Origin of the sequence: Pedobacter sp. PLR, assembly GCF_026239675.1 — a bacterium.
Lineage (GTDB): Bacteria > Bacteroidota > Bacteroidia > Sphingobacteriales > Sphingobacteriaceae > Pedobacter.
Window position 1 is genome coordinate 173015 of record NZ_JAPIVQ010000004.1, and the last position, 115343, is coordinate 288357.

A 115343-nucleotide genomic window follows, 5' to 3' on the forward strand; every position below is an offset into this window, starting at 1 on the left:
CGGAAGGTCTTTGTAGTCGTATTGAAAATATTTAATCCCCCGTGGTGGGTTCCGATCAGTAAATTCCCCGCCTTGTCCTTGCAAATGGTTTTTATTAAGTTGGAGGTTAGGCTCTCCTTATCATTCAGGTTGATTTTATAGGCAGTATAGGTGTTGTTTTTGCGGTTGAAGTAGTTTAAACCGCCACCTTCCGTTCCGATCCAGAGGTTCTGCCGGGCATCCTCCACGATAGAACTTACAATATTGCTGCTGATGCTTGGCTTTATTCTGCTGTTTTTGAACGCATGGAATTGTGTAGAAAAGGGATGAATTAGGTTCACCCCTCCATAAAAGGTGCCAATCCAAATGCTATTGTTGCGGTCCTGATAAATACTATGTAGGGAATTATGGCTTAAACTGCCTTTTTGCTCCGGATCATGAAGGTAATTGTTAAATGTTTTTTGTTGTGGATCCAATATGCTCAATCCTTCCTGCGTACCAATCCATAACGTTCCATCTTTGTTCAACATAATTTCTCTGATGTCGTTATGTACTATAGAGTTGCTGTTTTCGCTACGTTTATAGGTCATAAATGACCGGCTTTCAGGTTGAAAAAGGTTTAGGCCATTATCGGTGCCAATCCATAAATTTTGCTGTTTGTCGGTTTGCAGACTGGTGATGTAATTGGAGCTGATGGTTCCTGGTTTACCGCCCTGATATTGGAAAATCTCATAGCTTAATTTCCCAGGTTTGAGGTTCATGTAGATTAACCCATTGAGGGTAGCCAGCCAAACCGCGCCGTTTTTCTGACGAAGTATAGAATAAATACTGTTTATCCCACGATGGTTAGGCTTTTCATTAAATAAAAAAGACTTAAACTCATTTTTATTGCGGTCTGTCAGCAGGTTTGCTCCACGCAGGGTAGCCACCCAGATATTTCCTTGTGGATCTTCGTAAATGTGTTCTATACTATTGCTGCTGATGCCTTTCTTGTTTTTTGGATGATAGAAGATCCGGTTGAAGGCATCTTTCTTTGCATCGTACCTGTTTAGGCCATTGACTGTTCCCACCCATAGTGTACCTTTTGAATCGCTGAGGGTGGCAGTAATCTCATCGCTGGAAAGACTATTCGTGTCTTTAGGGTTGTTTTTGTAGATTTTAAACTGGTACCCGTCGTATCGGTTCAATCCATGTTTGGTGCCAAACCAAAGCAGCTGTTGCTGGTCCTGACTGATAGACATGACGGAGTTTTGCGATAAGCCATGTTCCAGTGTCAGGTTGCTGAAACGCATCTGTTGCTGAGCGCAGACCATTGCTGGTAATAAAACAAGAAAGGAAAGCAATGCCATGCAAAAGCTCCTTTTAATGAATCTCATGATTGTTCCCTCCCCCGGGTTTATTATTGGTTAGTAATTAAAGCTATGAATATCTGATTATTCATCCTTATGTGCGACGAAATATCGTTCATTTAAAGCTAAAAGCCCCTGTTTTTTGATTTTTCTACCTTTTCTTTTAGAATAATCATCTTTTTAAAAATAATATTCCTTCAGCTTTGGTTTAACCAAAAACTAAAAACCAAACTATGAAACTATCCTCTTTTAACCACCATTTTCTTCTGGTCAGCAAGTAATTACAATACGTTTAGGTTGAATACCCTTCGCCTGCTGTGTGGTAGCAGCAGCGAAGGGATCTTTTATCTATTGCGTAAATCCCGCTGATTCTGTTCGTTTTTGAGCGAAGCAAACCTATCGTCAACTAGACCTAAAACCAGATATATGAGAGAAAAACTACGCTATTCATTTAAAAATTTGGGGCTGTGTGTACTCTGCTTTACCGCAGCGAGTGTTCATCAGAACGCATCCGCACAATCCCAGGACAGCACTTTCAATAAGAAAGCGCTAAACGACTCTGTCCGAAAGGCGGTAAAGAGTTCTTATGCCTATCAACAGCCGGGGGCGCAGATACCGGTGTTGTTTGGGAAACAACGCAAAGACCAGGTTTTGCAATCGCAGGCTGTGATCAGTGGCAATGAACTACTCAGCTTCCCGGTTTCACAAATTGAATCGGCATTGTATGGTAAATTTGCCGGTCTTTACATCACTCAGTCTTCGGCTAAACCAGGCGATGACGCCCCATCGATCTCTTTGAGAGGTCGTACGCCATTAGTACTGGTAGATGGGGTGCCCAGAAATTTAACCAATGTCGATCCGGAACAGATTGCTTCGGTATCCGTATTAAAAGATGCCCTGGCCAGTGCTATGTACGGCATGAGAGGTGGGAATGGCGTCATCCTGATTGAAACTAAAAGAGGGAGCATTGCGCCAAGAAAAATCTCTTTTACTGCGCAAACTGCCATTCAGAAGCAGTTAAATACACCTTCATTTTTGAATGCCGCAGATTATTCGACGCTTTTTAATGAGGCCTTGATAAATGATGGCAAACAGCCGGTTTATACAGCGGAGGCGATCGAAAAATACCGCAATGGTTCAGATCCGGTTGCCTACCCTAATGTGGACTGGTATGATACCATTTTGAAGAAGAAAGCTGCCATGCAAAGGTACAACCTGAACTTTTCGGGAGGGAACCAAAAGGCACGTTACTTCGTGGATCTGGATTACCTGAATCAGGATGGTTTCTTTGTCTCTGATGCAAAAAGAAATAGTTACGAGACCAATAACTCCTATAAACGATATGGCTTCAGAACGAATATTGATGCGGATCTGACTAAAAACTTATTGCTGTCGCTGAACATCTTTGGCAGGATCAGAAATGGAAATGAGCCAGGTGCACTTGATGCAGGCCTGAGCGGGATTACAGGGTCAGATGTGATCTATTCTAGTTTATTGAGAACGCCAAATAATGCCTATCCGGTACTCAATCCTGACGGCTCTTTTGGTGGAAATCAGCAGTTCAATTACAACTTGTACGGTCAGGTAGTCGGTTCTGGTTACCGACCGGCTTACAACCGAAACCTTGGTGTAGACCTGAGCTTAAGACAGCAGCTGGATGCGGTGTTGGATGGTTTGTACATCAAAGGAAAAGGCTCATTCAATACCTATTATTCAGAACTGATCAACAGGAGTAAGTCTTTTGCTGTGTATGAGTATTTGCCTGATCCAGGCGGAGAACCCATCATTAACAAGTACGGAACGGATGGCTCACAAAATAATATTTCTTCCATCGAGTTGACGAACAGACAGATCTATGCAGAAATGTTGTTGGGCTACGACCAGGTTTTTGGAAAACATGAAATCAATGCTTCCCTTAACTTTAATAGTGATAACCTGATTACGGGATCAGATTTAAGTCTGAACAATAATGCTATTGCGGGTCGATTTCAATACAATTACAGCAAAAAGTATTTTGTAGAACTGCTGAGTTCCTATATGGGAATGAATCGGTATCCAAAAAAACACCAATGGGGATTCTTCCCTGCCGTAGGCTTGGGATGGGACATTTCAAAAGAAGATTTTCTGAAATCAGTTACTGCTTTAAATCAGCTTAAAATCAGAGGAAGCTATGGTAAAAGCGGCGATAATAATGGCGCCGGTTACTTTGTATATGACCAGTTTTACAATGGTTCCGGGAGTGTTTACTTTGGATCTCCGGCAACTGGTAACAGTTCTATGATAGAGGCACAATTGGCCAATCCGAATATTACCTGGGAAAGTGTCAATAAACTGAATGTAGGATTAGACATTGCTGCTTTCCAGAATAAATTACAATTCACAGTAGAATATTATAAAAATGCGTATTCGGATCTGTTACAGCAGCGTGGTACCAATGCAAGTGCGATTCTGGGCAACAGCAGGCCAGACGAAAATATAGGGAAAAGAACCTACAGCGGAGTAGAACTGACGGCTGGTTATTTCGGGAAAACCGAAAATGTAAACTGGTTTGTGAATGCTAATGTTTCCTTCAGTAAGAGCAAAATAGACTTTATAGATGAGGTGATCAGACCGTATGACTGGATGAAAAGAACAGGATTACCAGTTGGACAACCTTTCGGAATGGTGGCTGATGGTTTCTTTAACAACCAGGCGGAAATCGACAACAGTGCAAAAATTGATGGATACAAAGCCGTGCCGGGCGATATCAGGTATAAAGATCTGAATGGCGATGGCGTGATCAATGTATTCGATGAGCAGGCGATAGGGAGTACTAAGCCCTTAGTTCTTTACGGATTGACTGCAGGTTTCAACTATAAAGGTTTTGAATTCTCTATGGTTTGGAATGCGGTAACCAACAGAAATGTTTATGTACTTGGCGCAGGTACTTATGAATTCCAGTCGGTAGGAGTGGGAGGCTATGGACAGGCATTTACCCATCACCTGGACCGTTGGACGCCAGCGACCGCAGCCACAGCAACCTATCCACGCTTAACTGTAGGAACCAGTGTGAATAACCAGCGTCCTTCTTCTTTCTGGTTGAAAAATGGCAACTACCTCCGTCTGAAAAATGCGGAACTGGCTTATTCCTTACCGCAACGCTGGATCAGTTTTGTGAAAATAGACAGGGCCAGAATCTTTGTGAATGGCACCAATCTCCTCACTTTCACTGGTCTGGATAGGGTAGACCCTGAAGTAGTGGCCTGGGATTATCCAAACCAGCGCGTATTCAATGTTGGCATCAACCTACAATTTTAAACCTACGAAACGACAGTAATGAAGAATGTAAAACATATAATTACAGGACTTGGCCTGGTTGTCATTTTGGCTTCCTGCTCAAAATCAGTGGAAATTGAACCGCTGGAAAGAATTAATGAAGACCTGGTCTTCGATCAGATAGATAAAAATGCAGATTATGCAAAGCAGTTCCTGAATGGTACTTATCTGCAATTGCCCGATGGATATAACCGCTTGTTGACAGCGTTTCTGGACGCAGGAACCGACGATGCGGTGTCTTCACAGGATGGCAGTATTGTAGAGGGATTTAGAACAGGTCTGGTTTCCGGTCAGAATGTGCCCGACAACCAATGGGCAAAAAATTATACAGGAATCCGCAGGGCGAATATTTTCCTTAGTAAAATTGACGTGGTGCCTACCACCGCAGCCTTGAAAATACAATGGAGAGCAGAAGCGAGATTCCTTCGTGCTTATTTCTATTTCGAGTTGCTGAAACGCTGGGGAGGAGTTCCCCTGATTGGCGATAAAGTTTATGGTCTTAAAGACGACATCAATCTCAAAAGAAATACAGCGGATGAATGCTATGATTATATCCTTTCAGAAATTGAAGCGGTAAAAGATTTATTGCTTCCTGTGGTTGTGACAGATCAGAATATAGGAAGAGCAAATAAAGGGGCTGCATTGGCTTTAAAATCAAGAGTGTTGTTGTATCGCGCTAGTCCTTTATGGAATCCTAATGGAGATGTACAGCGCTGGACCGCTGCTGCAAATGCGGCAAAAGATGTGATAACATTAGGTAATTACAGTCTGGGAACAGACTTTATTGCTTTGTTCAATTCGGTAAAACATACAGAGATTATTTTCATGAAGGAGCAGGCACAAAGTCAGACGGTAGAGCTGTACAACGGCCCGATTGGTTATATCAATGGTACTGGAAATACCAGTCCTTCTCAGAATCTGGTAGATGCTTACCTGATGAAGAACGGTAAAATGCCAGGTGAAACAGGCTCAACTTATGACCCGGCAAATCCTTATGCCAATAGAGACAACAGGTTTGCAGCCACGATAATGTACAATACTACTAAATGGTTGAACAGACCTATAGAGACTTTCAACGGTGGCAAGGATCGTCCGGGAGGCAGCAGAACACAAACTAAAACAGGGTACTACCTGCGCAAGTTTATGGGCAAGTTTGAAAGCTCGGGAACGTATAGCAATCAGAATCACCATGTGATCTTATTCCGTTATGCAGAAATGTTATTGAACTATGCGGAGGCATTGAATGAGGCAAGCGGGCCTGTGAAAGAGGCGGTTGATGCCATCATCACGATCAGGAAACGTGCAGGAGTAACTGCTGGTACGGATAGCCGATATGGGATCTCTGCCACGATTAATCAGGATCAGTTGCGCACACTCATCAGAAATGAGCGACGTATTGAGATGGCTTTCGAAGAGCAAAGGTTCTGGGACATCAGAAGGTGGAAAATTGCCGGACAGGTGATGAACAGCCCGGTAAAAGGAATGAACATCGTAAAAAATGCAGATGCCACATTCAGCTATACTGTACAGGATATTGCGCCTTCCGTTTTCGATGTTTCGAAAAACTACCTGTTCCCGATCCCTTATTCAGAGATCCAGACAAATCCAAACATGACTCAAAATCCAGGATATACCTATTAATTCCTCTCCAACAAACCTAGAAATAATGAGAAAAATAATTCTTTTATGCTTGATGCTTTGCCTGGGCACCATGGCGTTCGCGCAACAAATCACGCTGAGTGGCAAGGTGACTGATCAGGGTGGTGGCCCAATTCCCGGCGCTACGATCACAGAAACGGCAAATCCTAAAAACGGTGCTTTTGCCAATGGTAATGGTGCTTTCATTTTAAAAATCAACAGTAAACAGGTTACAATCAGCAGTATTGGCTATGTGCCGCAAACGATCACTATAGGAAGTAAGCCTACCATCAACGTGAAACTACTGGAAAATAATTCCCAGATGAATGAGGTGGTTGTGGTGGGATATGGCAAACAAAAGAAGATCAACAGTAGTGGAGCCATCTCTACAATTAGCGGGAAGGAATTGCGCCAAAGTCCGGCGGCAAGTATCCAGAACTCCCTTGCAGGAAGATTGCCAGGTTTATTTCAGCAGCAAACCAGTGGTCAACCGGGTAAGGATGCGGCAAATATTTATATCAGAGGGGTCAGCTCTTTTGCCGGGAATGCCAACAGGCCATTGGTGATTGTTGATGATGTGGAGTTTCAATATGAGCAGCTGAATCAGCTGGATCCAAATGAGGTAGAGAGCCTGTCCATCCTTAAAGATGCGGCAACCACCGCTATTTATGGGATTAAAGGGGCAAATGGGGTAATTGTAATCACTACACGTAGAGGTAAAGAAGGGCCGGCAGTGATTACTTTTCGTACAGAAGCGGGTTTACAGATGCCTACTATTTTAAGGAAGTCGCTGGATTCTTACCAGTCCCTTCAATTGTTAAAAGAACAGGCCATCAATGCAGGTCAGGATCCTAATGTTGCTTTTCCTGGTTTGGTGAGCGATGAAGCACTGGAACATTTCCGTACCGGGGATGATCCTTTTCGCTACCCAAATGTGAACTGGTATGATGAGGTCATGAAAAAAAGTGCCTTGCAACAGCGCAATAATATCGACATCAATGGCGGTACCAATACCCTTCGCTATTTTATTTCCGCAGGTTCCATCTTTCAGAACGGAATCCTGAAAGATGTCAGCAGAAAAGAAAGCTTTGATAATAATTACTATTTAAAACGCTACAATATTCGCTCTAATGTGGATCTGGATGTCAATAAAAACTTAAGTCTGAAGTTAGATCTTTCTACGCGTTTCAGTGAAATTAATGAGCCTAACCTGCCGGATCCTATGGCTGGTGGTGCTTTGCCTTTCTGGCGCAGAATTTCCAGTGGATTGCTTGGCCCATGGGTATACCCGGTTAGAAATTCCGATGGCAGCTATGGCGGTGTAAAAGCAGGATCATTAAACCCTGTTGGTGCCCTGGAATATGGTGGATACAAAAGAAGTTACAGCAACGACCTGAACATGAATTTAAGTGCAGACCATAAGCTGAACTTCCTGACGGAAGGTTTATCGGTAAAAGGTGTGATTGCTTATACCAACAAATCTGGATTTGCGAGAGAGCTGACCAGGGGTCGTTTTCCAGTATATTCCCTGATTCCTGGTACCGATACTTTAGATCCGGTATATCCTGAATTGTTGAGGATAGAGCCGTTGGTAAGAGCGAGTTCTTATACTGTTCCTTTCAGACGTATTAATTTTCAGGGAATTGTAAACTATAACAGACAATTCGGCGACCATAATGTTTATGCATTGGTGCTGACTAACCGTACAGGAGATATTGAAGGTTCAGCAGCTCCGGCAAATTTCCAAGGCTATGCAGGAAGAGCAGGGTACAACTTTAAGTCCCGCTATTTGGTAGAGTTTAATGCAGGTTATAATGGTTCCGATCGTTTCAAATCTAAAAACAGATACGGATTCTTTCCAGCGATATCCGGAGGATGGAACATCAGTGAAGAGCCTTTCTTTAAGAACCATGTGAAAGTGATCAACTATTTGAAAATCAGAGCTTCTCATGGTACGGTAGGAAGTGATGAGGTAGAAGGAAACAGATACTTGTATGAGGAGGTGTATACCGTTGCTAATGATAGTTATTTCTTCGGAGAAAGTCCTACTGGACAAGCTAAAGTAACCCCGGGAACATTGGCTAATTTGGATGTGAGGTGGGAAAAGGAACGCAAAACCAATATAGGTATAGATATGAAGTTGTTCGATAGCAAGCTGGAGATTACGGCAGACTATTTTGACCACCTTCGTTATGATATCCTGACAAAAAGAGAAACGGTTCCTGCCTATTCCGGGCTCAGCCTTCCTCCGGTAAATCTGGGTATAGTGAGTAACAAAGGGTTTGAGTTGGAGATCAACCACCGCAATGCGATCAATGATCATTTTCAATACTTTGTTCGTGCCAATGCTTCTTTCGCCAGGAATAAGATTCTTTTCCGTGATGAACCTGATGGTGTGGCGCCAAACTTAAAGAAAACCGGACGTCCGGTGGGCCAGCTGTATGGTTATGTTTCTCAAGGGTTTTATGATGATGAGGCGGATATTGCAAACAGTCCTAAGGTGCTTGGAAAAACCGTTAAGCCAGGAGATTTAAAATATGAAGATGTGAATGGTGATGGGGTGATTGATGGAAATGACATCACCGCGATCGGGAAACCGGAAACACCAGAGCTGACGTATGGCTTTTCTGCAGGCTTTACTTTTAAAGATTTTGACTTTTCGTTCCTATTACAAGGTGCTTCCAGAAGTAGCATCAGCTCGAATACGCTTTTGCAAATTGGAAATGTGAATGGGATTCCTGCGGCGATCCACCTGAAACGCTGGACACCAGAGAACCGGGAAAATGCGGAATATCCAAGATTGGGTGGAGTAAGTTTTGATGCTTCCACGTTTTGGTTGAGGCCGGCAGATTACCTGCGATTGAAAAACGTGGAATTGGGTTATCATTTACCTAAGACTTTTACGCAGCGGTTAAAGTTGAAAGACATCAGATTTTATGCCAACGGACTAAACCTGTTGACCTTTAATAAATTAAAAATCTATGATGTAGATCCTGAATCGAAACGGGGAAGTGTGGAAGCTTATCAGAATTATCCTCAGATGAAGATTATCAATTTTGGTTTACAAGTAACATTTTAAGAAGAAAACATGAAGAATTTAGTTAAATATATGATGATCACTGTGGGCTTAGGGTTTGCAGTGTGGAGTACAGGATGTAAGAAAGCATCCGATAAAGGGTTCCTTGATCCGACAGATATTGGGCAGATCAATGAGCAAACTGTATTTGCCGATAGTGCGCTGAGTATGCAGTTTTTAAACTCGGTATATGGCGAACTCAATAAAACATATTTCATGCAAAATGGAACAGGTGGCGGTGGGATCTGGGCTTTCTCTGATGCTTCTGATGATGGGGAGGCACGCTGGTCCAGTGGTTTTTCCCAGGGCTATAATCTGGCCAATGTAGCCGGTGGTTCTGATAACTCCTTTAGCTTGTCTACCTGGACCACCTGTTATGCGATGGTAAGAAGGGTGAATGTGTTTTTATTTAATATTGATAGAGCGCCACTTTCCGCAACAAAGAAAACCAGGCTTAAAGCGGAATCCAGATTTTTAAGGGCCTTTGCTTATTATCATTTGCTGAGAACTTTTGGCGGTGTTCCTCTGTTGGGAGATGCTAAGTATGACCTTACGGATGATTTTATGCTACCAAGAAGCAGCTTTGCAGCTACAACGGATTATATAGAAAAAGAGCTGGACGCCATTACGCCGATTTTATCACTGGATTATCCTCCAGAAGATTTCGGACGTCCTACCAGAGGTGCGGTATTGGCTGTTAAAGCTAAATTATTGCTATTGGTGGCCAGTCCGCTTTACAATGAAAGCAATCCGAACTCCGGGCCATTAAAGGGCTTGTTAGGTTATGAAAGTCCGGATGCTAATCGCTGGAAAAAAGCGGCTGATGCTGCTAAAACCGTGATGGACCTGGGTCTTTATCATTTGGTAGAAGACAATACAACTGCACCAGGTTATGGGTATTATGATATGGGAATTCAACGTAAAAATTCAGAATACATCTTTCAGATCATGATGAACACCGGACGTTTTTATGAGCAGTATCTTTTACCGGCTTCGAGAGGCGGACAGAATTATGGAAATCCTACACAACAGCTGGTTGATGATTATGGAATGGCGAATGGTAAATTGATTACTGAACCTGGATCAGGATATGTGGAGAGTACTCCTTATTTAAATCGTGATCCAAGATTTGGCTATTCGATTTTATATAACCAATCGCTTTGGCTGGACAGGACAAGTTTAACCAAAAAACCAGTTGATTTATACATGCAGGCACCTGGCGACGGGATGAGTACCGCACCATATAATACTGTTACCGGATACCTGTGGAGAAGGTTCTGTAATGAAAATGCTGGTGGTAATTTTGGGGTAACCAGTCAGATCGGCTTGGTGGTATCTAGATATGCAGATATCTTGTTGGGTTATGCAGAAGCCTTAAATGAATTTCAAGGACCAAATACAGAGGTTTATACTGCGGTAGAAGCGGTTCGTAAGCGTGCTGGTTTGGTGCCTTATGTGCTGGCTACAGGATTGAATAAAGAACAAATGCGTACGGTAATCCGCCATGAGCGACGTATTGAATTTGCCAATGAAGAGGGACATCGCCTGTTTGATATTTACAGATGGAAGATTGCGGAAGATTTATTGAATGGCCCTATGGGCGGTATGAGGTGGACTAAAACCGGTACTGCTTTTACCGGAGCACGTATTGTTTTCGAAACCAGAAAGTTCAATAGTCCGCAGATGTATTACCATCCGATTCCATTAAAGGAAGTGAACAAGAATAATCTGTTGCTTCAGAATCCGGGCTGGTAAAAAAGATAAATTAGCCGAAACCATAACACACAAAACTGAAAGTATGAGGAAACTATTGATTGCAGGATGCTGCCTCGCAGCATTGATGAGTTTACAGCCCCTAATGGCGCAACAAACGATTACTAAAGAGAAAATTAATTTAACCCATGGTTCCCATAGGGAAGGAAAACGTACCGATCCGGTGATGGAGAAATGGCGCGGCTACGGCTTGGGTCAATTTATCCACTGGGGCCTTTATGCCATTCCCGGAGGAGAATGGAATGGAAAACAGTACAATGGTGCTGCGGAATGGATTCGTTCCTGGAATGGGATTCCAAATTCCACCTATGATTCTCTGATTTATAAGTTTAACCCTACGGCATTTAATGCTACAGCATGGGCGAAATCTGCGAAACAAATGGGCGCAAAGTATGTCACTTTTACTACGAAACATCATGATGGTTTTTGCATGTGGCCAAGTAAGTTTAGTAAGTATACAGTAGCTAGCTCCCCTTATAAAAAAGATATCGTAAAGGCTGTGGTAGATGCTTACGATAAAGAGGGTATAGATGTGATTTTATACTTCTCGGTGATGGACTGGAGTCACCCGGATTGGCGCTATGACTTGAAAACCAGGGAAGATAGCGTCGCTTTTGAGCGTTTTAAGAAGTTTACCCGCAATCAGCTGATAGAATTGCTGACGAATTACCCGAAGGCCAAAGGGTTGTGGTTTGATGGTACCTGGGATAAATCGTGGGTAAAACAAGCAGCTTTTGCAGATGAACTGGAAAAGGAAATGCGTAAACTTCATCCGGGACTGATCATTGGGAGCCGCTTTAGAGCGGATGAAAATGGGAAACGTCATTTCGATTCCAATGGCGTGTTAATGGGAGATTATGAGCAAGGTTGGGAGCGTAAAATTCCTAATAAAATTGAAGATGTGCATGGTAACGACTGGGATTGTGTTATGACTGTTCCTGAAAACCAGTGGGGGTATAATAAAGCCTGGAATGGTCATATTAAATCGGCTACTGAACTCCTGGAGATGACCGCTAAATGTGTTTCATTAGGAGGGAATTTTGTCCTCAATTTCGGTCCACAAGGGGATGGTGCTATCCGTAAAGAAGAATTGGTGCTCGCTACACAAATCGGAGATTGGATGAAGGTGAATCAGGAAGCAATTTACAACTGCGGTTATGCGGCATATGACAAACAGGATTGGGGTTATTTCACTAAAAAAACAGGTTCGGACAAAATCTATATGGTCGTTTTTAACCTGCCGGTTTCCGGGGCTTTGAGGGTAAAAACACCAGCGAAAACGACCATCAGTAAAGCTTATCTATTAGCAGACGCTAAGGAGACTTTCCTTCCTGAGGAGATCAGTGGCGATGAATATTTTTTACACCTGAAAAAGAGAGATCATCAGAAACCCTTTGTGATTGTACTGGAGACAATAAAGAAACAAGAAAACAGTGGGACGAAATACGAGAAAGCTAAAATTTAAAAACGAAATACGAATATGATGATAAAACCCTGGAGACCGCTGTTAATTATGACGGCATTGATGCTATTGTTAAGCGCTGCGGTAAGGTCACAAAATAAGCAGGCAAGGCAGGTTATTGCCATCAATACTGACTGGCAGTTTAAAAAAGATGCGAACCGGAGAGATGTGGCATTGGCAGATCTGAAATGGAAGAAAGTAAGCGTTCCGCATACCTGGAACAATCATGATATACAGACAGGAAAGGGATTTTATGCTGGTGATGCCATTTATCAGAAAGAACTGACGGCTGCTACCGATTGGAAAGGAAAACGGGTTTTTATACGTTTTGAAGGCATCGGTTCAGTGGCACGGCTATACGTAAATGACCGGTATATTGGCGAGCATAAAGGTTCCTATTCTGCCTTTGCATTCGAGATTTCCTATGCGTTGAAATATGGAGAAAAGAATAAAATTGAAATAAAAGTGAACAATGAAGAGCGGGAAGATGTGATTCCAATTAATAATCGCTTATTTCCGATTTATGGAGGGATTTATCGTCCGGTTTCGCTGATCATTACCAATAAGGTCAATATTGCAGTAACAGACTTTGCTGCACCAGGGGTATACATCAGTCAGCAGGATGTTTCCGCTAAATCAGCAGGAGTAAGACTGAAAGTGAAGTTGGAAAATAAGTCTGAAACCGCCACTAATGTTATCCTTTCTACCAGTATTTATGATGCGACAGGAAAAATGGTAAAACAGGCAGAAGAAAAGGTCCACGTTTCCAGACAAGGGGAGCAGATTTTTCATCAGCAGCTGAATATGTTAGCGCCACACCTATGGAACGGAATAAAAGATCCTTATTTGTATACAGTAGTGATACGTATCGCCGATGAAAATGGAGTGCTGGATGAAATTACACAACCATTGGGATTGCGGAAATTTGAGATGAAGCCTGGAAAAGGTTTTTATCTGAATGACCAACCTTATCGCTTGCTAGGCGTTTGTCGCCATCAGGATAAACAAGATGAGGGGAATGCTTTGTCCAATGCACAACATCTGGCTGATTTGGAAGATATCAAGGAAATGGGCGCTACCTCTATCCGTTTTGCGCATTACCAGCAATCAGAATACCTTTATTCAAGGTGTGACAGCATGGGCTTTGTGATCTGGGCGGAAATCCCTTTTGTAAATGCAGTATCTACAAAGGAGGCGGGAAATGCACAATCCCAACTCAGAGAGCTGATTCGTCAGAATTATAACCATCCTTCCATCTATGTTTGGGGACTTCATAATGAGGTTTATGGGAAAACACCGGATGATTATACCGCAGTGTTGACCAGAGATTTGAATGACATCTCAAAAACGGAAGACCCGGATCGTTATACAGTAAGTGTAAGTGGTTATGGAGAAATGGATCGCCCAACAAATTTAAATGCTGACATTCAAGGAATGAATCGTTATTATGGCTGGTATGAAGGGCGCATCGGCGATCTTGAACAATGGGTGTCTGGACTGGAGCAAAAATTCCCGGACTACAGAATGGTATTGGCAGAATATGGAACGGAAGCGAATATAGCTCAACAGGAAGAGCTGAGCAGAGATACCGGAAATCCATCCGGACAAGTATGGCCGGAAGCATATCAGCAAAAATTCCATGAGATTCAGTGGGGGATTATAGCGAAACATCCCTATATCGCAGCTTCTTATGTTTGGAATATGTTTGATTTTGCCGTCCCTCCTGCAAATGGAGGTAGTGTTCCTGCACGTAATATGAAAGGATTGGTTACGTATGATAGGAAGGTAAAAAAAGATGCTTTTTATTGGTATAAAGCGAATTGGAATCCAGAGCCGATGGTGTATATCGCGGGAAGACGTTTTAATAAAAGAACAAATCCGATTACTACAGTAACTGTCTATTCTAATGCCGGACCGCCTACGTTAATAGTAAATGGTAGGAAGATCAACGGACTGAAAATGGGCAATACGAATGTTCATTATATCTTTGAAAATGTGAAACTTCAGAAAGGGAAAAATGGGGTGGAGGTGGTTGTCGGAAAAGCAGGTGCAGAATTAAAAGATCAGCTGGAATGGGACCTTATCTAAAACTATCAGCGTTTTTATTTGTTTTAATCCCAATAAATGTATTTTCATTTTTGAACTCTTTATTATGCCAGAATTACCAGATTTAGAAGTATTCAGTGTCAACCTTAATGAAGCCTTTGCCGGTAAAAAATTAAGTGCGCTGCAAGTACCTAATGATAAAAAACTGAATGTTACTCCTGAAGAGCTGCGGACTACGCTGACCGGGCAGGTGTTAAAGTCGGTGAGTCGTTCCGGAAAAGAACTTCATTTTAATTTTGAAAAGGATGTATTGGCCTTACATCTGATGCTGCAGGGACAATTGCATTTCTTTGAGGAAGTTCATGCCATTAAGTACCCGGTCATAGAACTCTTTTTTGAAGGAGGGATAGGGCTGGTGATGTCAGATCAGCAAAAGATCGCTACGCCAACATTGAATCCGGGAGTAGCAGCAGCACCAGATGCTTTGGATAAAAGCATAACTGTGGCGTTTTTGACCGAACACTTTAAAGGTAAAAAGGCAGCGATTAAAGGGATTCTCCTGGATCAGCACCAGATTCGTGGAATAGGAAATGCTTATGCCGATGAGATTTTATGGAAAGCCGGGATTTCTCCGTTTTCTCTCGCCGGAAAGATCCCCGAAGAAAAGATTAAGGATTTACACCAGGCGATAAAAGAGGTGTTAACCGATGCGGTAAAAGAGATCAGAAAGGCCCATCCGGGAAGTATCACCGGAGAGTTTAGAGATTTTCTAAAAGTACATACCCAGCATTTCCAGAAGAGCCCAACTGGTGCAGAAATCATCATTGAAAAAAAAGGAGCCAGAAAAACCTATTATACCAAAGAGCAGCAGCTTTTTAATTAATTAGTAATTGAGTATCCAATAGCTACAAGCTAAACGAAAAGTAGTTCATTGTTTTTATGACCCCTGATTATAAATAAAGCAGGGTCTATCAAAAAACCTTTGGAATAAGCTGCGTCCAGCTATATAATTGTTTAAAAGATCATTCAAAAATGAGCTATCTTTAGGTGAAACCATTTGACCAAAACTGATGTACGGAGACCATGTTAACCTGCTTCCCATTCCCGGAGAAGCATTGTTCCTTCCCGGTTTTTTTACGGAAGAAGAAAGTAATGTCTTTTTTGAAGAACTGACTGTTGGCATAGCCTGGAAACAGGAACCCATCCAGATTTTTGGCAAAACGGTTTTACAACCCAGATTTACGGCTTTTTATGGAGATCCGGACCTGAGCTATAGCTATTCCGGAATCACCATGAATGCTTTGCCCTGGACGGATGCCTTAATGGCCGTTAAAAACAGGATTGAAGAACGGTATCAGGTGAAATTTAATGTGTGTTTACTTAACCATTACCGGGATGGCAGCGATAGCATGGGCTGGCACAGAGACAATGAAAAAAGTCTGGGGAAATATCCTTTCATCGCTTCAGTGAGTTTTGGCGCCCACAGGATTTTTCAATTCAGAAGGTATAAAGAGAAAATCCCGATCATTTCTATAGACCTCAGCCCTGGTAGCGTATTGATTATGAAAGGGGAAACACAACATTATTGGGAACATCGATTGCCAAAAACAATTAAGGTGACCGGACCCAGAATCAATTTAACTTTCAGGCTGATTTTAGATTAAGTAATTGCAACCTCCATGAGGCTAACCTCAGGAATAAGCTAAATTGATGCGGTCATTAAATGCAACAGATCATTTGAGTAAAAGAATAAGGCCGTTAATTGTTGTAATTAAGTCAGAATAGCGCAAAGAGTTTTATAAATATAATTTACCCATTACTTTTGTTAACGGTGTTAATAAAATTATAGATGATATGGGAATTGCAGAGCGTAAAATAAGACAGAAGGAAGAATTCAGAGCAAGTATTCTGGAAGCAGCGTGGCAGCAGGTTATTTCTGATGGCTGGCAGTCTTTATCGATTCGGAAAATAGCGGATGCGATTGAGTACAGTATTCCTGTCATTTATAATCACTTCGAAAATAAAGAGGCTATTCTCTTAGAATTCACAAAAGAAGGTTTTCAGAAACTGGCAGATACCCTGCAATTGGTTAAAGACCAATATACGGTTCCTGCTGAGCAGCTGGAAGCAATGGCACATGCTTACTGGGACTTTGCATTTGATCATAAGGAATATTATCAATTGATGTTTGGACTTGGAATTCCGGCCTGCGACCGTGTAAACGAAATCGAAGAATTAAAATATGCCACCAGCATTATGATTTCTACCATTAAAGCAGCGATCGAAGAAAGTAACCATCCCGAAACCGATTATTTCTTGAAATACCATACTTACCTGTCCATCCTTCATGGTTTAGTTTCCATTCAAATGATTCAAAAGGAAGGAAAACCGGATGCCTCGAAGAAAATGATTCTCCAGGACGCAGTTTCCGGCTTTATCATCTCGATAAACAGAAGTAATTGTTAATTTTAATCAATATTTAACCTATACAAACACCACAACATCAATGAAAAAACTATTCAACACTAATTTCAATCAGGAGGGGATGCACTTTATGTTGCTGTTCCTTCGTGTGGCCATCGCTGCGCTTATGATCAGTCATGGTTACCCAAAACTGCAATACTTATTTTCCGGAGAACCAATCCAATTTGTTGACTTTTTGGGGATTGGGAACACCGCTTCTCTGGCACTTGCCGTTTTTGCTGAATTTGTCTGTTCTGTCCTACTTCTGGTTGGACTGGGAACACGACTTGCAGTTCTTCCTTTGATCGTGACGATGTTGGTTGCCATATTTATGGTGCATGCAGCTGATCCCTTCGATAAAAAAGAATTGGCTTGTCATTATCTACTGGTTTATGTCTTTTTACTGGTTTCCGGAGGCGGAAAGTACAGTATTGATCACTTGATTATTCGCAACCTAAACAAGAGAAGACGTTAAGGGCATTATTTTTGTATCAGGGCTCCTGATATTAATTGGAAGAATAATCCGTTATAGTCAGATCACACAGAAAGAAAAAGTATATACCATGAAAAAGATCCTTATCCTTTGCCTAACGGCGATTATTATCCAAAGCTGTAGTGTCAGCAAACAACAAATAAAGGCACTGGAGAAATGCACTTATAAAGTAGTCTCTGCGGATCAGATCTCTCTTGGAGGTACGGATGTGAAGAAACTGATGAATGGTCAGGATATTAACCTGGGTAGTCTTCCTGGTTTAGCACTGGGATTGCTAAGAAAGGATGTTCCGTTAAAAGCACGTTTAAATCTTGAAATCACCAATCCTACACCTAATACTGCCGCGATTAATGAATTTGAATACAAAATCTTAATCAACAGAGCAGAAATTGCTTCCGGTTTTGTAAATCAGGAAGTAAGGGTAGAAGGTGGTAAATCGACCATCGTGCCTGTAGATATGGTGGCGAATATTTATCCTTTTGTAACGAATAGCAAAGTGATGAATGAGATTACCGAATTTATTAAAGGAAATAAAAATGGTGGAGAGAAAAAAGGAATTCTTACTTTAAAGATCAGACCGAGCTTTAAAGTTGCCGGTCAACTGGTTAAGTACCCTGGATTTATCACCATCGATAAAGAGGTAAGTAGCAAAATATTGCTATAAGATCCGTTTTCTTTTACAACGTTGTTACAAATATTGACGAAATTAAGTTTCAGATTGAGGATGTTTTATTTACATTCGGATATTAAGATCTGTTTATGAACCTTCGTCAATATTTGTTTTTAATACCATTTGTTCTTCCATTTTATTTAAAAGCGCAATCTGCTCCGCAGCTCAATGCTGCCGAAATTAAGCAAGGCCTGGAAGGATTAAATTTGACCGGCAGTGTTTTATACATTGCTGCACATCCGGATGATGAAAATACACGCTTACTCACTTATCTGGCCAAAGAAAAGAAAGTAAGAACCGGATACCTTTCTTTAACCAGAGGAGATGGCGGACAAAACCTGATTGGTAATGAACAGGGCGAGCTGCTTGGCCTGATTCGTACACAGGAACTGCTGGCTGCCAGAAGAATGGATGGCGCAGAACAGTTCTTTACCAGAGCCAATGACTTTGGCTTTTCTAAAACCCCGGAAGAAAGTTTCAAGATCTGGGATAAAACTAAAATTCTTGCTGATGTAGTATGGGTGATCCGAAAGTTTCAACCAGATGTAATCATTACCCGGTTTCCGGAAGATGGACGCGCCGGACATGGGCATCATTCCGGCTCCGCAATCCTTGCACGAGAGGCATTTATGGCTGCAGCAGATCCAAAACAATTTCCCGGACAACTGGCCTTTGTGAAACCATGGCAGGCGAAAAGAATCGTTTGGAATACCTTTAATTTTGGCGGACTGAACACCACTGCTGAGGATCAATTGAAGATTGATGTTGGTTTATATAACGCCTTGTTGGGTAAAAGTTATGGCGAGATTGCTGCGGATAGCAGGTCTAATCATAGAAGTCAGGGCTTTGGCTCCGCAAAACAACGGGGCGCTTCCTTCGAATATTTTACTGCTGTTGCCGGTGAACCAGCAAAATCTGACCTGTTCGAAGGACTGGATTTTACACTCAACAGAAACCCTGGAACCAAAGACATTCAACAATTACTTTCCGCAATTAACAGAGAATACCAGGTCTCTGATCCGGGCGCTTCCGTACCGAAATTATTGAAATTAAGGCAAATGGTGAAGGGGAAAGACTTTAAACAGAATTTGCTGGATCAGCTGATTCTTGCCTGTTCCGGAATATGGCTGGAAGTAGCCGCGGCAAGCCCTTCATATGCAGTTAATGATTCTATTCCGGTGAAAGTTCAGGCAATTGCCAGAGCCGGAAAAGATTTCCCTTATCCCATTTTAGTAGAGGAAGAAAGGACCGGAGTGAGCGTGTCGCTGCTGCCAAATCAAATGGTAATCCTTGACCGTAAGTTGTTTGGTAATGCGTCACAGATTACCCAACCTTACTGGCTGGAAAAGAAACATGACCAGGGAAGTTATACCGTAGATGATTTGTCCTTAATCGGGCTTCCAGAAAATCCGGCTTTAGTGAATGCGGTGTTCCGGGTTAAAATCGGTGATCAGGTGATCGAAAGAAAGGTGCCTGTTGTTTATAAATCTACAGATCCGGTAAGAGGAGAGGTGTACCAACCGCTGGTTATTGCACCTCCGGTTACGGCAACCTTTCCCGAAAATGCTTTTCTTTTTAACGGTAAGGAAAGCAAAACGATTACGGTGGCCCTGAAAAGTTTTCAGGATGAGGTTTCGGGGACATTGACAGCTGATTTACCTTCAGGCTGGGTGATGACTCCGCAGCAGCTGGATTTTAAGCTCAGTAAAAAAGGAACGCAGGAAATGCTGACTTTTAAATTGAGTCCCGGTGCTAATGCCAGTCCAGGTGATATGGTGCTGAATGTCAATGTAAACGGTAAAACTTTTCATCAGGGATTACGGGTACTGAATTACGATCATATTCCTGTGCAGACCTTATTTCCGCTGGCTTCTGCAAAGATTGATCAGACAGATCTGAAGTTTTCCGGTAAAAAAATAGGTTATATTGCCGGTGCCGGTGATCTGATTCCTGAATCCTTGAAGCAGATCGGTTTTGAGGTAACACAGCTTTCGGAACAACAGGTTTTAAATACGGACCTTTCAGCCTTTGATGCCATTGTAACCGGTGTTCGTCTGTATAACATCAGTAATCAGATTAATGCTATGCAGCCCAAACTGATGAAATATGTAGAAAATGGGGGCGTTTTGTTGTTGCAATACAATGTGAATGCACCATTAAAGCTAACCAATATCGGCCCATATCCTTTCCGTGTCGCAAATGAGCGGGTAACTGAGGAGGATGCAGCTGTTCAGCTGTTGGCACCGAATCATCCGGCATTAAACTATCCCAATAAGATCAGTCAGAAAGATTTCGAGGGCTGGGTGCAGGAAAGAGGCTTGTACTTTGCAGTAGATGCTGACCCAAAATATACGCCTATATTGAGCATGCATGATAACGGGGATACCGGAAAAAAGGGTTCCTTGCTGGTTGCAGACTATGGTAAGGGGAAATTTGTTTATACCTCCTTATCCTTTTTCAGACAATTACCTGCGGGAGTAACCGGGGCATACCGACTGTTTATAAACCTGCTTTCAAACAAAAAATAATGGATAACTACCGGGTATTTTATAGGTTCCTAATCGGCTGGCTCATCTTTTTAATCTTGATATTTTATGCATTTACTAAATATTTCCAATGAGTAAAGTAGATTGGTCCGTATTAATTGTTACCCTCGTTGTTATTGTGGTTTATGGCATTTACAAAAGTCGGGGGGCCAGAAATATTGAGGGATACTTGCTGGGCAACCAGAGTTTACCCTGGTACCAGGTTTGTCTTTCTGTGATGGCTACACAAGCCAGTGCCATTACTTTTTTATCAGCTCCAGGTTTGGCTTATTCTTCTGGAATGAGTTTCGTACAGTTTTACTTTGGATTGCCATTGGCGATGATTGTGTTGTGTATCACCTTTGTGCCGATCTACCACAGATTAAAGGTGTATACCGCTTATGAATACCTGGAACAGCGGTTTGATTTAAATACAAGAGCCCTGACCGCCTTTTTATTCTTGATTCAGCGGGGTTTATCTACCGGAATCACCATTTATGCGCCATCCATTATTCTTTCCACCATTTTGGATATCAACACCACCTATACGACTTTATTTATTGGGAGTCTGGTGGTCTGTTATACGGTTTACGGGGGTACAAAGGCCGTATCCTATACTCAGATGTTGCAAATGAGCATCATTTTTTGCGGATTATTTGCCGCAGGGATTATGGTGGTTCATTTACTGCCTGATGATATTGGTTTTGGGAAAGCGCTGAGCATTGCCGGGAAAATGGGAAGGACCAATGCAATAGATTTTACCTTCGACTTTAACAATCCTTATACGGTTTGGTCCGGTTTGATTGGTGGATTCTTTCTACAGCTTTCCTATTTTGGAACTGATCAAAGTCAGGTGGGACGGTACTTGTCTGGCGCCTCTGTCAACCAAAGCCGTTTGGGCTTGTTGATGAATGGCCTGGTGAAAATCCCGATGCAGTTTCTGATTCTTCTAATCGGCGTACTCGTGTTTACTTTTTACCAGTACAACCGGCCGCCTATCTTCTTTAACAGCTTTGAATTGAATAAGCTGGAAAAAAGCCAGTATCAGCCGGAGCTGAACAAATTGAAAACTGCCTATGATCAGGCATTTGAAGAGAAACAAAAAGTGGTGGATCAGATGAACCAGGCTTTAAATCAGGATGATAAAGCGAAAATTGACCTTTACAGGACTGCTTTGCAGCTTGCTGACGAAAAAGGGAAGTCGATCAGGAAGGAAGTGACCACATTAATGACTAAGAATGATGAGCAGGCTGATGTCAATGATAACAATTATATTTTCCTGAGTTTCGTGACACAATACCTGCCTAAGGGCTTGATTGGGTTGTTGATAGCCATTATATTTTTGGCTTCAATGGGCTCTACAGCAAGTGCCTTGAATTCTTTAGCCTCCACAACGGTGATCGATATCTATAAACGACTGATCCGTAAAAATGGATCTGACAAAGAATACCTACAGGCATCAAGATGGGCAACGGTGTTCTGGGGTGTGGTATGTATCATTATGGCTTTGTATGCTAGTAAAATCGGAAATCTACTGGAAGCAGTTAATATCCTTGGCTCTTATATTTATGGAACTATTCTAGGGGTGTTCCTTGTGGCTTTTTATATCAAACATGTCAACGGAAAAGCGGTGTTCCTCGCTGCAATTATTGCTGAAACTGCGGTAGTGCTAATTGGACAGCAAAACTGGGTAGCTTACCTGTGGTTAAATGTGATTGGCTGTATGCTGGTTGTGGCAATAGCGATTATTATTCAGCAGTTCCTTAAGAAAAAAATGCTGCCGGAGCAGGTGATTTAGTCAGCTGAACATTCAAAATTTGAAGTTAGCTCTGCAGCCATGTAGGATAGGGGGTCGTAATAAAATAACAAAAAACAGGGTGATCATGATTTATGATACACCCTGTTTTGCTTTGAAAAGCTTTATTATTTAAACAGTTCTTAAAAACCGTATATTATTTTTTTGCTTCAGCAAGTAATGCGCTGTTTAGTCTCACATATTCATCAACCTTTGCTTCAGTAGCTAGTTTGATTCCTGCTTCTGCAGAAGCAATTGCTCCGGCTTTATCACCCATTTTCAATTGAATACGGCCTTTCCATAACCTTACCCATGGTGCTTTAGGATCTGCAGCCTCAGCAGCATTCACCCATTCCAATGCTTTTTTCAGGTCTTTACCATTTTCGAAGTAGTATTGTGCGGCTGCGAAATAAGGTTTTTTATCACCTTTCATCGCTTCTTCAATGCTGGCCATTACCTGAGCATCAATTTCTGTGGTCAGGTCAATGTTTAATCCTGTGTTTTCCCATGACAATTGCAATTGAGCAGTAGTTGGGTATACATTGGCAAACTGGATGGTGAAGGTCTCTACTTTCTCTTTTAGTTTGACAGGTTTCACCTTGATGCGCAGTACATCGTCGCTTTCTTTGTATTCATAAGCACCCCATTGTTTCGAATCTTTATTGAAAATCACTGTCCATTCTGTTTTACCGGGAATGGTAAATAAGCCATAAGTGCCTGCTGGAAGTTCCTGGCCGCCAACTTTTACCGGATCGGTAAAAGTGACCGAGGTTGCTGAATTTGCACCTGTACGCCAAACTTTGTCGAATGGTTCCATTTCGCCAAAAACCTTACGGCCTTTCAGGTTTGGACGGGAATAAGAAATGCTGACTTTACCCAATCCAAAATTCTGCGTGATGGTTTGAGCAGAACTCGCTTGCGGTATTTTTATACCTTGCGCCTGAAGTTCTGTGTTTAATGAAACCGCTAGTGCGAGGATCATCAGGGTCTTTAATGTTGTCTTCATTTGATTTAGTTTTTTGTTACTAATTTACACTAAAGAATGATTATTTCTATAAATTAAGTACCAGCCATGGTGTCTCCAGAAAGATATGACGAACAAATTAGAGAATCATTCCTAAATTAGCCAAATGCTTAAAGTACGTTATCTTTTTCCTGTCGTTGCTTCAGTTTTTCTATCTTGTGCAACCGTAAAACCGCTTCCTGATCCAGGTGTGGAAACCGGCGTTTCCCGCAGTCTGGCGAATTATAGAAAAGCTAATATTTCGGATGTTCATTACCTGATGGAATTGGATATTCCAGCCGAAAAAGATAAGAGAATCGGAGCATTAGCAGAGATTTCTTTTCAGCTTAAGTCCACAAAATATCCTTTGCAGCTTGATTTTAAAGAAGATCAAAGCCGCATTCAAAAACTTTTGGTTAACGGGTTGCCTATCCAAATACAGCTGCGGGAGGAACATTTACTGATAGATCAGAAATATTTGAAATCAGGGAAGAATGTTGTTAACCTGGAATTTCAGGCAGGTGATGGCGCCCTGAATCGCAACGCAGATTATTTGTATACTTTGTTTGTACCGGATCGTGCCAGAACTGTTTTCCCATGTTTCGATCAGCCGGATATGAAAGCCGTTTATACCCTGACCTTAAAAGTGCCGCAGGACTGGAAGGCTATTGCAAATGCAGAATTGAGAGATTCCAGCCTTACCAATACCCGGAAAACTTATCGCTTTAAAACATCTGATACCATTAGTACCTATCTTTTTTCCTTTGCAGCAGGCAAGTTTGAAAAGATGAACGCCCGGATGGATCATTTAAATGCAAATTTCCTCTATCGTGAAACAGATACAGCGAAGCTAAACCATAGTCTGAATGAAATATTTAAGATTCATGGGAATTCATTAAAATTCATGGAGTACTGGACTGGAATACCTTACCCGTTTCAGAAGTTTGATTTTGTTTCGATTCCCGATTTTCAGTTTGGAGGAATGGAACATGTAGGCGCGATTCAGTATAAAGAATCTTCCTTGTTTTTAGATGGAGGGGCTACAAAAGATCAGTTGAACTCCAGAAACAACCTGATTGCCCATGAAACTGCACATATCTGGTTTGGAGATTTGGTGACGATGAATTGGTTTACTGATGTCTGGATGAAAGAAGTATTTGCCAATTTTATGGCGGATAAAAGTACAGAGGAATTAACCGGTAAGGCAGACTTTGATTTGAAGTTTTTAGTAGATCATTTCCCTGCAGCTTATGGGGTTGATCGTAGTATTGGAGCAAACCCTATCCGTCAGGATCTTGATAATTTAAAAGATGCCGGCACACTTTATGGCAATATTATTTATCATAAAGCGCCAATCATGATGCGCCAGTTGGAACGTATGATGGGAAAAGAGAAGTTTCAGCAGGGGGTACGGGAATACCTTAAAAAGTTTGCGAATGGCAATGCTTCCTGGCCGGATTTGATTACTATTCTGGATAAATATGCAGACGCAGATTTACAACAATGGAATAAAGTATGGGTAAATGATAGCGGTAGGCCGGTAGTAGATTACCAGCTGGAAAAGAAGGATGGGAAAATTACCGGTTTTAGGATTCAACAAAAACCGGAATATAGCAATGCAGCCGGAAATGGAAACAAAAAGATCTGGCCACAACTTTTTGAACTGAGTTTATATTATCCGGGAGGTGTTAAAGAGCTGACGGTAAATTTGAATGCAAAAGAAGTTGAAGTAAAAGCGGCCATTGGAATGGATGTACCTTTGTTTGTTCAATTTAATTCTTCCGGACAAGGTTACGGCGTATGGCCGGTAGATCCTGCGATGTTCTCCGCATTTGATCAGATAGAACTGCCATTGAACCGCGCTTCGGCCTATATCTCTCTTTTTGAAAATATGCTGAATGGCAGATCTGTTAAACCAACAGCCTTGCTGGACTTGTTGATGAGCAGACTGGGACAGGAAAAGGAAGAGCTAAATCTGAAACTGATGACCGGATACATCAGTACTATTTTCTGGGAGTTTACCGACAGCCAGGAAAGGTTGGCGATCCATAGCAAGCTGGAAAAAATATTATGGAATGCCATGGTAAATCAACCACTTGCTAATCATAAGAAAATACTTTTCAAAGCTTATCAGGATGTTTTTCTGTCGAAGGCTGCATCTGATCAATTATTCCTGATCTGGAAGAGCCAGCAAGCGCCAAAAGGCTTGATACTATCAGAAGATGATTATACGGCACTTACTTTTGCTTTGGCACTTAGAATGGATGATAACGCCAGTTTGCTTCAATCACAACTAGCCAGAATTAAGAATAGCGACCGCAGAAAACGTTTTGAATACATTAAACCTGCGGTTTCTGCTGAGCTTTCTGATCGTAATGCTTTTTTCAAGCGTCTGGAGTTAAAAGCCAACAGGGAAAAAGAAGCCAACGTTGGTGTTGCATTGTATTACCTGCATCATCCACTCAGGCAAGCCACTTCTATTGTGTACCTGCGTAAGAGCCTGGAAATGCTGGCTGAAATCCAAACTACCGGTGATATCTTTTTCCCTCAAAGTTGGTTGCAATCCACCTTCAGCTATTACCAAAACGAGGAGGCTGCCAGGGTGGTTACAGACTTCCTGAATGCACACCAGGATTATAATCCTAAGCTTAAAGCGAAAATACTTCAGGCTACAGATTACCTGTTCCGGGCATCCCGCTTAAGAAGTGGTAAAGATTAGCTTAAGAAATGATGAAAATTAGCTTGAGGAATGGTAAAGATTAATCATTTGGGCTTAATGGTTTTATAGGTTATTTTTATCATTTCTGTACTGGTTCCTTGTTTTACCTGTAGACTGGATGGATAGTTGTTGCTATTGTATTCATAGGCATAAGTGGTTCCGGCTGTGCTGACCGGCAGGTAATCGACGCTTAAAGGATTCGTTTTTGATAAAAGCGTTCTGGGCTGCTGCGGTGTTGAATGTGTTAAGAATAACAGTTGAACATAAGAAATCTGCTGGTAAATTCCCTGTCGCTCGTCATAGCCAGTGCTCATAGTCGTTGTTTTGGTGTTTTTGGTTAGCACGACACTAATGGCATTTCCTAAGCCGTCATAGCTGATGTTTTCTTCTTCGGAAAGTTTGCTGTCGATGCCGTATTTTTTCAACTGTTTGATCCGTTTTTCCTCATCATAGGTAATGGACCAGGATCCCATGGTGTTGTCTTTGCTGTCAAACAAAAAGATTTTGTAAATCTGCCCTTCTTTATTCACCATATACTCCAGGCTCTGCTGAATTTTGCTGTCCTTGTAACGTTCATATCGTGAAGGAGAACCATCCGGACGGTATAAGAATTTTGTGAGGATTCCATCGGATTGAACAATTTCGTTTAGCCGGGCTGTTTCTTCTTCATATTTAAACTCGGTACGGAGATTGTCAGAGTTGATACGGGAAGGGACCATGATAACTTTTGCTGGTGGACCAGGTTTTTCCGGGTCCTTAGGATTTTCTTTGTCTTTAGCCGGATCCGTTGGAGTTTGCTCATTTTTCTGACAGCCATAGCCCAGTAAAATAAAGCATAGCGCAACCAGGTAAAATGGGTGCAGGACTGCGCGGAGGGAGGAAATGGTTTTGATATTCATATAATTGGGATTGATGAAGGTCTAACTTATATTTAATTATCTTACAACGGTGATATTTGCAACTAATAATTAATTAAAATGTATTTTATTTTATTTATTGGTTTTTATTGTAGAGCTTAGTGGGTGTTTGTTTTCGTTGTAATTTATTTTTAAGGTTAAGCTGCTGATACAAGGCTGATCCAGGAGGGATGTCAGAAGATGTCCGGATTTCTGTAATTAAATTCATGTGGATGAGTAGCGGTTTTGCTGGTTAGTTTTTTACTCAGGTATGTTTAATTAATCCGCGAAAAGTATGTTCTGCAATCATTAAGCATTAACTTAGCGAGCATAGAATTCTTTTATCCATTACCGTTTTTTGCAAATTAATATGGACGATTTTTTAGCTGCCCGCCTTCAGATGGCCTTTTCCTTAGGCTTTCACATTGTTTTCGCTTGTATAGGAATGGTAATGCCATTCTTTATGTCTCTGGCACATTTTTACTGGCTTAAAACCAAAAAAACAGTTTACCGGGATGTCACAAAAGCCTGGAGTGCCGGGGTGGCAATTTTCTTTGCTACTGGAGCAGTTTCCGGAACAGTATTGTCATTTGAACTTGGCCTGCTCTGGCCAAAATTTATGGAACACGCAGGACCTATATTTGGGATGCCTTTCTCTTTAGAGGGAACGGCATTTTTTATTGAAGCAATTGCCCTGGGTTTCTACCTCTACGGCTGGAACAAACTGAACCCCTGGTTTCACTGGGCAACAGGAGTTGTGGTTGGGATTAGTGGCTTGTTATCCGGAATTTTGGTGGTTGCCGCAAATGCCTGGATGAACAGCCCTGCCGGATTTGATTTTATAGATGGCCAATACCTGAACATAGATCCTGTCAAAGCGATGTTTAATGATGCCTGGTTTTCTCAGGCCCTGCACATGACGGTAGCGGCATTCGTATCTACTGGATTTGCCGTTGCAGGCGTGCACGCAGTCATGATTCTGAAAGGGAAGAATATCGCTTTCCATAGTACAGCATTTAAAATCGCCGCTATATTTGCTACTGTTGCAGCCTGTTTACAACCTTTAAGCGGAGATATCTCTGCAAAAGATGTAGCGAAGCGTCAGCCGGCAAAACTGGCTGCGATGGAGGCTCATTTTCATACCGAAAGAAATGCCCCCTTGATTATTGGAGGCATACCGGATACTGCAAGGAAAACAGTTGATTATGCCATCAGGATACCTGGTTTACTTAGCTTTATGACTACAGGTGACTTTAATGGAGAAGTAAAAGGCCTGGATAGCATTCCTAAGGAAGATCAGCCTCCGGTTGCGGTGACGCATTATGCCTTTCAGATTATGGTAGGATTGGGCATGGCGATGGTAGGTCTGGCGCTCCTGTATTTTCTTGCTTTATGGAAGAAGAAAAACTGGCTTAAAAGTAACTGGTTGCTCAAGTTATTTGTACTGGCCACCCCAATGGGATTTATTGCATTGGAAGCCGGATGGACAGTCACTGAGGTTGGCAGACAACCATGGATCATTCATGGTGTGATGCGTACTGCCGATGCAGTTACTCCGATGCCTGGAATTGCCTGGTCTTTTTATCTGTTTACGGGGGTATATATATCTCTGGCAGTCATCGTGACTGTGTTACTGTACCGTCAGATTACCATGGTAGGTAAAATTTACGATTCATCATCTAAAGTTCCTAAAAGCTAATATTATGATATACGTTGTGATTACTTTTCTCTGGACCGCTATTCTGCTTTACATTTTATTGGGCGGTGCCGATTTTGGCGCAGGTATTATCGAGTTGTTTACCTCGGAAAAGAATAGAGAGCGGACCCGGAAAACCATGTATGAAGCGATAGGCCCGATCTGGGAAGCCAATCACATGTGGCTGATTATTGCGGTGGTGATTCTTTTTGTAGGCTTTCCTAAAATATATACCACGGTATCTATATATCTTCATATCCCGTTGGTAGGGATGCTACTGGGCATCATCGCCAGAGGTACTGCATTTGTATTCAGAAATTATGATGCCGTGGAAGATGACATGCAGAAAGTGTATACTCCGATTTTTGTGTATTCCAGTCTGATAACCCCTTTCTTTCTGGGAATTATTGCGGCCAGTGCCGTGTCCGGAAGGATAGATCCTCAGGCAAATGATTTCCTCTCAGCCTTTGTTTTCAGCTGGTTGAATTGGTTCTCTGTTGCTGTTGGTATTTTCACCGTCAGCATTTGCGGGTTTTTAGCAACGATCTTTATCATCGGCCAAACTACAGTAGAAAGCGATAGGCTTCATTTCATCAGAAAAGCAAGAAGAACTATTTTTGTCGTGATGTTTTGTGGTGCATTGGTCTTCCTTGCTGCTTATTTTGAGAAAATACCTTTGTTTGACTGGATTTTTGGGGATACACCCGGATTAATCGCCATCATCGCTGCCAGTATTTCTTTAGTGTTGATGTTTTTTGTGTTAGATAAAGATAAGCCAGTTCTTTTAAGGTTACTGGCCGGTTTTCAAGTGACCATGATTTTGTTTGCGGCTACTTATAGTCATTTTCCTGATATCCTTTTACTAAAGGATGGCGCGAATCTTTCTTTGCTAACTCACCAGGGACAAGCCAAAACCATAGACTCATTGGGTTATGCTTTATTGATTGGTAGTATTTTCATATTACCGGCATTGGTGTACCTGATTTATATTTTTCAAAAGAAAAAAGAAGTAGATTCAGATCACTAGTAAGCAGGATATTCAGGTTGTTAATTGTTTTATTCTTTAGTCTTTTGGTTTTACAATAAATGCTCTGATGATTAAAAAGACGATGACCAGACCCATCAGCATGATCATGATTTCTGACATTCCTACTCTTACTCCTTGTATGTTCATGTTTTTAATTTTTTTTTAAGGTATAAAATAAAACTGCTAAAACCCCTGTTTTTAGATTTCATCAAACAATTCGGCCTCTTATTAGCTTTTAAAGAGGAAGATTCTTTAAAATAGAAATTATGGATAGATTGATTATGGAGTCCGTATTAGCGGATGTAAACGGCTTTAATTTAACAAAGGATAGTCGCGGGGGATATACCGGCGCACTGGTCATGGGTTTTAATGAGGACCGAATAGCTCAGGTTAACCATGTTTTCTCTGAATTAAAAGGAATGGTTCAGGAAGAGGGGGTTCAGCTATTGATTTGTAAAACTATGGTAGATGGTATCTATGATCTGGAAATTTGTACCGATGCTTTGGATGAGCCGGTCCGGATCAGTAATAAAGCAATCAGTAAGGAAATGATTCAGGATATAGAAAGTCATGTGGGCAATGAACCTAAAGTGCTACTCGGGGCGGACGGTTTAGCCGTAGAAAACTGGCTGGAAATAGGTAGTCTGGATATCAAAAGATGCGAGGGCTAGTTTTTTATTTAAAACTCAGTATGTAACAAATTAAGATAAGTAGTATATCAGGGAGATATTTTGTGTTTAATTCGCGTTGTTTTTTGTACACCGAAAAGTTGTGGATTTAAGGAAAAGGGTGTTTAAACTAACCAGGTACACAAAGCAACGCGATACTTCGGAAAAAGGGTGCAGCGGGAAATTTAGCAGATAGATTAAACCTAAACCATTTTCTAAAGTCTCTAACATATCAACTGATTGTACGACCTCTTAATTTGAAACATTATGAAAATGAAACTCTCCAAACTCAGTCTTTCTTCCTTATTATTTCTTGCATTCAGTTCAGCTGGATATGCTCAGAAACTACCAGATGTACAAGCTAATGGTGTATATGCACCTACAGGAATAAGAGCAGATGGAAAAAATACGGAGTGGAATGATAGTTTTCAGGCCCTGAACAAAAGAACAAATATCTATTATACGATTGCCAACGATGACAATAACCTGTATGTAGCCATTAAATCTACAGACCCGGCCAATAACACTAAAATACTGGCGGGTGGTATTACACTTTCCATCAACCCTGATGGTAAGAAAAAAGAAAGTATTACTTTAACCTACCCTGTGGTAAACAGAACCATGAGACAAGGGGGCGGTCAGGGCGGAGGTCGTAGAGCAATGATGATGGGGTCCGTTACCGGGTCAAGTACAATCACTGTGTCTGGCGGTCCTGGTGGCGGACAGCAAATCAATAAATTGCAAAGAGATTCTATGATGGCCGAAATGCAAAAAAAGCAATTGGCACAAGTAAAAGAGATTAAGATCAGTGGTTTCAAAAACACGACAGATACCTTGATATCTATATATAATGAATACGGCGTTAAAGCAGTAGCGAGTATTGCTAAAGACAACGCTTTCTTCTACGAAATAGCCATTCCATTAACGGCACTAGGTCTTTCTAAAGACAGCAACACGGAATTTGCGTATAACATTAAACTGAATGGTTTACAGATGCAAGGATTTGACGGCGGCGGTGGCGGCGGCATGAGAGGTGGCGGAGGTGGTAACTTTGGTCCACGCGGTGGCGGCGGCGGCAACTTCGACTTTCAGGCCTTGATCAGTCCTACAGATTTTTGGGCTAAGTATACTTTAGTAAAAAAATAAGCGCTAAATAACCCGTACCAGGCTTCAGCTTCACACACAAACACACACACAAACCAACCAATACAGCCTCATGAACCATTTCTTTACGGTTACAGCCCTCCGGCTGCAGCAAGTCCCGTGCATCCGATATTCTTCCGGAGCATTAAAAAAAACACTGCTTTTATTCGGATTCATTTTAAGTTCGGCATACGGCTTTGCTCAAAATCAGGGTAAACAAACACCACCACCGCCACTTCCCACAAGGGAAATCAGCGGAATTGTAAAAGACTCTACAGATCTGGGTGTAATTGGCGCTACGGTAAGCCTGACTTCAGACAAAGATACCTTGAGAACCAGTACCAATTCTGATGGGATTTTTGTCTTCAAAAATGTAAAGTCGGCAACCTATACGCTGATGGTTCAAAGTATTGGTTATAGCCCTACTAAACCGGTTCGTTATAGACAGAACGATGCGATTCCCAGAATTGTGATGGATCCGATTACGCTGAAAGAAGAGAAAAATCTGTTGAATGAGGTCGTGATCAGTGGGACTCCATCGATTACCTATAAAACAGATACTGTGGAATACAAGGCCAGCGATTATATCGTCAGGAAGAATGCAACAGTAGACGAATTGCTGAAGAAAATGGAGGGGATGGAAGTGGGAACCGACGGAACGTTAGTTCACCAGGGACAAGCGGTGACTAAGGCTAAATTGAATGGTAAGGAATATCTTGGCGGTGATCTGGCTAATGCGATAAAGAACCTTCCGGCAGAGATTGTCGATAAAATACAGGTTGTAGATGATTATGGAGATCAGGCTGCAAGGACCGGTGTAAAAGACGGTGACCCGGAAAAGATTTTAAATATTACGACAAGGACGGATAAGTCGGTGGGGAATATGGTCAATGCCAATGTGGCTGCTGGTAGTAATAAAAGATTTGAAAGTGGGGTTTTCGGTACGAGAATTAACGGAAACCAAATTATCGGTGTAAACGGAAGCTTCAATAATACGATCAATGGTGTCGCTTCCAGCGGAGATAATGGTGGAAGCAGCAATAGCGGCGGTGGTGGAAGAGGTGGAAATAACAACAGTAATTCTGGCAGCAGTGCTGGTAGTGGAGGAACAACCCAGGTGGGTAACGGTTCGCTTAGTTATCGTGATAAAGTAAGTAAGAAGGTTTCTGTGAACCTAAACTATGGTTTCAACTCATCCGATGTGAACTCTCTTACGGAAAGCGATGCACAAAGGTTTGCCGTAATTGATACCAATAAACAAAAAGGACCGGTAGATAACGTCACCAATGAAGTGGCAAAAAGAATGACGGATAACCTGACTCAAGGTCATAATGTTAGACTGGAAGTAGAAGTGGAATTGGATAGCAGTAATTTTTTAAGGGTTATACCTACTTTCCGAACCAGTTCTACGACAAGTACCCGTTTGGATACTATTTTTCAGGATGGCTACAACCACAGAGATGAATTTAGCAGGAATTTCAGTAAAAATACCAGACCTCAGGTTGGGGCATCGGTATTCTATCAGCATATTTTTAAAAAGCCAAGAAGAAACGTTTCCATGCAGGTAGACCTGAACAGTAATAATCAGGAAGCCGAGCAGATTCAGGATGCAAGGTATATTTTTTATGGGGATGCTGCCGAAACTCAGCGTACCGACTCATTGGTGAATCGTATCATTGCCCGCAAAAATTTGCAGAGCAATTATAGAGGTAGCCTGACTTATGTGGAGCCTTTAACACTCAATACACAACTGGAATTTAATGCCCAGGTGAACTATAATGGTTACGACAATATCGCTACCACCAGAAATATTGGAGCTGACGGGTATCTTGCTGTGATTGATTCGCTGAGCAATATTTACGATTATTCATTTACGCAGGGACGCATCGCGATGAACTATCGCTATGGTCTGGACCGGATGTCGAAAGTGAGATTCTCTGTCGGATTGACCGCGGTGCCTGCTGTCTTATCGGGAACTAAAGCGAGTTTAGGGACCACGACGCATAGAAATAGCTTTAATGTAATCCCAATTGCACGTTTTGAATATATGTGGTCGAGGCAACATAAAATCCAGATCAACTATGCAGGAAATGCAGTAGAGCCTACATTTGATCAGATTCAGCCGGTTAGAGATGTAACGAATCCTCAGAGCCCGGTGATCGGTAATCCTGACCTGTTGGCGTCCTTTACCCATAGTCTGAACGCCAATTATAATAATTATATCGCCAATTCCAGATTGAATTATTCCCTGAATGTAAGAGGGACGATGACGGATAATGCCGTGATCAGAAATGTGGAACAAATTAGAACCGTTCTGCCAAGTGGTGCATTTAATACGATCAATGAAACCAGATTTTTAAATACCAATGGGGTATATAATGTAAGTGCGAACTATTCTGTCAATAAACAATTGAACGATAGAAAATATAATCTCGCTTTGAGTGGCTCAATCAACTATGATCACCGTCTGTCTATGACCAATGGTCTGAAAAATACGACTAATGTTTTGACAATGATGGAGCGTTTTGGTCCGAGAATAAACCCTACGGAATGGTTCGAAATTAACCCGAATGTTTCTTATACCAATACACGCTCAACAAATAGTCTGGTAACCGCCGCCAATAGTGATTACAATACGCTTGCACTGAACGTAGATGGCAGGGTATATTTATGGGATAGCTATTTGTTCGGTTATAGCGCCAGTAAGAATTTTGTAAGAGGAATCAGTGCTAATTTAACATCGAATCCTTTTGTAGTCAATATGTATGTGGAGAAGGAGTTGTTCGAACGTAGAGGGAAGATTACAGTCCAGGCGTTCGATTTACTAAACCAGAATAATTTTTTAACTCAGGAAATTTCAGGGAACGATGTAATCAATACGAAATCGAATGCGCTGAGCAGGTATTTTATGGTGAGGTTGACGATGAGGTTGCAGAAATGGTCTGGTGCGCAAGGGAAAGGTGGAAGAGGAATAATGAGAAGGGGTGATGGAAGTTTCATGTAAGACAAAATTTTGAGTCTGTTCGAAGGCTGGAATCTTTTGCCCGGAAGAGGGCAAAACTTCCCGGGCCTTTTCACAGACTCAAGAAATTTTGTTGGGAGACAAGAAAATTAAAAAGGGAAGGAGTTAGGGAAAGGGAAGGAGTTAGGGAAGAGCTTGTTATATAAAGGCCCTGATACAGGTTTGGAATCCAACTTCGGCCTGCAAATCAGGGCTTTGTTGTTTTGTGACCTTGCAATACCTTCAGGCGTAGGGGGCGATATTTAAGCGATAATTCTTATATTCGCCCGGGGGATACAATGAAATGCTTAATTATGAAACAATATCGGACAACGAACTTGCCGAATTGTTGAGGTCTGGGGATAGGGGAGCATTCACAGAAATTTACAACAGGTACAAGTGGTTGTTGCATAGCCATGCGTTTAAGTGGATGCAGGATCGGGAGGAAGCGAAAGATATTGTTCATGAGCTTTTTGCCACGTTATGGACGAAAAGGGAAAGTCTGTCTTTTCCGGATAATTTGTCGGCTTATCTTTATACGGCGGTTCGTAACCGCATCTTTAATGTCATTTCTCATCAAAAAGTAGCGTCACAATATTTGAATTCCCTGCAAGCTTTTATAGATGAGGAACAATGTGCTACGGATCACCTGGTCCGCGAAAAACAAATGAGCTTATTAATTGAAAAAGAAATTGCCGCCTTACCTGTTAAGATGAGAGAGGTTTTTGAGCTGAGCAGGAAAGAACAGTTGAGTCATAAAGAAATTGCGACGCAGCTGACACTTTCTGAGCAGACAGTGAGGAAGCATGTACAGCATGCATTGAAGATCCTGAGGGTGAAATTAGGTCTCATGGTATTTTTATTCCTGATTTCACATCACTAGGAATTAATTCAACATTTCTTCATTTTTATTTACCCCATGAGCCCGGGTTGCCTGTCTGTTCTTTTGATAAGGATAAACAGCATTCCTTCATACTATGGCGAAACTAGACGCAAAAGAGTTATTGATCAAATATCTTTCCGGCGAATGTACGGAAGAAGAGCAGGCGCTATTGGCGCAATGGCACTTGAACAGTACCGCAGATAGGGAAGATCAAATGGTCGGTTTTGATTTAACAGAACAGGAACGTAGGAATGATTTAGACGAAGTTTGGTCAAGATTGCAACTGGATGAAGAAAAGGCACTGTTTAAAGAAGAGAGACCCCGCCGTCTTTTATGGCCTTCCATTGCCGCTGCTGCCAGTATTGCTATCGCATTAACCGCCGGAATACTATTCTATACTTCTAAATCCGCTAAGGAAGATAAAGGCCTGTTGACACAGCGCCAAACTCAGCAGCAACACTTGCCTGCCGGAGGAAACAACGCCGTACTCACACTTGATGACGGAACGCAGATCTCTTTGTCGGATGCTAAAAAAGGAACCCTGGTTACAGAATCCGGAATTAGTATCTCTAAAACTAAAGAAGGACAGCTGGTCTACCACCTTTCTAACATAAATAAACCCAATACCTACAATACGATAAGTACCCCTAACGGTGGACAATACCAGGTGGTGCTGCCAGATGGCACTAAAGTATGGCTAAATGCGGCTTCTTCTTTAAGGTTTCCTTTAACTTTTGACCACCTGAGCGAACGCAAAGTGGAGCTGAAAGGGGAAGCTTATTTTGAAGTAGCCAAACAGTTGAAAAATAAGAAAGGCGAAAGAGTGCCGTTTATCGTGCTAACCGAAAAGCAAGAGGTAGAAGTCCTGGGTACCCATTTCAATATCAATGCTTATAAAGACGAACCGGCAGTGAAAACAACGCTGATGGAAGGAAGTGTAAAAGTAGCAGGTCAGAAAAATACGCTGGTACTTAAACCAGGGGAACAGGCTACCGGCGGTCATGATCGCTTGTCATTATCAAAGGTAGATACTGAAGACGTGATCAGCTGGAAAACCGGTTATTTCCGCTTCAACGATACAGATTTAAAGACCATCATGCGTCAGGCTTCGCGCTGGTACGATGTGGATGTAGTATATGCAGGGGAAATCCCTCCGATTTTATTTTCAGGGGAAGTGAGCCGAAAGGTTGATGCAATGGCTTTTCTGGAAATGCTAAGGTACCTGAATATTAAATTTAAAATAGAAAAGCAAACCAATACCCGCAATAGAATCGTGGTATCGCTTTAGTCAACAAATCATAAACCATAAACCAAAAAGATGAAGAAATATTTACTAACCAAAGAATAGGAGCAGAGAGATATTAACCCACAAATAACCGGGAAAGTGTTGAAGCACTTCCCCGGTCGAAGATCCTGATTGATACTCGGGATCAATGTCCGGTTAACCCATTTTTTCTGTTTGTCCCGATGGTAATCGGGACCGAAAAAAACGTAGCAATAGACCTTACTATTTTTAACCCAACCTTACAAATGTATGTATTTATTTAATACTTCAAAAGGTATGGACAGGGCTCGCCTTGTGCCATATTTTAAACCATTTCAGGCTGTTTATGCAAGGGTTTCCAGCATAAACACCTTAACCAGAAGACAAATTATGATGCGGATTAAATTGATCACCATATTGATCACTATATCCTTGGTACAGGCTGCAGCGAGCACCTTTGGTCAGAGAGTAACACTGCGCGAAAAAAATGCCAGTTTACAACAGGTACTCTTGTCCATCAAGAAACAAACGAATTACACTTTCCTTTACAACAGCGACCTGGTCAGGTCAGCGAAAAGAGTGAGCTTGAATCTGGAGAATGTCCAATTGGAACAAGCATTAGATGCCTGTTTTCAAGGGCAGGACCTGAGCTTTAAGATCATTGAAAATACCGTAGTGATCAAGAAAAAAGACTTCACGGTATTGGATCAGCTTAAAAGCACTTTCAAGTTTGTGAAAGTGACAGGAAAAGTACTGGATGAAAAAGGTCTGCCTTTACCCGGAGCAACTGTACAGGTGAAAGACACAAAAAAAACGGTTATTACTAATGGTAACGGGGAGTTTGATTTTGCTGCCGTAGATGAGAAAGCAACGCTGATTGTATCTTTTATCGGCTATAAAGCCAAAGAAGTTCCGGTAAGTCAGGGCAGTCCCTTCAATATTACTTTAGAGGTTAACCCCGGACAGCTGTCGGAGATATCAATTGTCTCTACCGGCTACCAGAACATCCCTAAAGAACGTGCAGCAGGTTCTATTACCAGCATCAATGCGGATAAAGACCTGAAAGGTAAAATGCAAACCAATATTCTGGACAGAATTGAAGGAATGTCTGCTGGTTTGACCAGCTATAGTTTAGAAGGTAAAACGCAGTATCAGATCCGTGGTGTTTCTTCTTTAAATGCAGAAGTAAAACCACTTATTGTAGTGGATGGAGCCCCTTTTGAAGGTGATATTCAATCGATCAATCCTTCAGATGTGGAGTCTGTTAACGTACTTAAAGATGCTACAGCAGCTTCAATCTATGGCGCGCGCTCTGCAAACGGGGTGATTGTCATCAATCTGCGCAAAGGAATAAAAGGACCGGTAAGGATTAATTACAACGGAACGGCGAAACTTACCCCGCTACCTGACCGTGACTATGCAAATAAAATGAGCAGTGCGGAGTTGGTAGATTTCCAAAGAGAGATGTTCAATCTGAAATCTCTTTCTTATGGAGGAATAGATCCAAGAAAGTCTATGAATGATGTTTTTAGACTGCTATATGAGGCAAAGAACAAAGCTGATGTTAGTAAAGAATGGAATGCTGCTGATGAAGCTCAATTACAAACTGCGCTGGATTTTTACAGAAATAACGATAGATATGATCAGGTGCTAGACGAATTTATTCGTAAAACAGCCATCGTACAACAACACAATTTATCGATGTCGGGTGGTTCAGATTTCTATACTTATAACCTGAGTGGAAATTATATGAACAATAACCCTTATGAGCGCGAACAAAGCAATACACGTGTAGGCTTTAACCTGAACAATAGCTTCAATTTCACCAAATGGTTAAAGGTAAATGTGGGCATCCTGAGCAGCTCTTTTAAAGAAGATTACGACAATGGTGTGAGTGGTATTAATATGTTAAATACGGGTAAATCTTCTTATTTTATGTTAAGAGATAAGAATGGAAATCCGGTTAACTGGCCAAATTCAAAATCTCCGCTGGAGATTGACCGCTTAAATGCATTGGGTTTACAGAATGAATATTATGCGCCTGTAAATGAGATGGGCACTAAACATTATAACAATAATAGTGATTACCTGAACCTGAATTTTAATGCAAATATTAAACTGGCAGAAGGATTATCATTGAACCTGCTTTATCAGAAAGAAAGAACGGAGAATTATACGAAGCAATACCTTAGTAAAAATGCGTATGAGGTGAAGACTCTGATCAATGATGCAACGAGAATTAAACCTGATGGGAGCAAGGAATTTCTGATCCCTAATGGTGGACAAGTAGATGAAACCAGAGCGGACATCAATTCACATACCTTACGTGCACAACTTAACTACAATAAACTGTTCGGAGATAAACACCGTATTGATATTATTGCAGGTTCAGAACAACGTCGCATCATCGCTACAGATACCAGATTGTACAGGTATGGCTATAATGACAATAGTTTGTCTTTTGGTTCAATTGATGAGGTGTCGTTATTTAAACAACAAACCGGTATGGAGTCTGTTGGTGGTAGTTTCTTCTATAAGAAAAAGGATGAGTATTTTACCAATACAGAAGATCGCTATGTTTCATTTTATGGTAATGGATCTTATACTTTTGATCGTAAGCTGACGGCAACGGCGAGTATTCGTATGGACCAATCGAACTTATTCGGTTCAGATCCTAAATATCAATATAAACCACTTTGGTCTACCGGCTTGCTGTACGTAGTTTCAGAAAAAGACAATGACTGGTTGGATCGTCTGGCCATTCGTGCAACTTATGGTATCAATGGAAACATTTCTAAAAAAGGTGGCCCATACCTGATCATGACGGATTATGCCAGCGCGAATCCTATAAACAATCAGGCACAGGCAAGAATTAAAACGCCTCCAAACTCTGGATTACGCTGGGAGAAAACCAAAGTGACCAATTTTGGTCTGGACTATAGTCTGCTAAAGGCTAAATTTTCCGGAAGCATCGATTTTTATAATAAGAATACCACCGATCTGTTAGGTCCGATGAATACGGATCCAACCCTGGGATGGAGTTCTGTAAATATGAACTTTGCGAGTATGCGCAACCGTGGTGTAGACGTTTCATTTACGAGCAATAACATGGCCACCGCAGATTTCAAATGGAGTACTACGATGAACTTCAATTACAATCAAAACGTAATCACCAGAGTAGAAAATACAGACAATACTATTTATAGTTATGTGGATAAGGTAAATAACAGGGTAGGTAAGCCAATGAACTCGCTGTACAGCATCCGTTACAAAGGATTAGATGCTTTAGGCAGACCAATTGGGCTGACTAAAGATGGTAGAGAAGTGAAAAACACTTCTGAATTAACGGTTGATGATCTGGTTTATGAAGGAACTATCACGCCACCATTTTCGGCCTCTTTAATGAATACTTTAAGCTATAAGAATTTTGATTTATTCTTCATGTTCATTTACTATGGTGGCAATAAAATGCGCGACGTGATTAGTCCATACCTGACGAAATTACCGGAGTTGAATTATACCAATAACATGGATAGAACAGCTTTAAATTACTGGGAAAAACCTGGTGATGAGCTGATTCCCGGAATGGCGCCTGGTTTTTACAATGTTGCTGCGGCCGGGATTACACAATTATGGTCGGCAGGAGATCATGGTGTTCAAAGAGGTGATTATATCAAGTTAAGAGATGTGACGCTGAGCTATTCTCTGGCCAATGAGTTTTTGAAAAAGAACCATGTACAGAAATTACGCCTGAGCTTCCAGGTACAAAATGCCTGGAGATGGTCCGTAAATAAACAAAATCTGGATCCTGAAGCCTGGTTTACCACAATGCCGACCGACGCAAATGCGAACAGCAGAGTCACAACAAGAGGGAATTTTATTCCGGCAAGCTACACATTCGGCCTGGCTGTTAATTTTTAATCCATTAAACAGATACAAATGAAAAAGATATTTTTTGCTTTATTGCTTACTACAGGAGTCTTTACCGGATGTAAAGACTATCTGGATATTAAGCCTAAGGGATACACCATTCCTGCGCTTTTTGAAGATTATCAAAAACTGTTAAATGACAATGCTTTAAACAACTCTTCTTCGGCTTACCCGAATTACCTGACGGATGATGTACAAGCCGGAATTGAAAAGGATGAAAGCAGCAGTACGGATTATACCTTGTTTTCAATATTAAAACGTAACCTGTATGGTTTTGCACATGGGGCGACCTTAGAGAGTGGCAATGTTGACACATTTTATGAATCGGCTTATTCGCGGATTTTCACCTACAATACCGTCATTAATAACGTTGAAAATGTTCCGGATGGCGTAACGGACCTGAAAAAACAGTTGAAAGCAGAGGCCATGGTAGGCAGAGCATTTGAGTACCTTAATCTGGTAAATGGATATGCAGTTCATTATGACGCAGCAACGGCAGCTACAGATTTAGGTGTTCCGCTGGTTCTGGTAGAAGACATCAATAAAAAATACATCAGAAATACGGTTGCAGAAGTATATGCCTTTATTTTAAAAGATTTGACGGAAGCACAGCCGAATCTGGCAACAAAGGGTGGAGATCGGTTTCGCCCTACAAAAGCTGCGGTTGATGCTTTGCTAAGTAAGGTTTACCTGTATATGGGTAACTATCCGGAGGCCTTGCAAAATGCTAATGAAGCATTAATTGTAAATAAGGCATTGATGAATTACGGGGATTATACGAGCAAGCTGGGCGTTACTTACGGTAGGGTAATTCTGGAAAGCAATAAAGCGCTTGTGTTTCCTACGCTGGATAAGAATATAGAAACGATCTGGGGCCGTCAAACCGCCACAAGTAATGGTCATGTATTTGCAGAAGTATATGCCAGTCCGGATCTGTTAAATACTTATGCCAAAGATCTTCCTGCCGGGGCTGTAGATAAGCGTTTAAAACTTTTCTTTTGCCAGGATTTCGCTCAATTTGGTGGAAACGTGGCTAAATTTCCGGGAAGAACCCTCTGGGGGCCTTATGTTGAATTTAACATGGCGATTAGTACCGGTGAACTGATGTTGATCGCTGCGGAAGCCGAAGCCAGAGTTGGTGATGCAGCTATTGCTTTAAAACAACTGGATGTACTGAGGAAATCACGTATTGTAGGAGCCACTCCATTGGTCGCTGCAACGAAAGATGAAGCATTAAAAATGGTACTGGATGAAAGAAGAAGAGAAATGCCTTTTCAGGGAATTACCCGTCTGGTAGACTTGAAACGCCTGAATAAGGACCTGCGTTTTGCGAAAACGGTGACTCATACTTTCGGAACACAAACAGTTACGTTAGCGGCAAATGACCTGCGCTATGTATTGCCGATTCCTCCAAAAGTACTGGCCATAAATCCTTCGCTTCCAGTATTGGACCGTTAAAATAATCATTACGCTGCTCTCTGCGGTTTTAATCTGCGGGGAGCGCATATATATATTGAATCACTCTAATTACACACCATATGAAATACCTTAACCTGTTCCTGTTGTTGCTGATCGCCACTGGCCTGAAAGCACAGGAAGGAATTAAATTTAACCAGACGACTACCTGGGCGGCAACGAGCGCTAAATCTGCAGAAGAAGGCAAATTGATTTTTATCGACTGCTATACTTCCTGGTGTGCGCCCTGCAAATGGATGGATAAAAACGTGTTTGTTGATCCTACAGTAGCTGATTTTTTCAATAGCCACTTTATCAATGCTAAAATTGATATGGAAAAAGGAGAAGGAATTGAGCTCCGTAAAAAATATAATGTGCAGTCGTTCCCGACTTTTCTTTTTGTAAATGACAAAGGAGAAGTGATCCACAGAACGGCTTCAAGAATGGCTGTGGCTGAATTTCTGGAAGAAGGAAAGATTGCTGGAGATCCGAAAAGAAACCTTTCTTTCCTGACCAGTAAGTATGAATCCGGACAAAGGGACATTCCTTTTGTACTGGATTACTTCCTGGTATTGCAGAAAACAAACCGTACCATTGGAGATCCTATCGGAAAAGATATTTCGGAGAGAATCAGTCTGGCGGAATTGAATTCTGCGTTAGGATGGAAAGCAATTAAAGCTTTAGCGAGAACAGAAAGCGATCGTTTAGGTGCGCATTTTATGGCAAACCAGGCTGCTTATGCTGGCTATGCAACGGAAGTGGAAAGAGAGCAACTGAAAGACCGTTTGATCACGAATACGATGTATGGTTACCTGTATTCTAAAAATGAAAAGGCTTTCATGGATCGTCTTTCTTATTTCAAAACCCCGGATAACTTAGCCCGTAGAAAGCAAGGTATCATGCTGGAAGCAGATTTCTACCTGTACAACAACAAGAATGCAGAATATATTAAAATCACCAATGCAGCTTTAAAGGGCGACTTGAAAGATGATGCAGAAAAACTTAGCTTTTTAGCCAGAAGAGCAGATAGTAAAAGCTCAGCAAATGCTAAAGATGCGGCAAATGCTAAAGCGGTTGCAAATCCTAAAATTCTGAAACAGGCTTACAAAATGGCAAAACAGTCAACCCTGCTGGAGCCGGAAGAATATTCTATCCAAAGCACTTTTGCTAAAGTATGCCTAAGCCTTAAAAAGAAGGACGAAGCACTGGTTGCTGCTAAAAAATCCAGAGCGCTTGCCGATGCAGAAACCTCTAAGATTCAAAAGCTGGCGCAGGACCTGCTTGATAAAATCGAGTTGTTGTAAATAAGTCATAACAGGGAATCAACACCATGGAATCACAAGTAACAAATTAAATAATAGGTAAACACACAAAATGAACCATATATTAAAGATTTCAACTTTGTCACTAGGCTTAGTGACCTTGTTGAACATAGCAGGAGTAAATGCACAACAAGCCAAAGGTTTTACCGTAAAAGGTGAACTAACCGGCGTAAAAGACGGAGATAAAATATTGTTTATCCGCAGTACAGCTCAGAATACTGCAGATACGCTTTCACAAACTATAAAAGGAGGGAAATTTGTATTGACGGGGGTTATTAAAAATGGTGCTGAGTTTTTTAGCATCAGGATGGAAGACAAGCGCTTGAGGTACAATGCGTTTTTAGACAATTCCAATATGACCATAAAAGCGAATGCAAATGATTTCACGGAGTCGGTAATTACGGGATCAGTTGCACATGAAGATCACTTGAAATATTCTTCTGCAATGGCTCCATTGATGAGTACCATGAGGGCTTTGAACAAGGAATATAGCGAAGCTAAAAAGGATGGTCAAACTGAGAAAATGGTTACGATCAGTAAGCAGTTTGATGAGCTGGAAGGCGAACAGGAAAAGCTGACCGCAACCTTTATCAAAAACAATCCACAATCTTATTATACCCCATACCTGATCTTTAAAGGTGATGTAGAACCAACCACAACTTTACCACTTTACAATGCCTTATCAGCATCTGTAAAAAAGAGTACTTATGGGTTACAGTTGAAAGACCGTTTAGATGCCTTAGCGAAAGTTGCTATAGGTGTTAAAGCTCCGGATTTCAGCGCACAGACACCAGAAGGAACTACACTTTCTTTAAATGAAGTGGTGGCCAAAGGTAAATATACACTGATTGATTTCTGGGCTTCCTGGTGTGGTCCATGCAGACAGGAGAATCCTAATCTTGTGGCTGCTTATGAAAAGTTCCATGATAAAGGTTTGAATGTATTGGGCGTATCTCTGGATAAGCCAACTGCTGCTGCAGCCTGGAAGAAAGCGATTGCCGATGATAAATTAACCTGGTACCAGATTTCTGATCTTCAGTACTGGCAAAGTCCGATGGTGAAACTATATGCAGTAAGAGGTATCCCTCATTCTGTTTTAGTAGATGCTAATGGGGTTATCGTAGCAAAAGACCTTAGAGGTAAAGCGCTTCATGATAAGCTTGCAGAGCTGATGAAATAAGCTTCTATTGATAAGAAGGCTTGTTGTACTGTTTCGTTTCAGTTCAACAGGCCTTTTTTTTATTCAGCTCAATGTTGCCCTGATGCCCGGGAGAATTCCCATTTGAATTTTGGAAAGTATTTAAAGCTAAAGCGCTAAAATCAGCGCATAAAAAAAAGCCCCTGGTTGATTAGGGACTTTTAATTTTTTTCTGTATGATATTAGTAAGGAAATTCGTCGTTACTTTTAGTGGTTACGCCTTCGTGGTTCTCGGAGTATTCGTAACGTTTCTCAACCACATCCTGGTGGTTCTTAATGTAATCAACAGTCTCATTTAATCCTTCTGCAAACTTCTCAAAATCTTCTTTATACAGGAAGATCTTATGCTTTACAAACACACCGTCTTCTAGTCTTTTCTTGCTTTCAGTTAAAGTTAGGTAATAGTCCCCTGATCTTGTCGCTTTTACGTCGAAAAAGTACGTTCTTTTACCGGCCCTTACTTTCTTCGAAAAAACCTCTTCTCTCTCTTTGTTGTCAAATTCTCCCATGTTGGTATTAATCTTGGTTTTTGGTTCGGGTAAATATAAAGCAATAATTATTAAACTTCAAAATAGAAAATTGCACAAAAGAACTTTCATTTATCTAAATCGGATGAAAAAACAACGATTAGCAATTGTTATACTTCAGAACTGCTGTTGGTTTCCTCTTCCAACAATTGATTTTGATACATTTCGGCATAAGTACCATTTAATTGAAGTAATTCGGCATGTGTACCTTGTTCAATAATATTTCCACCATCTAAGACGAGGATCTTACCTGCATTTTTTATCGTGGAAATCCGGTGAGCAATCAGGATACTGGTTTTCCCCTTCATCACACGACCGAGATTGTTCAGGATCTCTTCTTCTGTACGCGTGTCTACTGCGGAAAGGCAATCGTCGAAAATCAGGACTTTAGGCTCCTTAATCAAGGCCCGCGCTATAGATACCCGCTGTTTTTGTCCGCCGGAAAGGGTAATTCCCCGCTCGCCAAGCATGGTGTCAAATTTATGCTCGAAATTGATGATGTTCTGATAGACCGCCGCATTTTTAGACGCCTGGATTACTGCATCCTCATTAACTTCATCCAGGCCAAAGGCGATGTTGTTTTGTATCGTATCGGAGAATAAAAATACTTCCTGTGGTACAAAGCCAAACTGACTTCTGTAATGCTGTAAGTTGAGCGTGTTGATCGGCTTCCCGTCCATGGTGATTTTCCCCCCATCCACATCATACATGCGCATCATGAGATTGGCGAGTGTGGATTTTCCGGAACCTGTACGGCCAATGATGGCTACAAACTGACCTTGTTCAATCTCAAAACTGATGTTTTTTAAGGCCTGAATTCCAGTATCCGGATAAGTGAAACTTACGTTTTCAAACCTGATATTTCCGTTAACCGGTAAGATCTCTGTGGATCCGGAAACAATCTCCGGCTTCAAATGAAGAAACTCATTGATCCTTTTTTGAGAAGCAGAAGCACGTTGAATCAGGGTCGTTACCCAACCCAACATGGAGACCGGGAAAGTCAGCTGGTTGACATAGACTATAAACTCTGCTATATTCCCTGGCGTGATGGCCCCTTCAATCACTTGTTTCCCTCCGATATAAATGGTTAGAATCGTGCTTAGGCCAACAAGCAACAACATGGTGGGGTAAAATAAAGCCTGAACCTTTACCAGACCCATTGCATTATTTTTATAGCCCTGACTTTCTGCGGCAAAAACTTCTTTTGTATGGTCTTCACGCACATAAGACTTGATCACGCGGATGCCGGAAAACCTTTCCTGCACAAAACTACTTAAACGGGAAAGTTGCTCCTGAATCTGCTCGCTTCTTTTATTAATAATGGTATTGACAAAATAAATGATCACCACCAGTACCGGAAGGGGCAGTAAAGAGAAAATGGCAAGCGTACTATTCACCTGGAACATTGCATAAATGATCAGTATAAATAATACAGCGGTATTGATGGTGTACATAATTGCAGGACCAACATACATACGCACACGGTTTACGTCTTCGGTAGCGCGGTTCATTAAATCACCGGTATTGTTCCTGCGGTAAAAACCAAGGCTTAGCTCCTGGTAATGCGCGTAAATTTCATTCTTCATGTCGTACTCAATATGTCTGGACATCAGAATAATCGTTTGACGCATAAAAAAGAGAAATATCCCCCTCAACAGATAAAGTACGAGCACCAATAGTCCGAAATAGAAAAGACTCTGACTAAAGATATCATAGATGATGCTGCGGCGTTCAAAACCTTCGAATAAGCCGTAAATCTGGATGTTCTCGGTAATTAAATTAAAGGCATGGCCGATCACCTGAGCAGGTATTACTGCAAAAATATTGGAGATGATCACGAAAAACACTCCCGGAATAATCCACCATTTATATTTATAGAAGTATTTGTTTAAGAATCTGAGGTGCTTCATGAATTGTCAAAGTTAGCCAAATGAAGGTAATTTTTTTGAAGACTTTGGTTAAAACTGTGTAATTAATGTTTTTTTTATGCTAGTTTTGCGACATATCTGATAAACAAAATTATATGCCTGATAATAGTTCTCTTGTGAATTCAGTTTTAGATCAGTTAAGCGCCGCAGGGCATAAAAAGGTCGTTTTTTGCAATGATCCGGATACTGGTTTAAAAGCCATTATCGCTGTTCATGATACTACATTAGGTCCTGCTTTAGGCGGAACAAGGATGTGGAGTTATGTTTCAGAAGCGGAAGCATTGGAAGATGTACTGAGATTATCCAGAGGAATGACCTATAAAGCAGCCATCACCGGCTTGAATATTGGCGGTGGTAAAGCAGTGATTATCGGAGATTCCAGAAAAGGAAAATCGGAAGCCATGATGCGCAGCTACGGCAGATTTATCAGAAACATGAATGGAGAATTCATTACGGCAGAGGATTTGGGTACCACCACTAAAGATATGGAGTATATCCGTATGGAAACCGAGCATGTAACCGGCGTTCCGGAATCTTTAGGAGGAGCAGGAAACCCGGCACCACATACGGCGAAAGGCGTATTCTTAGGCATAAAAGCCTGCGTAAAAGAGGTGTTTGGAACAGATATGCTGGCAGGGCGTTCAGTAGTAGTGCAAGGGATTGGTAATGTAGGAGAACACCTGGTAGAGCTGTTAAGAGCAGAAAATGTAGAAGTATACATCAGTGATATCAATGAAGAACGTTTGCAACATGTTGCACGTACTTATAAAGCCAAGCCTATTGCTGCGGATAAAATATTTGGAATAGACGCCGATATTTATGCGCCATGTGCCTTAGGAGCTACGGTAAATGATAGAACCATCCCTAAAATGAAGTTCGCCATTATCGCAGGTTCTGCAAACAATCAGTTGGCAGATGAGCAGGTTCATGGTAAACTATTATTGGATAAGGGCATTTTATTTGCACCGGATTACCTGATCAATGCCGGTGGTTTGATCAGTTGTTATTCTGAATTGACTGGTTATGGAAAGAAACGTACCATTCAGCTGACAGAGAACATATACAATGCCACGCGTGATGTAATCCGAATGTCTAAGAAAGACAACATCTCAACAATCTGGGCTGCTAACCGCATTGCTGAACAAAGAATAATTGATATCAAGAAAATAAAATCATCATTTTAGTACACAAATCACAAATTAAATAACCCGGTAATTTACCACTCGTTCTTACACATTCATGTTAAACAGAAGGCACTTAAGAATTAAAGCTTTGCAAAATATTTTTGCATGGCAGATGACAGACAAGAGAGATTTAGCTTCCTCGAAGAAAGCTCTAATGGAAAGTATTGACAGCGTGTATGAAATGTACATCTGGATGCTATCACTTCTTGTTGAGGTCACGGAATACACTAGCATTGATGCTATTGAAAGGTCAAATAAACATTTGCCTACCCCAGAGGATTTAAATCCTAACATGAAACTACTCCACAATAAGTTTGCGGTAACTCTAAAAGAGAATCCTGACTTTAAGGACAATGTCAACAAATATCAGATCAACTGGATGTCTGATCCTGAATTTGTAAAAGGTATCTTCAATGCCTTAAAAACTACCCCTGAATATATCGCTTACCTTGCAGATGAGGACAACAGTTTAGAGGAATCAAAAGTTATCATCAAATTTATCTTTAGAAAGATTATTTTGAAAAGCCACAACATCATTCAGGCTTTTGAGGATAAATTTATCAACTGGTCTGTAGATAAAGAAGTGATGCAAGGAATGGTTGCGAAAACTTTAAAGAACTTTACTTCAGAAGATCCACGTAAAAACAAACTGACTCCAATTAGTCAGGATTGGGAAGAAGACAAGAAATTCGTAGAAGATCTTTTCATTTACACGCTGAAAAACAACAAAGAATACCAGGAACTTATTGCCGAACGTACTAAAAACTGGGAGTCGGAAAGGATTGCATTAATGGATACTATTTTGATGAAAATGGCGATCTGTGAATTGTTGAATTTCCCTTCTATTCCTGTTAAAGTAACGATTAACGAGTACCTTGATCTATCAAAAGATTACAGTACTCCGAAAAGTAATTCGTTTATTAACGGTATCTTGGACAAAATTTTAGGCGATCTGAAAAGAACGGATAGCATCCATAAATTGGGTCGCGGATTAATCGAAGAATAAATAATATGAAACGAATTTTGTTAATTGCAATTGCAGCAATGACATTTGCTTCCTGCCAGAATACGACAAAAACAGCTGGTGGAAATACTGAAGCAGGGACAACCTCCCTTGCCGAAGGTACTGACCCTGTTGCTGCAGCTGATGCCGCGGTAATGACTTTTGATAATGAAAACTATAATTTCGGTAAGATAGCTCCGGGAGAAAAAGTTCATTACAGTTATAACTTTAAGAACACTGGAAAAAGCCCTTTAATCATTACCAATGCCACCGCAACCTGTGGTTGTACGGTTCCTGAGATACCTAAAGAGCCGATTCTTCCAGGTGCAACAGGTAGCATTAAAGTGGTCTTTGACAGCAACGGAAAATTTGGAATGCAGGATAAAGTCGTTACGGTGACTTCAAATGCAAACCCAACAGTAGCAGAGCTACACTTAACAGGAGAAATTAAAGAAAAGTAAATACTAATAAAATCTTATATATTAATCATATGATGTCAACAGTAATCTTACAAGCAACAGGTGGTAGCAGCATGCTAGGTACCCTGGTACCAATGGTTTTAATCATGGTGGTATTTTATTTTTTCATGATCAGACCGCAGGTTAAAAAAGCTAAGGATCATAAAAAATTGGTTGAAGACTTGAAAAAAGGAGATAAAATTGTTACTACTGCCGGTATTCACGGTAAAATTGTAGACATGAACGATACTACTTTCGTAATTGAAGTAGAGAGTGGTACTAAAATCCGTTTTGATAAAACTTCGGTTTCTTTAGATGCAACGAAAGCTGCAGCTCCTAAAGTTGACCTTGCTAAAACTGACGCTCCTAAAGCATAGGTTTCACAGCTATACTGGTAAAAGCCGCATCCTTGTTTGGTGCGGCTTTTGCATTTCAGTATATTTGTTTACTTTGTCTATATGCCCATCATCAAACTCACAAAAGTAGAGCAAAAGCGTTTTCTGGCGCTGGTCACCTGTCTGTTCCTGGCTGTTGCGGCATGGTTATTCATGGCATTAAACAATAAATATGTTTATACTGCCAAGACAGTACTCGACTATAAGAACTTCCCTCAGAAAAAAGCTTTTCATCCGCTGCAATCAGATACGGTAGATTTACAGGTGGAAGGAACGGGCTGGCAACTTTTATTTGCGCGTTTGAGGATCAAACCTCAGTCGATCTCCATTAACCTGGAGAAATTGAACAACAGAAATTATGTGTTGTTTTCAGAACAACTTTTCAATGTAAACCGTCAGCTTGAATCTTCTCAAAAGATCATTTCCGTGAAACCGGATACCCTTTATTTTGATTTTTCTGAGAGGAGAGTAAAAAGAGTTCCTGTGAAACTGGTTTCCCACCTGAGCTTTGCCCCGCAATACGGGATTTCCAATGCGATTAAGGTGAATCCGGATTATGTCACGATTTCCGGTCCGGAAGAAGATATCATGAAGATCAGGGAATGGAACACGGATACCCTGAAACTGGAAGAGATTCAAAACTCTACGGTCGCAAGAGTAGCAATGGTGCAGAATAAGATGAAAAACGTCAACATTTTCCCGACCAGTGTAGACGTGAAATTACCGGTGGATGAGTTCACGGAAAAAATAATAGAAGTGCCTTTAAAGGTGATCAACAATAAAGAATATTACAATGTAAAGCTGTATCCGAAAAAGGTGAAAATCACTTTGATGGTGGCTTTGTCCCGGTATACCCAGATCAATGAGGAGTTTATTGTAGCGGTGGTGGATATGAATGAATGGAAAGTTTTTCAGCACAATGAGTTAACTGTGCGCTTAACGCGTTTTCCGGATTATTGCAGACTGGTGCAGATTAAACCTGCTAAAGTTGATTTTATCATAGAAAAATAATGTTAAAAATAGGAATAACAGGGGGGATTGGCTCCGGGAAAACCACGGTGTGCCGCGTGTTTGAAACGCTGGGTATTCCTGTGTTTTACGCAGATACGGTAGCCAAAAAAATTATGGTGACGGATCCGATCCTGATTGCAGGAGTAAAAACTGCTTTCGGAAAGGAAAGTTATACTCCGGAAGGAATATTGAATAATAAACATATTGCCGGAATTGTCTTTAATCAAACCTCAGAACTTGAAAAATTAAACCAATTGGTTCATCCGGCAGTATTTCGTGCTTTTGAACATTGGCTTGCTCAGGTTTCTCCAAATGCCCCTTACCTATTAAAAGAAGCAGCCTTGCTTTTTGAAAGTGGTTCTTATCAGCAGTGCGACCGTAATGTACTGGTGATCGCGCCTTTGGAAACTAAATTGCAACGCGTGATGCAGCGCGATGGGGTAACAGCTGAGCAAGTGAAGGCACGTATGGATAAACAGCTCTCCGACGAAGAAAAGGCCAGAATGGCGGATATGCTGGTCCATAATAATGAAACAGATTCTTTAATTACACAAGTGATGGCTTTACACCATCAATTCTTAAATACAAACCCTTAATGATATTAGATGATTTTATAGTTGCTACAAAAACTGGTTTATTTTGTAGATATGGTGATTTTTATCTGGATCCAAAGGAGATAGCAAAAGACGCAGTGATCTCCCATGCCCATGGAGACCATGCCATCGGCGGTAACCTGAATGTTTACTGCACTAAAACGACTTCATTATTTATGAAGCACCGTTATAAGAAGTTTGCCGCCGGCGAGTTTCATTTGAAAGAATTTCATGAGCATTTTATCTTAAATGGCGTTAAAATCAGCTTTATTCCAGCCGGACACATTCTGGGTTCTGCCATGATTTTAATGGAGTATCAGGGCGTAAAATACTTGTACACCGGAGATTATAAGTTGCAGCCTGATAAAACCTGTGAGCCGATTGAGTTTGTACAAGCAGATGTGCTGATTACAGAGACTACTTTTGCCGATCCGAACACCCGTCACCCGGTGGCAGAAGAAGAGATTTTGAAACTGAACGGAACCCAAAGTAATATTATGCTGGGTGCTTATGCTCTGGGTAAATGTCAGCGGTTAATCAGTCTGATGAATGACCATTGTCCGGAAAAAAGGATACTGGTACACCATAGTATGATGCCTTTTGTGAAAATTTATGAGGAGAATGGCATAAATATGGGAAAATATGAAATGTATGATCGTAAAGTGATGAAGAACACGCCGGCTAACATGATTTATATGGTTCCACCAATGGTGTTCCGCAGTTATTCCAGAGCTATTAACGTGATTAGAGTGTTCGCTACAGGCTGGAAACACTTACAAAGTAACAGTGAGATTCAGTTGTATGTTTCTGATCATGCGGATTGGAATGACATCATTTATAGCATTGATCAGGTGAAACCAACTCAGGTCTGGACCAATCATGGCGATGGAAAGCAATTGAAGGAACATTTTGCGAATAGTTTGGTCGTTAAATTGCTTACATAAATGATAGAAGGGATAGACTATTATTTGAACGAGGATGGGCTAATGGTTTTTACCGAAGCCTACCATCTTAAAAGGGGCTATTGCTGTAAGAATAAATGTAAACACTGCCCATGGGGATTTGGTAAGAAAAAGACCAGATCTAAGGATGGGGACCAGAATTAATATAATGACTGAGATGCAGTTGGAGAAAGAAATAAAAGCGACAAAATTTAAAGATATATACCAGCAGGCAATTGCGAATCTGGTATTTACCAATAGTTGGTGCAATGATTATTTTAAACAGGTCATTGCTCCATATGAGATCACTCCCCAGCAGTTCAATATTTTAAGGATACTAAGAGGGCAATACCCAAAGCCATCTACAATTAACCTGTTAAAATCAAGAATGCTGGATAAGATGTGTGATGCTTCCCGCATCACCGAGCGTCTGGTGCAAAAGAAATTGGTGGCTAAAGGTGTGAATGCCCATGATAAACGTGCGGTGGATATTCTGATCACAGAGAAAGGATTAACCCTGCTCCTGAAGATGGATGATGAGGTAGACCTTTCTGAACTTTCTGCCAAAAACCTGTCGGAAGCAGAGGCACAGTTACTGAACGATTTGCTGGATAAAATGAGAGGTTAATCCGTTTGGATTAACCTCTTAATATTTTAATGGCTGAAGGGTCTTTAGTATGGTTTAATGCTGATGGGTGTGCCCGGTCATAAAATAACCGATCAGGGCAATACCTACACCACACAATACCGCAATCATTTTTCTTTTACTCACCTTGTGGTCTACACTGGATTCGAATAGGATCGTGGTAGAGATGTGTAAAAAGATACCAATCACAATACCCATAATCTTATTAAAATAGTCCTCTACGCCACCTATGGTACCGTTGCTCAGGCCATAGCTTACATAAAAGCCTAATGGGGCCATTATCGCGAAAATACTGATATAGAAAAGCACGCTGTTTCTGTTGAACTTGCTTTGTAACAGGATACTTGCCAGGGCAAAAGCCGCTGGAATATGGTGTAAGGAGATACCGAAAATCAGGGCGTTGTGCTGATCTTTAGCCAATGGCATTCCTTCCAGGAAAGCGTGAAGGCAAAGACTAATCATGATGCCGTAAGGAAATGCTTTAGAATCCCCGTGTTTATGGATATGGCCATGTTCTACGCCTTCGGAAAACTGCTCTAACAGAATCTGGAACAGAAAACCAATCAGGATAAAAATACCGATTGAAGCATGATCCGGACCGCTGTAAGCTTCCGGGATCAGGTGTAATACCGTGATGGCAAATAAATAAGCACCACTAAAGGAAAGGATTAACTTTAGCAGCTGAGATTTATCGCTCTTCACCATAAAGATGGCAGAGCCGCCCAAAAAAGCACTAAAGAATAAGATGAGCAACTTCCAGATTTCCATTATACTTGGGGTTGTATTTTTTTATAGATGATTGAGGTCGTGAAACCAATCAGACTGCCGAGTAGGGCACCCACCATGGTATCAATAGGGTAGTGTACCCCGACATAAATTTGGGAGAAAGAAATGAGAAATGCCCAGGCGATTCCGATCGGCAAAATAGGTTTCCATTTATCGTAAAACACGAAAATCAGGAAAACAGCCATGGCAAAATGATTGGTAGCATGAGCAGATGGGAAACTATAGCCGCTGCCACATGGGACACGGCGGATGAGTTCTCCAACCAGATCAATGTCGTTGCAAGGTCTGATGCGTCCTGCCAATGGTTTGATCACCCTGGAAGCGATTAAATCGCCCATAGCTACTGTAAAAGCAAGCATTCCAATAATGTACCATCCTCTTTTCTTGTATTCTTTTACACAAAAGATGATGATAAATAAATATAATGGCATCCAGAAATAGCGGTTGCGCATCAAAGGGAGGAGCCAGTCGAAAAATGGATTGCCCATGTCACGGTTCACTTTCAGAAATAGTTCTACGTCAAATTGATGCAGGCTTTCTAGCATGTTTTTTTGCAGATTAAGATCAAACGGTCAGATTTAGTCTCATCGAATGGCTCTAAAGCGTAGCTACCAAAGGTTTCCGTGATTTCCAAACCGCTTTTTAACAGCATTCTTTCGAAATCTTCTTTTTGGAAGGCCTGAACACGCTCTTCAAAAGCAAAAGCTTTATTGCGGTGTTCAAAATTGATATGTTTGATGATCTTGCCATCAGCAACAAATTTATGGAGGTGGAATTCAATGCCATCCATCGTTTTTGTTTCCTGCTGTGTCAGGTTTTTTAGGATCTTTTGTGTGTTGAAATAATCGATAACCAGGGTTCCGTCAGGCTTTAAGCTTTTTCTGAACGAGGTTAAGGCGCTTACGTGTTCTTTTTCCGTTTCAAAATAACCGAAACTGGTGAACAGGTTTAAGGCGAGGTCAAAATAATTGATGAAAGACAGCTTGCGCATGTCATGCACGAAAAAGTGCAGGTTCTTTTGCTCAAACTGCTGTGCATATTTGATGCTTTGCTCGGAAAGGTCAACACCTGTGACATCGTAACCTTTTTTATTCAGGTAAATAGAATGTCTTCCGCGGCCGCAGGCGATGTCCATAATTTTGGAATCCGCAGCAGGCTTTAGGTGTGCCGACAGGTTATCAATTAAGAATTCTGCCTCAGCATCATTACGTTGACTATATAAAATATGATAATAGGGAGAGTTGAACCAATATTGAAACCACTTGCGTTGCATAAAGCCCGTTTTTGTTGATGTTTAGGAAAAGCACAAATATAGTATTTTCAAATGCAACATTGAGGATAATTTGAGCTTGCTCCCCGATTTTAATGATGTTAATTTTACGATTCGGAGCGGTATAAATCAGTCTTTATGTTGTTTTTTTGCTATTTTTGAAAAAAAAACCGAATAACTTGACACTAATAAAATCTATCTCTGGAATAAGAGGAACCATCGGAGGAATTGCCGGTAATGGTTTAACTCCTATTGATATCGTTAAATTTACAGCAGCTTATGGCTCGTGGATTATCAATAAAACGAATATTAAGAAAATTGTTGTTGGACGTGACGCCAGGATTTCTGGTGAAATGGTGAACAACCTGGTGATTGGTACGCTTCAAGGCTTAGGCATTGAGGTTATCGACCTTGGTTTGTCAACTACCCCAACAGTAGAAATCGCAGTACCTCTTGAAAAAGCTGGTGGCGGTATCATCTTAACCGCAAGTCACAATCCAAAACAATGGAATGCCTTGAAATTATTGAATGAAAAGGGAGAATTCATCAGCGATGCAGATGGAAAAGAACTTTTAGAGATCGCTGAGAAAGCAGAATTTAGCTTTGCTGATGTTGATGATTTAGGTACGGTAACTAAAAACGATACCTATTTGCAAAAGCATATTGATGCCGTTCTTGCCTTGCCATTGGTAGATGTTGCAGCGATTAAAGCAGCAAACTTCAAGATTGCCATCGACTGTGTGAACTCTACAGGAGGGATCTTTGTTCCGGCTTTATTGAAAGCTTTAGGTGTAGAAACAGTTTATGAATTGTATTGTACACCTGATGGTCATTTCCCACACAATCCAGAGCCACTTCCAGAAAACTTAACGGAAATCGCTAAGGTGGTAAAAGCTAAAAACGCTGATTTAGGTATTGTAGTAGACCCTGATGTTGACCGTTTATGCTTCGTATGTGAAGACGGTGCTATGTTTGGCGAAGAGTATACTTTGGTTGCTGTTGCGGATTACGTGCTTCAAAATACGCCTGGAAATACGGTTTCTAACCTTTCTTCAACCAGAGCATTGAGAGATGTGACGGAAAAAGCAGGTATGGAATACCATGCTTCAGCAGTTGGAGAGGTAAACGTAGTGAATCAAATGAAAGCCAGTAATGCGGTGATCGGTGGTGAAGGTAATGGTGGTATCATCTATCCTGAATCTCATTACGGCCGTGATGCTTTAGTTGGTATTGGTTTATTCCTGACGCATTTGGCAAAGTTTGGTAAGTCGATCTCTCTTTTGAGAAGTAGCTACCCTGCTTATTATATCTCTAAGAATAAAATCACATTAACACCTGAAATGGACATTGATGCTTTATTGCTAAAAGTTCAGGAAAAATATAAAAGCCAGCCTACCAGTACAATTGATGGGTTGAAAATTGAATTTGATAAGGAATGGGTGCATTTGCGCAGGTCTAATACTGAGCCGATCATTCGTATCTATAGTGAAGCAGGTAGCGAAACTGTTGCTGAAAACCTGGCTTCAAAGATCATTTCAGATATTAAAGAAATTTTAAAATTGAACTAATGAAGGTAAACAGGATCTATTTAGACAATGCGGCAACAACACCTTTAGACCCGGAAGTGATTTCGGAAATGGTGAATGTGATGACTAATTATTACGGAAATCCATCTGCAATTCATGCTCAGGGTAGAGAGGTAAGAACGCTGGTTGAAAAAGCAAGAAAAACTGTTGCCGGTCTCTTAAATGCGACTCCTGCTGAGATCTTTTTTACATCCGGAGGTACAGAAGCCGACAATACCGCCATTCGTTGTGGAATTGCTGCATTTAATATCAAACATGCCATTACTTCGAAAATTGAACATCATGCGGTAGAACATACTTTAGATATGTTGTTGAAGCAAGGTGTTATTGACAAGTTGAGTTTTGTAAACATCGATACTAAAGGTAATATTGATTATGACCATCTGGAGCAACTGTTAAAAGAAAACGGACGTTCATTTGTTTCTTTGATGCATGCTAATAATGAGTTGGGTACCCTGACCGATATTGAGCGTGTAGGAGAGATATGCGAGCAATATGATGCCATTTATCATTGTGATACCGTTCAAACGATGGGTCATTACAAGCATGATGTCAGAAAATTAAAAGCTCATTTCATTGTGTGTTCAGCGCATAAATTGCATGGACCTAAAGGGGTAGGTTTTCTTTTTGTAAATCACAATGTGAAAATCGCTCCGATGATTTATGGTGGTGCACAGGAACGCAATATGCGTGGTGGTACAGAAAATGTATATGGTATTATTGGGCTGTCGAAAGCCCTTGAAATGGCTTATACAGAAATGGAAAGTCACCAGAATCATATTCAGGGTTTAAAAGATTACCTGAAAAACAGATTGAGTACTGAGATTGGTGACATTAGCTTTAACGGTGAAACGGATGCCGATAAGAGTTTATATACCGTATTGAACGTTTCTTTCCCGGCCATGGATATGTCTGATATGTTGTTGTTTAACCTGGATATCAATGGTATTTCTGCCTCTGGTGGTAGTGCTTGTTCTTCAGGATCTAACATCGGTTCTCATGTGTTGACTGGTATTCATGCAGACCCGAACAGGCCTTCTGTAAGGTTCTCTTTCAGCAAATACAACACGAAAGAAGAGCTGGATATTGTAATAGATAAAGTAAAACAAATCGTAAGTCAGAACGTTACTGCATAAAGATTTCTTTTATGAAGTTTCACAGGATTACAACGGCCAGCGATCCCTCGCTGACCTTTATTAAAAAATTATATGAGGATGCCTTCCCTCCGCATGAGCGGAGGGATTGGGATTCCTTACTGAAGCGGATCTCCTTAGACAAGGAAATGCACCTTGATCTGATTCATACCGACGACGGACATATTGGTTTTATCATCTGGTGGGAGATTTCAGGCAGTTATTTCGTAGAACATTTTGCTATTGATGCTGAATTAAGGGGTAAGAACTATGGTGCCTCAGTACTCAATTATTATAAAACACTGCTTCCCGGCAGGATTTTACTAGAAGTGGAGCCACCGGAGGATGATTATTCTGTTCGTAGAATCGGTTTTTACGAGCGTCTGGGCTTCCAGGTCTTAGATTTCAGTTACAGACAACCCTCCTATACCAATCCTTTGGAATCTTATCCGATGTTACTAATGGGAACTGCCGTTTTTGAAGAAACTGAGCTTAAGGTATTGGCCCGGCTGATCAGGGAGAAAATATACACTCCTAAGGCTGGTTAATTCTGTTTATTTTTTCTTTTTTTTATACCAAACATAACTGTTTTTGCGTTGTTACCATAATAAGCTACGGTATACATCAATAAATTATATTTGTTATGAAAAAGCCGGAAAACAAGAACGAGAGACACAGTCACCGGAAAACGGTGTACAAAGAGACAGAAGATTTTGGAAACAATAAGCCAGATACTGGTGATACCTCTTCTGCCGGAGATTTTAGTCGGACAGTTTTTATAAAGAGGCCCCACAGGACCAATAAGCCTATGGGCTCCAGTCATGAGCCAGGTACCTTTCCAGGAAGGTGAGCTGCAATATCCGATCTAAAGTAACATTTACAGCTACATTGCTCATGAAGGCACGATATTTACGTATTGTGCCTTTTTTTATTTAGAATAATTGATAAAAATCTATTACTTTAGGACTGTGCTAAAACGTTTTTAGCGCTCAAATGCATGAGCTGTTTGTAGAAATGGTCAATTGCTGCATTTGGAGCTGGATTTTAAACCAAATATTATAAATTATTTATCCAATATCATGATGATGAAGCGATACTTAACCGCGTTACTGATTGCAGGTTCTTCCGCAGCTTATGCGCAGACCGTTGGTAAACTGAGCGATCCGGTAGAATGGATCAACCCCTTGATGGGAACGGCGAGCAAGCCCTCTATGTCTAACGGAAATACTTATCCAACAATTGCCTTACCCTGGGGCATGAACTTCTGGACGCCACAAACCGGTAAAATGGGAGATGGCTGGGCCTATACTTACGATGCCGATAAAATTCGAGGCTTCAAGCAAACCCATCAACCATCGCCATGGATGAACGATTACGGGCAGTTTTCGATCATGCCGGTGACCGGTAAAAAACGTTTCGATCAGGAAGAGCGTGCCAGCTGGTATTCTCATAAAGCGGAAGTTGTGAAACCTTATTATTATAGTGTTTACCTGGCGGATGCTGACGTGACGACAGAGATTACGCCTACAGAGCGTGCCGCACAGTTCCGGTTTACCTTTCCTAAATCCGACAGTTCATTTGTTGTGATTGATGCTTTCGATAAAGGATCCTACATTAAGATCTTCCCTAAAGAAAGAAAAGTGATCGGTTATACTACGAGACACAGTCACAAGATGACACCTGAAAACTTTAAGAATTACTTTGTAGCTTATTTCGACAAGGATTTCGTGTCTGCCAATGCCTGGAAGGGTAAAGAGCTGTTGAAAGATGAGCTGGAAATTAAAGCGGATCATTCTGGTGCAATTGTAGGTTTTAAAACGAAAAAAGGAGAACAGGTAGGGATGAAAGTCGCTTCGTCTTTCATCAGTTTTGAGCAGGCAGAACTTAATTTAAAAAGAGAACTGGCCAATGATGCTTTCGATGCAACCAAAGCAAAAGCAAAAGCTGTTTGGAATAAAACGCTGAGCAGGGTAGCTGTAGAAGGTGGAACGGTTGATCAGACCCGTACTTTTTATTCTAGCTTTTACCGTACTTTATTTTTTCCGAACAAGTTATATGAGTTGGATGCCAGCAATAAAATTGTACACTGGAGTCCATACAATGGTAAAGTATTACCTGGTTATATGTTTGCCGGAACAGGCTTCTGGGATACATTCAGGGCATTATATCCTTTCTTAAATCTGGTTTATCCATCGATCAATAAAGAAATGCAGGAAGGATTGATCAACGACTACAAAGAAGGTGGCTGGTTGCCGGAATGGTCTAGTCCGGGGTATGCTAATGTGATGGTAGGTAACAACTCTGCTTCGGTAGTTGCGGATGCTTACATTAAAGGTCTTCGTGGTTACGACATCAATACTTTATATGAAGCCTTGATCCATGGCGCAAATAATGAAGGGCCTTTAGATGCAGTAGGAAGGTCAGGAGTGAAGTATTATAATGAACTCGGTTATGTACCCTATGATGTGAAAATCAATGAAAATGCAGCGCGTACTTTAGAATATGCGTATGATGATTTTACGATTTACCAATTGGGTAAGGCTTTGAAAAAACCTAAAGCAGAAACAGATATCTACGCAAAACGTAGTATGAATTATAAAAATCTTTTTGATCCTTCCAGTGGGTTGATGAGAGGTAAGAATAAGGATGGCCAGTTCCAGTCGCCGTTTAACCCATTTAAATGGGGTGATGCCTTTACAGAAGGTAACAGCTGGCATTATTCATGGTCAGTATTCCAGGATATTGATGGTCTTGCTAAGTTAATGGGTGGTAAAGAAAAGTTTGTGACTAAACTGGATTCTGTATTTACTTTGCCTCCAATCTTTGACGACAGCTATTATGGCAGCGTAATTCATGAGATTCGGGAAATGCAGGTGGCTAATATGGGACAATATGCGCATGGTAACCAACCGATTCAGCACATGATTTACCTGTATAACTATGCAGGTGCACCATGGAAAACTCAATACTGGGTACGTGAAACGATGAACCGTATGTATAAACCAACTCCGGACGGCTATTGCGGTGATGAAGATAATGGTCAGACTTCTGCCTGGTATGTTTTCTCGGCAATGGGCTTTTACCCGGTAACACCTGCTACAGATCAGTATGTTTTAGGTGCGCCTTTATTCAAAAAGGTGACTTTAAACCTGGAAAACGGTAAAAAAGTAGTGATCAACGCAGCAAATAACAGTGATGACAACAGATATGTGCAAGGTTTGAAATATAATGGTGCTGCTTATCCTAAGAACTGGTTGAGCCATTCTGAGCTTACCAAGGGTGCAACACTTGATTTCAATATGACTGCAACGCCAAATAAGCAGCGTGGAACGAAAGAAACGGATTTCCCTTACTCTTTCTCTACCGATCCTAATAAATAGGCTTAGAAGCGATTAATTGACGAAATCTGTGCCGATATGTTTTTTTAAACATTGAAATGTGAAACACAAAAATATAGCGCATAAAAAAAGTGGGAGTTGTAAAAACTCCCACTTTTTTTATGTCTAAACTAAAATTTAGTTATTAAACTTAATTCTAATGATTTAGCTCCATCAAAGTTGATTGTTCTTTAGATGGGACTTTATTTATTCAATTTTAATTGTTCAGCATTTTAAGGAAAGCTGCAATTTTAGCTTTCATCGCTCTGCGATCTACAATAAAGTCAAGGAAACCGTGCTCCTGAACAAACTCTGCAGTTTGAAATCCTTTAGGAAGGTCCTTTTTGATTGTTTCTTTAATTACCCTCGGACCGGCGAAACCGATCAAAGCTCCTGGTTCTGCGATATTGATATCACCTAACATCGCATACGATGCAGTAACTCCACCTGTAGTAGGGTCGGTCAATAAAGAGATATACGGGATTTTCGCCTGACTCAACAAGGCTAATTTAGCCGATGTTTTTGCCATTTGCATTAGCGAGAATGCTGCTTCCATCATTCTGGCACCACCAGATTTAGAAATCATCAGGAATGGAATTTTATGTTTGATGCTATAGTCAATAGAGCGGGCGATTTTTTCCCCTACTACTGAACCCATAGAACCACCGATAAAGTTGAAATCCATACAGGCAATTACCAGGTCCTGACCTTCAATTTTACCTACACCTGCTCTGATTGCGTCTTTTAAGCCGGTTTTAGCCTGACTTTCTACCAAACGGTCTACATAAGGTTTACTGTCTGTGAAGTTTAATGGGTCACCTGAAGTTAGATTTGCAAATAACTCTGTGAACTCATTATTGTCAAACAATACCTGAAAATATTCCTTTGATCCTACCCTTAAATGGTAGTCGCAATATTGGCAAACGTATTTATTTTCAACCAGATCAGCACTGTGGAGTGCTTTCTTACAATTTGGACACTTGTTCCATAAACCGTCTGGCGCTTCTTTTTTTTCTTCTGTTCTTGTACTGATACCTTTTTTTTCTCTCTTAAACCAAGCCATGTTATTTGTTGAAAAATGCGAGTACAAAGAAACAAAAAAAAATTAGAACAGTTTAAGGTAGTTTTTAGTTAAAAATAATAGCCCTTAGATTTGGCCAGAGGGATATTTTTCCTAACTTCGGCATATATAAAATTATAAAAAATGAGTTTAAAAGGCTATAAAGGCGTAATTTACGGAGATGCCGTTCAAGAATTATTTGAGCAGGCTAAAAAACATCAGTTTGCATTACCTGCAGTTAATGTTACCGGTACCAACACAGTTAATGCGGTAATGGAAACAGCTAAGGCAGTTAATTCACCTGTTATGATTCAGCTTTCCAATGGCGGTGCCCAATTTTACGCTGGAAAAACATTGAATAATGACAATTTGAATGCTTGTGTATTAGGCGCAGTTTCTGCAGCTAAGCATGTTCATTTATTAGCTGAGCATTACGGTGTTGCAGTAGTTTTGCATACTGACCACGCAGCAAAGAAACTATTACCATGGATCGACGGTTTATTGGATCATGGCGAGAAATTCTTCGCAGAGCATGGTAAACCATTGTTCTCTTCACATATGTTAGATTTATCAGAAGAATCTATCGAAGAAAACATCGAGATTTCTGCTAAATACCTTGAGCGTATGGCTAAAATGGGTATGACTATCGAAATCGAACTAGGTGTAACTGGTGGAGAAGAAGATGGTGTAGATAACAGTGATGTAGATAGCTCAAAACTATATACTCAACCTTCAGAAGTAGCTTATGCTTACGAAGAACTGAGTAAAGTGAGTGATAAATTTACAGTAGCAGCAGCTTTCGGTAATGTACACGGTGTTTACAAACCAGGAAATGTGAAGTTACAACCGGTAATTCTTAAGAATTCTCAGGACTTTATCAGAGAAAAATTCGGTATCACTGCTGAAAAACCTATCAACTTTGTATTCCACGGTGGTTCAGGTTCTACTCAGGAAGAAATCAGAGAGGCTATCTCTTACGGAGCAATCAAAATGAACATCGATACTGACATGCAATGGGCATTATGGGAAGGTGTTTTGGATTACTATAAAGCAAATGAAGCTTATCTTCAGGCGCAAATCGGTAACCCTGATGGCGATGATAAACCAAATAAAAAATATTATGATCCCCGCGTTTGGTTACGTAAAGGTGAAGAAGCTTTTGTTAAACGTTTGACTCAGGCTTTCGAAGACCTTAATTGTAGAGACGCAAGCGATAAACTATAGTTCTTCGTTTAGGATCACAGGTCTTTCCAGACCGCTAAACAACAGCGCCTGCACCATATATGGGCAGGCGCTGTTGTTTTACATGCTAAATATGATCTACCAAAAGTGGTCACCGGACTAATTATTGGTTTTTGACCAGGCTTATGGAGGTTAATCCGGTAGTAATAAGTCTCCGCGGACAAAGTTTTCCCTTGATACAATCGGAAAAGAAACATTGGATCATGTGTATGAGATTCGAAGAGTCGTTTTTGTGGAGGAGCAGAATTGTCCGCCTGAGCTGGAATGGGAACATGAAGAAGAATCGACTCATTTTCTGGCCACAATGGACAATCAGCCATGTGGTGCCTGTAGATGGAGAAAGACAGATCAAGGTTATAAACTGGAAAGATTTGCCGTGTTAAAAGCATACAGAGGTAAGCGGATAGGACAGGCTTTGGTAGCAGCAGCTTTATCGGATTTACCGGGGGATGCAGATTACATTTATCTGAACGCACAATTAGACGCGATGCCTCTATACGCTAAATTCGGCTTTGTAGCAGAGGGACCGCAGTTTGAAGAAGCAGGAATCCAACACTTTAAAATGGTGAAAAAAGCATAAAAACAGCTTAAAAAAATAAGCCTGAACCTGAAGGCGTTAAGTTAAAAATACCTGTGAGGAAAGCTGTACTGCAGCTTTCCATTTATCCATATCCAGACCTAAAGTTTCTCCTTTACTTTCTAAAAACCAGATCAGGTCTTCTGTAGCTAGATTTCCAGTCAGGTCATCAGTCGCCATAGGGCAACCTCCAAAGCCTTTTAAGGCGCTATCGAAACGCCGGCAGCCACTATCATAGGCAGCCTGTATTTTTTCAATACGCGTCTCCGCTGTGCTGTGTAAATGAACACCAATCTCCACCTGGTCAAAAGTCTTAATCATTCCAGGTAAAATGGCCTTTATTCTTTCCGGGGAAGACACTCCAATCGTATCAGATAGAGAAAGTATTTTGACACCCAGGCTAGCCAGCACATCTGCATGGTTTAAAACAATCTCTTCATTCCATGGATCTCCATAAGGATTTCCGAATCCCATAGACAAATAGACTACCGCAGTTTTATTATGACGATTACAAAGCTCCAGCATTTGTTTTACAGTAGCTAAGGAGTCAGCAATTGTAGAATTCGTATTACGCATCTGGAACGTCTCAGAGATAGAGAAGGGAAAACCGAGCTGATGGATCTCCGGATGTTGTATTGCGGCCTCTACACCTCTTAAATTGGCCACAATAGCCAGTAACTTAGATTGAGTATTACTCAAATCAAGCTTCGCCAATACTTCTGCGGTATCTTTAAGTTGAGGAATGGCTTTCGGACTCACAAAACTGCCAAAATCTATCGTATCAAAACCTACTTGCAACAGCAGATTGATATAAGCTGCTTTGAGGTCTGTATCAATGAAATCATGGATCCCTTGCATGGCATCCCTTGGGCATTCTATGAGTTTAATCGACTTTTGCTGGTTCATGCTTAACTTTCTTATAGTAAGGTCGGATAATCAATCTTGTTCCACGGTCGTAGCTGAAATAACTCCAAACCCAGTTCACAAAAACCACGAGTTTATTTCTAAAACCTACGAGTGTCATCAAATGTACAAACATCCAGGTAAACCACGCGAATACCCCTTGAAATCTGATGTTATGCAAATCAACTACCGCCCGGTTTCTACCTACAGTCGCCATGGCGCCTTTGTCTTTGTATTTAAAAGAAGTAGTCGGTTTCTTCTCAATGATGTTCAATAAGTTATCAGCCAACTGTCTACCCTGTTGTATAGCGGCAGGGGCAACACCGGGATGTCCGTTAGGAAGCTCCTCTGTGATCATAGCCGCCACATCGCCTATGGCATAGATATTTGAGTAACCATCCACTTTATTGATTTCGTTTACCTTCAGGCGGTTGCCACGTACAATAGCTTCCGGATTTAAACCATCCAATATCACACCCTTCACTCCGGCAGACCAGATCACGTTCGCAGAACCGATCTGCTGTCCATCTGCAAGGGAAAGCATTTTGCCATCAAAAGACTGCACCCTGGATTCGGTCATGATTTTTACGCCCAGTTCTGTTAAAAATAAATGAGCTTTTTTGGAAGCCTGGGGAGACATTGCGCCAAGTAATTCAGGTGAACCTTCAATCAGGTATATATGCACTTTATCAATATCCAACTCCGGATAGTCATTTTTTAACACATGTTTTTTAAGCTCGGCAATGGCTCCTGCGGTTTCTACCCCTGTAGGGCCACCACCTACCACTACAAAAGTCAGCAGTTCATTAACCACCAAAGGATCTTGTGCAATCTGTGCCGCCTCTAAATTCTGAAGAATCAGACTCCTCAGGTTTAAAGCCTCGGGAATAGATTTCATTGGCATCGCATGATCCTTAATCTGGTCTTGTCCAAAGAAATTGCTGGTAGAACCGGTTGCAATCACCAAATGGTCGTAATCAATGGTACCAATACTGGTCTGGATGCAATTATCAGAAGGCGTTACACCGCTCACTTCTGCGACCCGGAAAGTCAGATTTTTCTGTCCTTTAAAAATCTTGCGGAGGGGGAAGGCAATGGAATCTGCTTCCAGTCCGCCGGTAGCCACCTGATACAGCAGGGGTTGAAAAGTATGGTAGTTGTGTTTATCTACCATGATCACTTCTATGTCTTTATCTCTTAGTTTTTTCGTTAATTCTATCCCACCAAATCCGCCACCTACAATGACTATTCTTGTTTTGCTGCCTTTCGGGAAGTGTTGCTCCATAATTATTGAGTTTCTTAAATTAGATCTATAACAAAAAAGGCACCCAAAAAGGGTGCCTTTAATTATCTAATGTTAAGATTTCTTATTTGTTCTTACCTAAATCGATAACGATAGGGGTAGAGATACACAATGAAGAGTAAGTACCGATGATACGACCGATCAATAGTGCGAAGATAAATCCGCGGATACTTGCGCCACCGAAGATGAAGATCACAAGTAATACGAAGAATACGGTTAATGAAGTCAAAATAGTACGACTCAATGTGCTGTTTAGGGCAAAGTTGATCAGTTTATTACGTTCTTCACCATGTAAGTCTTCTTTTCCTGTTTCTGCTAATTTCTCACGGATACGGTCAAATACAACTACAGTTTCCGTCATGGTGTAACCCATTACCGTTAAGATCGCAGCGATGAAATCCTGACCAATCTCTAATGAGAAAGGAAGTACACCGTCTAAGATCGTGTAGAAAGATAGTACTAATAACACGTCATGGAATAACGCGATTACCGCACCCAGACCATAATTTAGTTTCTTAAACCTTACTACGATATAGATAAACATCACTAAACAAGAGAACAGGATTGCTCCGTAAGCTCCGTAAACGATGTCACTTGCAATGATTGGACCTACCTTCTCATTACTTTCAATTTTATAAGGAACACCAGTTTTAGCCAAACCATCATGAAGGGCTTTTTCTACCAATTTATCTGCGCCATTATCCGGATCAGTAATGTGGAAAGTAGTGGTGATTTTTAATTCGTTGTTTGCACCAGCAGTTTTTACTACAGTTTCCGACTCAGGGAATACTGCGGCTAATTTCGCTTTTACATCTTCCGTTTCCATTCCTTTATCGAAGTGAACGATATACGTTCTACCACCTTTAAAGTCGATACCTAAGTTCAGACCACCATTCTTGAAGTAGAAGATGAAACCTAATAGGATGATCGCAGTAGAAATGCTGTAATAAAGTTTTCTATGTCCAACGAAGTTAAACGCGATGTTTTTGAACGCATGGATTGTGTACTTATTACCGAAAGTAATGTTTGCTTTTTTCTCTAATAACCAGTCGAATACTAAACGTGAGATCAATACCGCACAGAATAATGAAGAAAGGATACCGATACAAAGCGTTGTTGCAAAACCTTGAACCGGACCAGAACCGAAGATGTAAAGGATAGCACCTAATACGAATACAGTAACGTTCGAGTCAATGATAGAAGACATCGCATGTTTGAAACCTTCTTTAATCGCAACCGGAGTTGGTTTACCTAAGTTCAGCTCTTCTCTTACACGTTCGAAGATCAGGATGTTTGCATCTACGGATAAACCGATTACCAATACGATACCTGCGATACCTGGCAAGGTCAATACAGCACCCAGTGAGACCAGGATACCCATGATAAAGAATAAGTTGATCACCAACGCAAGGTTAGCTACCCATCCTGCTTTATTGTAATATAAAGCCATGAACACTAAGATCACGATAAAGGCAAGCACGAAAGAGATTAAACCATCATGGATTGCTACTTCACCTAGAGAAGGACCAACTACGAATTCACCAACGATTCTTGCCGGAGCCGGAAGCTTACCTGCTTTTAAGATGTTGGCTAAATCTTGTGTATCGTTTACTGTGAAGTTACCAGTGATAGAAGAGATACCGTTAGGGATTTCGTTCTGTACAGTTGGCGCAGAGTAAACTGTATTGTCTAATACAATTGCAATAGATTTTTTGTTATTTGGATCAGCAGCTGCTTCAGCAGTGATTTTTTTCCATTTCGTAGCACCATCGCCAGTCATGTACATGGTTACTTCCGGTCTGCCTTTCTGATCGTAATCATGACGGGCATCGCTGATTGCATCACCACCTAAATCTGGTTTGCCATCCATTGAAGTCGCTTTGATCGCGTACAATTCGAAAATTTTAGCACCACCAGTTGTAGTAACGTCCATTGGTTTAACACTCCACATGAACTTGAAGCTCTGAGGAATGATAGAAGCTATTTCTGCTCTTTTAAAGAATGAGTTTACTTTAGCGGTATCTTTTTGAGCTACCCAACCAACAACCGGACCCGGACGCAATGAAGTCTGTCCGTTTTCGCCCTGGTAAGTAGGTACGTTTAATACTGAGAATAATGGGTTAGATTTCGCAATGTCTTTGTTTTTCAAAGCTGCTGAATCCTTAGTGTCTTTATTTTTAGCAAGACCAGCAAGTTTACTTTCTGATTTCGCAGCAGTATCTGTACCTGTTGTAGCTACTTCAGTAGTTTTAATAGTTGAAGCTAGTGTCTTGTTGATGTTTTCTAATACCGGATACACTTCCTCATTGTTGTACACCTGCCAGAATTGTAATTCTGCAGATCCCTGCAATAATTTGTGAACCCTTTCTTTATCCTGAACACCTGGCATCTCAATCAGGATACGGTTAGTACCTTCAAGTTTCTGCATGTTAGGACTCACTACACCAAAACCATCAATACGGCTTCTGATGATCGTGAAGGAACGGTCGATTGCGCTTGTTGCTTCTTTAGACAAATAGTTTTTAACGTCTGAATTGCTGGCGTTAGCTTTAAGCAATTTAGCGTTGTCCTGATTTGAAAAGTAGTCAGCCAATTTAACATCCGGAGAAAGTTTCTCAAACTCATTAACAAATAAAGCGATGAAATCTTTTCCACCTGCATTTAGTTTCTCCTGAGCAATTGATAGTGCTTTGTTGAAATTAGCATCATCAGGATTACCAGCTAATGACTTAACCAGTTCCGCTAACGAGATCTCCATCGTAACGTTCATCCCACCTTTAAGGTCTAGCCCAAGGTTAATTTCTTTACCTTTACAGAACTGGTAGTTAAATCCAAAAACAGGATAAACCGGCACTGTGGCCATGGAATCTAAATAAGCTTTTTCCTTATCTAAGTCTCCTTTGGCATAAGCCTTTGCGTCTTTTTCAACTTTCGAAGTGACAAAGTTGAATGAGAGAGAATACACACAGACAATACCTAGTAGTATTGCCATAAATTTAATAAAACCTTTACCCTGCATTTGTTTGTAATTATTAGTCTATATAAGCTATATATTTTTTTAACAAGTCGGCAAATCTAATTATTTTTTTAAATAATAGGCCACCTTCTCAATTTTTTATTGCCGGAGCTTAACTATTTGCGTTCAAGCGTTGAAAACGTGTAAGCTACCTTGTTTTTTTCATCCGGAAGATGATTTTCTGTACTGACCTCTTTCCATTCTTCAACATCAATTTCCGGAAAGAAAGTATCTGCTTCGTAGGTTTGGTGTACTCTGGTCAGGTAAATCCGGTTTGTGAGCGCTAAAGCATGGTTGTAGAGTTCTGCACCGCCGATGATAAAAACCTCTCCGGTGCCTTCGCAAAGGGCCAGTGCTTCGTCCAGACTATTGGTGATTTCTGTTCCGGGAAGCTCCAGTTCGCGATTTCTGGTAATCACAATATTACGTCTGTTGGGAAGTGGCCTGCCGATAGAGTCATAGGTTTTTCTGCCCATGATGATGGTGTGACCACTGGTAATGTCCTTGAAATGTTTTAAGTCTGCTGGCAGATGCCATAACAATTGGTTGTCTTTACCGATGGCATTATCTTCGGCAATGGCGACTACAATGGAAACGATCATATGGCAACAGCTCCTTTAATGTGGGGGTGTGGTTCGTATCCCTCCAGGTTAAAATCTTCAAATTTAAAATCCATCAGGTCTTTGACCTCCGGGTTAATCTTCATGAGCGGTAATTTTTTTGGCTCCCTGCTCAATTGCAGTCTGGCCTGGTCTATATGGTTATTGTACAAGTGGGCATCACCAAGTGTATGAACGAAATCTCCGCATTCGAGTCCGCATACCTGGGCAACCATCATGGTTAATAAGGCGTAAGATGCGATATTAAACGGAACTCCCAAAAAGATATCTGCACTTCTTTGGTACAATTGACAGCTTAGTTTACCATCTGCGACATAAAACTGGAAAAAGGCATGGCAGGGTGGTAGGGCCATTTCTTCGATATCAGCGACATTCCATGCGGACACAATAATTCTTCTGGAATCCGGATTGTTCTTTATCGTATGGATGATCTGGCTGATCTGATCGATTTTACGTCCGTCAGGTGTTGGCCATGACCGCCACTGTGAACCATATACAGGTCCAAGGTTGCCATCAGCATCTGCCCATTCATCCCAGATCTTTACACCATTATCTTTCAGGTACTTAATGTTGGTCTCACCACTTAAAAACCAGATCAATTCATGGATGATGGATTTCAGGTGTAATTTTTTGGTTGTCACCATTGGAAAGCCTTCCTGTAGGTTAAACCTCATCTGATAACCAAACACGCTGATGGTTCCGGTTCCGGTGCGATCATGTTTTTGTGTGCCATGATCCAGCACGTGCTGCATTAAATCTAAATATTGTTTCATGTATTGGCAATCTTCTTTCGCCTGCAAGCAGACGTTTGCTATGTAGTATTTTTTAAAAGTAGCATTATATTTTTTAGGAAAGAGGCTGATTTCTCTCCTATTGCTGAGATCAGCGCTGCAAAAGTAAGGAAATTAATCACTCCAAAGTAAGTATATCCAACATATACAGCCCGACACTTAGGATCCCTTATTTCCGTTATTCAGCTGTTTTTCTGAATTTTTAATTAATGTACAAGAGGGAAAATTTGATTTTGTAAGTTTGTGCTACAAAATCAGAATGGATGCTTGCCTTTGCTAATGCTAAAATTAACCTTGGTTTACAGATAACCGGAAAACGTGCGGATGGATACCATAATATTGAAACCGTTTTTTATCCGGTGAGGTTATACGACGTAGTCGAAACCCTGGATGCAGACGTTTTAAGCTGTACCCTGGAAGGCATTGATGTTCCCGGAGCAGTAGAAGATAACATTTGTCTGAAAGCTTACCTGCTGCTGAAACAAGATTTCGACCTTCCTCCACAACACCTTTGTCTGCTGAAAAATATTCCGGTAGGTGCAGGATTGGGTGGCGGTTCTGCGGATGGTGCTTTTATCATTAAACTCCTGAATGATAAGTTTAAACTCGGACTTTCTATTCCTCAAATGGAGGATTATGCCAGAAAACTTGGTGCAGATTGCGCCTTTTTTATCAAAAATGAGCCCAGGTATGCTGAAGGAAAAGGCGATGAGTTTACCGAAATTCAGCTAGACCTTTCCAATTATTTTCTGGTATTGGTGAAACCGGATCTCCATGTTTCTACTGCCGAAGCTTATGCAGGAATAAAGGTTACAGACACTGGTACATCGGTAAAAGATTTAATACATTTGCCTTTGAGGGAATGGAAAGCGAATCTGAAAAATGATTTCGAGGCTTCTGTGTTTTTGAAGTACCCCGAAATCGAAGCGGTCAAAGCGCATCTTTATCAGCAGGGCGCAATCTACGCGGCCATGAGTGGCAGCGGATCAGCTGTATATGCCATATTTGAAGCGCCAGTGCAACTTCTTGAACTCGAAAGAACCAATAAAGTATTTTATAACGTTTAGTGAACTATGGAAATCAACCTGATAAGAAAAAACGATAAATTTAATTTTGAAGCAGAAAACTCTAGCGGTTTTAAGGTAGAAATGGATGCGAAACTGGAAATCGGTGGAGAAGGAAAAGGTTTCCGCCCGATGGAAATGCTACTGATTGGTCTTGGCGGATGCAGCGGAATCGACATGGTAAATGTCCTGACTAAACAAAAAGAGCCACTGGATGATGTTAAAATCAAAATCACGGCGACCAGAAAAACGGAAGAAATGCCGCCGATATTTGACGTAATCAACATTCATTTCGATATGTACGGCGCTTTAAATGTTCAAAAAGTAGAACGTGCACTGGCCCTTACTTTCGATAAATACTGCTCGGTATCCAATATTTTAGGACGCTCGGCAACCATCAACTTTACATATACTATTCATCAATAACAAAATGCAAGAAGAGAACCAAGAAGAGAATTTCGAAACCCTGGCCATACGCTTACAAGCCGAGAGAACCCATTTTAAAGAGCATTCTGTGCCCTTGTACCTGACTTCAAGCTATAAGTTTGACGATTCAGAAGAAATGCGCGCTTTGTTTGCAAATGAGAAGGAAGGCAACGTTTACAGCCGTTATGCCAATCCGAATACTTCTGAATTAATTGATAAAATGGCCGTTTTAGAAGGTGCAGAATCAGGATGGGTAACGGCAACCGGTATGGCTGCTATTTTTACTACATTCGCTGCTTTTTTAAAATCCGGCGATCATGTACTGGCCAGCAGATCAGTTTTTGGATCTACGCACCAGTTACTTAATAATATTTTCCCAAAATGGGGGATTTCCTATACCTATGCGGATCTGGATAAACCAGAACAAATGGAGCAAGGGATTCAGCCAAATACAAAAATCATTTTTGTAGAAACACCTTCTAATCCTGGAATCGATATTATCGACCTGGAGTGGTTGGGGAAACTGGCAAAAAAACATGGTGTATTATTAGTGGTAGACAACTGTTTTGCAACACCATACCTGCAACAGCCTATTAAATTAGGTGCAGATATTTCTATCCACTCGGCAACAAAGTTTATCGACGGACAAGGTCGTACACTAGGGGGCGTAATTTTAGGTTCACACAAACTGATCCTGGAAATTGAAGCCTTCGCCAGACATAGTGGGCCGGCAATGTCACCATTTAATGCCTGGTTATTGTCGAAAAGTTTAGAAACTCTGGCTGTTCGTATGGACAGACATTGCGAAAATGCGTTGAAAGTAGCTGAATTTTTAGAAAGTCACCCACGAATTAAACAAGTAAGATATCCGTTCTTACCTTCTCATCCTCAGTATGACATTGCTAAAAAGCAAATGAAACAGGGTGGTGGTATTGTAACCCTGGTGATTGAAGGTGGCGCAGCTGCTGCCGGGAAATTTATGGACAACCTGAAAATGTTCTCGATCTCTGCAAATCTTGGAGATACAAGATCTATTGCTACACATCCTGCAACCAGTACTCATTCGAAGTTAACGGAAGAGCAAAGGCTGGAGGTTGGTATTGAACAAGGAACTGTTCGTTTGTCAATTGGGTTGGAACACATTAATGATATTCTTGGGGATATCAAACAGGCGCTAAACTAATATTAACTGATATAATCGCGATCTTCATCGCTGATAGATTTTTTAAGGTCCTCTGGGTTTTCCAGGGGACTTTCTTTATCATAAGTACTGATGGTAACTTTTGGTCGCCCGGCCATATAACCAAGTATAAAGCCAATAAAAGTACAAATCCCAATCACTAAAAGCTTAGAAACTGGTGCCTCTGTGAAAATGAAATCAAAGCTTACCTGATCAGTATTGATCATTAAAAAGACAGTAATGAGGACGGTAAAGATGATAATGAAAATGGTTTTGGCTCGCATGTGTTAAAAGCTATAATTTAAAATTAGTTCTAAGATAGGATTTTGGTGATACATTTTGTTTACAAAAACGACTCTGGCTCCTACATCCACCACCGGCTGATAGCGAAGTAAGTTCATACTACTACGCAATTCGAAGCCAAACGTTTTAGGCTGGCTAAGATTTGTATCCTCTCCAAGGTTTTCATAATGACAAAATAATCCGCCGCGAAGGTTTCGCACGTACGCCAATGCGCCCAGTTCTGCATCCGGAAAAGCAATAGGGAAACGATAGTTCAGCAATAGCGTGTTCTTAAGGATATTGATTGCCGGAATATTGTTGTAACCGTAAACGGTATTGATCTGCTGGTCAAATTTTCTGACGCCGGAACTGCGTTGAAAACTGAAATTGGCCAGGAAAGAGTGATTTCTGGCAATTCCCGGGAAATAAAGAAAACTCTCTGCGGCAAAAATATCTCCTGATAACTGGGCATCAAAGGGCTGATGCAGGTAGGAAAACCTTAGTATCTGCGCCCATTTAGGAGCAACATCTCTTTCCGATTGTCTGATGCTATGTGTAAAGCTAAAGCTGTACTCCATCGGGAATTTCAAAGTAGTGATGTAATTATTGGGCATGTTTTCAGGACTATATCTTTTGGTATAACTGGTCGCGGTAGATAGGGAGAAGTTGTAATTGTGGTTTAAGGCGTTCAGACTGATGGGTAAAATTGCCGACAACTGAACGTCGTTTTCCCGCCAATCGCCCTGTTGGACTCCATTTGAACTGTTGTAGAAGGCGCGTTTGGGTCTGTTTCGGTAAGTAGCTCCCAATATCGGGTAAAAACCTTTATAGGTGAACCCGCCATTGTATTCGAAGCGGCCAAGGTCACGGAAGTAATTGACACCGGCAAAAATATTCATCGTATTCAGGAGGTTGTCGGAGTTGATTTGTAGTCCGCCGCGATATTCATCTTCAATAACCGGGTTGATGCTATGCACCTGGAACAGGCTTTTTAATCCGCCATAAGGTTTTGAAGTATAGCTGCTGTCCGGAATGTGCGCAAACACATTACCCGTGTTTTCTTGTTTTTCTGCCGCTTCCCCAAGATAAACAAAGTGGTTTTCTCCCGGAGCTTCCGCTTGAATATTACTTTCTGTAACTTCATAACCATCAATTCCATAGTTGTTGAAAACCATAGACTTTTCATCAGCAGCAAAGGAAGGGTTAAAGGCGCCATATTTGGCTGCGCTCAGCGCGCTTATTTTTTTTGTAATGGGATCAATGTAGTAAATGTTGTCAATTCCGTTGTAGTGTGCATTAAACGCAATTCCTTTGGAAAAGTAAACAGGTCTGCTTAGTTGTTGTTGGGTAGCGGGGATCAATAGCTCCGTTTTTCCGTTGCGATCTACCCGGGAGAGTGATTTTCCTTGCTCTGTTACCGAGACAAAGGCCACTGCTTTGCCATCCGGACTAAAGGACGGGGTTTGCAGAATCAAATTCTCCGGATTCGGATAAGTATGGAGGACTGCGCCGGTTTTGGCATCCAGTTCAATCAGGTTAGCCTGATTGCTCAGGTCATACTTCACCGCGATCACCTTTTTCCCATCCGCAGATATTGAAGGAGAGAAGAGTCTGCTTTTGGAGCTGAGCTTATGAACCTTGCCGCTCGCTAAATTATAGCTGCTGATCACACTATAACTCTGCTGCTTGTATCTGGGATCATACCTGATTTCATCCCAAACCAATACGCCATTCGCATAGCTGAACCATGGCTGCTCCTGTATGCCGATGGAAAGTAGTTTCCTTTCTTTTTTATCCGGAGTAATGATCACAAAATGAGGGGTTTTTCCCTTGCTTTGTTTTAAGGTCAGGATCTCCTGATCATTAATTTTTACCGGCAGAAAATAGCTGGTCGCATAATTTGGTTTTTTATTCAGGGCAGGGTAAACTTTTGAAGGTGTTTTCCCTGCTTGCGCTGTCCATTCTCCCCTCAGCTTTTTAGTGTTTTCCTGAAACCATTCCGTAGTCCCTTTTCCGCTAAATTTTTTCAGGCTTTTAGAGAAAGGATAAAGACGGATAGGGTGGTGTTTGATGTCTGTAAGTACATCATCGAATACTTTTTTTCCTGCACTTTCCCGAATTCGGGATGCCAGCGTATAACCGAGTTGGTAATAACCCGGAGTAAGGTCTTTTTCTGAATCGAAATTAGATTTGGTATAAGAATAGTTTTTCCCTTCCAGCAGTTGCGTTCTGTAGGGCATGATCCAGGAAGGAATTCTTCCACGGCCGGCAGTGGTCAGCGAGGTTTCTATGCTCACTGCATCTCCTTCAAAATACCATAACGGGATGCTTACGCCAAGCCAGGCAAAGTAAACCGTCTCCGGAAATGGATGTGCTTTTTCGCCGGTAAGTTTATCGAATTGTGCCACATGGCGAAGTTCATGAACCGCCAGGTTATTTAGCCAATCCTGACTGTCGAATTGTTGTGGAGGTGTGGTATAGAATTCCGATTTTTTTGGTGCCAGCTGAACAAAGCCGTTTGCAATTACACCCCGGTTTTGAAGCAGGATGGGGATACTGGCTTTTTTTTCGCCCAGACTAGCACCTACATACGGATAAATGGAAGTCATCGTGTTAGACATTCGCTGTGCTTCTTTCTCCAACTCTATAGGATAGATTATCCTGAAACCTGAGGCGTTAATTTGTCTCCATTTTACACGGAATGGGTTTTGTTCCGAGTTGAAAATCTGGGCAAAGCTGGCAGGTCCGGTTAAACTGAATAATAATGAAGCGGTAATGCTGATGATTAGCTGCTTATTTACAGGATATTTCTTCATTATTTGCTTTACTGGAAGGTTTGATTTTTTACAGTTTTTCAATTCTTTTCAGGTTGATCTTTGATTACTCGGGTCTTTCCTTTTTATTTGAGAAACCAGTGGTTTATTCCCCGGGTTTATACCTTTGAAGGTCAGGGATCAGAGTTGAAATATAGTTATTTTTTTGGAGATGAAAAGGGATGTTTTGAGGGGGAGGAATAGTTGTTTTAACTAACTCAGGCTCTTGCGTTTTTGGTATATCGGATACAGGAACACAGCACCGATGATCAGGATGGCTCCGGCATAAAATCCAACCGACATGGTTTCTTTTGTGCCAAAGAAAAGGAAAGCCAGGATAATCCCATAAACAGGTTCCAGATTGGTAATAAGTGCCACACGAAAAGCAGATAGGGTACGCATCACAGAAACGCCTGCTACATAAGCCAGAGCGGTGCAAATGGTGCCCAATAATAAGAGATAAGACCAGTCCGGAAAGCTCAGGTCAAATTGCTCAGAAAGCAGCGATTGGTCAAATAAACGGTAAAGCGTAATCCAGAACAGCGCGCCTGCCATTTCATAAAAACCGATGATCTTTGGGTCGCTTTTCTGTACTAAAGTAGAATTAATGGTAGAGAATAAACTGGAAGCCAGCGCTGACAACAAACCCATAATGATACCTAATGTATAACCGGATTCGAATTTAAAGATCATATAAATCCCCAGAATAATGATCAGTCCGATGACAACATCGGGAACCAAAATCGGTTTTTTCTTGATCAGGGGTTCTAATATCGCGGTAAACAGCGTGAAAGAGGAGAGGCAAACGAGCGTCACGGAGACGGTGGAAACCTTAATGGCGTAAAAAAACAGGATCCAGTGCAGCGCAACAATACTTCCTGTAAAAAAGAACTGCAGAAATTGTTTTCTGGAAATCTTTAGACTGGTTTTGGAACAGAGAAAATAAATAAACAAAGTAAGACTGGCGATCAATACCCGATACCAGACGAGTTGCACCGCATTAACAGAGATCACAGCACCAAGGATACCGGTAAAGCCCCAGATAAAGACGGTAGCATGTAAAATTAACAGGTTTCTTTTTGGAGAGTTTTGAACCGGCGTTGTCACTTATTTTGGTGCTTTTCTCAGTAAATAATAACCCAGTAAGCCGAAAAATATAGTCGGTACCATCACCGCCAAAAATGGTGAAATTCCTCCTTTTAGAGAAAACATCTTCGCAAACTGATTCAAAACAATATAGCCGAAGCTTAAGATAATACCTATTCCCAGAGGTAGTCCTACTCCTCCACGTACTTTTCTGGAGGACAGTGCAACTCCGATCAGGGTCAGTACAAATGCGGATAAAGGTTGCAGGTATCGTTTGTACCGTTCAAATAAAAGGTCGTTCATAATGCCTGAACCCCTGATTTTTTCCTTCTTAATCTTTTCAGAAAGGTCTTTATTAGACAGGTTTTCGTAGATATTGTCGTAGGCCGAAAAATCATCCGGACGCATATCCAGGACCGTATCTTTTGTCATGTTGCTACCACTTATCATGGTTTCTTTTAAGCCGTCAATATTTCTGATGGAATAGTTAGTGAGCTTCCATGAGCGTTTCAGTGAATCCCATTTGATCTCATCCGCCACAATTTTTTTGGTCATCACATCGCCTTTGAAGTTGTCTAAAGAGAACTGAGTTCCGGCTTTAGTCTTATTGTCAAAGCTCTTCATGTAGATATAGGTCTTCGGGTCCAGCTTCATATGGATGTCCGATTTACTACTTGGGTCATTCTTCTTAATATAGGTATTTTCGAAGTTGTTCTTAATCTGGTTGGTATAAGGAAGGATGTACAGATTGGAACCCAGGTTGAATGCAAAAATGATAAACGCGGAGACGAAATAAGGAAGGAGGAAGCGGTTAAAGCTCACTCCTCCACTTAAAATAGGTACAATTTCCGTCTGATCAGCCATCTTTGCCGTAAAAAAGATCACGGCAATAAAGTTGATCAGCGGAGAAAGCATATTGACATAAAATGGAATAGACCCTGCATAATACAGGGAAACCACTTGCCAGAAGGTCAGGTTATTACCAAGGAAGTCGTCGAGTTTCTCTGAAAGGTCAAAGATGACAATGATGACAACAAAAAGCGTTAGGGTATAAAGGAATGTACCCAAATACTTACTGATAATATACCAGTCGATGATTTTAATCCTGCCTTTAAAAAAGTTCATTTATAGTTTGTTACCTAATATGGTCACCATTTTGTTTTTCCAGGCATAAAATTCGCCACTGATGATTTTCTCTCTGGCCGTATTTACTAACCACAGGTAGAAATGTAGGTTGTGTAAGGTCGCAATTTGTGCACCCAACATCTCTTTAGAATGCATTAGGTGTCTTAAATAAGCCTTAGAATATACCTGATCCGCATATAAATCACTTTCAGCATCAATAGGAGAGAAGTCATCTGCCCATTTCTTGTTACCGATGTTGATGATACCGTTTCTGGTGAACAACATTCCATTTCTTGCATTTCTGGTTGGCATTACACAATCAAACATATCTACACCTAAAGCGATGTTTTCCAGAATATTGATTGGTGTACCTACGCCCATTAAATAACGTGGTTTTTCGTATGGTAATATGTCGCAGACTACTTCTGTCATACCGTACATCTCTTCTGCCGGTTCTCCAACAGATAAACCACCAATTGCATTTCCCTCACGGTCCATGCTGGCAATAAATTCCGCAGATTTCTTTCTTAAATCTTTATATACAGAGCCCTGTACAATAGGAAATAAGGTTTGACTGAAACCATACTTAGGTTCTGTCGTATCAAAGCGCTTGCAGCAACGTTTTAACCAACGGTGCGTCATATTGATCGAATTCGCCGCATATTTATAATCACATGGATATGGCGTACATTCGTCAAATGCCATGATGATATCCGCCCCGATAGTACGTTGGATGTCCATCGCATATTCTGGCGTAAACAGGTGTTTTGAACCGTCGATATGAGAACGGAAAGTTACGCCTTCCTCTCTAATCTTATTTACTTTACTCAAAGAATAGACCTGGTAACCTCCGCTATCCGTTAAAATCGGGCGGTCCCAGCCAATGAATTTATGCAATCCACCGCTTCTTTCAATAATGTCTAAACCTGGTCTCAGGTATAGGTGATAGGTATTTCCAAGAATAATCTTCGCGTCAATATCCTCTTTAAGTTCTCGTTGATGAACTGCTTTAACAGTCCCGGCTGTGCCTACAGGCATGAAAATAGGGGTTTGTATCTCCCCATGATCTGTTGTTACTGTTCCTGCTCTTGCCTTTGAATGTGTATCTTTTGCCTGTAAGGTAAATTTCATAAATCTGTATGCTCCACTAAAATCTGCCAAAAATAGCAAAAATAACGCTATAAATGGCCCTAAATTTTTATCCACATAAAGGAATTTACAGATTAAAAACCTGAAATTTGGAGGGTACAAAATTATAACGTGGAATTAACCTTACTAGAGACCTGCCTGCTGGGCGCATTCATCTTCTGTTTCCTAATACAACTATACTTTAGCCTGTTCGTTCATCTGAAACTTGCATTTTATCCCGTAGAACCTATCCCTGAAACGGCAAAAAATCCTTTAAGCGTGGTCATCTGTGCCCGCAATGAGGTGGACAATCTTACCGCTTACCTGCCATCCGTATTGGAGCAAAATTACCCTGATTTTGAGGTGATTGTCGTGAATGACCGTTCCTGGGACGGTACAAGACAGCTTTTAGAAAACTTTGCAAAACAACATAAACGATTGAAGATCGTCACCATCAGAGAAGGGGAGAAGTTCATCGCCGGAAAGAAATTTGCCGTAACAATGGGCATTAAGGCCGCTTCCAACAACTGGCTGGTGTTTACGGATGCCGATTGTCTTCCAGCTTCAGAGAACTGGTTGATGGGGATGCAGCAAAGTGAAAATCCTGAAGTAGACATCGTTTTAGGCTATTCTCCATACCTGAGAAGAAGAGGGATTTTGAACGCATTAATTCGCTTTGAAACCTTTTTTACCGCAGTAAATTACTTGTCGTACGCCATTAAAGGGATGCCTTATATGGGGGTAGGCAGGAATATGGCCTATAAAAAGACGCTTTTCTTTAAGAATAAAGGTTTCGCAGCTCACATGCATATTCCTTCCGGGGATGATGATTTGTTCGTGAATGCGAATGCAACAGCCGCTAATACCGAAATCCGAATCAATAAGGATGCTCAGGTATGGTCGAAGCCAAACACCAGTTTTGGAGCCTACCTGCGACAAAAAAAGCGTCACTTCGGTGCCGGAAAGCTGTATAAAGGCAAGCATAAGTTTATTCTTTCCTGTCAGATTATCTTTCAGTTCCTGTTTTATGCTTTTTTTACGGTATTACTGTTCTTTAAAGCCACTTTATATCCTGCTTTGGGGATCCTGGGCTTCAGTATTTTAATTCGTTGTTTTATCTATCCCCGCATTTTAAAGCGGCTTAATTATAGTGATTTAAGATGGTGCTTCCCGATTCTGGACATTCTCTTATTCATTTTCCTCGTGTTTAATGGCATTCTGTCTATATTTGTAAAAAAGGTAAAGTGGAAATAAGATCAACGCTAATACAAGAATATTTTAAAGATCTGACTGAAGAGCAAATCGCTCAATTCGATCAGTTATATGATTTATACAGTTTCTGGAATGCCCAGATCAATGTGATCTCCAGAAAAGATATTGAAGAGTTATATGTTCGCCATATCCTTCATTCTTTGGGAATTGCTAAATTCTGTACATTCAAGCCTGGTACAAAGGTGCTTGATGTGGGTACTGGTGGTGGTTTTCCTGGAATTCCATTGGCCATTATGTTCCCTGAAACAGAGTTTCATCTGGTAGATTCTATTGGTAAAAAGATCAAAGTAGTAACAGAAGTTGCTGCTGGTCTCGGCCTTAAGAATGTGAAAGCAAGCCACCTGAGAGCAGAACAGGTTACTGATAAATACGATTTCGTAGTATCAAGAGCCGTTACCCGCCTGATTGACTTCTATCCATGGGTTCAAGGTAAATTCAATAAAGACTCCAAAAATGCAATTGCAAACGGGATTCTTTACCTGAAAGGTGGTGACCTGGATGAAGAAATTAAAGAATCCAGGTTGAAAGCAGAGCTTTATCCGCTAGCAGATTACTTTAAAGAAGACTTCTTTGAAACGAAGTTTGTCGTATATATTCCTCAATAATTAAGGTTCTTCTCTTTGTAAGAGATAAAAAAAAGCAGTGACTCTTTTCATCCCCGAATATTTGCTGAAGGGCAAATCTTCGAATGTCTTCAAAGAGCAGCTGCTTTTTTTTTAACAGGCTACATGCGGTTCATCGCAGTAAAAACTGAAAGCCTGTTCATGTGCTTCATTCATCATTGACGCAGTTTATCTTCCTCCTCCCTGTTTACCTTTCGCCTCCCAATTCGTCATTGACCCCCAAATTTGTTGTGATTATCAGACCTTTCAAATTATGTATTCTGTAAGTAAAAAAAGGTTTTGTAAAAACCGACATAGGAAGTTTTGCGCTTCTTCAGCGCAAAAGATTCCCGTCGATGTTGCCGAAACCTTTTTTACGACCAGGAGGGCCAGAATTTTAAAAGACGTTTGATAATCCAACAGATAACACATAAGTTAGCTTATGAGCTTAATTTATAAAATTGCCCTTAGCATGATCCAGAATGTGGGTCATATCACCGCAAAGCACCTGTTAACCCATTTCATTACACCGGAAGCGATTTTTAAAGCCAGCAAAGCAGCCTTAATGCAGGTTCCAGGAGTAGGTGTGATCACTGCGCAACACATTTTAGGTAAAGAGGCTTTGTTGAAAGCCAGGGAACAGTTGAAATTTATAGAACGATACCAGGTGCAGGTGCTGTTTTATACGGATGCTAATTATCCAGTGCGGTTAAAGAACTGTGAGGATGCACCGATCTTGTTATACTATAGAGGAACCGCCGACCTGAATCATCCACGTATTATTAGTATAGTCGGAACCCGCAAGGCCACCAGTTACGGTAAGCTGCTCTGTAAGCAACTGGCAGAGGTGCTGGCACCTTATGAAGTGTTGATTGTGAGTGGACTCGCCTACGGCATCGATGTGAACGCTCATCAGGAAAGCCTGAGTTGTGGTATACCGACAGTGGGTGTACTGGCCCATGGTTTGGATCGTATGTATCCTCAGGTACATGGACCTTTAGCGAAAAAAATGGTACTGAATGGTGGTTTATTATCAGAGTTTCCTTCTCTTACGAATCCTGATAAGGAGAATTTCCCTAAGCGTAACCGCATTATTGCGGGGATTTCAGATGTGACCATTGTTGTTGAGGCGGCATCAAAAGGTGGGGCACTCATTACTGCTGATATTGCCAATTCGTACCATAGAGACGTTTATGCCTTTCCTGGCAGGACTACCGATCTTTATTCCGAAGGCTGTAACTTCCTGATTAAGACCAATAGAGCCGGATTGATCAGTCATGCGAAGGATCTTCCTTACTTTTTGGGCTGGGAGGAGCCCTTGAAAAAGGAGGTTGCTATATTGGAAGAGGAACCGTTAGCACTTGACGCTGTGGAGCTGAAAATATTAAAGGTGCTAAAGATTTCAGATCTGGATATTGATGAGCTGTCGCGGAAATTGGAACTTCCGCAAAGTAGGTTATCCTTGCATTTATTGAACCTTGAAGTAGAGGGCTTGTTGGTTTCCTTGCCGGGCAAGCGCTATCAACGCTGTTAAGATATTCTTTCTTTACCTATATAATAGATGGTAAATAAGTCTATTGGACTAGTAGATTAAAATATTATTTCGTTTGTTTTTGATTTGCAATATTAAATAGTGAATTATGATTTATAAATAGAATTCTAAGGACCAATTTGTATTTTTGTATCATGTGGTACAATAATATTTTGGAAACCATTGGTAATACGCCATTGGTAAAATTGAATAACATTACAAAGGAAATTCCGGCTACGGTATTGGCAAAAATTGAAACCACTAACCCCGGTAATTCGATTAAAGACCGTATGGCACTTAAAATGATCGAGGAAGCGGAGAAAAGCGGTAAGCTTAAACCTGGTGGAACTATCATAGAAGGAACATCTGGAAATACCGGAATGGGACTGGCTATGGTGGCGATTATTAAGGGCTATAAATGTATTTTCACAACTACAGATAAGCAGTCTAAGGAGAAAGTTGATGCTTTGCGTGCTTTTGGTGCGGAAGTTATCGTTTGTCCAACGAACGTAGAACCTGAAGATCCAAGGTCTTATTATTCAGTTTCCTCGCGTTTAGAGCGTGAAGTTCCGAATTCATGGAAGCCAAATCAATATGATAACCTTGCCAATTCTCAGGCACATTACGAGCAGACAGGACCAGAAATCTGGGCACAAACTGAAGGTAAGATCACGCATTTAGTGGTAGGAGTGGGTACAGGTGGTACAATTTCCGGTACAGGAAGATACTTGAAAGAGCAGAATCCTGATATTAAAGTATGGGGAATTGATACTTATGGATCTGTGTTTAAGAAATATAAAGAAACAGGAATTTTAGATAAAAATGAGATCTATCCTTACATTACTGAGGGGATTGGGGAAGACTTTTTACCAAAGAATGTAGATTTTGACGTCATTGATCTTTTCGAGAAGGTGACGGATAAAGATGCAGCCTTGATGACACGTGAAATTGCACGTAAAGAAGGGATATTTGTTGGAAATTCTGCAGGATCAGCTATTGCCGGACTATTGCAGTTGAAAGACAAACTGAAACCTGAAGATGTCGTTGTAGTGATCTTCCATGACCATGGAAGTCGTTATATGGGTAAAATGTACAATGAAGATTGGTTGAGAGAACGCGGTTTCCTTAAGGACGAAAAACTGACTGCAAGGTCAATTCTTGCTAAGAGAGAGGCTACAGAAATCATTACGATTGATTGTGAGAAGAGTATTCTGGAGGCTATTAACAATATGCACACCTTAAATATCTCTCAGATTCCGGTTACTCAACAGGGAATGGTAGTAGGTAAGGTTGCCGAAAGTGATATCCTTAAAGCACTTTTAGAGAATCCTTCTTTGAAATCTGCTCCGGTAAAGGAAATTATGTCCAACACTTTCCCTTTTGTTGATATGAACACTTCAATTGATAAGATTTCAACCCTGATCAATAAAGAAAATTCTGCGGTATTGGTAGAAGATGAGCAAGGTAAGATTGAAATCATCACGCAGTATGATATCATCAATGCAATTTCAGGATAATTCCGGTGATCATAAGATTTTACTAAGCATAAAAAAAGCTCCCTGAATTTCAGGGAGCTTTTTTTATGCTTATTTTTAAGGGCCAATCTTGTTGACCCTATATTTTAAAACCTAGTGACTTGGTGCCGAAGCATCAATACGTTTAATTTGCGCGCCAAGGGCACGTAGACGTGTATCGATATCCTGGTAGCCACGCTCAATTTGCTCAATATTGAAAATTGTTGATTTTCCTTCAGCAGATAAAGCAGCGATCAACAGAGATACACCTGCACGGATATCCGGAGAAGTCATGCTGATACCTCTTAGTTTATATTGCTTGTTGATTCCGTTTACAGTAGCTCTGTGTGGATCACAAAGGATGATTTGCGCACCCATTTCGATCAGTTTATCTACAAAGAACAGACGGCTTTCAAACATTTTCTGGTGAATCAATACTGATCCTTTAGCCTGAGTAGCAACCACCAATACGATACTCAATAAGTCAGGCGTGAATCCTGGCCATGGAGAATCTGCAATGGTTAACATTGATCCATCGATAAATGACTCGATTACATAATGTTTCTGAGAAGGAATGAAAATATCATCACCTCTAAGTTCAAATTTGATACCTAGTTTTCTGAAAACTTCAGGAATAATACCCAGTTCAGCATAGCATACGTCTTTGATGGTGATTTCTGATTCTGTCATTGCTGCAAGGCCAATGAAAGAGCCGATTTCGATCATGTCAGGTAGCATACGGTGTTCTGTGCCACCTAATTTGGTTACGCCTTCAATGGTTAGTAAGTTAGAACCTACACCAGTGATTTTTGCACCCATACGGTTCAACATTTTACACAGTTGCTGTAAGTAAGGCTCACAGGCAGCGTTGTAAATTGTAGTGATCCCTTTGGCCATTACTGCCGTCATCACAATATTTGCAGTACCGGTTACAGAAGCTTCATCCATCAGGATATAAGCACCTTTAAGGGCAGTTGCATCTACGTTAAAGAACTCTTTTTTGGAGTCATATACGAATTTAGCACCTAATTTTTCAAAGCCTAAGAAATGCGTATCCAGTCTTCTGCGGCCGATTTTATCGCCACCTGGTTTAGGGATTGCTGCTTTACCAAAACGGGCCAATAGTGGTCCGACGATCATAATTGATCCTCTTAAACTACCGCCTTTAGCTTTAAATATATCACTTTGGAAGAACTCCAGGTTGATGTTTTTAGCTTCAAAAGTATACGTGTCTTTCGACAGGCGTTCTACCGTTACACCAAGGTCTCCTAAAAGTTCGATTAGTTTGTTAACATCTTTAATATCAGGGATATTGCTGATTGTTATTTTTTCTTCAGTTAATAAAACTGCTGAGATAATTTGAAGGGCTTCATTCTTTGCTCCCTGAGGTGTGATTTCACCTTTTAACTTTTGTCCACCAATTATTTCGAATGCATTCATGTTGTAATAAGCTTGTATAGTATTGTAAATTGGTAAGAATTAGTGTCTTGGTTTTGGATTGTTATTGTTACGTTGAGGGCGGTTGCTGTTACTATTACTAGTATTGCTCTGTCTGCCTTTACTGTTGTTGTTTTGTCTGCCGCGGTTGTTGTTGTTCGCAGGTCTGGCTACTACAGGTTTAAATTCAACCTTCGCAAGGTTTACATTCTCGTCTAATTGTAGTTGTCCACCCGATAGTTCGCGTAAGTTTTTCAGGATAGTTTCATCAGCTACACTGTCTTTGTTCCAGGTTACGTAAGCCATTTTCATGAAATTCGCAATACCCTGAACCATGGCAGCTCTGCGCTCCGGATCGTCAACCGCTTTGGCCTTCTCGATCATCGTTTCTACAGTTTTACCATAATGTTTATAGGTGATTTTTTGCTGAGGATAGCCGATATGTTTCGGTTTCACCAATGCATCTTCCGGTGTAGGCTTAGGATATGGACAGTCTACATCGATTTTGTAACCTGAGATAATGTGTAAATGATCCCATAGCTTGTGCTTAAAGTCAGCAACATCACGCAAATGGGGGTTCAAGAATCCCATAAGATCTATCACCGCCTGAGCGTATTTATTACGTTCTTCAAGGTCGGGTAATTCAATAATGTACTTCACCATGTTCTGTACATTACGGCCGTATTCGGCGAGGATTAACTCGTTTCTTGTGGTATTATAATCGAAATTCATCTGTATAATTATACTTTATTATTTTTATGTGCGACCGGTTTTGCGAACCGGCCGGCCCAATCGGGCGTATTAAATCTTCTTGAGTAGGCTAAATCTGCTAAATGCCGTTCGTATCAGGTGATAACGGGATAAAGCCATATTTTGTATAATCGTTATTTAAAATTGCAGTAATCAGGGCGTTATAAACTCATTCTGATTCTGTAAAGATATATTTTATTTAACAATTCGCAATTTAGCAAATTTTAATAATAACTGCTTATTACCCAGACCTTGAAAAAATACCGTTGCTTTTACATCAGGCAAGCTACCTTCCAGACTCACAATTTTACCGAAACCGAACTTCTCATGCTCTACTTCCATTCCATTTTGGAATAGGTTGGCGGCATCAGGAGCGAAACCTGGTGTAGGAATGTGGGCTTTAGGCAGGACAGATGTTTTTGGCCTTGTCGCTGTAGATGTACCGGTTGTAGTACCCGAAGCAGCAGGTTTAGGCTTGCTGAAACTATCCCTTTGTTGCGTCCAGCTTCTTCGCTCTGAAGAAAAACTGTCGTCGCCGGTAACAGGTTTAGCAGATTTTGGTACCTCAATCTCCAGGTAACGTGGATTGATCTCTTCAATAAAGCGACTCGGCTCACAGTTTGTCAAGGTGCCCCATCTGTACCTCGACGTGGAGTAGGTAAGGGTAAGTTTCTTTTCTGCACGGGTAACCGCCACATAAAATAACCTGCGCTCTTCTTCAAGATCAGATCTTGAATTTAATGACATTTGAGAAGGGAAGAGGTTTTCCTCTAAGCCAACTACAAACACGTTTTTAAATTCCAGACCTTTTGAAGAGTGAATGGTCATTAAAGAAACGGTGTCTACATTCTTGTCATTTGATTTATCATCGTTGGTCAGCAAGGCGATATCCTGCATAAATACTTCCAGACTACGGTCTTCAATATCTTCGCGTTCTCCAAATTCCTTGATCCCGTTTAATAATTCCTGTATATTTTCATGTCTTCCACGACCTTCATCAGTCATATCCGAATGTAATTCTTTTAGAATTCCGGAGTGTTGTGCAATGTATAATGCCGCTTCATAGGCATCTAGTTTCTTCGCTTCCACGGTGAAACTCTTGATCATCATCGCGAAATCATTCAACTGATTGGCAATTCTTCCGGCAATATATTGTTGTGGATTACAAACTACTTCCCACATGGTGACATTGTGTTCGTCTGCAGCAACCAATAATTTTTCTACGGTAGTATCTCCAAGCCCTCTTTTTGGGTAATTGATCACCCTTTTGATCGCTTCTTCATCACTAGGATTGAAGGTTAAGCGGAAATAAGCGATTAAATCCTTGATCTCTTTACGTTGGTAGAAAGATAGTCCGCCATAGATTTTATAAGGAACATTGAGTTTTCTTAAACCTTCCTCCATTGCCCTTGACTGCGCATTGGTACGGTATAAGATGGCAAAATCATTGTAGTTATAACCTTTAGAACTGCGTTCCTGAATGATGGCTTCCGCTACAATTTTACCTTCCTCATTGTCCGTAAATGCACGCTGAACCCTGATCCTGTCGCCAGCCTCATTGTCAGAGAATACATTCTTCTCCAATTGGTTTTTATTGTTGGCGATGATGCTGTTTGCAACTTCTACAATATTCTGGGTGGAGCGGTAATTCTGCTCTAATTTATAAACTTTCAGATCCGGGTAATCGCGTTCAAAATTCAGGATATTCTGAATGTTTGCACCCCTGAAGGCATAGATACTTTGCGCATCATCACCTACCACACAGATGTTCTGGTAAGCTGCTGCCAGTTTCTTGACAATCGTGTACTGGGAAAAGTTAGTATCCTGGTACTCATCCACCATCAGGTATTTAAATTTCTGCTGGTATTTGTTGAGTACATCAGGGTGGTTTTTCAACAATACATTGGTCTTAAACAATAAATCGTCAAAATCCATTGCTCCTGATTTGAAACAACGTTTGGTATAAGTTTCATAGATCGCACCGATTAAGGGACGTTTATTGCTGATGTCTTCCGCCTGAATTTCTGCATTCTCCATGTATTCCGAATAGGAAACCAGGTTATTTTTTGCAGAAGAAATTCTGTTGTAAACGAAATTCGCATTGTAAAGCTTGTCGTCCAGCTGCATCTCGCGTAAGATCGCCCTGATCAGACTTTTACTGTCGTCTGTATCATAGATGGTGAAACTGGAAGGATAGCCGATTTTTTCTGCTTCTACCCGTAATATCTTCGCAAATACGGAGTGAAAAGTACCCATCCAGATATTTTTTGCTTCAGCGCCAATCACTTTCATGATTCGCTCACGCATATCTTTAGAGGCTTTATTCGTAAAAGTAAGCACCAGAATATTGAATGGATCAACTCCTTTTTCAATCAGGTGAGCTACTCTATAAGTAATGACACGTGTTTTTCCGGAGCCGGCACCTGCGACAATCATTGCTGGTCCCTGGGTGTTTTCTACTGCTGCGCGTTGTTGGGGGTTTAATCCTGCTAAATAATCCAAAATGCTATCCTGTTCTGCTTTTTAAAGGTATTGTTTAAACCATGTATTGCTATCGGCTTACCCAAAAGGTACGCCCATCTACATTCGGACAAAAATAAGAAAACTATGTCTCTTATTGGAGTTACATCCAATCTTTTTTGCCCGACTCTACTTTATATAACCAATAGTTTACCATATGATGAATATCGGCATACTTTCCATACTTAAAATGTAAGGTTCCGGCAGCAGTATGCAGTATCAAATGTCCGATATCTGCTTTCTTATGCCAGAAATATTGTTTGGTTGTAATCTTTTGAATTTTATGGGCCTCCAGGGTTTGGTACTCTATGTCCCAGATGCCGCTTTTCTTGATGATGAAATCTTCGGATACATATAACCTATGGTGAGCGTACTCAAAATACAGAGCGGTTCCTACTAAAATGGTGTACGGAATAATCAGCCATAAGTAGCGCTGTAAGGAAGGTAGGAGAGCAGCGATGGCAAGAAAAATAAGCCCCGGAATGACGATGCGTAACATCACGGTGAGGAATAAAAACCGGTAATTTGGTATAAAAGCAGTTCCCTGAACCGGAAGCCGGTTATAGATCATTTTAAGGATTTCATTTTTTTCCCTTTCGTCACAACCCGGAACTTCTATGTCGTGCTTTTTATCGTCTTTATCGGTGTCCGCGGCAGTACTGAAAGCTGCTTGTTTGAATCTTAAATTGATGAGGTTTAGTTTTTTCTGAAAGTAATTCTGACTGTAACTGCTGATTTGTACACGGGCAGGTTTCAATAAAGTATGTTTCTTGTCGAACAGACCAGAATGGATGGAAAGGAAGTTTTTTTCTTTCCTGATTTCAAAGTCGAAATATTTAATGAAAGTTCGGATCAGGTTGGTACCTAATACAATCAGTAAGGCAATGATCAGGAACACACATAAGGAAAGTAAACCCAGCCCTTTTGTAGAAAGTTGACTGATGGGATTGTGCTCCAGTTTAAAGGCTTCGGTATAGTTTTTTGTCGCCTCAATGATCGCAAAGATAAAACCGGTTAATAGCGCAATACTTGCCCCGTAATTGGAAGTTAATCCTATTTTAAAGAGGCTGGAGCTACTTAGTTTGAGTAAAGGGCTGCTGTGCTGTCTGCCTGGGTTTGTTTGACTGGCAAAGCCTCCGGTTGTATAGTTTTTTTCTGTACTTGCCAGGTCAGTACTTCCATGATCAGTACCTGCATAATCTGCACTTGTAGCCTCAGCATTTGCAAGATCAGCTTGAAATGTTCTGCTCAACAGTTTTTCCCGAAGTATGGTGGCCGCCTGGTGGTCAATGGCCTTGATGTGCGCTTCCTTTTTATCACTTCCTGCGGTATCAATTTCGAGACTGTACACCCCAACGATTCTTTGGATAAGGGATTGGTTTATATTTACCTGTTGGATTTTATCAAGCCTGATGATCAGGTTCTCCCTGTTCAGGATGCCCTTCTGAATCACAAACTCTTGCTTTTCCTCATCAAGAAAAAATGTGAATTTAAGGTAGCTCAGATAAGAATATATGGCAAGAATAATGAGAAAGGCCAGTATTCCTGACAATAGATATCCCGCACTAATACTCTTAGAGCGGACAACGAGCAGTATAATTGGAAAGATCAGGACCCTGATGCTCCCCTGCAGGTTGCTAAGGAACATAACGACGACACCTACGGCAGATTGCCTTTTTGGCTCAGAGAAATTAGTTTCCATCAGCATCCCGGGTTAATTCATTGCTGGCAGGGTTTGTTGGTGTACTCCCTGATTTGTGTTCTTGTGCAGTCCCGGATTTATACTCCTGAGTATTTGCCGGTTTTTGTGCTGTTGTATTTTGATTCAGATTTTCATTATCCTTCGATTCCTGCTGACTAACCTGTTTACTCAGTTCCTCTTTAATGGCTCTGGCAAGCTCGATATCCAATCCGGGGATCACAATGTTTCCGGAAATTCCACCGGCAGTATAAATATGTAAAGCTGCCAGATTAAACATTCTGGAGAATACACCTTCATTAAGGGTGATGTGCTGAATTCTGCTGAATGGAACTACCGAGGTGGTTATCGAAATAATCCCGCTTTTATAAATCAGGTCTTTTTCTCTGATAGCATAGCCTCTTTTTCGGATGCTAATTGCATAAAAGACAACCAATAAGATTCCGGTCAGTAGATATCCGCCAATAAAAATATAGGGTTCCGGTCTTGTTGCTTTAAGCAGGGAAAACAGGAGGTAAGCGGCTAGCCCAAAAATGAGCATAAAAACCGCTATGTTCATCAAAATGACCTTCCAGTACTTCTTGTTCAGCTCATTAAGGGCTACAGTTTCATGTTTTGGAAGGAGACTGAGGTCTAAATTTTCGTTCGTAAAATCTTGCATTTTGTTTTAAAATAGCGTTCGAAACGAAGTTAATAAATTATTCTTATGCCGGGCGTCAAGGGGTTTTGTGTTTATTTTCATATTTTTATAAAAAATATTTTATGAAGTTAGAAATTGAAGTAGATGTTATAGGTGTTCATTTGACTGATTTTGAGGGAAAGATAGTAGCACCTGCTTTTATTGATAGTGTGGATGGTGGTGTTAAATTGACATTTCTTGGTATCGATTCCCTGAAAGAATACAAGTCAGAATTGATGAAGGAAGATGCGGAAGCAGTAGCCGGACCGGAAACAGAAATAAAAGAGAAAGTTAATAAAGGATTGAAAAAAGCGATTTCTGATCACATTAATGTGATGGAATCCATCAGAGTTTACTCAGAAGCATTATTCACTTTTATATATAGTACTGATGCGCATAGAGAAGATAAGAAATATATCTTCAATGAACTGATCGAAGGTTTACGCATTGCAGAAAACGATGGTGAGCTGGATACAGCAATTAAAGATACGACTTATGAAATGGGAGAATTTACGATCGGTTATAAAATGGCCTTCAGAAAGTACTCTTGTGATTTCGTAAACTATGATTTTATTGCGCTTAGAGATCAATTGGTTACTGACCTGATTGGCTTGCAAAAGAGTTTATAAGGTTACTCAGCTTTTACCTAACCCTTATTAATGATATTAATAAGGGTTTTTTTATGCGCTTTTCAGCGTAAAATTTTCTAGTTTTATCGACTCAAATTAGAGGCGTTAAATAACCATTTGTTATGCAAGAGATTAAAAAATATGTAGAAGACAACAAACAACGTTTTTTAGACGAATTGTTTGAACTGTTACGTTTTCCTTCGGTAAGTGCGGATCCTAAATATAAGGGTGATGTATTGAAAACAGCTGATTTTGTAGCTCAGAAACTGAAAGAAGCTGGTGCGGATAATGTGGAGATCTGTGAAACAGCAGGCTACCCGATTGTATATGGGGAGAAAATCATCGATGCAACATTGCCTACCGTTTTAATTTATGGTCATTATGATGTGCAGCCGGCAGATCCTCTGGAGCTTTGGAAAACACCTCCTTTTGAACCGACTATTCGTGACGGTAAAATTTATGCACGTGGTGCCTGTGATGATAAAGGTCAGTTCTATATGCATGTAAAGGCTTTTGAATTGATGATGAAAACCAATACTTTGGCTTGTAACGTGAAGTTCATGATTGAAGGAGAGGAAGAAGTAGGTTCTGCAAACCTTGGTGTGTTTGTGAAAGCAAATACAGAACGTTTAAAAGCAGATGTCGTATTGATTTCTGATACTTCTATGATCAGCATGGAAAATCCTTCTATTGAAACCGGACTTCGTGGTCTGGCTTATATGGAAGTGGAAGTCGTTGGTCCGAACCGCGATTTACACTCTGGTGTATATGGTGGCGCCGTGGCTAACCCTGCAACCATCCTATGTAAACTGATTGCTTCATTACATGATGAAAATAACCACATTACTATTCCTGCATTCTATGATAAGGTAGTAGAATTGACTGATGCTGAAAAAGCAGCTTTAAATTCAGCACCATTCGACCTGAATGAATATAAAGAAGATCTGGAAATCAATGCAGAATGGGGCGAGAAAGGTTATTCTACCCTGGAACGTACCGGAACAAGACCAACTTTAGAAGTAAATGGTATTTGGAGCGGTTATATTGGTGAAGGTGCCAAAACGGTATTGCCTTCTAAAGCGAATGCTAAAATCTCTATGCGTTTGGTTCCAAATCAGACATCTGAAGAGATCTCTGAGATCTTTGCGAAACATTTTGAAAGTATTGCTCCTGATTACGTGAAGGTAAAAGTAACGGCACATCATGGTGGTGAGCCGGTAGTGACGCCAACAGATAGCATCGCTTACCGTGCTGCAGAACAGGCAATCCTGGATTCATTTGGTAAAAAACCTATCCCTACAAGAGGTGGTGGTAGTATTCCAATCGTAGCCTTATTTGAAAGTGCCTTAGGTATTAAATCTGTATTGTTAGGATTCGGATTAGATAGTGATGCCTTACACTCTCCAAATGAGAAATATGACATCTTTAATTATTATAAAGGAATCGAAACATTGCCATTATTCCACAAGTATTTTGCGGAGTTGAGTAAATAAGCACTTGATTCTAAATAGAATAAATACTTATTCAAAAAAGGGTAGCCAAATCGGCTGCCCTTTTGTATTTTTACCCCATGCCTTTAGTACCTCCAGATTCTCCTTTACTTAAAAAAACACCTGTCGCGAGAAAGCCGGCTACAGCAAGAAAAAAGCCTGCCGTAAAGCGTAAAGTCGTAAAGAAGAAAAAGCCATTGGCCCTGGAGTGGAAGTTTGCTATCGTAGGTTTAATGCTGATCTTGTTGTCGCCATTTTATTATGGTTATATCATTAAAGGATTCAGCTCTACCTGGCGTTGGGTGAAGGACTGGGGACAAGATCCGAATTACCGTACCTACAGCAGTTTTGATATCCGTATTCCCAAAAAACATTCTATTCATGGCATTGATGTTTCCTATTATCAGGGAAAAATCGACTGGCGTAAGGTAAAAGCGATGAAAGAGGATGAGGTACAGGTTAAATTCGCCTTTATCAAAGCCACAGAAGGGATTTTAAGCGTAGACCCGTATTTTCAACGCAATTGGAGAGAAGCGGCAAAAGCAGGGATTGTTTGTGGTGCTTACCACTTTTTCAGACCTCAGAAATCCGGAGAATGGCAGGCGAAGTTCTTTCTGCAAACGGTAAAATTTGAAGAGGGGGATTTACCTCCGGTAGTGGATATTGAACAGTTGAATGGTGTAGATCCTGCCAGTATGCGCAAGGAACTACAGGAATTCATCAGCTATGTAGAGAAAAAGACTAAAGTAAAGCCTATTATTTATTCCGGACTTACTTTTTATAGAGATTACCTGAAAGGGCATTTCGATGAGTATCCACTATGGATTGCACATTATCATCAGGCAAAGCTGAAAGTAAGCGGGGACACCAATTGGTTTTTCTGGCAGCATTCTGATAAAGCCCGGATTACGGGGATCAACCATGTGGTAGATTTTAACGCGTTTAATGGCGATAGTACTGCTTTTGAGCGACTGAGGATTCCTAAAATCCTCAGTTACTAAATGTTTATTTTCGGTTAATCATGTGTAGCCTGTTAACCATGTGTACCACCCATGAGGTGACATTGATTTAGTTTTTCGTGGAAATGAATCATCTTTTCCATGGTTTCCGTCATCATTTCTAATTGCTTTTTTCCAATTAGTTTTTCGTACTTCCGGGTGAGTAGGCTTGCTTGTTCTGCTACCTGCAGGTAGAAACTGCGGCCATCTTCGGTCAGTTGAAGGAGATTGGAACGGGCATCTGTTGTGCTTTTCTCTGCTTTAATAAGACCGCTTTGCTCCAGTTCTTTCATGATCTTCCCCGTAGCTTGTCTGCTCACTTTAAGCGTTGCTGCAATGGCGCTGCTGGATTTTCCATTTAATCCAACTGCCATGAAAAATGGCATTAAGGCCATGTTGAAGTGTGGCGGATGAAGATGGCAAATGTTCTTTTCGCCCCAATCGTCCGTTAGTTTTTTGAGCACATATAGCTGTTGAAATAACACAGCTTGTTTATGGTAGTCTATCATTAATGTGGTGGTGTTTGTAAACTAAGTTTACCAAATTAATAAAATTGATTAAAATTGTCAAGGGTGTTTATACGGGAATTACTGATTTTTCTTTTAGAAATAAATAAGGGCTTAGGGGAAAGAGAATGATTCGCTTGTTATGGTCCTGTTTGTAAGTGTTATACCAAAAAACGCTCACAGGTTTTCAAGAATTCAGGATCTGCATCTGCGCCGATCCCCGGGCTTTCCGGAATTTCGAGAAAATAGCCATCATAAGTCAATCCACCTATTGCAGGGTCAACCAGGTGTCCAAGTAAACAGGTATCCAGATCAAAGAAGACTACATTTGGAGAGGACAAAGCGAAATGTAGGTTTGCACTTGTTGCAATTCTGCTTTCCAGCATACTGCCAATCATGCATTTCGTACCGGTTTGAAGGGCAATTTCATGGATTTTTTGTGCTTCCAGTATGCCGCCGGATTTGGCGAATTTGATATTCAGGTATTCACAGGATTTACTATTGATCAGCTTACGCGCATCATGCTGGTTGTAGCAGCTCTCATCCGCCATGATTTTAACCGGAGAGTTGAGGTTTAGTTCCGGTAAATAGTCGTCATACCAGGTCCGCATGGGCTGCTCACAGAATTCTATGTTATATTCGGCAAGCTTGCCCAGTCCAAAAAGGGCATCGTCAAAACTCCAACCCTGATTGGCATCCAGGCGGATTTTCATAGCTCCTCCTACAGCTTCACGGATTTGTTTAATGCGCTCGATATCTTCTTTAATGTTTTTGCCAAGCTTGACTTTTAAAATATTGCAGCCCTGTTCCTGGTATTTAATTGCCGCAAGTACCATGACTTCCGGATCGCCAATACCAATAGTCATATCGGTTTCAACGATTCTCTTTTGTCCGCCGAGAAATTGATACAAGGGTTGTTTTGCATTTTTTGCAGAAATGTCAAACAGGGCCATGTCAAAGGCACTTTTGATGGTTCCATTGTTCGCATAGCCCATTAAGTCGTTCATTCTTTCCGGAATGTCCAGCGGATCTTTCCCGATCATGATTTTCGCAAATACCTTAGCCATCGCCAGACAGGTTTCCTGACTTTCTCCAACAATCATCGGAAAGGCTGAACATTCTCCAACACCATAAATGCCGGAGTCAGTATGTATTCTGATCAGCACATTTTGTGCGAAATCCATGGTTCCTGTTGCAATCACAAAAGGGATCATAGGAATGCTAAACCGGTATATTTCTGTATGGGTGATCTTCATGGCGGTCAGGTTTTTATTAAAAATACTGATTTTGTGTTGAATACAGCTACCAAAGCATTTAGAAATCCTGTACCGAAGGATGTTCTCTGATATTACTCCATGAAAATCTCGTCATGAAGCTATCTGACAACCACGGAGAGTAGTTACAGCTATAAAAATGGATAAATTGATGGGAAGGGCTTTACTTTTTAATCGTAATGGTTCTGCCGGTTACCAAATGAAAATTATAGATCCTGTACAGGCCGTCATCAGAAGTTTCAATCTCTTCTACCAGACCGGTTTTACTAAACGTATCAGTTACTAAATCTCCTTTTTTTACTTCCTGAAGTACTTCTGAGGGGGTATCCTTATTTAATCTGATCATTTGTGTTGCTTTATCTGCTCTTAATTTGTGGTTAAAGATAGGGGCATCTACGGCTTTTTCTGTCATTTTGTAGCATAATAAATGTCTGATTGCCGGAATGTAGGAATTGATGGAGGGCACAGAATTCACCATATTGGAATTAAGTAGTCCAATATAAGGAGTTTAACAATCTTATGGACAGTAAGTTCCAGTATTGAAGGTAATTCAGTTAATTATCCAGTAGAAGGAGGTGTCGCAAAAATTTTAAAATGTTTCTTTGAACAATGAAGGGCGTTTTTTTGTTGGATTTTAAAATAGCTTGTATTCATCCACGATTAAATAAAGGGGTTTATTTAAATCTGGTTATATTTGCCGAAAATAATTTTGCCAGTCGCCGGAAAAACGGTTGATGAAGCATTGAAATAGATAACTAAAATAACATCATAATGAGTATTAAACCCAACACAGTAGTATCATTAACGTACGAATTGCATACGACTAATGAAGAAGGACAACAAGTTTTTGTAGAGAAAGCAGATGAGCAAAATGCGCTTGTGTTTTTATATGGTACAGGAATGATGTTGCCTAAGTTCGAAGAGCATTTAGCAGGATTAAATGTTGGTGATGAGTATAGCTTCGAGCTTACTGCTGCTGACGGTTACGGTGATTTAGATCCGGGAGCTTTCGCAGATTTGCCTATCGATATGTTCAAAGACGCTGGATTACCTGCTGTAGGTGATGTAATTCCTTTGCAAGATAACCAAGGTAACCATTTCAGAGCTGGTGTTACTGCAATCCATGAAACTACTGTTTCTGTAGATTTGAATCACCCAATGGCTGGAAAAAACCTGATTTTTGCTGGTAAAATCCTTTCTGTACGTGAAGCTACTGAAGAAGAATTAAGCCACGGTCATGCACATGGTGCTGATGGTCACCAAGGTCACTAGTAGATCTTAACTGATATTGAATAGGGTGTGTCATTAATATGACCACCCTATTTTTTTGCTGTTCTTGCTCCCATTCATGGAGATATCAGATATAGGACGCTATAGCTAATTGCTGGTGGCAATAGCCCCCCCCTCTATACGACTCCTTCAGCATTTATTCTGAATGTTTAAAGACGGATTATTTAATCTTATTGCTTCCTCAATTTAAAGCCTGTATCAGTAAATGTTTTCTTGTTGCATATTTTTTGCAAAAATCAAATTGATTTGGCGGTCTTTTCCTTTTTTAAGCCTAGAGTTATTTAAATGAAGTTTCTTGCTTTTCCTTATTTTTTTTGTTTGAAGATGTTTTTTAAGTGTTTTTATTTCTTTTTCAAACTGCGAAAGTTTAAAGAGACTTTAGAATAATGTAGCTGGTTTGGTGCGAAAAATAATTGCAAATAATATGCAGTTATTCCAAAACAATTCTATATTTGATTTCCTAAGCAGGTTGGTTAATCAAAGTCAGTGAACGAGGAGTTTATCAACTAAACGATTCCGGGAAGGTTGATTTATCCGAATGCTAAAGGCGCAAGGAATACTAAAAATGTACAGGAAGCGATTGCCCGTCAGGGTGCAATACACTAACCACTCGTGTATGGTGGGATAAATAAGAATATTTTAACACATTATTTTAGCATAATCACCATGAATTTATCAGCCCGGGAAGCATTTTTGAAATTAGATCTTGTATTACCACCAGCTCCAAAACCCCTTGGAATTTATAAACCGTTTTTAGTAGAGGGTAAATATTTATATTTATCAGGACATGGGCCGGTACAATCAGACCAGTCACTGATTATTGGACGGATTGGCGCGGATATGGACCCGGAAGCAGGCAAGCTTGCGGCCAGACAAGTTGGCTTAACGATGTTATCCACCATTGTGACCAATTTTGGTAGCCTCGATGTAGTGAAAAGGGTGATCAAAGTTTTAGGGATGGTCAACTGTTCCCCGGATTTTGAAAAACATCCTTACATCATCAATGGTTGTAGCGAGTTGTTTGCAGCAGTTTGGGGGCAGGAGAATGGAATTGGGGTAAGAAGTGCAGTAGGTATGGGCTCTTTGCCGGACAATATTCCGGTAGAAGTAGAAGCAGTTTTTGAGTTATTTTAATCATTAGAATCTATGTTTATAATTGATGCACACCTGGACCTAAGCATGAATGCCATGGAATGGAACAGGGATTTGAGGTTGCCGGTAAGTATGATCAGAACCCTTGAAAAGGGGATGACAGACAAGCCCGACCGCGAGAAGTCTACCGTATCTTTTCCGGAATTGCGGAAAGGAAATATTGGTATAGTGGTAGCTACACAGATTGCCCGCTTTGTGAAACCGGATAGTGTGATTCCTGGCTGGAATTCGCCGGAACAAGCCTGGGCACAAACTCAGGGGCAGCTGGCCTGGTATAAAGCGATGGAAGAGGCGGGAGAACTATTTCAAATCACTAATGCCGCTCAATTGAAAAGTCATTATGAGTTATGGAATGACGGCCTTTCAAATGATAAAAAGCCAATTGGTTACATCCTGAGTCTGGAAGGTGCAGATTCTATTGTTAATGTTTCTTACCTGGAACGTGCTCATCAATATGGCTTGAGAGCAATCGGTCCGGCGCATTATGGCCCTGGCCGGTATGCAAATGGAACCGATGCCACCGGAAAGATGGGAGCTAAGGGATTGGAATTATTGAAGGAAATGGAGCGGTTAAACTTTATTCTGGATGCTACACATCTTTGCGACGATGCTTTTTGGCAAGCGCTGGATCATTTTTCCGGACCTGTTTGGGCCAGTCACAACAATTGCCGGACGTTAGTAAATCACAACAGGCAATATAGTGATGATCAGATATTGGCCTTAATCGATAGAGGAGCGGTCATTGGTGGAGCTTTAGATAACTGGATGCTGGTCCCTGACTGGCAAAGAGGTGTTTCTACTCCAAAGGGAAAAGGCTGCGGGTTACAAAAGGTAGTAGACCATGCAGATCATATCTGCCAGTTGGCGGGCAATGCAAAGCATATTGGTATTGGATCAGATTTGGATGGTGCTTTTGGAACCGAACAGTCTCCATTTGATTTGGATACAATCTCCGACTTGCAAAAGATGCCGGGAATGTTTGCTGCGAAAGGGTATTCGGAAGCGGAGCTGGAGCTCATTTTTCATAAGAACTGGCTCAACTTTCTATACAAAGCCTGGGCTTAGTTTAAAACAGGGCTTTGAATTAGATTAATTTCGAGGTCAAAGCGTTCCTGAAAAAACCGGGTCGCTATCATTAATAGCTGCCCGGTTTTTTATATAAATTAGGTAAACAGTCAAATAGATAAACAGGTAATTATGCCGAAGCGGCTATCAGTGCGTTACATTTTTCGCAAGTGCCATAAGTCGTTGTATTGACGGTTTTAGCGGTAAATCCGGCAGGCATTTTAATTTTTGGTACGGTTACTTCCAGGCAGTAAATTTTTCCGCAGGTTGTGCAGTTAAAATGTACATGTTCATCATGATGGTGGTCTTCGGAGCAGGCAGAGGAGCATAATGCGTAGTTTGCGGTGCCATTCAGGTCCATGATACGGTGGACAATTCCTTTTTCTTCGTAAGTATTCAGGATTCTGTAAAGCGTTACGCGATCGATCTCTTTACCCAGCTTTTTTTCCAGCTCTGGCTGTGAGATCGCTACCGTATCTAAAGCAATTTCTTCCAGTACGCGTACCCTTTGTTTGGTGTGTTTAAGGTCGTGTTCTTTTAAAATATTTACAGGATCTAGTTTCATAATTATATTGATTTTGCGTTGACGATGGAAATTGGTGGATTATCCATTGCATTTCCAGTGTTTAATTTCAACGTGCCTTTTACGACAATTGTTTTGTAGGTGAATTTAATCGGTTCAGTCATTTCGACCAATACCATGATTGGAACGCCATTCTTTCCGCAATAGAAACATTGATTGATGGGCAAAGTAGAAAGCATAAACTTCGTTTGTTTCATGCCGTCCTTAATTGGAACGATATATCCTTCCAATTCAAATGATTTGTTGGCATGTTTCTTAATATCGGGCGTATAAACCGCATACATTTCTGAGTCTTTAACAATCTTAAAGTCAACACCACCTACCACGTCCCAGTTGTCGGACAGGATCTGATCATCAGGATTGTGCTGGGCTTTTACCGCAAATCCGGTAAAGAGTAAAATAGCGAGTAGGAATCGTTTCATTTCTTTTGTATTTGTGTTAGTTTTTAGACAATATCTTAGAAATATTGGACCTGTATGCCTGTATTGCAGGGATGATAGCCGCAAATATACCAATCGCAAGGCCAGCAACAAATAAATATATTTCCTCCTGCAGGAAGATCATTCCTGTAAGGCGGGCTTGGTTGCTTTCCTGATAATGACCAATAAATTGTAGGGCGAAGTGTCCCAGTGCCACACCAATGATGGTACCTGCAAAGGTAAGGATGATTCCTTCAATGATGACAATCCCGAAGAGTTTTCCTCTGGAAGCACCAAGTGTACGCATGATGGCCAGGTCGTATTTACGTTCTTTTAATGAGTTGTAAAGGTTCACAAATACGCTGATCGCTGCGATGAGCATGATTAAAACCGCGAACCATTGCAGGGTTTCCACACCTACGCCGATTAAAGAGAATAGTCTCGTGCTTTCCTGTGCAGGAGAAGCGGCTTGCATATTGGTCGTTTCATTGACCATTCTTGGGAATATAGCCACAGACATCGGAGAACGGTATTGAATCAGTAAAGAAGTCAGTTCTTTATGATCATCGTTCTCAATTTGTTTTTCTGCGTTGTCATGCTGGTGATGGTCGTCCTCATGGTCGTCATGCATTTTCCATACACTGGCTATATTTGTTAAAATCAGATTGTCTGTCACATTTCCTTGTGATTCTAAAACCCCGGATACGGTATAAGGATGGCTTTTATGTACATCACTGCTACTGCTTAATCCATGTGCGCCATAAAAGGTATCGCCAACTTTTAACTGCTGACTCTGTGCAACTCCTGCTCCAATGGTAGCTTCAAAATCCGTGTTCCAGAACTTTCCATTTTCCAGTTTCAATTGGTACAGGGCTACGAAATTGCTATCTGTTCCAACAATCCGCGTTCCATTGTAATTATCGCCTAAAGCCAGTGGTACTGCTCTTTTTACCAATGGGCTGCGGGATAATTCTTTCGCGGCTTTCAATGGGATGTTTCCGGTAGGAAAATCTATATAATAGATGCTGCTGAGAATCAATTGCAATGGGCTACCTTTGGCGCCAACAACCAGGTCAATATCTTTGGAGTTATTGTCCAGCTTTTGGGAAATTTGGTTAGAGGCTAATAATAATATGGTCAATATGCCGGTGCCAAAGGCGATGAGCATCATGTTTAATGCGGAAGAAAGCGGTTTAGACCATAGACTCTTCCAGCTGATTTTTATAGGGCTCATGATAGTTCGTAGGTGTGTTTAAACGCGTCTTTTACTCTTTTATCGTGTGTTGCTACTACCAATGTGGCCTGGTTGGCACCCGATTGTTGCATCAGTAATTCCAGTACAACGGCTGCATTGTTATCGTCCAGACTGGAAGTCGGCTCATCTGCAATCAGCAAGGCTGGTTTGTTGATCACTGCACGGGCAATAGATACGCGTTGCAGCTGTCCCTGGCTCAATTGATCCGGATACGCATGTTTCTTATCTGCAATGCCTAAAGCATCCAATACCTCATTCACTCGTTTTAGATTCGTAGGTAGTTTAGCAAAGCTTTGTGCAATAACTAAGTTTTCTGATATGTTCAGACTTTTAATCAGGTGCGGGCGTTGAAAGACGATTCCGATGTTTCTACCTCTAAACTGATCAAGTTCTTTAGAGGATAGGTCATAAATAGAAGTTCCTTTTATGGTAACTGCGCCTTGTACGGGTTTTAGTATACCTGTCAGGATGTGGAGTAAGGTTGATTTTCCACTTCCTGATGCACCAAGGAGGAGCCATTGTGATCCGGCATCAATTTGCCAGTCCTCAAAACGGATGTCTTGCTGCTGGTCATATCGATGAGTTACAGATTTTAAAGAGATCATAAATGTTTGGTATTTATTACGCGGCTTTTTAAATATTTTAGGTAAAGCTGTTTTCCATCCGGATGCTGGTGTGAGCAACCCGGATTAACCATGCTTACAAAAAGTAAAAATACACCGAATATCAGTTTGTTGTTCATGTTATGTGTGATTACAAAAGTAGGGAATGCCATAAGATTGCAAGTGCTTTCGTTGTAAAGTATTTGCTACTGCATTAATTCATCACTAATCATGCGTGCAATTGCGGGCATATTTCCAATTGATCAGGTGTGCGAGCGCAATGGTGAATCCACCCAAAGGGATCAAAATCGCTTCTAAAAAATGAAAGCCGTAATGTCCGGTTCCAATCAGCATAAATCCGGTAATGAGGACGAGGACAGGGATGATTCTTTTGTGTCTGGGATAGGAGCGGGCCAAAGACCAGGTTCCGATGAGTAGCGACAAACCGATCATACTGAACTCTACCCATGGATTAGCGAGGAAGCCTAGTCCCCAAAGCGGGAGTAAAGTGATGAGGAAGGGCAATGCGGCACAATGGATGGCACAGGCTACAGAAGCGCTGATCCCAAACTGATCTAAGCGGCCTGATTTCAATAATGTTTTTTTGTTACTGGCTTTTATCATGATGTAAATATTGAGATTACAAATATAAAAGCAATATGGTTGCATTTGTAGTGATTTAAAATATTATTGCAATATAGTTGCAATAATAAGAAGGTATTGCTTTATTAAACCTCAGGGAAGAGTACGGGATAATAAATAAAAAGCGCCGGGGAGCTATTCACTTTCCCGGCACCACTTAAACTACAGCGCAACATTCTCCAGCAATACTAGTCCAATCATTGATAATAAGGTGAAAAACACGTTCACACGAAAATGTTTTTTCCATCCCAGCCTGGCAAATAATCCGCCGCAAGCACAAGGATGACGTTCGTAAATATTGTATACTGCACCACCTACATATAAGGTAAAGAGCAGCATCATGACAAATGAAGCATACATGCCTATGATTTGTGTGTTTTTAAATAGCAACAACGCAACAATGCCCAGTTCTATAATGGGCAGTACCCAAACTAAAATCTTTCCCATCCATTTTGGAAAGACCTGGGAGGCCAGTGCCTGTTTAAATTGTTCCAGTTCTATGAGTTTGGAAATGGCAGCATAGGCCCACATGATGATGAGCAGAATGCTGATAATGATGATAAATGGATAAGTGTTCATATCGTTCCTTTGTTTTTAGGTTAAAAGCTGAATTAAAGTTACCTTCCTAAAGGCTTCTGAATTGGGTCAAATGACCCAAAATCAAAATCCTTATCTTTTCATTCTGATTCTGTTTAAGGTTTTTCTGGATACTCCAATGTAGAAAGCGATGGCTTCTACGGGAGCTTTTCTGGCGATAAACGTAGCGTCTTTCAGGAGTAATTCGTAACGTTCGCTGGGTTCAATAGCGGTTAGGCTACAGATTCGCTGCTCTGCTGAGTAGTGAGAATCTTCCATCAGGTCCATCAGGAGAAAGTTGAAATCCGGGAATCTGCCAATGAGTGCCCTCACGCCCTGGTAAGTAATACTGAGCATGGTACTTCTTTCCATTACTTGTATATAGCCACCGAGGGGAACCTGCTTGAAAAAACTATGTATGGGCACCATGATTTCATTTTCGTTCCAGAACCAATAAGGGACCTTCTTACCATTTTTAACAACATAAGCCATGGCAGAGCCTTTTACAATGAACCACATCTTATTACAAATTTCTTCTGTACCCAGGATGACGCTATGGGCGGGGTAAACTTCTTTTTTGAGCATCCTGTTGAAATGCGTTTTGAGCTCATGTGTAGGATTTCGCTCGCGGGACAGTGCTTTGAAAAAACGTTCTTTTTCCATGTGATGATCATTGCTGGGTGATTAAAAAAAACTACTTCAGAAAATATCAAAAACTTGAAATCCACAATGGATTACTTCACTAAATTAGTAAAACAAATGCGGCTAAATCGCTGCTCAAGGTTGATTGTGCTGGGTTTACAGGGTAGTTGTTGGTGGTTTGACAGTTTTTTGTTCAATGTTTACAGCTGGCATAACAGGGGGAGACAAGTAACAGGAGCTACAGCTTTTGGGGAAATGAAAGCAAGGGGAAACCGGTAAGGCCATCATCCTGGCCGATACCCGTAAATCATAGTATCACTTCGTTAACAACGATAGATTCAATGCGCTGTCTGCCACTTTTCAGGGGATATACTTTTTTGTTCCAGATAAATACACCCTCTGTTTTTGGAGGAAGTTCAATATTTGCAGTCATACTTTCTTTGCTCCATCTTTTAAATTTGAAGCTAATGGTGCCATTTGGATGGGGCATAGTGGCTTCTAACTCTGTTAAATTACCGATAGCTGGTCTGATTTTGATTTTCCTGAAACCCGGTGAATCTGAGGTAATACCACAAATGGTAGCGAGGAAGTCATAATTTGGAAACTGACTCCAGCTGTTACGTTCTTCCGGAATGGAGTTTACCTTTTTGTTGGCCGAATTTAGTTCCGCATTACGAAATTGCTGCCAGGAAGCAATTGGCCCCTGGTATTGATCCGTTGTGTTCACCATTTTCAAGGCGAGGGTCAGGTAAAACTTGTAAAAATTGGACATCTGAATGATACGCCGGTCAAATAACAGGTGAAACATAATATCATCAGCTTTTTTATCGGCTACTGCGCCACTTAATATGGCCCAGATGTTTGCGTATTGACTGAAAGAAGTCTGATCGGGGTTGTCGGCAACCAGGCATTTCTCATAATTGTAACATAATCTGAGCGTGTTTCTGCTGATTTCATCGGCAAGCTCGTTGTAGTTTTTCGCGCAATCCGGATCTCCATAGGCTTTGAATAATTTCGCGGCCAGTTTTAAGGTGTAAGCATATTGGAAAGACATAATCGAAGACTGCCCATTTTGCGGATCGGGGGAAATTCCCCAGCCGTTATACTTATCCCAGTCTACATAATTCCACCATTTTATGGCACCCAGCATTTCCTGATCTCCGGTTAGTTGACGATCGTACCAGTCCAATATCCCCTGAACAGTAGGTAGGAGCGGGGTGATAAAGGCATCGTCTTTTCGGTGCATCCAGTAATCGTAGATCATGCAGATCCAGTAGAGAGAAAAGGTCGGGATGATTGGTAGGCGGCCACCCAATACGCGGGAGTTTGGCATGTACTCCGGTGTTTTCGAATTGTAGAAGTCCATGATCGCCTTTTTTAGCAATTTATCGTCGCCGGACAAATATAAGGCTTGAAGTGCCTGAACTCTGGTGTCGCCGGTATAAGTGAATTGCTCATAGTATGCTGTATCATAGCAGATTTTGGAGGCTAATTGCTGAATACTTTTGTATCCGCTAATCCAGATCCGCTTTAGGTTAGGATCATCGCATTTAAAAGTAGCACTGACAATTAAGGGTTGCTGATTCATTCTTTAGCTATGAATTAAGTTTCATACAATCTGTTTTTTTAATACTAGTCAAATACAGAACCGGGTTTTAAATATTTTAATTGGCTGATTTTTGGTTACCGGTAAAAGAGTTACCGGAGCCCGGCCATGAGGGAGACTCCGCCCCGGTTTTACTCTATCATCGGAACCGTTGATCTTTTCTATGTATTATCCATTTCATAGTTTATTATCTTAATTAGGGCTCATATAGCGGCGGATTTTAAAAGCAAGACGAAAACCCCTTATTCAATCCGTCGGTTCAGACAGTTAGACCTCCCAAAAAAAATACCGCCGCATACAGAGCCATTTCTTCATTTAAAAACAACATTTAAAAATACCGGAGCGGTGCCTTTTAAGGCTTTGCCCCGGTACGGAAGCAACGTTTACTAAAGAAAATCAAAAGAGTATTTGTGCTTTTATCTTATTTTCTTTTATAAAATTTATATGCAACACGTAGTCCGGCAAAGGAATAGTTTTTTGATGGACCTACATTGATGCCTTCATACTTAGCCAAAATGCTGATGCGTTTTGAAGGTTGGAAACCAATGCCCTGTGCATAGGTGAAATAAGTGCTGTGATCACTGTCTTTTCCGATATACCAGGATGCACCTAATTGTCCGGAAAGAAAGATTTTTGGAGTGATGTAATAGTTTACACCTGCCAGGGCAGGTAACATGGATAAACCATCTCCGCCATCTTTACCCAGGAAATAGAGGTAGTTGGCACTTAAGGTTACACCAAGCTCTTTGAGCACCATGTATTCTCCTTGTAGGGAAGCTCCCATTACAAATGAGGAGAATTTGGATACGTAAGCGGTTGGTATTCCTTCATCCAAGCCGACGCTGATTCTGAATTCATTTTTCTTTTGGTATGCAGTGGTATCTTTTTTAATTGTTGTAATGGTTTGCGCGGTTATTGATAATGAGAGCACAGCGCAAGCAAGTATGGTGAGTAGTGTTTTTTTCATTTTGTTTAGTTTATATGGTGATTATAGATTTGGATTGATTATTTCCAGGTGGTTGCTTTGTTCCAGTTGGCTTTTTCTATTTCAGTTTGGGTAGGAGGGTTAGTTGGTTTATCAACAAGGGAGATTTTGCGAATAGAGCCAAGGCTACAGTCTAGTACATAGATAATTCCATTTGGGTCAACAGCAACATCTATGTTATCAGCAAATGTAGTTGTAAAAACCGGACCAGGGACAAAGGGCCTATAACTCTCAGCATATTGAATTCCAGCAACAAGCCTAACCCAACCATCTGGTGTAATTTTGGTAACGATATGATTTTGGTCCACTATCAATACATTACCTGATTTATCTGCAATCATGCCTCTTATCCCATTGAATTGTGCAGACTCAGCAAGGCCTAGGCTATAGGATATGGGGCTTCCATTTATCTTTCCAGCATAATAGCTGACCATTTGATCAGTACTTATTTTGATAACTAACATATCATTAAGGCCTAATGAAGCCACGTAAATATTCCCGGTTTTATCTGTGCAGAGATTTATTGGACTAGCAATAACTGCTGTTGCAATTGGTCCAGTTATTGTTTTTGGTCCAACTTGAACAATTGTACTGACAATTCCATCGGCGCTCACCTTTCTAATCCCTTTTATATCGTTAAAGTAAATGTTATTAGAGGCATCAATTGCGATATCGGCTTGACTAATGAACTTAACTCCTGCGGTTGCAATCGGGCCATCAACATTACTTCGTCCCGGAGCGCCAACAAGCGTGCTTACAACTCCTGCTGGTGTGATTTTTCGGATGCATAAATTCGCTGGATCTGCCAGGTAAAGGTTATTTTGAGCATCGATGGTGATTGCATTATCTCCACCACCAATTTTTGCAGCTGTTCCTGTTCCATCCAGGTAGCCACCTATTCCATCCCCTACAAAAGTACTAACTACTCCATTTGGGGTTACCTTTCTAATCCTGAAATTTCCTTTATCTGCAACAAAGATATTTCCTGAGGCATCAATTACCATTGAAGTAGGTCTTTTAAATCCAGTTGCTTCACCTATTCCATCCCTGAAGCCGAATGAGCCCGAGCCTACAAACGTACTAACCATTAATTCCTGTTCTACTACCGGAGTTACATGAATCTCTTTTTTACAGCTGCTGAAGGCTAAAATTATTGCCAATAGATAGACTAACTTCATTTTTCTTTCTTTTTTCATTTTTTTATGGTTTATGGTTGATTTCTTTGAAAACGAGTTTATCGACGATTTGATTTTCTTCTTTTAAATCCAGGCCATAGACTTGAAGTGCTTTTCGAATCGCAGGAATATCTGTCCAGGAAGAGAATCGAAGTGCTAAATCAACATTGCCGTCATATCCTGATTGATCAAAAACGTAAGGGTTTTCAGTTTCCTGGTTTAGGCGATAAACCAGAGTTGATAGTGGAGTATCACGAAGTTGATTTAAATCTCCTGTCGTACTCATGTAGCTTTCCGAATCTTTTATTGGGCCTTTTGTTTTTATAGAGATGGTATTGTCAATTCTCTGGAGTAGGTATACTTTTTCTTTTCTTTTTTCCCATTTGACTTGTAAGCCCAGCAAATGATTTAAATCCTCCAGGATCGATTTGGCAATTTCTACATCATTCTGACCGGTATCCGGATAATTGGATTCGAAACAGATACCGTTTTTTTTGATCCAGTCCGCTTTGTATCCTGAGCCTGTCTGGTATTTGTATTTACCCGGATCCTTTACCTCCCATAAAGTTTGATTTTGACTTCCTTTAGGTGCATTTATGGATTCAGAGTGGTGAACTTTACTCAGGTTTATATAGTACAGGGAATATATCGGGAAATTCAAAAAGAAAACCCTCAGGTTTTTTTTTTCGTTATCTCTAACGATTCCTGACCCTCCGCTAAATACACTCATGTTATTGATGCTTTCGTTGTAATCACTAATTGCAGCATACTGAATGGGCGTATTTTTGAGGTTAATTTGATGACCATCAATTTCGAACAGTGCATTTTTCTTTGCATCAAATCGATCGAAATCCTGTTTGACTGGCCAATTGATTTCATCACCATCTAAGACTTTTTTTATGTTGGCTCCATCTACATATTCTCCATCAGTGATCGCAATTACTTTATTTTTATAGACCCAAACTTCATGAGGAACGGCCCGGTGTTTAAAATAGTCATTAAATAACGTGTCCTCAACAACAGATGGAAGAGATAGTTTTTTTGTATTCTTGTTCTTTTTCCAAAAGATTTTTACCAACTTTTCTGGCTCATTTGTAACGGGAAGTATTTTGATCTTACTGCCAAACTCTTGCTGCAGTTGCTCCATTTTTGGTAAGGCATCAACGCAGCCACCACAGTAAATAGACCAAAAATCAATAATGAGTAATTGATTTCTAAAGTCAGCTGTATTGATGTTTTTCTGATTTGAATTTATCAATTTTTGAATGGTGAATTCAGGTAAAGAGTCCCCAATACTCAAACTGTGTTGTGCATTTAGTTTTTGAACAAAAAGGAGGGGTAAGATTAAAAGGAAATGTTTTCTCATGGTTTAGTTAATTTCAGTGATGACAAAAAACTCTTTTTCTACCTTACTTTCCTGTGCGGTTCCATTGATGTCTATCATGGTTTTGATCAGACGTTTTTGATAACCGCATTTCACTTTGAATAAACGGCTCAAATGGTTTCTAACCAGATCCATGCTTTTAAGTGTGTTTTCAGGTAATAAGAGTTCGTAGCAATAGGCATTTTTGCGAAGCCAGCTTTTTTCTGATCCATATTTGGGATCATATCTGTATCTGGATGGGTCTTTTACTTCCAGGATGACCTGATCTGATTTAATTAAACCATAAGTCAGCATATCTGTAATGGAAAGGTTATACATTTTTATACGATGTGTTCCATGTACCCGGTCCATTTGAGCCAAAAAATTCATATTGAATTGCGAAACAATTGGCTGCACACCTTCACGATATCCTGTGAGCGCATAAAAATGAAGATGACGATTCTTGTTTTCTAATTGCTCTTCTTTCAATTTGAACACAGGTTTTTGATCCTCAAATTGATTTAATGACTCGTTCGCTGGAGTACTTTTCTGTTCCTGAGCATAACCTGAGGATTTTAAAAGGATTAACCCGATGAGCATCGCAGTTTTGTAAATTATCGTCTTGATATTTTTATCTGGCATTTTGTGCTAAATTGCTATTGTCCAATACTTCTTTTGGAATCAATAAGGTGAATTTTGGATCATTTGCAGGTAAGGTAGTGCTGGTTATGTTCTCTACCTTTACCGGGCTGGTGTTGAGTCCTGTAAAAGTGACATCCTTAGTGATTCTGATTGCTGGTTTTTTAAGTCTTCGTAAATCTGTCCACCTTAATCCTCTCATGAGCAATTCTTTTCTCCTTTCAGTAAGAATGGTATTTAAGGCAATATCGGGGGCAGTCTGCGCAGTCATATTTACATAAGTATTGGGTTTGTAACGCATGTTTAACAGAAGATTTATATCGTCAGCGGCTAAACCGATGTTACCCGCTCTTGCATAACATTCTGCACGAATGAGCAGGATTTCATCTACTGCAAGACCAGTAAAAAAAGTAGGAGTAGTGGCAGGCTCATAATTTCCTGAAAATCTAAAAGTGCCATCCTGAAGTGTAGTTGCAGTTTTTCCCCCGCTAGAGTTGGTTAAACTGATACTTACGGTATTGGGTTTTAGAAATATTGACCTTCTTAAATCATTGGTGCTATAAGCATCCACCAAATCTGGATTTATTCTTGCGATGCAGCTATTAGCCGTAGCAGAGCCAGGGACTAATATTGCGCCTACTACCGGGATACCAGCATTGTACCTGCTTATGACATGAAAAATAACTTCTTTGTTAAAACGCGTAAATGGAATAGATGTACTGCTGTTGTAATCCATTAAATCTTTTTTAATCTCTAAGGCTGCATTGGCATTAATCAGGGCATTTGGATAATCTCCCATAGACAAATAAGTACGTGCTAACATAGCATAAGCGGCGATTTTGTTCGGTCGGGTCGTATAGGTTGAGGTTTTTGGTAATAAAGTAAGCGCCTCTTGCAGGTCCTGTAGGATCCGGTTGTAGGTATCCTGTACCGTACCGCGGGTAGATTTAACATTGATATCCGGATCCAGCATGAGTGGAATGCCTGGATCCTGATTTGCGGTGCCAACTGTATATGGTTTGGCATACATCTGGGCTACCGTCCAAAAACAATAGGCTCTGTAAAACAGGGCGGCACCTCTTAATGCGTTGATTAGAGCGGGGTCGTCGTTTCCTCCTTTTAATTTATCCAGGGTTTGCAGTACCAGGTTTGCGCTGTTTATCACCTGGTATGGGTTTACCCAGTTCGGCAAAGAGGAAATTCTTTGGGCATTCGGATTCCAGTTGTACAAATCTTTTTCTTCTTGTGGGATGGTAGAGAGCTGCGCACTTGCTGAACTAAGGAAATAATCATCCGCAGAGATCTCCCCATCTAAAGGATATCCGGTATTCATTTTTGCATAATCATCCAGGAGTAACTGACAATCACTGGCTGTAGTCATAAAAAACTCGTTACTGCTCTTTTTGATGTCTAAAAACTTTTGACAAGAGGCCATGCCTAAACAGAGCAATAGTAGGGCTGATAGTATTTTAAAGGCTTTCATTTTTCTTAGATGTTTTTAAAAACTTGCGCTTAAACCAAAACTGTAGGAACGTGGATTGGGGTAATCATTGATGTCTGGATCAATCCCGAGTTTGTTTGCTCTCCACACTATACCCAGGTTATTTATATTGGCATAAAACCTTGGACTTTTTATAAAACCAATATTTTTTGTTAAAGTATAGGATAGGTTGATCTCCTGAAGACGGACATGATCTGCTTTGTACACATTAATTTCGGAGTTGAAATAAAAATTATCCCGGTTATCCGTAACTCCTGAAGCAACAGGAAAAACCATCGAAGGAACATTAGTTATTTTTTCATCTCCGGGTTTTTGCCAACGGCGACTATATTCCTCACCTTGTACCATGTTGCTATTAATAAGTAGAGAATACCTCAGTACATCATAAGGCGATCTCCGGGCGTAATACCCAAGCTTGTACATGAAATTGAAGGTGGCAGAAAAATTACCATACTTAAAAGTATTGAGGAGAGAACCATAGTAGACTGGTACTGAAGAACCAAAATAATGAGCGGTAGATAGTGGTGCATTTTTAATTTGGTTAAAAACAGCGAGGTTACCGGTAACCCTTACTGGATTTCCATCCACATAACCCATTGGATCTCCTGTTGCCGGATCTAGTCCTGCCCAGCGATAAGCATATAATCTCGAAAGATCGGCACCTTTATTATATGGTGGATTATTTGAGATTTGCTGACCTGCAGTATTTGGTTTGTCCGTAAATAGATCCGTTACTTTAACCCGGTTATAACTCATCAGAAAAGTGCTTTTCCAGCTAAATCTATTGAACTCCAGATTTAAAGAATTGATGCTGAAGTCTAATCCTGTACTCCTGATATCGGCAGCATTGTATTGTTGAAGTGAGAAGCCAGTGCTTGGATCTAAAGAAGTATTTGCAATGAGATCTGTTGTTTTTCGGATATAATATTCCAGATTACCGGTTATCCGGTTGTTTTTGGTCCCAAAATTAAGTGCAAGGTTAAAAAATGCAGCTTTTTCTGGCCTTAATTCTCTATTGGATCCTGTAGTTCTGGAAATAAAGGGTAGTTTGTAACCTACAAAAGCGGGTGGATTATAGGTGATTAATGGGCGCGAACTTATGGAAGGGTTCTGATTCCCATTATAGCCGAATGTAGCTTTCAACCCCAATGAAGGTAACCAGGCTATCCGATAAAATTCCTCTTTATTGATGTCCCATTTTCCGCCAACTGAAAAGTAGGCAGCACCATGTTCATTAGTGCCCTCACCAAATATACTGGAGTAATCATTTCTTATACTAGCGGATAAGGTATATCGTTTATTATACGTATAGGCCGCATTGGAATAAAGGCTAAATGTCCGTATTCTATAATCAGTGAATGATGATACATAGGGGATGATGTCGGTTGCTATTCCTATATTGGGATCTATAAATAACAGATCTGTTTCTACTCCAAAAGGAAGCGCATTATTCACAGCTTTTGTTTGTTCATTGTAGCCATAAAAATAGCTGCTGCTCATATTATTATAGGTTTGAGCACCCTCAATTCCCGCAATAGCAAGAAGTTCATGTTTGTCTCCCCATTTTTTATTGGCGTTTACTTGTGCTCTCAGGGTTTGGTTGTTAGACTTTCCGCTACCATTGTTTAATAAACCGCCAATTGGAATTGATCGGGTAAGCGTAGTTGGATTTGTGAATTTATTAATCAAATCTCTCATGATAAAGGAATTCTGCCCTCTAAGTTGATTTTGGTCGTCAAGTCCCCAGGCATTGTTGTAGATTACTGAAGCAGAGAACACCGGACTGAAATTATAGGCCGCGTTTAAGTTCAGATTCAGGAGTTGATTTTTGTATTTCACATAACTTTGTTTAATCTCATCCAATGGTTTAAAGGACATATCCAAAATTTGGTTTCCAAATTTATTTGCTAAAGCGTCTTGAAAGGCCTTTCGATAAGCTACTGGCACTGCAATTGGGTTGCCGGTATCATCTACTAATCTGGAATAGGGATAAATACCATCTCCGTTTATTATAGTCCCTCCCTGCTCATGCCGATTTTGTTGATTATATGAAATAATGGCATCCAGGCTCATGTTTTTTATGGGCTTCAGCGCAGCATTGTAGGTAATGGACATTTGGTTTGCACCAGATTCCAGTGTGTTATTTATGGTTTTGTTGTAATTTCCAGATAAACGATAAGCATAATTGTTTATCCCTCCGGAAGCACTTAGGTTGTAATTTTGAACAACAGCATTTCGGATGAAATATTTAGTATAATCTTTCCGGATATCGTTATTTCGTAAGGCATCTATCTGGTTTTTATATTGTTCATCATTGATTTTGTTTTTTTTCCATGAAGTCCAGATTTCAGCAACAGGTGAAATCGGGGCCTGGGCAATAATATAATCCGGCGGATTCGGAATTACCGGATCAGGAATAGTTTGTCCATTCAGGCTAAAATTATAATTCAGCTGTGCTAATTGTGCATCAATAAAATCGGAGGTACTCATCACTTTACGATAGAAGAAATCCATTTTATCACTTACATTCAAATTGGCATCGAAGGAAATTGATGCCGGCGTTTGAAAACGTCCCTTTTTTGTAGTAACCACAATGACTCCGTTTGCAGCTCTGGACCCCCAAATGGATGCTGCAGCAGCGTCCTGAAGTATATTAATGCTTTCTACATCATTTGGATTCAGTTTGTCTATTGAATAAGGGCTG

Annotated in this window: 95 protein-coding genes (2 of these 95 running past the window's edge); 54 read left to right on the forward strand and 41 right to left on the reverse strand. The window is 40.8% G+C overall.

The features are described 5' to 3' along the window. Window positions 1-1355: the 5' end (the start) of a hybrid sensor histidine kinase/response regulator transcription factor gene (locus OQX61_RS11350; RefSeq protein ID WP_265841788.1), read on the reverse strand. Its footprint begins 2797 nt before the window's first position; the window shows 1355 of its 4152 coding nt (coding positions 1-1355); the start codon lies at window positions 1353-1355; its stop codon lies beyond the left edge, outside the window. Window positions 1356-1754: 399 nt separating this feature from the next. On the opposite strand from OQX61_RS11350, the gene OQX61_RS11355 reads away from it, so the two are divergent. The 13 genes from OQX61_RS11355 (at window position 1755) to OQX61_RS11415 (ending at window position 22587) form a co-directional block, all read left to right on the forward strand. Further along, window positions 1755-4625, forward strand: coding sequence for a SusC/RagA family TonB-linked outer membrane protein (locus OQX61_RS11355; RefSeq protein ID WP_265841789.1), 2871 nt, complete (start codon window positions 1755-1757; stop codon window positions 4623-4625). Between the two features lie 18 nt (window positions 4626-4643). Continuing rightward, window positions 4644-6284 (forward strand): RagB/SusD family nutrient uptake outer membrane protein, encoded by a 1641-nt coding sequence (locus tag OQX61_RS11360; RefSeq protein WP_265841790.1) that lies wholly within the window; start codon window positions 4644-4646, stop codon window positions 6282-6284. A gap of 25 nt (window positions 6285-6309) precedes the next feature. Further along, on the forward strand, window positions 6310-9360 hold the full coding sequence (locus OQX61_RS11365) for a TonB-dependent receptor (protein WP_265841791.1): 3051 nt from the start codon (window positions 6310-6312) through the stop codon (window positions 9358-9360). Window positions 9361-9369: 9 nt separating this feature from the next. Beyond that, window positions 9370-11112, forward strand: a complete 1743-nt coding sequence (locus tag OQX61_RS11370) for a RagB/SusD family nutrient uptake outer membrane protein (protein ID WP_265841792.1) — start codon at window positions 9370-9372, stop codon at window positions 11110-11112. A gap of 43 nt (window positions 11113-11155) precedes the next feature. After that, window positions 11156-12595 carry an alpha-L-fucosidase gene (locus tag OQX61_RS11375; protein WP_265841793.1) on the forward strand — a complete coding sequence of 480 codons (1440 nt, stop codon included), beginning with the start codon at window positions 11156-11158 and terminating at the stop codon, window positions 12593-12595. Between the two features lie 15 nt (window positions 12596-12610). Then, window positions 12611-14680, forward strand: a complete 2070-nt coding sequence (locus OQX61_RS11380; protein ID WP_265841794.1) for a glycoside hydrolase family 2 TIM barrel-domain containing protein — start codon at window positions 12611-12613, stop codon at window positions 14678-14680. A 64-nt stretch (window positions 14681-14744) separates the two neighbouring features. After that, entirely contained in the window at window positions 14745-15521 is a 777-nt protein-coding gene (locus OQX61_RS11385; RefSeq protein ID WP_265841795.1) for a DNA-formamidopyrimidine glycosylase family protein, read from the forward strand. 187 nt (window positions 15522-15708) lie between these two features. Then, a complete protein-coding gene (locus OQX61_RS11390) occupies window positions 15709-16302 on the forward strand; it encodes an alpha-ketoglutarate-dependent dioxygenase AlkB (RefSeq protein WP_265841796.1) in 594 nt (197 codons plus the stop codon). 190 nt (window positions 16303-16492) lie between these two features. Then, on the forward strand, window positions 16493-17104 hold the full coding sequence (locus tag OQX61_RS11395; RefSeq protein ID WP_265841797.1) for a TetR/AcrR family transcriptional regulator: 612 nt from the start codon (window positions 16493-16495) through the stop codon (window positions 17102-17104). Window positions 17105-17144: 40 nt separating this feature from the next. Beyond that, window positions 17145-17576 (forward strand): DoxX family protein, encoded by a 432-nt coding sequence (locus tag OQX61_RS11400; protein ID WP_265841798.1) that lies wholly within the window; start codon window positions 17145-17147, stop codon window positions 17574-17576. An 88-nt stretch (window positions 17577-17664) separates the two neighbouring features. After that, window positions 17665-18258 (forward strand): hypothetical protein, encoded by a 594-nt coding sequence (locus OQX61_RS11405; protein ID WP_265841799.1) that lies wholly within the window; start codon window positions 17665-17667, stop codon window positions 18256-18258. Between the two features lie 95 nt (window positions 18259-18353). Beyond that, window positions 18354-20792 carry a PIG-L family deacetylase gene (locus OQX61_RS11410; protein WP_265841801.1) on the forward strand — a complete coding sequence of 813 codons (2439 nt, stop codon included), beginning with the start codon at window positions 18354-18356 and terminating at the stop codon, window positions 20790-20792. Window positions 20793-20880: 88 nt separating this feature from the next. Further along, window positions 20881-22587 carry a sodium:solute symporter gene (locus OQX61_RS11415; protein WP_265841802.1) on the forward strand — a complete coding sequence of 569 codons (1707 nt, stop codon included), beginning with the start codon at window positions 20881-20883 and terminating at the stop codon, window positions 22585-22587. A 154-nt stretch (window positions 22588-22741) separates the two neighbouring features. Here the strand turns inward: OQX61_RS11415 and OQX61_RS11420 are convergent, their stop codons facing one another. Further along, window positions 22742-23590, reverse strand: a complete 849-nt coding sequence (locus OQX61_RS11420) for a DUF2911 domain-containing protein (protein WP_265841803.1) — start codon at window positions 23588-23590, stop codon at window positions 22742-22744. A gap of 124 nt (window positions 23591-23714) precedes the next feature. Between OQX61_RS11420 and OQX61_RS11425 the strand changes: the two genes are divergently transcribed. Next, a complete protein-coding gene (locus OQX61_RS11425; protein ID WP_265841804.1) occupies window positions 23715-26306 on the forward strand; it encodes a M1 family aminopeptidase in 2592 nt (863 codons plus the stop codon). A 44-nt stretch (window positions 26307-26350) separates the two neighbouring features. Here the strand turns inward: OQX61_RS11425 and OQX61_RS11430 are convergent, their stop codons facing one another. After that, on the reverse strand, window positions 26351-27205 hold the full coding sequence (locus tag OQX61_RS11430) for a hypothetical protein (protein WP_265841805.1): 855 nt from the start codon (window positions 27203-27205) through the stop codon (window positions 26351-26353). Between the two features lie 367 nt (window positions 27206-27572). Between OQX61_RS11430 and OQX61_RS11435 the strand changes: the two genes are divergently transcribed. From OQX61_RS11435 to OQX61_RS11485, 11 genes are all read left to right on the forward strand, one after another. After that, entirely contained in the window at window positions 27573-28901 is a 1329-nt protein-coding gene (locus tag OQX61_RS11435; protein WP_265841806.1) for a cytochrome ubiquinol oxidase subunit I, read from the forward strand. A 4-nt stretch (window positions 28902-28905) separates the two neighbouring features. After that, the gene (locus OQX61_RS11440) at window positions 28906-29925 is read left to right on the forward strand and encodes a cytochrome d ubiquinol oxidase subunit II (RefSeq protein ID WP_265841807.1); all 1020 of its coding nucleotides are present in this window, start codon (window positions 28906-28908) and stop codon (window positions 29923-29925) included. Between the two features lie 266 nt (window positions 29926-30191). Continuing rightward, window positions 30192-30596 carry a hypothetical protein gene (locus tag OQX61_RS11445; RefSeq protein ID WP_265841808.1) on the forward strand — a complete coding sequence of 135 codons (405 nt, stop codon included), beginning with the start codon at window positions 30192-30194 and terminating at the stop codon, window positions 30594-30596. Between the two features lie 264 nt (window positions 30597-30860). Further along, window positions 30861-31739, forward strand: a complete 879-nt coding sequence (locus tag OQX61_RS11450) for a hypothetical protein (RefSeq protein ID WP_265841809.1) — start codon at window positions 30861-30863, stop codon at window positions 31737-31739. A gap of 70 nt (window positions 31740-31809) precedes the next feature. Continuing rightward, window positions 31810-34740, forward strand: a complete 2931-nt coding sequence (locus tag OQX61_RS11455) for an outer membrane beta-barrel protein (protein WP_265841810.1) — start codon at window positions 31810-31812, stop codon at window positions 34738-34740. 301 nt (window positions 34741-35041) lie between these two features. Further along, entirely contained in the window at window positions 35042-35620 is a 579-nt protein-coding gene (locus OQX61_RS11460; RefSeq protein ID WP_265841811.1) for an RNA polymerase sigma-70 factor, read from the forward strand. Between the two features lie 94 nt (window positions 35621-35714). Then, window positions 35715-36908 (forward strand): FecR family protein, encoded by a 1194-nt coding sequence (locus tag OQX61_RS11465; RefSeq protein ID WP_265841812.1) that lies wholly within the window; start codon window positions 35715-35717, stop codon window positions 36906-36908. Window positions 36909-37154: 246 nt separating this feature from the next. Then, window positions 37155-40805 carry a SusC/RagA family TonB-linked outer membrane protein gene (locus OQX61_RS11470; protein WP_265841813.1) on the forward strand — a complete coding sequence of 1217 codons (3651 nt, stop codon included), beginning with the start codon at window positions 37155-37157 and terminating at the stop codon, window positions 40803-40805. 18 nt (window positions 40806-40823) lie between these two features. Further along, window positions 40824-42272, forward strand: coding sequence for a RagB/SusD family nutrient uptake outer membrane protein (locus OQX61_RS11475; RefSeq protein WP_265841814.1), 1449 nt, complete (start codon window positions 40824-40826; stop codon window positions 42270-42272). A gap of 80 nt (window positions 42273-42352) precedes the next feature. Beyond that, on the forward strand, window positions 42353-43573 hold the full coding sequence (locus tag OQX61_RS11480; RefSeq protein WP_265841815.1) for a thioredoxin family protein: 1221 nt from the start codon (window positions 42353-42355) through the stop codon (window positions 43571-43573). A 70-nt stretch (window positions 43574-43643) separates the two neighbouring features. Beyond that, on the forward strand, window positions 43644-44771 hold the full coding sequence (locus tag OQX61_RS11485; RefSeq protein WP_265841816.1) for a TlpA disulfide reductase family protein: 1128 nt from the start codon (window positions 43644-43646) through the stop codon (window positions 44769-44771). 200 nt (window positions 44772-44971) lie between these two features. On the opposite strand, the gene OQX61_RS11490 is transcribed toward OQX61_RS11485, so the two are convergent. After that, window positions 44972-45298 carry a DUF3276 family protein gene (locus OQX61_RS11490; protein ID WP_182960007.1) on the reverse strand — a complete coding sequence of 109 codons (327 nt, stop codon included), beginning with the start codon at window positions 45296-45298 and terminating at the stop codon, window positions 44972-44974. 128 nt (window positions 45299-45426) lie between these two features. Continuing rightward, on the reverse strand, window positions 45427-47226 hold the full coding sequence (locus OQX61_RS11495; protein ID WP_265841817.1) for an ABC transporter ATP-binding protein: 1800 nt from the start codon (window positions 47224-47226) through the stop codon (window positions 45427-45429). A 113-nt stretch (window positions 47227-47339) separates the two neighbouring features. On the opposite strand from OQX61_RS11495, the gene OQX61_RS11500 reads away from it, so the two are divergent. From OQX61_RS11500 to OQX61_RS11540, 9 genes are all read left to right on the forward strand, one after another. Continuing rightward, the gene (locus OQX61_RS11500) at window positions 47340-48428 is read left to right on the forward strand and encodes a Glu/Leu/Phe/Val dehydrogenase (protein WP_265841818.1); all 1089 of its coding nucleotides are present in this window, start codon (window positions 47340-47342) and stop codon (window positions 48426-48428) included. A gap of 55 nt (window positions 48429-48483) precedes the next feature. Next, window positions 48484-49434, forward strand: coding sequence for a transcription antitermination factor NusB (nusB, locus tag OQX61_RS11505; protein ID WP_265841820.1), 951 nt, complete (start codon window positions 48484-48486; stop codon window positions 49432-49434). Window positions 49435-49439: 5 nt separating this feature from the next. After that, on the forward strand, window positions 49440-49892 hold the full coding sequence (locus OQX61_RS11510) for a DUF1573 domain-containing protein (RefSeq protein WP_265841821.1): 453 nt from the start codon (window positions 49440-49442) through the stop codon (window positions 49890-49892). Window positions 49893-49921: 29 nt separating this feature from the next. After that, a complete protein-coding gene (gene yajC / locus OQX61_RS11515) occupies window positions 49922-50266 on the forward strand; it encodes a preprotein translocase subunit YajC (protein ID WP_265841822.1) in 345 nt (114 codons plus the stop codon). Window positions 50267-50347: 81 nt separating this feature from the next. Continuing rightward, on the forward strand, window positions 50348-51295 hold the full coding sequence (locus OQX61_RS11520) for a YbbR-like domain-containing protein (protein WP_265841823.1): 948 nt from the start codon (window positions 50348-50350) through the stop codon (window positions 51293-51295). Next, the gene (gene coaE, locus OQX61_RS11525; RefSeq protein WP_265841824.1) at window positions 51295-51891 is read left to right on the forward strand and encodes a dephospho-CoA kinase; all 597 of its coding nucleotides are present in this window, start codon (window positions 51295-51297) and stop codon (window positions 51889-51891) included. The genes OQX61_RS11520 and coaE overlap by 1 nt, the downstream gene beginning before the upstream one ends. After that, window positions 51891-52832, forward strand: a complete 942-nt coding sequence (locus OQX61_RS11530) for an MBL fold metallo-hydrolase RNA specificity domain-containing protein (protein ID WP_265841825.1) — start codon at window positions 51891-51893, stop codon at window positions 52830-52832. The genes coaE and OQX61_RS11530 overlap by 1 nt, the downstream gene beginning before the upstream one ends. Then, a complete protein-coding gene (locus OQX61_RS24330) occupies window positions 52833-52994 on the forward strand; it encodes a DUF5522 domain-containing protein (protein WP_265841826.1) in 162 nt (53 codons plus the stop codon). It abuts the gene before it with no gap. 4 nt (window positions 52995-52998) lie between these two features. After that, window positions 52999-53457 carry a MarR family winged helix-turn-helix transcriptional regulator gene (locus tag OQX61_RS11540; RefSeq protein ID WP_322973573.1) on the forward strand — a complete coding sequence of 153 codons (459 nt, stop codon included), beginning with the start codon at window positions 52999-53001 and terminating at the stop codon, window positions 53455-53457. A 54-nt stretch (window positions 53458-53511) separates the two neighbouring features. Here OQX61_RS11540 and OQX61_RS11545 read toward each other — a convergent pair whose 3' ends face one another. From OQX61_RS11545 to OQX61_RS11555, 3 genes are read right to left on the reverse strand one after another with little or no spacing between them, the layout of a single operon-like run. Next, window positions 53512-54243, reverse strand: coding sequence for a ZIP family metal transporter (locus tag OQX61_RS11545; protein ID WP_265841827.1), 732 nt, complete (start codon window positions 54241-54243; stop codon window positions 53512-53514). Further along, window positions 54243-54806 (reverse strand): phosphatase PAP2 family protein, encoded by a 564-nt coding sequence (locus tag OQX61_RS11550; RefSeq protein WP_265841828.1) that lies wholly within the window; start codon window positions 54804-54806, stop codon window positions 54243-54245. The genes OQX61_RS11545 and OQX61_RS11550 overlap by 1 nt, the downstream gene beginning before the upstream one ends. Further along, entirely contained in the window at window positions 54800-55534 is a 735-nt protein-coding gene (locus OQX61_RS11555) for a class I SAM-dependent methyltransferase (RefSeq protein ID WP_265841829.1), read from the reverse strand. The genes OQX61_RS11550 and OQX61_RS11555 overlap by 7 nt, the downstream gene beginning before the upstream one ends. Before the next feature lie 176 nt (window positions 55535-55710). Between OQX61_RS11555 and glmM the strand changes: the two genes are divergently transcribed. The 5 genes from glmM (at window position 55711) to OQX61_RS11580 (ending at window position 61630) form a co-directional block, all read left to right on the forward strand. Next, window positions 55711-57099, forward strand: a complete 1389-nt coding sequence (gene glmM, locus OQX61_RS11560; RefSeq protein WP_265841830.1) for a phosphoglucosamine mutase — start codon at window positions 55711-55713, stop codon at window positions 57097-57099. Further along, the gene (locus OQX61_RS11565; RefSeq protein WP_265841831.1) at window positions 57099-58253 is read left to right on the forward strand and encodes a cysteine desulfurase family protein; all 1155 of its coding nucleotides are present in this window, start codon (window positions 57099-57101) and stop codon (window positions 58251-58253) included. The genes glmM and OQX61_RS11565 overlap by 1 nt, the downstream gene beginning before the upstream one ends. Before the next feature lie 11 nt (window positions 58254-58264). Beyond that, entirely contained in the window at window positions 58265-58798 is a 534-nt protein-coding gene (locus OQX61_RS11570) for a GNAT family N-acetyltransferase (RefSeq protein WP_265841832.1), read from the forward strand. Window positions 58799-58893: 95 nt separating this feature from the next. Beyond that, window positions 58894-59100 carry a hypothetical protein gene (locus OQX61_RS11575; RefSeq protein ID WP_265841833.1) on the forward strand — a complete coding sequence of 69 codons (207 nt, stop codon included), beginning with the start codon at window positions 58894-58896 and terminating at the stop codon, window positions 59098-59100. 235 nt (window positions 59101-59335) lie between these two features. After that, on the forward strand, window positions 59336-61630 hold the full coding sequence (locus OQX61_RS11580; RefSeq protein WP_265842156.1) for a GH92 family glycosyl hydrolase: 2295 nt from the start codon (window positions 59336-59338) through the stop codon (window positions 61628-61630). Window positions 61631-61844: 214 nt separating this feature from the next. Here the strand turns inward: OQX61_RS11580 and accD are convergent, their stop codons facing one another. After that, window positions 61845-62690 carry an acetyl-CoA carboxylase, carboxyltransferase subunit beta gene (gene accD / locus OQX61_RS11585; RefSeq protein ID WP_265841834.1) on the reverse strand — a complete coding sequence of 282 codons (846 nt, stop codon included), beginning with the start codon at window positions 62688-62690 and terminating at the stop codon, window positions 61845-61847. A gap of 141 nt (window positions 62691-62831) precedes the next feature. On the opposite strand from accD, the gene fbaA reads away from it, so the two are divergent. Together fbaA and OQX61_RS11595 are read left to right on the forward strand one after the other, a co-directional pair. Further along, complete coding sequence (gene fbaA, locus OQX61_RS11590) at window positions 62832-63911, forward strand: class II fructose-bisphosphate aldolase (protein WP_265841835.1); 1080 nt, start codon at window positions 62832-62834, stop codon at window positions 63909-63911. A gap of 223 nt (window positions 63912-64134) precedes the next feature. Then, window positions 64135-64509, forward strand: coding sequence for a GNAT family N-acetyltransferase (locus OQX61_RS11595; protein WP_265841836.1), 375 nt, complete (start codon window positions 64135-64137; stop codon window positions 64507-64509). A 36-nt stretch (window positions 64510-64545) separates the two neighbouring features. Here OQX61_RS11595 and OQX61_RS11600 read toward each other — a convergent pair whose 3' ends face one another. The 5 genes from OQX61_RS11600 to OQX61_RS11620 all read right to left on the reverse strand — a co-directional run bounded on the left by OQX61_RS11600 (window position 64546) and on the right by OQX61_RS11620 (window position 71121). Further along, a complete protein-coding gene (locus tag OQX61_RS11600; RefSeq protein WP_265841837.1) occupies window positions 64546-65412 on the reverse strand; it encodes a hydroxymethylglutaryl-CoA lyase in 867 nt (288 codons plus the stop codon). Beyond that, window positions 65390-66694, reverse strand: coding sequence for an NAD(P)/FAD-dependent oxidoreductase (locus OQX61_RS11605; protein WP_265841838.1), 1305 nt, complete (start codon window positions 66692-66694; stop codon window positions 65390-65392). Before OQX61_RS11605 ends, OQX61_RS11600 begins: the two co-directional genes overlap by 23 nt. Before the next feature lie 82 nt (window positions 66695-66776). After that, window positions 66777-69731 (reverse strand): protein translocase subunit SecDF, encoded by a 2955-nt coding sequence (secDF, locus tag OQX61_RS11610; protein WP_265841840.1) that lies wholly within the window; start codon window positions 69729-69731, stop codon window positions 66777-66779. A 113-nt stretch (window positions 69732-69844) separates the two neighbouring features. Further along, on the reverse strand, window positions 69845-70330 hold the full coding sequence (locus OQX61_RS11615) for a dihydrofolate reductase (protein ID WP_265841841.1): 486 nt from the start codon (window positions 70328-70330) through the stop codon (window positions 69845-69847). Next, on the reverse strand, window positions 70327-71121 hold the full coding sequence (locus tag OQX61_RS11620; RefSeq protein ID WP_265841842.1) for a thymidylate synthase: 795 nt from the start codon (window positions 71119-71121) through the stop codon (window positions 70327-70329). The genes OQX61_RS11615 and OQX61_RS11620 overlap by 4 nt, the downstream gene beginning before the upstream one ends. Window positions 71122-71402: 281 nt before the next feature. On the opposite strand from OQX61_RS11620, the gene ispE reads away from it, so the two are divergent. The 3 genes from ispE to OQX61_RS11635 are packed head-to-tail and all read left to right on the forward strand — an operon-like array spanning window position 71403 to window position 73812. Next, window positions 71403-72206 (forward strand): 4-(cytidine 5'-diphospho)-2-C-methyl-D-erythritol kinase, encoded by an 804-nt coding sequence (ispE, locus tag OQX61_RS11625; RefSeq protein ID WP_265841843.1) that lies wholly within the window; start codon window positions 71403-71405, stop codon window positions 72204-72206. Between the two features lie 6 nt (window positions 72207-72212). Continuing rightward, the gene (locus tag OQX61_RS11630) at window positions 72213-72629 is read left to right on the forward strand and encodes an OsmC family protein (RefSeq protein ID WP_265841844.1); all 417 of its coding nucleotides are present in this window, start codon (window positions 72213-72215) and stop codon (window positions 72627-72629) included. Between the two features lie 4 nt (window positions 72630-72633). Beyond that, window positions 72634-73812: an aminotransferase class I/II-fold pyridoxal phosphate-dependent enzyme gene (locus OQX61_RS11635; RefSeq protein WP_265841845.1), complete on the forward strand. Its 1179-nt coding sequence runs from the start codon at window positions 72634-72636 to the stop codon at window positions 73810-73812. 2 nt (window positions 73813-73814) lie between these two features. Here the strand turns inward: OQX61_RS11635 and OQX61_RS11640 are convergent, their stop codons facing one another. The 5 genes from OQX61_RS11640 to tgt all read right to left on the reverse strand — a co-directional run bounded on the left by OQX61_RS11640 (window position 73815) and on the right by tgt (window position 80246). After that, window positions 73815-74093, reverse strand: a complete 279-nt coding sequence (locus tag OQX61_RS11640) for a hypothetical protein (RefSeq protein WP_265841846.1) — start codon at window positions 74091-74093, stop codon at window positions 73815-73817. A 3-nt stretch (window positions 74094-74096) separates the two neighbouring features. Further along, entirely contained in the window at window positions 74097-76907 is a 2811-nt protein-coding gene (locus OQX61_RS11645) for a hypothetical protein (protein WP_265841847.1), read from the reverse strand. 210 nt (window positions 76908-77117) lie between these two features. Next, window positions 77118-78011 (reverse strand): EamA family transporter, encoded by an 894-nt coding sequence (locus OQX61_RS11650; protein ID WP_265841848.1) that lies wholly within the window; start codon window positions 78009-78011, stop codon window positions 77118-77120. Next, on the reverse strand, window positions 78012-79115 hold the full coding sequence (locus OQX61_RS11655) for an LptF/LptG family permease (protein ID WP_265841849.1): 1104 nt from the start codon (window positions 79113-79115) through the stop codon (window positions 78012-78014). Further along, complete coding sequence (gene tgt / locus OQX61_RS11660; RefSeq protein ID WP_265841850.1) at window positions 79116-80246, reverse strand: tRNA guanosine(34) transglycosylase Tgt; 1131 nt, start codon at window positions 80244-80246, stop codon at window positions 79116-79118. It lies immediately after the preceding gene. A 129-nt stretch (window positions 80247-80375) separates the two neighbouring features. Here tgt and OQX61_RS11665 point away from each other — a divergent pair, with 129 nt between their 5' ends. The 4 genes from OQX61_RS11665 to OQX61_RS11680 all read left to right on the forward strand — a co-directional run bounded on the left by OQX61_RS11665 (window position 80376) and on the right by OQX61_RS11680 (window position 85165). Then, window positions 80376-81497, forward strand: coding sequence for a glycosyltransferase (locus tag OQX61_RS11665; RefSeq protein WP_265841851.1), 1122 nt, complete (start codon window positions 80376-80378; stop codon window positions 81495-81497). Beyond that, window positions 81488-82120, forward strand: a complete 633-nt coding sequence (gene rsmG / locus OQX61_RS11670; protein WP_265841852.1) for a 16S rRNA (guanine(527)-N(7))-methyltransferase RsmG — start codon at window positions 81488-81490, stop codon at window positions 82118-82120. The genes OQX61_RS11665 and rsmG overlap by 10 nt, the downstream gene beginning before the upstream one ends. 439 nt (window positions 82121-82559) lie before the next feature. Next, on the forward strand, window positions 82560-83651 hold the full coding sequence (dprA, locus tag OQX61_RS11675; RefSeq protein WP_265841853.1) for a DNA-processing protein DprA: 1092 nt from the start codon (window positions 82560-82562) through the stop codon (window positions 83649-83651). Between the two features lie 152 nt (window positions 83652-83803). After that, window positions 83804-85165: a pyridoxal-phosphate dependent enzyme gene (locus OQX61_RS11680; protein ID WP_265841854.1), complete on the forward strand. Its 1362-nt coding sequence runs from the start codon at window positions 83804-83806 to the stop codon at window positions 85163-85165. A gap of 111 nt (window positions 85166-85276) precedes the next feature. Here the strand turns inward: OQX61_RS11680 and murA are convergent, their stop codons facing one another. From murA to OQX61_RS11705, 5 genes are all read right to left on the reverse strand, one after another. Next, window positions 85277-86602 (reverse strand): UDP-N-acetylglucosamine 1-carboxyvinyltransferase, encoded by a 1326-nt coding sequence (gene murA, locus OQX61_RS11685; RefSeq protein WP_265841855.1) that lies wholly within the window; start codon window positions 86600-86602, stop codon window positions 85277-85279. 39 nt (window positions 86603-86641) lie between these two features. After that, entirely contained in the window at window positions 86642-87331 is a 690-nt protein-coding gene (locus tag OQX61_RS11690; protein ID WP_265841856.1) for a DUF4290 domain-containing protein, read from the reverse strand. A gap of 213 nt (window positions 87332-87544) precedes the next feature. Then, entirely contained in the window at window positions 87545-89851 is a 2307-nt protein-coding gene (locus tag OQX61_RS11695; protein ID WP_265841857.1) for a UvrD-helicase domain-containing protein, read from the reverse strand. A 121-nt stretch (window positions 89852-89972) separates the two neighbouring features. Next, window positions 89973-91571 carry a PH domain-containing protein gene (locus OQX61_RS11700; protein ID WP_265841858.1) on the reverse strand — a complete coding sequence of 533 codons (1599 nt, stop codon included), beginning with the start codon at window positions 91569-91571 and terminating at the stop codon, window positions 89973-89975. After that, window positions 91561-92229, reverse strand: a complete 669-nt coding sequence (locus OQX61_RS11705) for a PH domain-containing protein (protein WP_265841859.1) — start codon at window positions 92227-92229, stop codon at window positions 91561-91563. Before OQX61_RS11705 ends, OQX61_RS11700 begins: the two co-directional genes overlap by 11 nt. 101 nt (window positions 92230-92330) lie before the next feature. On the opposite strand from OQX61_RS11705, the gene OQX61_RS11710 reads away from it, so the two are divergent. The 3 genes from OQX61_RS11710 (at window position 92331) to OQX61_RS11720 (ending at window position 95367) form a co-directional block, all read left to right on the forward strand. Further along, window positions 92331-92876, forward strand: coding sequence for a hypothetical protein (locus tag OQX61_RS11710; RefSeq protein ID WP_265841860.1), 546 nt, complete (start codon window positions 92331-92333; stop codon window positions 92874-92876). Window positions 92877-92998: 122 nt separating this feature from the next. Further along, window positions 92999-94369 carry a dipeptidase gene (locus OQX61_RS11715; protein ID WP_265841861.1) on the forward strand — a complete coding sequence of 457 codons (1371 nt, stop codon included), beginning with the start codon at window positions 92999-93001 and terminating at the stop codon, window positions 94367-94369. 77 nt (window positions 94370-94446) lie between these two features. After that, window positions 94447-95367 (forward strand): glycoside hydrolase family 25 protein, encoded by a 921-nt coding sequence (locus OQX61_RS11720; protein WP_265841862.1) that lies wholly within the window; start codon window positions 94447-94449, stop codon window positions 95365-95367. 32 nt (window positions 95368-95399) lie between these two features. Here the strand turns inward: OQX61_RS11720 and OQX61_RS11725 are convergent, their stop codons facing one another. From OQX61_RS11725 to OQX61_RS11735, 3 genes are all read right to left on the reverse strand, one after another. Continuing rightward, the gene (locus OQX61_RS11725; protein WP_265841863.1) at window positions 95400-95873 is read right to left on the reverse strand and encodes a MarR family transcriptional regulator; all 474 of its coding nucleotides are present in this window, start codon (window positions 95871-95873) and stop codon (window positions 95400-95402) included. A 158-nt stretch (window positions 95874-96031) separates the two neighbouring features. Further along, on the reverse strand, window positions 96032-97126 hold the full coding sequence (locus OQX61_RS11730; protein ID WP_265841864.1) for a dipeptide epimerase: 1095 nt from the start codon (window positions 97124-97126) through the stop codon (window positions 96032-96034). A 181-nt stretch (window positions 97127-97307) separates the two neighbouring features. After that, complete coding sequence (locus OQX61_RS11735) at window positions 97308-97556, reverse strand: hypothetical protein (protein WP_265841865.1); 249 nt, start codon at window positions 97554-97556, stop codon at window positions 97308-97310. 359 nt (window positions 97557-97915) lie between these two features. Here OQX61_RS11735 and OQX61_RS11740 point away from each other — a divergent pair, with 359 nt between their 5' ends. From OQX61_RS11740 to OQX61_RS11750, 3 genes are all read left to right on the forward strand, one after another. Next, window positions 97916-98416: a peptidylprolyl isomerase gene (locus tag OQX61_RS11740; protein WP_265841866.1), complete on the forward strand. Its 501-nt coding sequence runs from the start codon at window positions 97916-97918 to the stop codon at window positions 98414-98416. Window positions 98417-99100: 684 nt separating this feature from the next. Then, complete coding sequence (locus tag OQX61_RS11745) at window positions 99101-99568, forward strand: RidA family protein (protein WP_265841867.1); 468 nt, start codon at window positions 99101-99103, stop codon at window positions 99566-99568. Between the two features lie 12 nt (window positions 99569-99580). Then, window positions 99581-100651 (forward strand): membrane dipeptidase, encoded by a 1071-nt coding sequence (locus OQX61_RS11750; protein WP_265841868.1) that lies wholly within the window; start codon window positions 99581-99583, stop codon window positions 100649-100651. Between the two features lie 130 nt (window positions 100652-100781). Here OQX61_RS11750 and OQX61_RS11755 read toward each other — a convergent pair whose 3' ends face one another. The 14 genes from OQX61_RS11755 to OQX61_RS11820 all read right to left on the reverse strand — a co-directional run. Then, on the reverse strand, window positions 100782-101216 hold the full coding sequence (locus tag OQX61_RS11755) for a transcriptional repressor (protein WP_265841869.1): 435 nt from the start codon (window positions 101214-101216) through the stop codon (window positions 100782-100784). A gap of 2 nt (window positions 101217-101218) precedes the next feature. Continuing rightward, window positions 101219-101656 carry a hypothetical protein gene (locus tag OQX61_RS11760; protein ID WP_265841870.1) on the reverse strand — a complete coding sequence of 146 codons (438 nt, stop codon included), beginning with the start codon at window positions 101654-101656 and terminating at the stop codon, window positions 101219-101221. Between the two features lie 16 nt (window positions 101657-101672). Further along, complete coding sequence (locus OQX61_RS11765) at window positions 101673-102887, reverse strand: FtsX-like permease family protein (RefSeq protein ID WP_265841871.1); 1215 nt, start codon at window positions 102885-102887, stop codon at window positions 101673-101675. Further along, the gene (locus OQX61_RS11770; RefSeq protein ID WP_265841872.1) at window positions 102884-103513 is read right to left on the reverse strand and encodes an ATP-binding cassette domain-containing protein; all 630 of its coding nucleotides are present in this window, start codon (window positions 103511-103513) and stop codon (window positions 102884-102886) included. The genes OQX61_RS11765 and OQX61_RS11770 overlap by 4 nt, the downstream gene beginning before the upstream one ends. 222 nt (window positions 103514-103735) lie before the next feature. Further along, window positions 103736-104134, reverse strand: coding sequence for a MerC domain-containing protein (locus OQX61_RS11775; RefSeq protein ID WP_265841873.1), 399 nt, complete (start codon window positions 104132-104134; stop codon window positions 103736-103738). Between the two features lie 180 nt (window positions 104135-104314). Continuing rightward, window positions 104315-104731: a MauE/DoxX family redox-associated membrane protein gene (locus tag OQX61_RS11780; protein WP_265841874.1), complete on the reverse strand. Its 417-nt coding sequence runs from the start codon at window positions 104729-104731 to the stop codon at window positions 104315-104317. A gap of 90 nt (window positions 104732-104821) precedes the next feature. After that, window positions 104822-105391: a Crp/Fnr family transcriptional regulator gene (locus tag OQX61_RS11785; RefSeq protein WP_265841875.1), complete on the reverse strand. Its 570-nt coding sequence runs from the start codon at window positions 105389-105391 to the stop codon at window positions 104822-104824. A gap of 286 nt (window positions 105392-105677) precedes the next feature. Beyond that, a complete protein-coding gene (locus OQX61_RS11790; RefSeq protein WP_265841876.1) occupies window positions 105678-106958 on the reverse strand; it encodes an alpha-L-rhamnosidase C-terminal domain-containing protein in 1281 nt (426 codons plus the stop codon). Window positions 106959-107397: 439 nt separating this feature from the next. Beyond that, on the reverse strand, window positions 107398-107943 hold the full coding sequence (locus tag OQX61_RS11795) for an outer membrane beta-barrel protein (protein WP_265841878.1): 546 nt from the start codon (window positions 107941-107943) through the stop codon (window positions 107398-107400). Between the two features lie 38 nt (window positions 107944-107981). Beyond that, complete coding sequence (locus tag OQX61_RS11800; RefSeq protein WP_265841880.1) at window positions 107982-109157, reverse strand: hypothetical protein; 1176 nt, start codon at window positions 109155-109157, stop codon at window positions 107982-107984. Between the two features lie 4 nt (window positions 109158-109161). Further along, complete coding sequence (locus OQX61_RS11805) at window positions 109162-110502, reverse strand: redoxin domain-containing protein (protein ID WP_265841882.1); 1341 nt, start codon at window positions 110500-110502, stop codon at window positions 109162-109164. 3 nt (window positions 110503-110505) lie between these two features. Further along, window positions 110506-111141, reverse strand: a complete 636-nt coding sequence (locus OQX61_RS11810) for a hypothetical protein (protein WP_265841883.1) — start codon at window positions 111139-111141, stop codon at window positions 110506-110508. Continuing rightward, the gene (locus tag OQX61_RS11815) at window positions 111131-112621 is read right to left on the reverse strand and encodes a RagB/SusD family nutrient uptake outer membrane protein (RefSeq protein ID WP_265841885.1); all 1491 of its coding nucleotides are present in this window, start codon (window positions 112619-112621) and stop codon (window positions 111131-111133) included. The genes OQX61_RS11810 and OQX61_RS11815 overlap by 11 nt, the downstream gene beginning before the upstream one ends. A gap of 15 nt (window positions 112622-112636) precedes the next feature. Next, window positions 112637-115343: the 3' portion of a SusC/RagA family TonB-linked outer membrane protein gene (locus OQX61_RS11820; protein WP_265841886.1), read on the reverse strand. Its footprint extends 887 nt past the window's final position; the window shows 2707 of its 3594 coding nt (coding positions 888-3594); its start codon lies beyond the right edge, outside the window; its stop codon occupies window positions 112637-112639.

Bases quoted from the DNA above. Each gene is read 5' to 3' on its own strand.
- OQX61_RS11355 (WP_265841789.1), top strand. From the start codon at position 1,755: ATGAGAGAAAAACTACGCTATTCATTTAAAAATTTGGGGCTGTGTGTA.
- OQX61_RS11360 (WP_265841790.1), top strand. From the start codon at position 4,644: ATGAAGAATGTAAAACATATAATTACAGGACTTGGCCTGGTTGTCATT.
- OQX61_RS11365 (WP_265841791.1), top strand. From the start codon at position 6,310: ATGAGAAAAATAATTCTTTTATGCTTGATGCTTTGCCTGGGCACCATG.
- OQX61_RS11370 (WP_265841792.1), top strand. From the start codon at position 9,370: ATGAAGAATTTAGTTAAATATATGATGATCACTGTGGGCTTAGGGTTT.
- OQX61_RS11375 (WP_265841793.1), top strand. From the start codon at position 11,156: ATGAGGAAACTATTGATTGCAGGATGCTGCCTCGCAGCATTGATGAGT.
- OQX61_RS11380 (WP_265841794.1), top strand. From the start codon at position 12,611: ATGATGATAAAACCCTGGAGACCGCTGTTAATTATGACGGCATTGATG.
- OQX61_RS11385 (WP_265841795.1), top strand. From the start codon at position 14,745: ATGCCAGAATTACCAGATTTAGAAGTATTCAGTGTCAACCTTAATGAA.
- OQX61_RS11390 (WP_265841796.1), top strand. From the start codon at position 15,709: ATGTACGGAGACCATGTTAACCTGCTTCCCATTCCCGGAGAAGCATTG.
- OQX61_RS11395 (WP_265841797.1), top strand. From the start codon at position 16,493: ATGGGAATTGCAGAGCGTAAAATAAGACAGAAGGAAGAATTCAGAGCA.
- OQX61_RS11400 (WP_265841798.1), top strand. From the start codon at position 17,145: ATGAAAAAACTATTCAACACTAATTTCAATCAGGAGGGGATGCACTTT.
- OQX61_RS11405 (WP_265841799.1), top strand. From the start codon at position 17,665: ATGAAAAAGATCCTTATCCTTTGCCTAACGGCGATTATTATCCAAAGC.
- OQX61_RS11410 (WP_265841801.1), top strand. From the start codon at position 18,354: ATGAACCTTCGTCAATATTTGTTTTTAATACCATTTGTTCTTCCATTT.
- OQX61_RS11415 (WP_265841802.1), top strand. From the start codon at position 20,881: ATGAGTAAAGTAGATTGGTCCGTATTAATTGTTACCCTCGTTGTTATT.
- OQX61_RS11420 (WP_265841803.1), bottom strand. From the start codon at position 23,590: ATGAAGACAACATTAAAGACCCTGATGATCCTCGCACTAGCGGTTTCA.
- OQX61_RS11425 (WP_265841804.1), top strand. From the start codon at position 23,715: ATGCTTAAAGTACGTTATCTTTTTCCTGTCGTTGCTTCAGTTTTTCTA.
- OQX61_RS11430 (WP_265841805.1), bottom strand. From the start codon at position 27,205: ATGAATATCAAAACCATTTCCTCCCTCCGCGCAGTCCTGCACCCATTT.
- OQX61_RS11435 (WP_265841806.1), top strand. From the start codon at position 27,573: ATGGACGATTTTTTAGCTGCCCGCCTTCAGATGGCCTTTTCCTTAGGC.
- OQX61_RS11440 (WP_265841807.1), top strand. From the start codon at position 28,906: ATGATATACGTTGTGATTACTTTTCTCTGGACCGCTATTCTGCTTTAC.
- OQX61_RS11445 (WP_265841808.1), top strand. From the start codon at position 30,192: ATGGATAGATTGATTATGGAGTCCGTATTAGCGGATGTAAACGGCTTT.
- OQX61_RS11450 (WP_265841809.1), top strand. From the start codon at position 30,861: ATGAAAATGAAACTCTCCAAACTCAGTCTTTCTTCCTTATTATTTCTT.
- OQX61_RS11455 (WP_265841810.1), top strand. From the start codon at position 31,810: ATGAACCATTTCTTTACGGTTACAGCCCTCCGGCTGCAGCAAGTCCCG.
- OQX61_RS11460 (WP_265841811.1), top strand. From the start codon at position 35,042: ATGCTTAATTATGAAACAATATCGGACAACGAACTTGCCGAATTGTTG.
- OQX61_RS11465 (WP_265841812.1), top strand. From the start codon at position 35,715: ATGGCGAAACTAGACGCAAAAGAGTTATTGATCAAATATCTTTCCGGC.
- OQX61_RS11470 (WP_265841813.1), top strand. From the start codon at position 37,155: ATGTATTTATTTAATACTTCAAAAGGTATGGACAGGGCTCGCCTTGTG.
- OQX61_RS11475 (WP_265841814.1), top strand. From the start codon at position 40,824: ATGAAAAAGATATTTTTTGCTTTATTGCTTACTACAGGAGTCTTTACC.
- OQX61_RS11480 (WP_265841815.1), top strand. From the start codon at position 42,353: ATGAAATACCTTAACCTGTTCCTGTTGTTGCTGATCGCCACTGGCCTG.
- OQX61_RS11485 (WP_265841816.1), top strand. From the start codon at position 43,644: ATGAACCATATATTAAAGATTTCAACTTTGTCACTAGGCTTAGTGACC.
- OQX61_RS11490 (WP_182960007.1), bottom strand. From the start codon at position 45,298: ATGGGAGAATTTGACAACAAAGAGAGAGAAGAGGTTTTTTCGAAGAAA.
- OQX61_RS11495 (WP_265841817.1), bottom strand. From the start codon at position 47,226: ATGAAGCACCTCAGATTCTTAAACAAATACTTCTATAAATATAAATGG.
- OQX61_RS11500 (WP_265841818.1), top strand. From the start codon at position 47,340: ATGCCTGATAATAGTTCTCTTGTGAATTCAGTTTTAGATCAGTTAAGC.
- nusB (WP_265841820.1), top strand. From the start codon at position 48,484: ATGTTAAACAGAAGGCACTTAAGAATTAAAGCTTTGCAAAATATTTTT.
- OQX61_RS11510 (WP_265841821.1), top strand. From the start codon at position 49,440: ATGAAACGAATTTTGTTAATTGCAATTGCAGCAATGACATTTGCTTCC.
- yajC (WP_265841822.1), top strand. From the start codon at position 49,922: ATGATGTCAACAGTAATCTTACAAGCAACAGGTGGTAGCAGCATGCTA.
- OQX61_RS11520 (WP_265841823.1), top strand. From the start codon at position 50,348: ATGCCCATCATCAAACTCACAAAAGTAGAGCAAAAGCGTTTTCTGGCG.
- coaE (WP_265841824.1), top strand. From the start codon at position 51,295: ATGTTAAAAATAGGAATAACAGGGGGGATTGGCTCCGGGAAAACCACG.
- OQX61_RS11530 (WP_265841825.1), top strand. From the start codon at position 51,891: ATGATATTAGATGATTTTATAGTTGCTACAAAAACTGGTTTATTTTGT.
- OQX61_RS24330 (WP_265841826.1), top strand. From the start codon at position 52,833: ATGATAGAAGGGATAGACTATTATTTGAACGAGGATGGGCTAATGGTT.
- OQX61_RS11540 (WP_322973573.1), top strand. From the start codon at position 52,999: ATGACTGAGATGCAGTTGGAGAAAGAAATAAAAGCGACAAAATTTAAA.
- OQX61_RS11545 (WP_265841827.1), bottom strand. From the start codon at position 54,243: ATGGAAATCTGGAAGTTGCTCATCTTATTCTTTAGTGCTTTTTTGGGC.
- OQX61_RS11550 (WP_265841828.1), bottom strand. From the start codon at position 54,806: ATGCTAGAAAGCCTGCATCAATTTGACGTAGAACTATTTCTGAAAGTG.
- OQX61_RS11555 (WP_265841829.1), bottom strand. From the start codon at position 55,534: ATGCAACGCAAGTGGTTTCAATATTGGTTCAACTCTCCCTATTATCAT.
- OQX61_RS11565 (WP_265841831.1), top strand. From the start codon at position 57,099: ATGAAGGTAAACAGGATCTATTTAGACAATGCGGCAACAACACCTTTA.
- OQX61_RS11570 (WP_265841832.1), top strand. From the start codon at position 58,265: ATGAAGTTTCACAGGATTACAACGGCCAGCGATCCCTCGCTGACCTTT.
- OQX61_RS11575 (WP_265841833.1), top strand. From the start codon at position 58,894: ATGAAAAAGCCGGAAAACAAGAACGAGAGACACAGTCACCGGAAAACG.
- OQX61_RS11580 (WP_265842156.1), top strand. From the start codon at position 59,336: ATGAAGCGATACTTAACCGCGTTACTGATTGCAGGTTCTTCCGCAGCT.
- accD (WP_265841834.1), bottom strand. From the start codon at position 62,690: ATGGCTTGGTTTAAGAGAGAAAAAAAAGGTATCAGTACAAGAACAGAA.
- fbaA (WP_265841835.1), top strand. From the start codon at position 62,832: ATGAGTTTAAAAGGCTATAAAGGCGTAATTTACGGAGATGCCGTTCAA.
- OQX61_RS11600 (WP_265841837.1), bottom strand. From the start codon at position 65,412: ATGAACCAGCAAAAGTCGATTAAACTCATAGAATGCCCAAGGGATGCC.
- OQX61_RS11605 (WP_265841838.1), bottom strand. From the start codon at position 66,694: ATGGAGCAACACTTCCCGAAAGGCAGCAAAACAAGAATAGTCATTGTA.
- secDF (WP_265841840.1), bottom strand. From the start codon at position 69,731: ATGCAGGGTAAAGGTTTTATTAAATTTATGGCAATACTACTAGGTATT.
- OQX61_RS11615 (WP_265841841.1), bottom strand. From the start codon at position 70,330: ATGATCGTTTCCATTGTAGTCGCCATTGCCGAAGATAATGCCATCGGT.
- OQX61_RS11620 (WP_265841842.1), bottom strand. From the start codon at position 71,121: ATGAAACAATATTTAGATTTAATGCAGCACGTGCTGGATCATGGCACA.
- ispE (WP_265841843.1), top strand. From the start codon at position 71,403: ATGCTTGCCTTTGCTAATGCTAAAATTAACCTTGGTTTACAGATAACC.
- OQX61_RS11630 (WP_265841844.1), top strand. From the start codon at position 72,213: ATGGAAATCAACCTGATAAGAAAAAACGATAAATTTAATTTTGAAGCA.
- OQX61_RS11635 (WP_265841845.1), top strand. From the start codon at position 72,634: ATGCAAGAAGAGAACCAAGAAGAGAATTTCGAAACCCTGGCCATACGC.
- OQX61_RS11640 (WP_265841846.1), bottom strand. From the start codon at position 74,093: ATGCGAGCCAAAACCATTTTCATTATCATCTTTACCGTCCTCATTACT.
- OQX61_RS11645 (WP_265841847.1), bottom strand. From the start codon at position 76,907: ATGAAGAAATATCCTGTAAATAAGCAGCTAATCATCAGCATTACCGCT.
- OQX61_RS11655 (WP_265841849.1), bottom strand. From the start codon at position 79,115: ATGAACTTTTTTAAAGGCAGGATTAAAATCATCGACTGGTATATTATC.
- tgt (WP_265841850.1), bottom strand. From the start codon at position 80,246: ATGAAATTTACCTTACAGGCAAAAGATACACATTCAAAGGCAAGAGCA.
- dprA (WP_265841853.1), top strand. From the start codon at position 82,560: ATGAGCTTAATTTATAAAATTGCCCTTAGCATGATCCAGAATGTGGGT.
- OQX61_RS11680 (WP_265841854.1), top strand. From the start codon at position 83,804: ATGTGGTACAATAATATTTTGGAAACCATTGGTAATACGCCATTGGTA.
- murA (WP_265841855.1), bottom strand. From the start codon at position 86,602: ATGAATGCATTCGAAATAATTGGTGGACAAAAGTTAAAAGGTGAAATC.
- OQX61_RS11690 (WP_265841856.1), bottom strand. From the start codon at position 87,331: ATGAATTTCGATTATAATACCACAAGAAACGAGTTAATCCTCGCCGAA.
- OQX61_RS11700 (WP_265841858.1), bottom strand. From the start codon at position 91,571: ATGGAAACTAATTTCTCTGAGCCAAAAAGGCAATCTGCCGTAGGTGTC.
- OQX61_RS11705 (WP_265841859.1), bottom strand. From the start codon at position 92,229: ATGCAAGATTTTACGAACGAAAATTTAGACCTCAGTCTCCTTCCAAAA.
- OQX61_RS11710 (WP_265841860.1), top strand. From the start codon at position 92,331: ATGAAGTTAGAAATTGAAGTAGATGTTATAGGTGTTCATTTGACTGAT.
- OQX61_RS11715 (WP_265841861.1), top strand. From the start codon at position 92,999: ATGCAAGAGATTAAAAAATATGTAGAAGACAACAAACAACGTTTTTTA.
- OQX61_RS11720 (WP_265841862.1), top strand. From the start codon at position 94,447: ATGCCTTTAGTACCTCCAGATTCTCCTTTACTTAAAAAAACACCTGTC.
- OQX61_RS11725 (WP_265841863.1), bottom strand. From the start codon at position 95,873: ATGATAGACTACCATAAACAAGCTGTGTTATTTCAACAGCTATATGTG.
- OQX61_RS11730 (WP_265841864.1), bottom strand. From the start codon at position 97,126: ATGAAGATCACCCATACAGAAATATACCGGTTTAGCATTCCTATGATC.
- OQX61_RS11735 (WP_265841865.1), bottom strand. From the start codon at position 97,556: ATGACAGAAAAAGCCGTAGATGCCCCTATCTTTAACCACAAATTAAGA.
- OQX61_RS11740 (WP_265841866.1), top strand. From the start codon at position 97,916: ATGAGTATTAAACCCAACACAGTAGTATCATTAACGTACGAATTGCAT.
- OQX61_RS11745 (WP_265841867.1), top strand. From the start codon at position 99,101: ATGAATTTATCAGCCCGGGAAGCATTTTTGAAATTAGATCTTGTATTA.
- OQX61_RS11750 (WP_265841868.1), top strand. From the start codon at position 99,581: ATGTTTATAATTGATGCACACCTGGACCTAAGCATGAATGCCATGGAA.
- OQX61_RS11755 (WP_265841869.1), bottom strand. From the start codon at position 101,216: ATGAAACTAGATCCTGTAAATATTTTAAAAGAACACGACCTTAAACAC.
- OQX61_RS11760 (WP_265841870.1), bottom strand. From the start codon at position 101,656: ATGAAACGATTCCTACTCGCTATTTTACTCTTTACCGGATTTGCGGTA.
- OQX61_RS11765 (WP_265841871.1), bottom strand. From the start codon at position 102,887: ATGAGCCCTATAAAAATCAGCTGGAAGAGTCTATGGTCTAAACCGCTT.
- OQX61_RS11770 (WP_265841872.1), bottom strand. From the start codon at position 103,513: ATGATCTCTTTAAAATCTGTAACTCATCGATATGACCAGCAGCAAGAC.
- OQX61_RS11775 (WP_265841873.1), bottom strand. From the start codon at position 104,134: ATGATAAAAGCCAGTAACAAAAAAACATTATTGAAATCAGGCCGCTTA.
- OQX61_RS11780 (WP_265841874.1), bottom strand. From the start codon at position 104,731: ATGAACACTTATCCATTTATCATCATTATCAGCATTCTGCTCATCATC.
- OQX61_RS11785 (WP_265841875.1), bottom strand. From the start codon at position 105,391: ATGGAAAAAGAACGTTTTTTCAAAGCACTGTCCCGCGAGCGAAATCCT.
- OQX61_RS11790 (WP_265841876.1), bottom strand. From the start codon at position 106,958: ATGAATCAGCAACCCTTAATTGTCAGTGCTACTTTTAAATGCGATGAT.
- OQX61_RS11795 (WP_265841878.1), bottom strand. From the start codon at position 107,943: ATGAAAAAAACACTACTCACCATACTTGCTTGCGCTGTGCTCTCATTA.
- OQX61_RS11800 (WP_265841880.1), bottom strand. From the start codon at position 109,157: ATGAAAAAAGAAAGAAAAATGAAGTTAGTCTATCTATTGGCAATAATT.
- OQX61_RS11805 (WP_265841882.1), bottom strand. From the start codon at position 110,502: ATGAGAAAACATTTCCTTTTAATCTTACCCCTCCTTTTTGTTCAAAAA.
- OQX61_RS11810 (WP_265841883.1), bottom strand. From the start codon at position 111,141: ATGCCAGATAAAAATATCAAGACGATAATTTACAAAACTGCGATGCTC.
- OQX61_RS11815 (WP_265841885.1), bottom strand. From the start codon at position 112,621: ATGAAAGCCTTTAAAATACTATCAGCCCTACTATTGCTCTGTTTAGGC.